This is a genomic window from Streptomyces sp. 4N124 (assembly GCF_052245395.1).
GTDB lineage: Bacteria > Actinomycetota > Actinomycetes > Streptomycetales > Streptomycetaceae > Streptomyces.
Genome location: NZ_JBQQBS010000002.1, coordinates 110,922 through 218,835 on the forward strand (window position 1 = coordinate 110,922; position 107,914 = coordinate 218,835).

Consider the following 107,914-nt stretch of genomic DNA (forward strand, 5'->3'; position numbering starts at 1 on the left):
CGGCATACGCGTCAACGCGGTGGCTCCTGGGAACGTGAACAGCGACAACGTGGTGGACTTCATCGGCGCCGACCAGTTCACGGCGTGGTCCGAGGTCAACCCGCTCAAGCGCAACGCCACGCCCGAGGAACTCGCCGAGGTCATCGCGTTCGTGGCGAGCGAGCGCGCGAGCTTCGTCACCGGCCAGGTGATCGTGGCCGACGGCGGTCGCCTCGCTGTTTGAACGACGCGGCGACCACCGCCACCGCGAAGATCTCCGGCTGCCCGTCCGTGTGCGGCCGGAGACCGAACCGGGGCACGACGCCGACCGCCGGCCGGGACGACCTCTGCCGTCACGCTGAAACCGAGGCCGGCTGTCCGGCCGTTCAATACATCCCCCTGGCCGATGTCGACCAGGCGCTTCTGGAGCGAACGGACTCCCACACCTACTGCCCGTACAAGGGCGAGGCGTCCTAACTACAGCCTCGTCACCCCCGAGAAGATCCCGGACGCGGTGTGGTTCTACGAGGAGCCGTTCGAGGACGTGGGGGCGATCGCACCAACTGACGGCCCACCTGACCCGCACCAGATTGTGCGAGAGGAGGACAGAAATGACCGAACTGACCCTGGAAGAGGCGGAAGCGTATGTGTTCGACGTGTGTTTCAAAACCGGCCCCCCTGAGCGGATCGGTGTGGAGACGGAGTGGCTGGTCCAGGACCGCCGCAACCCTGGGCTGCCGATATCCGCCGACCGGCTGAACGCCGCCCTCGCGCCGATCGAGGTCGCAGGCGCCCTGCCCGGGGGCAGCAGGCTCGCCCGTGAGCCGGGCGGCCAGCTGGAGCTGAGTTCCCCGCCGGCCCTCTCGCTCGGCGCGTGCGTCGAGATGATGGCCGCAGATCTCGCCGTACTGCGCACGGCAGTCGAGCAGGCCGGTCTGGCACTCGTCGGCCGGGGCCTCGACCCCTATCGTGAACCGCCTCGCGTGCTCGACCACCCCCGCTACCGGGCCATGGAGAGCTTCTTCGACCGCGCGGGCCCGTGGGGCCGCGACATGATGCGCCGCACCGCATCCGTACAGATCAACCTGGACTCCGGCGAGGAATCCCGCGGCCTCGGCGGCTACCGCTCCCGCTGGGAACTCGCCCACCGTATCGGTCCCGTGCTCGTCGCCGCCTTCGCCAACTCCCCGATACAGGACGGGTGGCCCACCGGGTGGCTGTCCAGCCGGCAGGACATCTGGTCCCGGATGGATGCCGGTCGTACCCGCCCGCCCCGCTACCACTCCGACCCACGTGTGGCCTGGACCCGCTATGCGCTCGACGCGCAGGTGATGTGCATACCGGGCGACCTCAACGGGGACTGGTCCGCGCCCTCCGGCTTGACCTTCGGCGCCTGGCTGCGGGGCGTACCCGAACTGCGGCCGCCGACCCTGGCCGACCTGGACCACCACCTCAGCACTCTGTTCCCGCCGGTCAGACCGCGCGGCTGGCTGGAGTTGCGGATGACCGACGCGCAGAACGGCGACGACTGGGTCGTGCCGACTGTGCTGGCCGCGACGCTCCTGAACGACACGGTGGCGGCCGATGCCGCCTACGCGGCAACCGAGCCACTCTGCCCGGACTCGCAGCGGCCCGTCCCCTCCCACGACGTCTGGCTGCGGGCGGCCCGCACCGGCCTCGACAACCAGGACCTCGCCAAGGCCGCCCGCGCCTGCTTTGCCGCGGCCGACAGCGCCCTCGCCGTTCCCGGCACCCCGGCGATCCTGCGGCATGTCCTGACGGATTTCGCCGAGCGCTACACAGAGCGCGGCCGTTCCCCCGCCCATGACCATCTGGACGCGCTACGCCGCACCTGACCCCCGCCTGCCGAACTGACACCTCCCGTATGAGTACGGGCCACTGACCTAGGGCCTCCGGAACTGTGCCGGTCAGGCTGCCTGCGCCAGGTAGTACGGGGTGATGTCGCGCCGTGCGGCGGGCTGGGCCCTGCGGCGGGTGAGGCGCCTCGTCATCAACGTATGGCAGCCCACGTGATCAACGACTCGCTCACCTCGGGAAGTCGTTCGTGGTCCCGGCAGTGACGACGGGCCCGCATGATCCACGACCACGACCGCTCAACAACCCACCTGCGAGGCAGGACGACGAAGCCCTTCGCGTCCGGCGGACGCCCGGCGTATGCGGAGTCGGCCCAGACGATGGCGATCTCGGGGTGGATGAGCGCGAGGCGGAACAGCAGTTCCTTGGCCGCGGTCACTCGGCGGCTGTCACCTCCACGGAGAGGTCGTTGTCGACCGTGTAGTAAGGACGCACGGCGACACCGCCGACCGCGGCCGACGGATACACGAAGATCTCCTTGCGGTCCGCCACGTCGTCAAGCAGGCGACCGACACGGATGGGAGGGGATCCCCCGGCAGGTCGAGCCTGAACGCTGATGTCCCAGACACGGGTTCCGATGGCGTCGGCGGCGACCAACTCTTCGTAGTCCACGGTGAAGGAGAAGCGCCGGCCGGCGCTCTCGGCCTGTGGTTCCCGGGTCCGTACAGCGCCCTTGGGACCCCTGGCACGCAGACGTACGACGGCTCCCGCGGAGAGCGTGGCGCCATGCAGCCGCCCCCTGACCGTCATCGACCGGTCCGTCACGTCGATGCCCTCGACCTCGGCATGGGCGGTGCGCAGCCAGGCCCGTACCGCGAGATAGCCATCCTTGGTGGTGTACGGAACCCGCACCGCCACCGGCGACGGCCAGTCACGGGTATGTCCGTCGACGAGGGCTCGCAGGTCCCGCAGACGGGGGCGGAGCCGCTGTCGCGGCGCTCCCGGTTCGGGGAGCAGGTACACGTCCCACCGTCCCTCGGCGAGAGGGGGCTGCGACTCCAGGACGGCGACCCGGCCGCCGTTGTCCACCGCTTCGACATCGAGGACGCGAAGGGTTTCCTCGGGCTGTCCCTTCTTGGGGCGCAGCCGCAGCAGCAACTGGGCCGACTGGGAGTCGGTTTCCTCAAGTAGTGGAAGGTGAAAGGTAATTCGGCCATCCACGTCGGCCGTGCAGTCGGCACGGAGCTGCGCGTCCTGTGTCGTGCCCGGTTCCCTGTTCATCGCCGTCCCCTCCGTACCGTGCGCAGCGCACTGCCGGCCGCGGCATGGGCGGCGTCGCGCGCGGCGAAGCCCCGGCTGATCAGGGCGCGATGTATCCGGCCGGGTTCCGGTGCGACCGGCCGCCCGACCCTTCTCGCCGATATCGCCTCGCCGATCAGGCGCTCGGCCTGCTCCACGACGGGGGCCGGGGCGAAGCGTCGCGCGTTCTCCATGGCCGTACGGCCCATCCGTCGGCGCCGCTCGTCGGCGCCGACGAGTTCCAGCAGAGCGTCGCCCAGCGCGTCGCGGTCCCCGACCGGCACCAGCCGGCCGTCGACCCCGTCCTTGATGATCTCGCCGGGGCCGTGCGGGCAGTCGGTGCTCACCACGGGCAGTCCGCAGCGCATCGCCTCGACGAGGGTCATGCCGAACGGCTCGAAGTTGGACGCGGCCGCGCCGATCGAGCCCTTGACCCACTCCGCCTCCATGGGTGCGGCCGCACCCATCAGAAAGACGTTGTCGCACAAGCCCAGGCTCTGGATGAGCTGCCGCAGCCGGGCCTGCTCCTCCCCCTTGCCGTAAATCCGCAGCTGCCAGTCCGGGTGCTCGGCGGCGACCCGGGCGAACGCCTCGACGAGCAGGTCGTAACGCTTCACCGGAACCAGCCGCCCGGCGGCGACCACCACTTTCGCGGTGCCGTCCGCGGCAGGCAGCACCGGATCGGGAACGCTGTTGGGAAGCACCTCCACTGTGACGCCCGGCAACCGCATCTTGCGCCGGTACGCGGCAGCGTCCGCCTCCGTGACCGTGGTGAGCACATCGAGCCGGCGGTAGGCCCGGCGCAACGTGGTGCGCAGCCACGGTGAGTGGTTGTCGAGCGTGAGGTGCTCCTGCCCGACGCGGACGACATGGCGCGGGGCCTGCAACGCGAGATGTACGTTGAGCCCCGGTCGAGTGCCGATGACCACGTCGGCGTCGGTCGCCGTCAGCCACTCACCGATCCGCTGATCGGTCAACTCGCTGTACTGCCGGTAGCGGTACTCGGCGGCCGGGAACACTCTCGCGGGTCTCAGGTGAAGTGGATGTTCCTTTGCCTCCCGCAAGTCCACCAGCGGCCTTAAGGAAACCCTAGGGTCCAGGGCGAAGTTCGGACGTTCCCTATGCCGCAACACCGAGACGACCTCCACATCGTGCCGCGCGGCCAGCGCCTGGGCCAGGTTGAAGGTCGTGGTGATCGTGCCTCCGATGCCGTAGGCGTTGTGAATCAGGAAAGAGATCTTCATGGCGGACTAGACCTCACCAGCCTCCTTCCAGTTGCCTGCTGTTATCACTTTGTTCCCCTTCAGTACTCCAGCATCGGTTCGGGTCCTGAGCTGCGTTTTCGGTGGTGGCAGTGCCGGGCTGCGGCTTGGTGGCGTCTTCTCCAGGCCGACCACTTCAGCGTGTAAGTGACGGTCTTGCGATGGGCTCGTGGGTGGCATCTTGGACGAGGCGTTCGACAAGGCCGATCCGCTGCACCTGATGCGGCTGTTCGGCATCACCGCCCAGACGGCCATGCGCTACATCAAAGCCGCCCATCCCGAGCGCACAGCCAAGCTGCCGCGGTGACGGTGACCGGACGAGGGCTCCGAGCACTCCTCACTCCGTCCCGTGAACTGGACGCGCTCCGGATGGTCCCGCACCCGGCCGTGACGCTGCTCCTGGAGTTCGGCGCCGGCTCGCCCGTCCTTGACTGTGCCCCCGGGCGGCAGCAGCGGGGAAGCATCGTCGCTGGGCCCGGGCTCGGGTCCGGAGGCGCGGTCCGGGCGCGGGGAGAGAACGTCGAGTGCGTGCAGGTGCGCCTGTCCCCGGTGATCGCACGCGCGATTGTGGGTGTCTCACCCGCCGACCTCGACGGCGCCGTCGTGTCGCTGGGCGACCTGTGGGGCCAGGAGGCGTCCCGGATCCGCGAGCAACTCGGGGATGTCTTGTCCTGGCAGGATCGCTTCGCGTTGGCAGACGCACTGCTCGCCCGCCGGCATGAGGCGGGGCCGCCGGTGGACCCGGAGGTGGCCTGGGCCTGGCACCGGATCGTCGTCAGCCGTGGCCTGACCCGGGTCGACGGACTCGCGGCCGAGGTCGGGTGGAGCCGTAAGCGGCTGTGGTCCCGGTTCCGGTCGCAGCTCGGCCTGCCGCCCAAGCGCGCAGTGAAGCTGGTCCGCTTCGACCATGCCGCCCACCGCCTGGTCGCGGGTGAAGGCGCGGCTAAAGTCGCGGCCGACACTGGCTACGCCGACCAGTCCCACCTGCATCGGGACGTCATGGCGTTCACCGGGGCAACCCCCGCGACCGTGGCCGGCGAGCCGTTTCTCGCCGTTGACGACATCGCATGGCCCGGCCGTGGAACAACCGCATTCTTCACCTCTTCAGGGAGCTCGGGCTCGGTCGCCGGTCCGAGGTGAGACGACTACCGCTTCGAGCGGGGAAGCCGAGGAGAAGCTTGGCTACGGCGCCATCTTCCGGCGCCTCAACTCGGATCTCGACCGCTGTCGACGGTGTACGAAATCCTGCGCAACCCGAAGTACACCGGTTACCAGGTGTTCAATCGGCGCGGTTCGCGCTCCCGGAAAGATGCGTACAACGACCCGCGGCTCTGGGTCTGGTCCCCAGAACCTGTTCACGAGCCTCTGATCCCAAGTGGATGTGCGACGAGATCGCCGCCCAACCTTGACGAAGGCAGTGGACGCAGCTGAAAGGATTAACGCCACCATGCCGTCAATCCGTGAACTCCTCCGCAGCGCGGACGAGTTCACGGATTGAATTGCCGCGATCCCGGCAGGCCGATCTTCAGACCTTCGTCAATTAAGCCCGCGTCAGGCCGTATTGAGCCGACGCCGCCACAGCACAAGATCCCTCGCATACCTCATGTCCCCGTCGGGACACGGGATATCACCGGTGTGGAATAGCGTAGATCGCTACTGCTAGTGTTCGTTCAGTCACAGTAGGCAATCAGCCTCGACGTACATGTAGTGAAAGACCGAGGGTTCCATGCGCAAGCTTCAGCAGGTCATGATCGTCGCGGCGGCAGCCGGCAGCCTGACCGCCGTCGGTGCCGGTGCGGGTGCCACTGCCGCCTACGCCGACGGTGGCGGCCACGGCCACAAGTCCGACCGGCCGCACGTGTCCCACAAGCAGGCCCCCACCCGGGCGCAGGTGTCCGTCACCGACCTCTACCGGCCGTACCAGGAGTGCAGCCCGCAGACGGTGGCCGAGGGCGACCTCCCGATCGGCCTGCTCGGTCTCGCCGAGACCTTCGACACCACCTGCGGCCAGTTCAACAACGCCTTCACTGACTGAGGTCGGCGGCGCAGTCGTGCGCGACGCCCTCACGGGCCCCGAAGCACCAGCGCCTTCAGCAGGCCGGCCCTTCACTTCGTAAGCGAATTGGACCCCAGCGTCCCGGACATCGGCCGGACGCCGGGGTCCGCCTCTCCGACATCCCAGGACCCGGCGCGGCCGGTTCACGGCGCACGACGCCCGGGGCACCCCTCACCAAGGAGACGCAACACATGTTCAACGGAAAGAAGATCGCGGCCGTCTCGGGGCTTCTCGGCGGCCTCGCCATGACCTTCGTCGGCGTCACCCAGGCATACGCGGCAGGAGGCCCGGGCGTCTGCGCACTCGACGCCGAGGGCAACATCGTCTGCACCCAGCGGATCGTGGGCCAGACGCCCGAGGGCGACGGGTTCACCGTCCGCCGGAGCGTGAACTGCCAGCCGACGGAGCCCCTGACCCTGCCCGCTCCCGGCCTGCTGAACAACGGGCAGACACGGATCGGGCCGCACATCACCTGTGCCGGCCCGACGCCCGAGGCGCCGGCCGTCGACACCAGCAGCGACAACCGCACGGCGCTGCAACGCCTGCTGGGCGGCTGACGCCCCGTCAGCTTTCTCAACTCACCAGCGGCGGATGGCCGGACCAGGGCGACCTGGTCCGGCCATCCGCTGTTTCGGCAAACGGGTGACCGCGCCCCACAGCCCGTGACTCCCCCTCGGGGAACCGTCGTTGCCACAACAACACCGGCTCTCTCACCCCTCTCCAAGTCCAGGGCAATAGGCGGACGAAAGGGGCGCCTCGGCATGAGCCGACACGACACACAGAAGGGCAATAGATCCCAAATTGCTACGGTTCGCGTGTATATGCTCACACTAAGTAGTCAAGCCAGGGCTTCACGCCCCGGAAAGAAAGGGTCAATTCAATGCGCAAGTTTCAGCGCGTTGCGGTCGTAGCCGCAGCGGTCGCAGGGCTGTCCGCCTTCGGTGCCGGCGCCGGCACGGCCTCCGCCCACGAGGGCGGCTCGGACGGACCGGACATCACCGCGGTGGCGACCTCGCAGGCCAACGCCGTGGCCACGTGGGGCGCTCCGTACGGAAAGCACTCCGCTCCGCACCGGGCTGCCGCGCCGGAGGCCGCTCCCCAGGCCGCTCCCCAGCCTGCTCCGCAGGCCGCTCCGCAGGCCGCTCCGTACGCTCCCCAGTACGCCGCGCCGGAGGGCTTCGGCGAGTACTCCGCTCCCTACATCGCCAAGTAAAGAAGAGCCGAGGGTTCGATGCGCGAATTTCAGGGCACTGCGATTGTCGTCGTGACAGCGGCGGGACAGATGGCTCCACATTCCGCGCCACATTGAGTCCCCCAGGCCGTTTCGCAGGCATATCGCCTCGGAGCGTCACGGCAGGCGCATCGAATTCCATCGGAACACTTTATGCACATCACACGATGTGAAGGCAGCCCGGACGCGCGGCAGACCCACCAGGGTGCGCGCCCGGGCTGCAGCAATGCCATCGCCGGACGCGGCTGTTATCGCGCCGGGCGATGGCTCTGGCATTTCGGATCCGCAAAGGAACGCAGCACATGATCGGTCGACAGAAGATCGCAACCATCTCGGGGCTCGTCGGAACTCTCGCCGTGATCTACGGCGGCGCCGGGCAGGTGTACGCCGCAGTGCCCTCGAATGATTGCAAGACCTCCGCCCAGGGTGACATCACGTGTGTTCGCAAGAGCGAGACCGTCCACAAGGGCAAGGACGGCAGTGTCGTCCAGCAGAGGCACGACTGCTCGACGGTCGAGCGGCCGCGCCTGGTGTTCCCCCAGCACGGGATCGGGAACACCGGCACCACGAGGGTCGGGCCGGTCGTGGAATGCTCCAACAATGCGGCGCTGCCCAAGGGGTTCAAGCTGCCTAAGTTCGATTTCTGAGGCGCGATCGAAAAATGCCGGACCGGGATTTCTCCCGGTCCGGCATTTTTCAGGGGAAGGGATCAATCCCTACTGCCCTTACTTGCCACCGAAGGTGTTGTTGCAGCCCATGGACGAGCCCAGGCCGGTCTCCTGCGCGCCCGGGTTGCCCTCACCGTTCAGCAGGTTGCCGGCCGCACCGTCGAGGATGCCGACCTGGCCGAGGACGCTGACGTTGGCGTCGTGCGACTTGCAGGTCGTGCTCTGCGCGACGTTGAGGGTCGGGCTGCTCTTGCGGCCTTCGTGGTGGCTGCCGTGGTGGCCCCGATCGCCCGAACTCCAGCCGCCCGGGCCGCCGTCGGCGTGGGCGGTACCGGCACCCAGGAGCCCGACGCTGCCGAGAGCGGCGACCAGGACGGCGGCCTTGCGGAGCTTGTGCATGTTCATCTCCGATGGAGCGAAGTGGTGCGATCTGTAACAGATCGGCTTCGTACGGTTACAGAGGGTAATAGGAAGAATTTCGGAGCACTCTGCGGCACGCCGAATTCAGGGAATTCTCACCGCCTTGGCCGATGCCAGGGAATTCCTTTTACTCAATAATAAATAGCAATATCGGTGTGCATAAAAAGGCCCCGGCACCGAGTCTGAGGCTCGGTGCCGGGGCCTGCTTTCCGGCTGTCGGCCGCCTCTGCGACCGTCGCGCGATTAGAACGCGCTGTTGTTGCAGCCCATGGACGAGCCCAGGTGGGTGTCCTGACCACCGGCGTTGCCCTCGCCGTTGAGCGCGTTGCCCAGCAGGCCGTTGAGCACGCCGACCTGGCCGAGAACGTCCAGGTTCAGGTCGTGCGACTTGCAGTTGGAGCTCTGCAGGACGCTGAACTTGCCCCCGTCCTTGCCGCCGTGACCGTCTTGACCGTTGGCGCTGGCGGTGCCGGCGCCCAGGATCCCGACGCTGCCGAGGGCGACGACCACGACGGCGGCCTTGCGAAGCTTGTGCATGTCATCTCCGGTGGAGTGAGGTGTGGGTGCGATCTGTGAAAGATCGACTTCGTACAGTTACGGGAGATTAATACGAAGTATCCCAAGATGCCCGGCGACGCGCCGGGTTTCGTGATCGCGTGGCGGAAGCACCCTGACGCCGCATCAGATACGAACGGGCCCTTGACGAGGTCGATCCTCGAAGGGCCCGTTGCGGGTCGATCAGCTGACGTTCGGTCTGCTCAGGCGGACGGCCGTCCGTGCCGCCCTAGCGCGTGGTGGTGGCGCGGGCGTGGGCGAGGGAGTTCGCCTGGCTGTTGGTCTGACCGCAGTCGATGCCGCGGTTCTCGGCGGCGGCGAGTACGGCGACCGGGACAGCCGCGTTGAGCAGGGACTGCGGGCTGCACTCCTGGGACGGGCGGAAGAGGTTGGTCTGGCCGACCTCACCCTGCCCCGGGCCCGTGTGCGGGGCGGCCTGCGGGGAGATGTTCGGGCTGAGCTTCGGGTTGAACTGGGGGTTGACCTGCGGGCTGACATCGGCGCCTCGCGTCGGGAGCGCCATCCGCCGCGGGGCCGACGAGCCGGAGTTCTGCGACGTGGCCTGGGCGGAGGTCATCGAGGTGGCCTGGGCGTCCTGCTGCGAAACGGGCGGCGGAGCACCGTTGTACGCCACAGGGGCGGAGTAGCTGGGGCCGGCACCGACGGTGGACAGACCTCCGGCTGCTGCGACGACGAGCGCGACCTGCTGAAGCTTGCGCATGGAACCTCGGCCCTTCATTGACCTGTGCACGGAACGTATTGCATTGCTGATGACCAGTGCGGCTGTTGCTGGAACGAGCCAAGTGCGGCGTCAGTCACGTGAGTCGGGGTGTGGTCACCCATTTGCTGCGACCAAAAAACAGAACCGATAATCCGACCGATGGCAAATGAGTGACGGCGTTTCTCACCCCGTGACCAGGCCGGGGGATATTTCGTTGCCAGCTGAGAGAGGGCAGCGATCATGAATCAGAGAGGGCCATTGGGATCCGCTGTCGGCTCCAGCGTGAAGTCCATATGACAGCCCAGGAGTTACCCCTGTTAGGGCGCAGCACGAACATCAGACTGAGCGCACGCAAGACTGCACTGAATACAACGGATTTTCCCTGTACAGGTAATGAAGGGCCGAGGGGTTCCATGCGCAAGCTTCACAAGGCCGCGCTCGTCGTAGCAACGGCCGGCGGTCTGTCCGCCATCGGCGCCGGCGTCAGCCATGCCGACTCTCCCGGGTACGGCGGTGTCAGCGCGGCGCCTCCTCCCCCGTACTACCCGGCACCTCAGTACTACGCACCAGCGCCCGCGCCCCAATATCAGGCGCCGCCGCCGCAGTACTACGCACCGGCACCCGCCCCCCAGTACCAGGCGCCGCCGCCGCAGTACTACGCGCCGCCCGCCCCGCAGTACCAGGCGCCGCCTCCGCAGGCCACGGCGGTGGCCCGTTCGCAGGGCACGGCGGAGGTCAGCGGTCCGCAGTCCTACGCCCAGCCGGCGCCCCAGTACGCGCCTCCGGCGCCTGCCCCGGCCCCGCAGCACAGCGGTCAGGCCTCCGCCGTTGCCACGTCGACCGGCAACGCGCAGGCCTCCAGCTCGCCGCACGGCTCGCAACACGCCCCCGCCCAGCAGCCGGAGGTCGTGCCGCAGGTCTCCCCGCAGACGGCGCCGCAGGTCACTCCCAAGGTCGCCCCGCAGCTCGACGTACCCCAGGTCTTCGAGCCGGAGCCCGCGCCTCGCGTCGCGCCGCAGGTGAACCCGCAGTTCAACCCTGAGGTGAACCCGCTCATCAACCCGCTGATCGCGCCGACCGGCGGCACACCGCAGGTGCCCGGGCTCGGCCTCGGTCAGGTCGCGGCCCCGCCCGTGGGTCAGTTGGGTCTGCCCCGACTCGGCTGATCGCCTCACCGCAGTTCGTCATTCCGCTCGTTCAGTTCATCCGCTCGTTCAACGGAGAAGAAATGCGCAAGCTTCAGAAGGCCGCTCTCGTGGGCGCCGTCCTCGGCGGTGTCGGCTCCTTCGGCGTCAGCCCCGCCGTCGCACACGGGCCGGGCAACGACTTCGACGTCAACCAGAGCATCGAATGTCGCTCGCACGACATGAACATCGACATCCTCGGCAGCATCGGCGCCATCAACGGCGCGCTGGGCAACGCGCTCAACGGCGAGGGGAACCCGGGTGCGCAGCCCACCGACCTCGGTTCGGACATGGGCTGCAACAGCGAAGCGTTCTGAGCAGACGGTTCGAGGCGATCGGCCTCGCAGTCCAACGCCCGCACCATCACGGTGCGGGCGTTGGACGAGGAAGGGTATGGCGACCTATCGCATGAGACTGTCCTGTGCCGACGAGATGCTGCTGTTCAACGGGTGTCCGGGAGTTGTCGGCCTGGCGGCGGTCTTCGCCGGTGAGCAGCCCGGCCTGGCGCAGGTGCGGGCGCGCGTCACCGAGCGGTGGGCGGGTCTGGAGCGGATGAACTGTGTGCTCGACCGTTCGGAGAGCGGCGGCGGGCGCGCGCGGTGGGTCGTACCGGGGCCGTTCGACCCCGACGTCCATGTCGTCCTGGCCCGGCACAAGTTGGACGACCTGTGGGCGCAGAGCGTGGACCGGCCGCTGGCCGGCGGGGTGCCGCCCTGGCGGCTGTACGTGGTCCCGGACGCGGTGTACGGCGGTTTCGCCCTGGCGCTCGTGGCGCAGCATGTGCTGCTGGACGGGCGCTCGCTGGCCACGTTGATGCGTTCGTTGATGGACAGCCCCGGAGCGGTGAGGGCGTCCGCCCGGCCGGCGCCGCTGTCTCGTGCCGGGCTGCGAGCGGTGGGCCGGGAACTCAGGGTGATGACGGCCGCGGGACAGGCCCTGCCGATGCCGTCGCCAGGGCGGACGTACTCCTCGGTCGCGGTGAGCGCGCTGTCGGCGCACACGATCCGGGCCGCCCGTCGGCAGCCCGCCGACGGGCGGGGCTCGACGCTGAACGAGCTGCTGGTGGGCGCGGTGGCCGGGGCGATGCGGGATCAGTACGGACCGGTACGGCGGTGGCGGCAGCGGGATGAACCCGTGTACACGGCCGTACCGTGTGATCTGCGCAGCCGGGCCGATCCGGGTGAACTGGGCAATGCCCTCACGGTGATTCGGGTGCCGTTGCCCGTCGATGTGGACGGTCCCATGGCGCGGCTGCGGGCGGGGCAGGCCGCGCTGGCCGCGGTTCCCGCGCGGGCCGCCGTGCATGCCTCGGTGCTGTTTCCCGCGGCGGAAGCGGCGCGGCGGACCGGCCCTTGGGTGACCAGACTTCTCACCAACCGTGGTCGCCACTCCTGCTTCGCGGCGACCGCGACCACAGCCGTCAAGTGGCCCGGCGGATCGAGCACGTTCCAGGGCCACGCGCTCGTGCGCACTGTGGGGCTGCCACCCCTGCACCACCCGGGCACCGCCAGCTTCGCCCTGGCCCAGGCAGGGGACGCGGTCACGCTGACCGTGGTGTGCAACCTGCGCCCGAACGACGCGAGACGGCTCGCCGACGCGGTCGTCACGGAGTTTGAGACATGGGCTCGGACTGCGACGCCATCACTGTGAGCACCAGGAAACGGAGTCAGTTGCATGGACGTGGAACACGTGGACGTATGGGAAGCGCTGCGCCCGCTGTGCGCGCGGGTGATGTCGGTGCCGGTGGAGGCGGTCGTGCCGCAGGCCCGGCTGGTGGCCGATCTGGGCGCCGACAGCCTGGACATCACCGAGCTGCAGGCGGCGTCGGAGGACGAGTTCGGGGTGTCCCTGCGGGGCACCGACACCTCCGGGGTGTCCACCGTGGGTGATGTCGCCGACCTCATCGTGAGGCTGCGCACCCACGCCGGCAACGGCCCCCTCGCCGCCCGGTGACGCCCCGCCACGCCGTCGCCGTCACGGGCCTGGGGGTTCGCTGCGCGGCCGGAGCGACTCCGGCAGCGCTGTGGGCGAGTCTGGTGGAGTGCCGTTCGGCGATCTCGCTGCATACCTTCGACGACGAGGGAGCCGTCGTATGTCCGGCGGGTCCGATGAGCGACTTCGACCCGAGCGGACATCTGACGCCCAAGGAGGTGCGGCGGGCGGACCGTTCGGTGCAGTTGGCGGTGTGTGCCGCCGTGGACGCCGTGGAGGATGCCGGAGGGCTGCATGTGCCGGCCGGGCGGCGGGCGGTGGTCACCGGGACCGGCTACGGCGGGGTGATCAGTCAGGAGAACGGCATCGGGCGGCCCGATGTGCTGTACGCGTCGCGGCTGATGCACAACGCGGGGGCGTACTGGGTCAGCGCGAAGCTCGGTATCACCGGCCCCAGTCTGACCGTCTCCACCGCGTGTGCCTCCGGGACGCATGCCGTGGGTGAGGCGCTGCAGATGATCCGGGCGGGGGGCGCGGACGTGGTGGTGGCGGGGGGACACGAAGCTCCGCTGACTCCTACGACCGCGCTGGCCTTCGGCCGGTCCGGCGCGATGGTCACCGAGTGCGAGGATCCCGCGGCCGCGTCACGGCCGTTCGACGAGGGACGGCGAGGCTTCGTCCTCGCCGAAGGGGCGGCGTTCCTGGTGCTGGAACGGCTGGACCTGGCCCGCGCGCGGGGTGCCCGGATCTACGCCACGCTCACCGGGTACGGCCGTACCTCCGACGCCTACCACCTCACGGCACCGCATCCCGACGGCGCCGGTGCCCGGGCGTGCATGGAGCAGGCGCTCGCCGACGCGGGCACGACGGCCGACGCCGTCACCCATGTCAACGCGCACGGCACCGGTACCCAGTTGAACGACCTCGCGGAGGCGCAGGCCATCACCGCCCTGTTCGGTCCCGGTGGGGTGCCCGTGACCGCCCCCAAGGCGGTGACCGGGCATGCGCTGGGGGCGGCGGGAGCGGTGGAGGCCGTGATCGCGGCCTGGTCGGTGCGTGAAGGGCTCGCGCCGCCGACCGCCCATCTCACGCGGCTGGACCCCCGATGCGAACTGGACGTGGTCACGGCCGAGCCACGCAAGATCCCGGACGGCCCGGTGATCAGCAGCAGTTTCGCGTTCGGCGGCCACAACGCCTGTGCCGTGTTCGACTCACCCGACGGTTGATCACCCAAGGCGGGGGCCCGGGCAGCTGCACCACCAAGGAAAGAGGCTGTGGAACATGAGGCTGTCGGCCTTCGACGAGGGGCACCTCCGCAATGGGCTGCCGGGGACGATCGGCATCGCCGCGGTGTTTCCCGGAACGCCGTTCGACCTGGAACAGGTGCGGTCCCGTGTCCGCGAGCGATGGGGCGAACTGGACCGGATGAGCCAGGTGCTGCAGCCTCCCGCCGGGCCGGCGGCGCTGTCGGGCCACCGGTGGTCGGCCGCCCGGCCCTTCGATCCCGCCGCGCACATCACCGCCACGGACCAGGACCTGGACTCCCTGCTGACCTCCGGCGTCGGGCACCCCCTGCCGCCCGAACGGCCCCTGTGGCGGCTGCTGGTGGCCCCACACGCCACCCCGGCGGGCGAGCACGCCATCGTGCTGCTCGCCCATCACGCACTGCTGGACGGCAGATCCCTGGAGACGCTCTTCCGGATGCTGATGGACGACGCCGCACCGCCGTCCGCGCTCGGACCGGCCGCGGCAGCGGGGCGCCCGCGCATCAAAGCGGCCACCGTGTTCCGGGAGTTGCACCGCATCGGGGTCCCCAGCCAGCCCCTTCCGCCGGCGTCCGCCGACGGCATGCGGCCGTCGGTGGCCATGGTCGGCCTCGACCCGCAGACCATGCGCACGGCCCGCCGCCAGCCGGCCGGCGGGCGGGGAGCGACGCTCAACGAGCTGCTCCTGAGCGCCTACGCCGGCGCCCTCCGCGCCTGCTACGGCCCCCTGCGGTCCTGGCCGAAGGGACCGACCCCCCTCTACGCCACGGTTCCGGTCGACCTGCGGACCCGGCACAGCGCAGGGCAACTCGGCAACGGCGTCACCGTGCTGCGCATCCCGCTGCCCGTCGACATCGCATCCCCGGTGGACCGTCTGCAGGCGTGCCAGGACCTGGTCGCCGCGCTGCATCACCGCTGCGACGCCCACCGCGCGATCCTGCCCGCACTGCAGGCCTCCGCGCGGACCGTGCCGTGGCTGGCCGAGGTGATGGCCAAGCGCCTGGCGCGCCCCGAGATCACCACCAGCCTGTGCACCGCGTTCAAATGGCGGGACAGCCCCAGCCAGTTGTACGGCCGTCCCCTGGCGCGCATCGTTCCGCTGCCGCAGCTCTCCCCGCCGGGCACGGCGAACCTCTGCCTCGTCCACACCGCCGACGCCTACACCCTGACCGTCGTCAGCCATCTGCGTGCCGGTGACGCCGAGATGATCGGCGCCGCCGTGGCCCAGGAGCTGCAAGCGGTGGCGGCGTCCGGCGCCCCCGCCGTGCGTCGCACGGAGTCTCGGCTCAGCGCCCCGACTCACGCTCCGCCCGCTGCCACGCCGCCTCCCGCAGCAGCCGCAGACCGTTGAGGCCGACCAGCACGGTCGACCCCTCGTGCCCCAGCACACCGAGCGGCAGCGGCAGGGTCCCCGCCAGGTCCCAGGTCACCAGCGCCGCGATGAACACTCCGGCGACGACCAGGTTCTGCACCACCAGCTGCCGCGCCCGCCGCGAGAGGGCGATCACCGCGGGCACCGTGGTGAGTTCGTCGCGGACGATCACCGCGTCCGCCGTCTCCAGCGCGAGATCCGAGCCCGCGCGCCCCATCGCGACGCCGGAGTGGGCGGCGGCGAGCGCGGGGGCGTCGTTGACGCCGTCGCCCACCACCATCACCTTGCGGCCCGCGGCCTCCAGTTCCCTGACCGCGGCGACCTTGTGCTGAGGGAGCAGCCCGGCGCGTACGTCGTCCATGCCGAGCTCGGCGGCCAGCTGGGCGGCGGCGCGCGGGTTGTCGCCGGTGAGCAGCACGGGCTGGGTTCCGGTGAGGGCCGCGAGGGAGGTGATCGTGGCCGCCGCGTTCGGGCGCAGGCGGTCGGCGATGCCCAGCACGCCCGCCGGGGTGCCGTCGACCGTCACCAGGACCGCCGTACGGCCCTTGTCCTCCAGTCGTGCGACCAGGGCGGCCGTGTCATCGGTGTCGTTCAGCAGGCGCGCGGGGGCGCCCACGGCGACGATGCGGCCGTCGACCGCGGCGGTCACCCCGACGCCCGGGGTGGAGTCGAAGTCCTCGGTCCCCGGCAGCGTAAGACCGCGTTCGCGGGCCGCGGCCACGACGGCACGGGCCAGTGGGTGTTCGCTGGGGTGCTCGGCGGCTGCGGCCAGGGTGAGCAGGGCGGAGTCGTCGAGGCCGGAGCCAGGCAGCGGGGTCACGTCCGTGACGCGCGGCGTGCCCTCCGTCAGGGTGCCCGTCTTGTCGAGGGCGACGGTGTCGACCTGGCCCAGGCGTTCCATCACCACCGCCGACTTGACCAGGACGCCGTGGCGTCCGGCGTTGGCGATCGCGGACAGCAGCGGCGGCATGGTGGCCAGCACCACCGCGCACGGCGAAGCGACGATCATGAAGGTCATCGCCCGCAGCAGTGAGCCCGTGAGCGCGGCGCCAAGGGCGAGCGGGACGAGGAAGACCGCGAGGGTCGCGGCGACCATGCCGACCGAGTAGCGCTGTTCGACCTTCTCGATGAACAGCTGGGTCGGGGCCTTGGTCTCGGAGGCCTCCTCCACCATCCGGACGATCCGGGCGATCACCGAGTCGGAGGCGTCCCGCTCGACGCGGACGCGCAACGCGCCCGTGCCGTTGAGGGTTCCCGCGAAGACCTCGTCGCCGGCCTCCTTGGCGACCGGCAGTGGTTCGCCGGTGATGGTCGCCTGGTCGACCTCGCTGGCTCCGTCGAGCACGCGGCCGTCGGCGCCGACGCGTTCGCCGGGGCGTACGAGGACGATGTCGCCGACCGTCAACTCCTCCACGGCGACGGTCTGTTCGCCGCCGTCGGCGGTGAGGCGGGTCGCCGTGGCGGGGGCCAGGTCGAGCAGGCCGCGGACCGAGTCGGCGGTGCGGGCGGTGGCAAGGGCCTCCAGGGCGCCCGAGGTGGCGAAGATGACGATGAGCAGGGCGCCGTCCATGACCTGGCCGATGGAGGCGGCGCCGAGGGCGGCGACGATCATCAGCAGGTCGACATCGAGGGTCTTGTCCTTGAGGGCCTTGAGGCCTTCCCAGCCGGGCTCCCAGCCGCCGGTGGCGTACGACAGGGCGTAGAGCGGGCCCCAGGTCCAGGCGGGGGCGCCGGCCAGTTGGAGCGGCAGCGCGAACAGGAAGAGGGCGGTGGCCGCGGCGGCCCAGCGGGCCTCGGGGAGGGCGAGGACGCGGGTGCGGCGGCGTATGGCTTCCGGTGGCCGCGTCGGCGTGGTCCGGTCCGCCGTCGGCTGGGTGAGGGTGGAGGGCATGGGTGCGGGTGTCCTTCACGAGGGCATGACGAGTCGGCGGTCGGCCGTGAGTCGGCGCCGCTGCTTTCACCGTACAGGATTAGATGAAGACCCATTCATACGTTCATGGATGCGCGTCCGTAGGATGAGGGCCATGGGCCACGGAACGGACGCCAAGACCTCTGCCACGTCACGGGAACGCCTCGAAGCCGTGGGCGCCGCGGACGTGGCCACCACGCTGCAGGCCCTCGCCACTCCGTCACGCCTGCGGATCCTGGCCCGGCTGCAGGAGGGCCCGTGCGCGGCCACCGAGCTCGCGGACGCCGTGGGCATGGAACAGTCCGCCTGCTCGCACCAACTGCGGCTGCTGCGCAACCTCGGGCTGGTGACGGGTGAGCGGCGCGGCCGGTCCGTGATCTACGCGCTCTACGACAACCACGTCGCCGAATTGCTCGACCAAGCCCTCTATCACGTGGAGCATCTGCGGCTGGGGTTGCGGGACGCTCCGGCGGCGGTCCTCGAAAATTTCGGCGAAGTTCACACCGGTCCAGGTACTGACAGACCAGGTGAACGCCAGGTACCGTCCTGACCCAGTTCACCTATGTGGACTACACCACAACGGAAGCACCCGTAGTGGCACCACCTTCCTACAACGGATCGTCCGGCACGTTCCTGCCGGTAGAAGGGGGCCCATTCACCATGGCCACTGTCTCGTTCGAAAAGGCGACCCGGATCTACCCGGGCACCGAGAAGCCCGCCGTCGATGGTCTGGACATCGAGGTCGGGGACGGCGAGTTCCTCGTCCTCGTCGGTCCCTCCGGCTGCGGCAAGTCCACCTCGCTCCGGATGCTCGCGGGGCTCGAGGACGTCAACTCCGGCGCCATCCGCATCGGCGACCGCGACGTCACCCACCTCCCGCCGAAGGACCGGGACATCGCCATGGTGTTCCAGAACTACGCGCTCTACCCGCACATGACGGTCGCCGACAACATGGGCTTCGCGCTCAAGATCGCGGGCGTCAACAAGGCGGAGATCCGCCAGAAGGTCGAGGACGCGGCGAAGATCCTCGACCTCACCGAGTACCTCGGCCGCAAGCCGAAGGCCCTCTCCGGTGGTCAGCGCCAGCGTGTCGCCATGGGTCGCGCCATCGTGCGTGAGCCCCAGGTGTTCCTCATGGACGAGCCGCTGTCGAACCTCGACGCCAAGCTCCGTGTCTCGACACGTACGCAGATCGCCTCGCTCCAGCGCCGTCTCGGCATCACCACCGTCTACGTCACCCACGACCAGGTCGAGGCCATGACGATGGGCGACCGCGTCGCCGTGCTCAAGGACGGTCTGCTCCAGCAGGTCGACTCGCCGCGCAACATGTACGACCGCCCGGCCAACCTCTTCGTCGCCGGCTTCATCGGCTCCCCCGCCATGAACCTGGTCGAGGTCCCGATCACCGACGGCGGTGTGAAGTTCGGCAACAGCGTGGTGCCCGTCAACCGCGAGGCGCTCAGCGCCGCCGCCGACAAGGGTGACACCACCGTGACCGTCGGTGTCCGCCCCGAGCACTTCGACATCGTCGAGCAGAACGGCGGTGCCGCGGCGTCCCTGACGAAGGACACCGAGGACGCCCCGGCGGGCCTCGCCGTCTCCGTGAACGTCGTCGAGGAGCTGGGCGCCGACGGCTACGTCTACGGCAGCGCCAAGGTCGACGACGTCCTGAAGGACCTGGTCGTCCGCGTCAGCGGGCGTGCGGTGCCGGAGAAGGGCGCCACGCTGCACGTCGTGCCGCGGCCGGGCGAGACCCACGTGTTCTCGACCTCCACGGGCGAGCGTCTCTCCGACTGACGCCTCCTGACGCCTCGCGCCGAGGACAGGAAGTACAACCCCGGGTAATTCACCCAGGTTGACGAAGAGGGCCCCGCAGAGCGCTGCGGGGCCCTTCTCGTTGTCGACAAATACCCCGGCAGACCGGTCATTTCGAGCGCCGTACGTCAACGCGCTACCCGATTCAAGGCACTCCTCTATCCCCCGAACCGGTGACTGAATGTCGCCAAATCATTACCGGACGCTACCCTCACTCGCGTGAAGCACTCCACTACCCAACAGACGCGACGCGGCCGGGGCCCCGCCCGCCGGATCGGCCGCTCCCTCGCCCTCGTCCTGCCCGTCGTCCTGGTTCTCTCCGGGACCCTCGCGGTCACCCGAGTCAACTGGTCGGGGACCTCCTCGAACTCGGTGCTCACCGCGTCCTCCGAGGACCTGGCCGCGCCCGCCAAGAAGCGCGCCCCCCAGGACGTGCTGCGCCAGCAGCTCCTGACCGAACTCCAGAAGAAGGACCCGGGCATCGCGCTCACCCACCTCCAGCAGGCGGTCAACGAGCGCCCGTCGCTGGCCAAGCACTGCGCCTCCCTCGCCCGCGAACTCGGCCGCGCCGCGGTCCGCGTCTACGGCGCGAACCGGGCCCAGTCCTTCTCCCGCCCGGTCTGCGACACCTCGTTCGCCTCGGGGGTCGCGGGCGCGCACAGCTGACAGTCAGTGGTTGCCGCCAGAAGCGGCCGGCGGGACGCGACGTACAGTTCGGTCATGACCGATCCGAACGCCGCGTCCCGCCCCGTTCAGGCCGTCGTCCTGGCCGGGGGCCAGGGCTCCCGGCTGCGCCCCTACACCGACGACCGGCCCAAGCCGATGGTCGAGATCCCCGGCACGGGGACGCCGATCATCGGCCATCAGCTTGTCTGGCTCGCCGAGGAGGGCGTCACGGACGTGGTGGTCAGCTGCGGCCACCTCGCCGACGTCCTGCAGAAGTGGCTGGAGTCGGCGGAGCTTCCCGTGCGGGTCACGACCGTCGTCGAGACCGAGCCGCTCGGGCGCGGCGGGGGCCTGAAGTATGCCGCCGCGCACCTTCCCCACCCGGACCAGCACTGGTACGCCACCAACGGCGACATCTGGACCCGGTTCTCGCTGCGTGACATGGCCGACTTCCACGCCGAGCGGGACGCCATAGCGACGCTCGCGCTGGCCCGGCCGCGGATTCCGTGGGGGGCCGTGCAGACGGACGGGTTCGGTCACATCACGGACTTCATCGAGGCGCCGCCGTCGACGTTCGAGATCAATGCGGGGGTGTATGTGTTCTCTCCCGAGTTCGCCGGGATGCTGCCGGAGCGGGGGGATCATGAGCGGACGACGTTTCCGCGGTTGGCTCGGGAGCGGCGGCTGGCGGGGTTTCCTCTTCCGCAGGGGGCGTATTGGCGGGCCATTGATACGGCGAAGGATTTGACCGAGGCCGCGAAGGAACTGCGTTCGCTGCGGGGTGGGGGCGTGTAGGTCGTTCGTCGGGTGCGGGGTGGTGGGGGCTGGTCGCGCAGTTCCCCGCGCCCCTAAAAGGGGCGCTGCAGTCCCCGTACGACAACAAGGTCCCGCACGGTGTCCGTGCGGGACCTTGTTGTCGCATCGGTCGACGGCTAGCCCAACAAGCCGCCCACCAAGCCCGGTTCTTCGGGGGTGGAGTCCCCGCCGCCTCCGGTGCCGCCCGGGGTGCCCGTGGTGCCGCCTGAGGTGGGGCCGGTGCTGGTGCTGGGGGCCTCGTCGGCCGGGGAGGACTGTTGGGGTGGGGCCTGGCCTGCCGTGCCCTGGGTCTGGCTGGGGGAGCCGGGGACGGTGCCGGTGTCTCGGGTGGCGCCGGGGGTGGTCGCGGCGCCGGAGGGGCTGGCCGTGCCTGAAGTGGCGCCCTGGGTGGGTGGGTTGGAGGCGCTCGGGGTGCGTTCCTGGGCGCTGGTGCCGGGCTTCTGCGGGAGCGGGGAGCCCGGGAGTTCGTTGCGGGGTGCCTCGCCGGGGCCGGGGACGACCACGCGGTCGGCGTCGCGGACGGCGCCGCCGAGCAGGGAGCCGACGAGCAGGGTGAGGCCGACGACGACGGTGGTGACGAGGGCGCCCCGGCGCAGGACGTACTGCCGCAGCTCCCAGATGTCGGCGCGGGGGCCGAGACGGCGCCAGGCGCTGCCGCCGAGACGGCCGTCGATGGAGTAGACGGGGGCGCCGGCGATGATCAGCGGGGACCAGGCGGCGAGGTAGATGATGTCGGGGGCGTCGTAGGCGGGAACGCTCTTCCAGCTGACGGTGACGAGCAGTGCGGCCGACAACAGGGCGCCGACGACCGCGGCGACCCGCTGCCAGCAGCCCAGGACCGTGAGGACGCCCACGATGACCTGGAAGAAGGCGATGACCAGGCCGGAGCCTACGGGGTGTTCGAGGGCGAACTGGCGCAGTGGCTCGGCGACTTCCCACGGGTGCAGGGTGTTGAGCCACTTGGTCATGGAGCCGCGTTTGCCGCCGTCGAAGTAGACGGGGTCGCAGAGCTTGCCCATGCCGGCGTAGATGGAGATGAAGCCGAGGAAGATGCGCAGCGGGAGCAGGACGACGCCGAGGTTCATCCGGCGGCCGGGGTAGTAGGCGTGCCGGGCCGGGTCGTCGCCGTGGCGCTTGTTCGGCGCGTCGGTGTCCGGCTCGTCGTCCTCGTAGCCGTAGTCCTCGTCGAACCGCTCGCGCTCGTAGGCGGGTTCGTCGTAGGCGCTGCCGGCCGAGCGCATCTGGGGCAGGAGCCGGGTCTCGCCGGCGTCGGGGCTGCCGCGCTGGGCGCCGACGATCGGGGTTTCGAGGGTCTGCTCCGTGAGGTCGCCGCCGTAGCCGTGCCGGTAGCCGCCCTCGTCGATGCGCGGGATGACCTGGGTGGCTCCGGCGGCGTCGGAGACGGGCTCCTCGCCGTGCCGGACGCTGCCGCCGCGCACCGCCTGGAGCAGCCGGTGCGCGCCGGTGTCGTCCGGGTCGGACTTCCCGCTCCAGACGACGGGGGCGCGGCGGCGGGTGCCCGGGGCGGAGGCGGCGGGGATGCGGGCGGTGTCCTCGGTGGCGCGCAAGTGCCGTGCGACCCGCGGGGATTGAGTCCGTCGGGTCGAGGCTCCCAACTGCACGCGGAAGCTCACATGATTGACGATGACCTGCGCCGGATCGCTCGGCACCTTCACCATGCTCAGCGCGGGAGCGTCGTCGTATCCCGACGAGCGGTCCCCCGTGGGTGTGCGGGGTGTTCTGGTGTCCACACTCAACTAACCGAGTGACATGGAGTTAGGACACTGCTTTGACTCGCCGGAAGTGTCCGGACCGCGTCAAGGTTGTCCTGGACGCCAGGATTACCCCGCACGGGCGAGCCCGTGGACGGGTGTTCAGACCCGGCGCCGGGCCGCCTCGTACAGCACGATGCCCGCCGCCACACCGGCGTTGAGCGACTCGGCGCCGCCCGGCATCGGGATCCGTACGCGGAAGTCACAGGTTTCGCCGACGAGTCGGGACAGGCCCCTGCCCTCGCTGCCGACCACGATGACGAGCGGGCCGCCGAGGGCGTCCAGCTCGCCGATCTCGGCCTCGCCGTCGGCTGCGAGGCCGACGACGGTGATGCCCGCCTTCTTGTACGACTCCAGGGCGCGGGTGAGGTTCGTGGCGCGGGCGACCGGGGTGCGGGCGGCGGTGCCCGCGGACGTCTTCCAGGCTCCGGCGGTCATGCCGGCCGCGCGGCGCTCCGGTACGACGACGCCGTGACCGCCGAAGGCGGAGACGGAGCGGACGACGGCACCGAGGTTGCGCGGGTCGGTCACACCGTCGAGGGCGACGATGAGCGGATCCTCGCCCGCGTCGGCTGCCTCGGCGGCGAGGTCCTCGGGGTGGGCGTACTCGTACGGCGGGACCTGGAGGACGAGGCCCTGGTGGTTGAGGCCGTTGGTCATGCGGTCCAGCTCGGGGCGCGGCGCCTCCATGAGGTTGATGCCGCCGCGCTCGGCCGCGAGCTGGAGTGCCTCCCGGACGCGCTCGTCGTTGTCGATGAACTGCTGGACGTACAGCGTGGTGGCGGGCACGCCCTCGCGCAGCGCCTCGAAGACGGGGTTACGGCCGACGACCAGCTCGGACGTCGACTTGCCGCCACGGCCGCGGGGCGCGGGACGCCGTACCGACTGCTTCGCCTTGGCGCCCGCGACGCGGTTCTTCTTGTGGCCCTTGCGCATCTCGGCGGGCGGGGTCGGTCCCTTGCCCTCCAGGCCCTTGCGCCGCTGGCCGCCACTGCCGACCTGCGCGCCCTTCTTGCCGGACATGCGGCGGTTGTTGGCTGCCATGACCTACCTGTCTGTTCTCGGAGCACGCCGGAGCATGCGTATGTGCGTATATGCAGTGTGCCGCCCGGACGGCCGGGCGGCACAATCGATCAAGAAAGGCTCAGCGCGAACCGAGCGTCCAGCGCGGTCCCGTCGGGCTGTCCTCGATGACCAGGCCCGACTGGTTGAGCTGGTCACGGATGGCGTCGGCGGTGGCCCAGTCCTTGCGGGAGCGGGCCGCTTCACGCTGGTCGAGGACCAGGCGTACGAGGCTGTCGACGACGCCGTGAAGGTCTTCGCCCCGGTCGCTCTCCCCGGCCCAGTGCGGGTCGAGCGGGTCCAGGCCGAGGACGCCGAGCATGGCACGGACCTCGGCGAGGCGGGCCACGGCGGCTTCCTTGTCGTCGGCCGCGAGCGCGGAGTTGCCCTGCCGGACCGTGGTGTGGATGACGGCGAGCGCCTGCGGGACGCCCAGATCGTCGTCCATCGCCTCGGCGAAGGCGAGCGGGACCTCGGGAGCGGGGTCTACGGCTCCCCCGGCCAGCTCGACGACGCGCTGCACGAAGCCCTCGATCCGTGCGAACGCCGACTCGGCCTCGCGCAGGGACTCCTCGCTGTACTCGATCATCGAGCGGTAGTGCGGGGTGCCGAGGTAGTAGCGCAGGACGATGGGCCGCCACTGCTTGACCATCTCGGAGACCAGCACCGAGTTGCCGAGCGACTTGGACATCTTCTCGCCGCTCATGGTCACCCAGGCGTTGTGCAGCCAGTACCGGGCGAACTCGTCGCCGTAGGCCTTGGCCTGGGCGATCTCGTTCTCGTGGTGCGGGAAGATCAGGTCGAGTCCGCCGCCGTGGATGTCGAAGGCGGAGCCGAGGTACTTGTGGGCCATCGCCGAGCACTCCAGGTGCCAGCCGGGGCGGCCGCGTCCCCACGGCGTCTCCCATTCGGGCTCGCCCGGCTTGGACGCCTTCCACATGGCGAAATCGCGGGGGTCGCGCTTGCCGGTGATGCCCTCCTCGGCGGGCTGACGCAGTTCGTCGATGTCCTGATTGGACAGCGCCAGGTAGCCGGGGAAGGAGCGCACGTCGAAGTAGACGCTGCCGTCCGCCTCGTAGGCGTGACCGCGCTCGATGAGGCCGCGCATCATCTCGATCATCTCGGTGATGTGGCCGGTGGCGCGCGGCTCGTACGTCGGCGGGAGGCAACCGAGGGCACGGTAGCCGTCGTTGAAGGCCCGCTCGTTCTCGTAGCCGATGGACCACCAGGGGCGGCCCTGGTCGGCCGCCTTGGTGATGATCTTGTCGTCGATGTCCGTGACGTTCCTGATGAACGTCACGTCATAGCCGCGGTACTCGAACCACCGGCGCAGGATGTCGAAGTTGAGCCCGGAGCGGATGTGCCCGATGTGCGGTGCCGCCTGCACGGTGGCGCCACAGAGGTAGATCGAGACACAGCCCGGCGTGAGCGGGGTGAAGTCACGGATCTGCCGGGCGCTGGTGTCGTACAGGCGAATAGTCACGTGTCCAAGGGTAGTGGGCGGACGGGACTGCAACGTGCAAAAAACAGCCCCTGGGGATGGGGCGGGTGGGGACGGCGGGGGCGAAATCAGCCCGCCCGCACGACCAACGCCGTGGCCACCGCCATCAGACCCTCGCCCCGCCCCGGAAACCCGAGCCCGTCCGTCGTGGCCCCCGAGACCGACACCGGTGCGCCCGCCGCCTCCGACAGGATCTTCTGGGCCTCTTCCCGGCGCTTGCCGATCTTCGGCCTGGAGCCGACCACCTGGACCGCGATGTTGCCGATCTGGAAGCCGGCGTCGCGGACGATGCGCGCGGCCTCGGTGAGGAGGGTGATTCCGGAGGCGCCCGACCACTCGGGGCGCCCCGTGCCGAAGTGCTGGCCGAGGTCTCCCAAGCCGGCGGCCGAGAACAGGGCGTTGCATGCCGCGTGGGCGACGACGTCCGCGTCGGAGTGTCCGGCCAGGCCCGGGCCCTCGCCCTCCCACTTCAGGCCTGCGCACCACAGGTCGCGGCCGTTCTCGAAGGCGTGGATGTCGGTGCCGATGCCGACCTGGGGAAACGGTGCCTCAGAAGCCATCGTTCAGCCTCCTGCGGGCGAGGACCGCCTCGGCGAGGACGAGATCCAGGGGGCGCGTGACCTTGAACGCCTCCTCGTGGCCGGGCACGACGACGACACGCGACCCCAGTTGTTCGACCATGCTCGCGTCGTCGGTGACGTCGTCGGTCACCGTCTCGTGCGCCCGGACCAGCGTCGCCCGGTCGAAGCCCTGCGGTGTCTGCACGGCGCGGAGCCGGGAGCGGTCCGGCGTGGCGACGACCGGCTCGGGGTCGCCGGGTGTCGGGGCCGGCTCGACCTGCTTGACGGTGTCGGCGAGCGGAAGGGCGGGTACCACGGCAGGCGCGCCTTCGCGGACCGCCTCGATCACGGCGTCCACCGTGTCCACGGGGACGAGCGGCCGGGCAGCGTCATGCACCAGCACGATGTCGTACTCGGGGGGCAGGGCGTCCAGGCCCAGCTTCACCGACTCCTGGCGGGAGTCGCCGCCGGGCACGACGAGGAAGTCCGTCCGCTCCGGCAGCGCATGGGCGTCCAGCATGGACTTGACCTCGCCGGCGCCGTCCGGCGGAGCGACGACGACCACGAGGGAGACGGCGCGGGACGCGGCCATCGCGCGCACCGCGTGGATCAGCATGGGGGTGCCGCCCAGCGCACGGAGTGCCTTGGGGGCGCCCGGACCGAGGCGCACACCCCGTCCAGCGGCGGGAATCACCGCGGCAGTGCGTGCGGACGCGGGCGAAGGGCGCGAATCGTCAGACATCGGTTCCTGTCAGGTTTGTGTGCTCGGCCTACTTGGGTATGGCCACACCGTGCCGGGCGCGACGCCTTGACCGGAACCCTTCCGTGACCCTGGTCGAGCCAGCTGCCCGGGCCCGGCACGCCAAGTACGGGGTCCCCTTCCTCGGCGTACGGAATGCGTACGACATCACCGCGCGGTGTCTGCGGTAGCGCTGGGCGCGAACATGCCGCAGCGCCCGGCGACAGTAAATACGTCATCGGGCACCACGGCATTTCCATGTACTGAGGCAGTGCGGCGTGCGTGTCGCCTGCGTCAGGACGCGAGGACCTCGTCGAGCAGGGCCTCGGCCTTGTCCTCGTTCGTGTTCTCCGCGAGGGCGAGTTCGCTCACCAGGATCTGGCGGGCCTTGGCGAGCATGCGCTTCTCACCGGCGGAGAGTCCACGCTCGCGCTCACGACGCCACAGGTCACGTACGACTTCCGCGACCTTGATGACATCGCCGGAGGCGAGCTTCTCCAGATTTGCCTTGTAACGACGAGACCAGTTCGTGGGCTCCTCGGCGTACGGCGCGCGCAGCACCTCGAAGACCCGGTCCAGCCCGTCCTGACCGACCACATCACGCACGCCGACGAACTCCGCATTGTCCGCTGGCACACGCACCGTCAGGTCACCCTGGGCGACCTTCAGCACCAAGTAGGTCTTGTCCACGCCTTTGATCTGGCGAGTTTCGATGGCCTCGATCAGCGCGGCCCCGTGATGGGGATAGACCACGGTGTCGCCAACCTTGAACGTCATGTGACAGGTACCCCTTCCGTGGCTATCCAGAGTAACACGGAAACGGCGGGTTCTGAATGGCGTTTTCGCAGGTCAGGGCATATCTCGGGGCTTGACAACAGCGACAGGAACGTGCTTCGCGGGCCGATCGGAAGAAGGTATTCGCAGGTCGGAGCGGCTCTCCGGGGGAAGTGAAACGCGTACGTTACACACATCCGGAGCCCCCTCCAAGTGGACGAACGTCCCTATATGTCCGGTTCCAAGTGCTCGACTTCCGCTACTCCGTTCGGTGTGTGGAGCGGGGTACGAGACGAATCCGGAATTGATCACAGGGGGCCGGCTCGGCGGCCGGTGATCAATTATCGGGGCGGCCGTGCATTCCTTCACGGAAAATTTGCGCACCGGTGGTTCGACTATGCCGACGCTATGTCGGCGCGTTGTCGGGGCGTTGTCAGCCGATCGATCTCGGCCACTTATGTGAATGGCCGACGAGCGCCAGTGCAAAGTGACTCGTGAGTCACTTCCGCGGGTACGCCGACTGCCGCCCGGTGAGGGAAGCGGGGCTCTTGGGGAGGGTCGGGTGCGGTCGCGCGGGAACGGGTCGGTAGCCTAAGGCCGCTGACAGACACTTAGGGCGGGTTTACGCGCCCGCCTCGTTCGAGTCAAGGAGTTGCCGCCGCCGTGAGCAGCAGCCTTCGACGCGGCGCCCTCGCCGCCGCCGCCATCGCGTTCTCGATCGCCTCGCTCTCCGCGTGCGCGGCCGGCAACAACGCCCAGACCCTGGAGGTCAAGCCGGACAACGCCGCCACCACGGTCGGCGACATCAAGATCCAGAACGCCGTCGTCATCACCCAGCCCGACGAGGAGTCGACCGGCCCGGCAGCGGTCGCCGCGACCGTGTTCAACAGCGGCAACAAGGCGCAGACGCTCGACTCCATCACCGTGGACGGCGCCGGCACCGCCAAGCTGACCGCGGCCAAGGGCAAGAACTTCTCCATCCCGGCCGGGGGCTCGCTGGTCCTCGGCGGCGAGAACAACGCCTCCGCCGTCCTCACCGGCAGCCGCGAGGCCATGAAGGACGGCGACGCGCAGAAGGTCACCTTCGCCTTCTCCACGACCGGCGACGTGAGCCTGGAGGCCTTCGTCGTCCCGGCCGAGAGCTACTTCTCCAGCTGGGGCCCGACCGAGGTCCCGGCAGCGCCGGGCGGCTCCGCGTCCGCCTCCGAGAAGCCGGGCGAGGGCGCCTCCGGCTCACCCAGCGGGTCGGCATCCCCGAGCGGCAATGGCTCCCAGACCGACGCCGCCTCCGCGAGCGCCACGCCCACCGGATCCGCCTCGAACGAGGCCGCCGGCCACTGAGCAGCCGTACGACAAACGAAGGGCGGGACCTCCAGCGAGGTCCCGCCCTTCACCGTCGTACGAAAGCGGTTTACGGCTCGAACTTGTAGCCCAGACCGCGCACCGTCACCAGGTACCTGGGCGCGCCCGGGTCCGGTTCGATCTTGGCGCGGAGGCGCTTGACGTGGACGTCGAGGGTCTTGGTGTCGCCGACGTAGTCGGCGCCCCAGACCCGGTCGATGAGCTGCATGCGGGTGAGGACGCGGCCGGCGTTGCGCAGGAGCATCTCCAGGAGGTCGAACTCCTTGAGGGGGAGGTCGACCTTGGAGCCGGAGACCGTCACGACGTGGCGGTCCACGTCCATGCGGACCGGGCCCGCCTCCAGGGCGGCCGGGGTCACCTCCTCCGGCTCGCCGCGGCGGCGCAGGACGGCCCGGATACGGGCGACCAGCTCGCGCGACGAGAAGGGCTTGGTGACGTAGTCATCGGCTCCTATTTCCAGGCCGACCACCTTGTCGATCTCGCTGTCCTTGGCGGTGACCATGATCACCGGGACATTGGAACGACCGCGCAGCTGGCGGCAGACCTCGGTGCCCGGCAGGCCGGGCAGCATCAGGTCGAGGAGGACGAGGTCGGCGCCGTTGCGCTCGAACTCGTCGAGTCCGTCGGGCCCGGTGGTCGCGACAGCGACCTCGAAGCCCTCTTTACGGAGCATGTACGACAGGGCGTCGGAGAAGGACTCCTCGTCCTCGACGACGAGCACACGGGTCACGGAAGGACCTCCGGGGCGGGAAGCGGTTCGTACTGGGAAGTATCAGGGGACGGGACGGCGGGTGCGGACTGTCCGGCCTCGTCGTCGAGGGCGGAGTGGTGCGTCGCACGGTCGCGGGCGACACCCGCCTCCGGCAGCCGCAGGGTGAATGTGGAGCCCTGTCCCTCGGAGCTCCACACCGAGACCTCCCCGCCGTGCGAGGCGGCCACGTGTTTGACGATCGCCAGCCCGAGGCCCGTACCGCCTGTGGCACGGGAGCGGGCGGGGTCGACGCGGTAGAAGCGCTCGAAGACGCGCTCCTTGTCCTTCTCCGAGATGCCGATGCCCTGATCGGTCACGGCGATCTCGATATGGGCGCCGCCGGACGCGGTCACCTTGCGGGCGGCTATGCCGACGCGGGTGCGGGCGGGCGAGTAGTTGACGGCGTTCTCGACGAGGTTGCCGAGGGCCGCGGCGAGCTGGCCGCGGTTGCCCCAGAGGTGCAGGTCGGCGGTGCCGCCTGCGGCCATGGTGATCTGCTTGGTGCCGGCCGCGTGCCGGCAGCGGTCGATGGCCTCGGCGACGAGTTCGTCGACGCGGACCGGCTCGGCGTCCTCCAGCGGGTCGTCGTTCTGCACCCGGGAGAGGTCGATGAGTTCCTGGACCAGGTTGGTCAGGCGGGTCGCCTCTATCTGCATACGGCCGGCGAAGCGCTCCACGGCCTCCGGGTCGTCCGAGGCGTCCATGACGGCCTCGGAGAGCAGGGAGAGAGCGCCCACCGGCGTCTTCAGCTCATGGCTGACGTTCGCGACGAAGTCGCGCCGTACCGCCTCGATGCGTCTGGCCTCGGTGAGGTCCTCGACCAGGAGCAGTACGAGGCGGGAGCCGAGGGGCGCGACGCGCGCGGAGACGGCGAGGGCCTCGCCCCGGCCGGTCCCTCTCCTCGGCAGATCCAGCTCCACCTGGCGTATCTCTCCGTCACGCCGGGTGTCGCGGGCCATCTGCAGCATCGGCTCCACGGCGAGCTTGCCGCCGCGGACCAGGCCCAGGGCGTACGCCGCCGAGCTGGCCTTGACCACGGCGTCCCCCTCGTCGAGGACGACGGCCGAGGAGCGCAGCACGGACAGCACCGTGTCGACGCCCGGTGGCAGGACCGGGTCGGTGTGCAGAGAGGTTCTCGTGGGTCGCTTCTGGTCGCGTTCGCTCCAGCGAAACGCCAGCATGGCGATGACACCGGTGAGCACACCGGCGATCGCTGCCGCTGCGGCGACCGCCGCGTTCACGTCCATGCATCCAGGTTAGGCATGGGATAGTCCATGGCCACAGCCATCGGAGTGCGACCTCGAACACTCGTCGCCCAGAGTTCACCTTGGAGCTAGGGTTGGTTCATTTGGGGTGGCGAAAACGGACGCGTACGGGCCGGAACGTGGAAGCGTGGGGTGCGAAGCGCCGGTTTCAGCAGGATCTGATGCACCGGGCCCGGCCCCCGGCTGCCACTGAAACAGACGTACGAGAGGAACCCTGATGCGGGACGCGTACCACGAGGAACTCGACTCGATCGGTGACGGTCTGGTCGAGATGGCCCGGCTGGTCGGATCAGCGATCGGGCGCGCCACGACGGCGATCCTCGACTCCGACCTGAAGCTGGCCGAGAGCGTCATCGAGGGCGACAAGAAGGTCGACGAGCTCCAGCACGACCTCGAGGCCCGCGCCATAGCCCTGCTGGCGCGCCAGCAGCCGGTGGCGACTGACCTGCGCATTGTTGTCACCTCGCTGCGGATGTCGGCCGACCTGGAGCGCTCGGGCGACCTGGCCCAGCATGTGGCCAAGCTGGCCCGGCTGCGCTTCCCGGAGCGCGCGGTCCCCCACGACCTGCACGCCACCATCCTGGAGATGGGCCAGCTCGCCCAGCGCCTGATGGCGAAGGCCGCCGAGGTCATCATCACCAAGGACGTCGACCTGGCGATGCAGCTCGAGCAGGACGACGACGAGATGGACCTGCTGCACCGCACGCTCTTCCAGCACCTCCTGGACGACAAGTGGAAGCACGGCATCGAGACCGCCGTCGACGTCACCCTGCTCGGCCGCTACTACGAGCGGTACGCCGACCACGCCGTGGCCGTCGCCAAGCGCGTCGTGTTCCTGGTCACCGGCGAGCACGCGGACGAGCTCCAGCCCGACATCCAGCCGGACATCCAGCCGGTGACGGGGACCGAGGGCTCCTGAGACTGCGCACGGGAGCCTGAAGACCTTCGCACGGGGGCGTGCGCCAGAGCCTCCGTGCGCCGTTGATGCGACCGGCTGGGCGGGCATGGAATGGGCACAGGCTCCAGCCTTGAGGAGGGACCATGGCCGAATCCCCCAGCATCTCCGGTACGACACCCGACCCCACCCAGGAACGTCCGACCGAGCAGCCCGCCGAGATCAAGAGCCTGACCTTGATCGGCGCGTGCGGCTGTGGCTCGGGCTGCCAGTGCGGATGCCAGTCCGGCAATCCGTGCCAGTGCGGTTGATCGACCCGTTCTTCTCAGGGGCCCCGGCATCGCGCCGGGGCCCCTGCGCTGGTTGGTACGGCCGTACGGGCGCAGCATGGAAGGAGAGCAGGGGGAGCGCACGGGCGAGAAGGAGGTGCGAGGCCATGGCTCAGTTCATGGACGTACACACCGGGATGAAGGGGATTACGGCCGAACAGCTCAGGGAGGCCCACCAGGCGGACCTCGCCATCGAGAAGGAAGAGGGCGTCCACTTCGAGCGGGCCTGGGCGGACCCGGAGTCCGGCATCGTCTACTGCCTCTCCGATGCGCCTTCGGCCGAAGCGGTCCAGCGCATTCACGAGCGGGCGGGGCACAAGGCGGACGAGGTCCACAAGGTTCCGCTGTCGATCTGACCGCGCGGCTGCAGAACCGGTCACAGGTGTCGGACCATCACATCACCGGCGCTCCGACGGCGAGCAGGTTTCCCTCGCTGTCCCGGAACCAGGCACCGCGTTCGCCGCGGGCGCCGGTGCTCGGGTAGTTGCCCTCGACTTCGAGGATCCCGTCCACCGTCCGTCCGCCGCCGTGCAGCGCGGGCATCTCGACGTCCTCGAACTCCACGCCGCGCGCTTTGAGTTCGGCGACGACCGCCTCGATGTCGTCGACCTTCCACGCCATCTGGGTGAAGGTGCCGGGCGAGGATCCCGCCGACTCGAACACGATGAACTCCACGCCACCGGTCCGGTACTTCAGCCCGCCGGGCCGCTCCTCGACGGGCTCAAGACCGAGCCGCTCGGAGTAGAAACGCCGCGCCCGCTCCAGATCCCGCGCGGGCAGCCGGGTCGCCGGGGTCGCACCGGCCAACAGGTTCGTGTGATGCGCGTCCACTGCGTCCATACGTCCACTGTGCCGCGAGCGGGGCGGGAATGCCGTACGAACGGGGTGGGGCTACCTGCACTCGCGACTCGGTAGGGCACTCCATGGTTCGGGCGGGCGGACGGCGACATCGTAGAACCCAGCAGGCCCCGAAGGCCGGCAGTCCTCATCCGGAAGGAACCTCCCATGAACTCGCTGCTCTCCGCACAGACCAGCACGACGATGGCCGACCTTCCCGAGGCCCCCGGCGAGACCGAACTCGCCCTCCTGCTCACCGCCTGGGACCAGGCCCACGCCACCCTCCCGGACCCCGAGTGGCGCCACCTGCTGGACGAGATCGTCCACCCGCGCACGACCGAGGCGTTTCAGCGCCTGGCGGAGGCGGCGGCTTGAGCTTTGTGCGTGAGCGATGAGTTTGGGCGGTGGAGCGGGTCTGCCCTGGTATGACTCGAATCATCGCTGACATCTCGGTGTCCCTCGACGGCTTCGTCACCGGGCCCGATCCCGGCCCGGACAACGGTCTGGGCACCGGCGGCGAGGCCCTGCACACCTGGGCGTTCTCCGACGACCCCGACGACCGCCGGGTCCTGGGCGAGACGACCGCACGCTCGGGCGCCGTCGTCCTGGGCCGCACGCTCTTCGACGTGGTCGACGGGCCGGGCGGCTGGGACGACAAGATCGGCTACGGCGCCGGCGAGGTCGGCAAGCCCGCGTTCGTCGTCGTGACGAGTTCGCCGCCCGAGGCGGTGCGGCTCACCGACCTCGACTGGACGTTCGTCACCACGGGTCTGCCCGACGCCGTCGCCGCCGCGCGCGAGCGGGCCGAGGCGGCGTCGTCGGACAGCGGCAAGGATCTCGACGTGGTCCTCATGGGCGGCGGCGCCACGGTCCGCTCGGCGTTCGACTCCGGGCTGGTCGACGTGCTGACGCTGCACCTCGCACCCGTCGTGCTGGGCGCCGGGACGCCGCTGTTCACCGGCGGACCGCCGCGCACTCTGGTGCAGCGGAGCGTGACCTCGACGTCGACCGCCACGCACCTGACCTACGACGTCCTGCGGTGATCCGATGACCACCGTCAACGTAAACGGGATCGCCTTGGGCATCGAGTCGTTCGGTGCCGACGACGCGCCACTCGTCCTGCTCGCGGGCGGGACGACGATGCTCTCCTGGCCCGACGCGCTGTGCGAACGCCTGGCTGCCGGCGGGCGCCGCGTGGTGCGCTACGACCTGCGCGACAGCGGAGAGTCGACGACGGCGGACCCGGAAGCGCCCGCCTACACGCCGCGCGACCTCGCCGCCGACACGGCGGCCCTTGCCGACGCGCTCGGCGGCGCCCCCGCACACCTCGCGGGGACCGGCGTCGGCGGGATGGTCGCCCAGGTGGCCGCGCTCGACCACCCGGGCGCGTTCTCGGCGCTCACCCTGGCCGGCACCCGCGCGGTCGCGCCCGGCCCGCCCGACGACGACCTCCCCGACCATGACCAGGCGACGATGAGCCGGCTGTTCGCGCATCCGATGCCCGACTGGAGCGACCGCGAGGCGGTGGCCGAGTTCGCCGCCACCGGCGCGGAGATCCTCGGCAACGACCCCGTCGCCGCGCGTGCGACCGCCGCGCGCATCTGGGACCGCACGCCCGGCACCGCACCCCCGGTCCAGATGGCCAACCAACTGGGCATGGTGTTCTCCAGGCTCGACTGCACACCCCGCTGGCGCGAGCGCCTGCCCGAGATCAAGATCCCCACGCTCGTCGTCCACGGCCGCCGCAACCGGTTCTTCCCCGTCGGCAACGGCGAGGCGATCGCCCGCGAGATCCCCGGGGCACGGCTGCTCGTCCTCAAGGAGGCCGCCACCGCGATCCCCGAGGCGGCGGCCGGCGAGGTCGCTGAGGCGATGCTTGCGCTCGGGTAGAGGACGGCCCACGCCACCGAAAAGCCCCCTACCCGCGGACAACCCGCAGGCAGGGGGCTTGATCAGTCAGGGTTACTTCTTCTTCCCTTGGTTCTTGACCGCCTCGATCGCCGCCGCGGCCGCCTCAGGGTCGAGGTAAGTGCCGCCGGGGTTGAGGGGCTTGAAGTCGGAGTCCAGCTCGTAGGAGAGCGGGATGCCCGTCGGGATGTTGAGGCCCGCGATGTCCGCGTCGGAGATGCCGTCGAGGTGCTTGACGAGGGCGCGCAGGGAGTTGCCGTGGGCCGCGACCAGGACCGTGCGGCCGGTGAGGAGGTCCGGGACGATGCCGTCGAACCAGTACGGGAGCATGCGGACGACGACGTCCTTGAGGCACTCCGTCTGCGGGCGCAGCTCCGGCGGGAGCGTGGCGTAGCGCGGGTCGGAGAACTGGGAGTACTCGGCGTCGCGGTCCAGCGGCGGCGGAGGCGTGTCGTACGAGCGGCGCCACAGCATGAACTGCTCCTCGCCGAACTCGGCGAGCGTCTGCGCCTTGTCCTTGCCCTGGAGGGCGCCGTAGTGACGCTCGTTCAGGCGCCAGGAGCGGTGGACCGGGATCCAGAGGCGGTCGGCGGACTCCAGGGCGAGCTGGGCGGTACGGATCGCGCGCTTCTGGAGGGACGTGTGCACGACGTCGGGCAGCAGGCCGGCGTCCTTGAGCAGCTCACCGCCGCGGACTGCCTCCTTCTCGCCCTTCTCGTTGAGGTTGACGTCCACCCAGCCGGTGAACAGGTTCTTCGCGTTCCATTCGCTCTCGCCGTGGCGGAGGAGGATCAGCTTGTACGGTGCGTCGGCCATGCGTCCGAGCGTAATCGAAGGCTTTGATCGCTTGTGCGTCCGCCCGCAGAGCGGACGGTTGACGGGATCTGTTAATTGAGTGGCCCCGCGCGACAGCATCCTCGTAAGTTGTGCTCACCGCCTGAGCCGCTTACAGCCAGCTGACTGCCGTGGGGGACCCGATGTCGCTCGCCTCTCTGAGACGCGCCGCCCGAGAAACCGTTTCCGGACTCCCCCGCGAGTTCTGGTGGCTGTGGACCAGCACCCTCGTCAACCGGCTCGGCGGCTTCGTCGCCACCTTCATGGCGCTGTACCTCACCCTCGACCGCGGCTACTCCGCCACGTACGCCGGCCTGGTCGCCGCACTCCACGGCCTCGGCGGAGTCGTCTCCTCCGTCGGCGCGGGCGTACTGACGGACCGGCTCGGGCGGCGGCCGACGCTGCTCGTGGCGCAGGCGTCCACGGCCGTCTCCGTCGCACTGCTGGGCTTCATGCACCACCCCCTCGCCATCGCCGCCGTCGCCTTCCTGGTCGGCATGGCCAGCAACGCCTCCCGGCCGGCCGTGCAGGCGATGATGGCCGACATCGTCCGCCCCGAGGACAGGGTGCGGGCCTTCTCCCTCAACTACTGGGCCATCAACCTCGGATTCGCCGTCTCCTCCATGGCGGCCGGCTTCATCGCCGAGTTCAGCTACCTCGCCGGGTTCCTCATCGAGGCGGGCATGACCATGATCTGCGCCATCGTGGTCTTCCTGAAGCTGCCCGAGTCCCGCCCCGAACGCACCGCGGCCGAGAAGGCGGCGGACGACACCGGCCTCGGTACGGTCCTGCGCGACGGCCGCTTCATGGGCGTCGTCGGCCTGTCCTTCCTGATCGCCCTGATCTTCCAGCAGGGCATGGTGGGCCTGCCGGTGGCGATGGGCGAGGCCGGCTTCACCCCGGCCGACTACGGCCTGGCCATCGCCGTCAACGGCGTCCTGATCGTCGTCCTCCAGATCCCGGTCACCCGCTACATCGAACACCGGGACCCCGGGCGCCTGCTCGTGATCTCCGCCCTCCTCGCCGGCTACGGCTTCGGCCTCACCGCCTTCGCCGGCTCGGTCGGCGTCTTCGCCCTCACCGTCTGCGTCTGGACCCTCGCCGAGATCGTCAACGCCCCGACCCAGACCAGCCTGGTCGTCCGCCTGTCTCCGGTGCACGGCCGCGGGCGCTACCAGGGCATGTACACCATGTCCTGGGCGGTGGCCTCCCTCGTCGCGCCGCTGATGTCCGGCGTCGTCATCGACCGGTGGGGCGCGGAGTGGCTGTGGGGGCTGTGCGCGGTCGTCGGGACGGTGGCGGGGATCGGGTACGGCGTCCTGATGCGGGGGCTTCCGGCCCAGGACCCGGCGCCGGAGGCGTCCCCCGCGAAAGCAGAGGCCAGCGCGGCCTGACTCACGGATGCATCCGCGCCCCCTTCACCGCCTTGTCCACCGCGTTCCGCGGCCCGTACACCGCCAGCCCCACCAGGTCCAGCTCCCCCGTCGGCACGGCGCGCACCGCCGCCCGGTTGTCGCGGTCGTTGCCGGTGGCGAAAAGGTCGGAGGTGAAGAGCGCACGCGGGAGGGAACGGGACAGTACGCGCGCGTGGGCTGCCGTCAGGGTCTCCTTGGTGGCCTCGAAGACCAGGACGGGCTGACGGAACATCGGCAGGTACAGGACGCTGTCCGCGTCCTCGTAGGGCTCGCCGATCACCTCGGGGACCTGGGTGCCCAGGCCGCTGACCAGGAACGCGGTGACGTTCAGGCGCTGCCAGGGCTCCAGGTCGTCGCGCAGCAGGACGGCGATCTTCGTGTCGAAACGGAGGGGTTGCTCGCTCATGCAGTGAGACTGCCGATCGTCGTACGCCCTCGTCTTGTACGTTCTTTGCATGGCCACTCGGCGTGATGTCTCCGCCTGGCGCCCGCACATCCCGGGCGTCGTCGAGGTCTTCCACGCCCACTTCACCGAGTACGCCTATCCGATGCACGTCCACGAGGCCTGGACGCTGCTCATCGTGGACGACGGCGCCGTACGGTACGACCTCGACCGGCACGAGCACGGCACCCCGCACGACACGGTGTCCCTGCTGCCGCCGCACGTCCCGCACAACGGCTCCCCCGCCACCCCGCACGGCTTCCGCAAGCGCGTCCTCTACCTCGACGCGACCCATCTCACCGACGACCTCATCGGCCCCGCCGTCGACTCGCCCGACCTGCGCGATCCCGTGCTCAGGCAGCGTGTGGGCCAGCTGCACTCCGCGCTCGACCATCCCGGCGACGAGTTGGAGGCCGAGAGCAGGCTGACGCTCGTGGGCGACCGGCTGCGGACCCATCTGCAGGCGCGTTCGGCCGTCGGGGAGCGCCGTGACCCCGCCCTCGCCGGCGACCTGCGCGAACTCCTCGACGCCCGCGTCACCCAGGGCCTCACCCTCGACGAGGCCGCCCGGCTGCTGCACGCCCACCCCGCCCACCTGGTACGGGCGTTCAGCACCGCCTACGGCATCGCCCCGCACCAGTACCTCAACTCCCGCCGTGTCGACCGCGCCCGCGCCCTGCTGCTGCGCGGCGCGAGCCCGGCCGAGACGGCCACCGCGACCGGGTTCTACGACCAGGCCCATCTGACGCGGCACTTCAAGAAGCTGGTCGGCGTGACCCCGGGCCGCTATCGCCTCAGCGCGCGCTGAGCGTCGTACAGATTGCGCGGTCGTACGGCGTCCGTGGTGCCGTACAGCTCCAGCCGGGAGTGCAGGTCGCCGGTGAAGTCGGGGACGTCGATCTGGTCGAACTCGCGCACCTCGTTGATGCCGACCGTGGCGGACCACGGGGCCAGGCCGTCGATCTTCATCAGGCCGGCGCGGCCGTTGGTCACGCGGATGTTCCAGTGGGTGAAGCGGGCGCCGAACAGCGGTCCGGCGGTCGCGTCGCCGCCGTGCCGGCCGGTGTTGTCGACGGTGATGTCGGTGCGGACGTTCGCGAAGGGCAGGCCGCGATGCGAATCGAAGGTGCCCATCCCCATGTCGCCTCGCGACCAGACGTTGTACGACGACAGGCCCTCCACGTTGATGCCGTGCAGCTGCGTGCCCGCCGGGGCGGGGGCGGTGCGCCGGTCGATCGTGAAGTCCTCGACGAGGTTGTCGTGTGAGCCCTCGCGGCAGAAGTACGGGTGATGGGAGCCCCGGCCCGACACGCGCGTGCGGCGGAGCGTGCAGGCGGAGGCCGCCACCAGGCCGAAGCCGTTGTCGACATGACGGACCGTCACATCGTCCACCCAGCAGTCGTAGGCGCATTGGAGTACGACGCCGTTGTGCCCCTTGTCCAGCAGGTGCGGCTGCTGCGGGGTCTGCGCCGCCTCCAGGGTGAGGCCCTCGACGCCCGCGCCGGTCAACTCCTTGACATGCGTGGTCAGTCGGGGGTCCCACTCGGGGCGTACGTCGAGAGGGAGCGGGCGTTCGAGGGTGACCTTGTGGCCGCGGACGTGGGCGATGCGGACGGGCCATTCGTAGGGGACGTACGAGGTCAGCTTCGTCTTGTCGTCCCAGGTGTACGCCTCGGGGCCGGGGCCGCCGCCGCACATGTGCTCCAGGAGCGTGTGGCCGGGGTCGTCGGCGAGGCGGAGGAGGACGAGGGTGCCGGGGCGGAGCTTCGACGGGTCCGCGACGGTGATCGTCCAGGAGCCCTGGCGGGCGGGTTCGACGGTCGTCAGCGTCCGCCACTCGTCCCGCTTGTTGCCGGTCCAGCCTTCGAAGGGCCAGGTCTTGGCACGGATGGCGGCGGTGAGGGACTCCCAACGGGCCGTCGGGGCAAGCCAGATCAGGCCTCCCGCCCATGACCACGACGACTTGTCGCCGCCGTAGCGCGATCCGTACACGCCGATGAGTTCGGTGAGGTTCTTGGTCGCGTACAGCGTCGTACGGCCGCTGCCGGCGCCGCGGAGGACCACGTTCGAGTGGCCGATGCGGATGACGTCGTCGATGCGGAAGGTGCCGGGCGGGATGGACACCGTGCCACCGCCGGCCCTTCCGGCAGCGGCGATGGCACGGTTGATCGCGGGGGCGGAGTCGGTCGTGCCGTCCGCCACGGCGCCGTACTTCCGGATGTCGGCGACGACCGGGCGGCGCGGGAAGCGGGTCGCTCCGCGGTGGCAGCCCGCGCGGCCGATGTACGGGATCTGCGGGTGGGTGAAGGGGGTTCGGGTGAACTCCCGCCAGAGGGTGGGGACTTCGGCGGCTTGTGCCGTGCCGCCGGTGGCGGCGGTGGCTGCCACCGCTGTGGCGGCGGCCAGCAGGGTGCGTCGTGTGACTCCCGTTCCGTGCTGATGGCTCATACCCGATCGTCCTTCCATGCGGCTCTTCATGGATATGAACGACGTTCAGATCTGCGTCGGCGGTGAGCATGACACGAGACCTCTGCCCCGGGAAGAGGTCGTGCAGGGGTTAGTTGGTCCGGACCTTGAAATCAGTCAGTGGGTCGCTCGATCAGATGCATGAACGCATCCAGATTGCGGGTCGACTCGCCGCGCGACACCCGCCACTCGTACTCCTTGCGGATCGCGGACGCGAAACCGAGCTCCAGGAGGGTGTTGAAGGAGCCGTCCGCCGCCTCCAGGACCTGGCCGAGCAGCCGGTCGATCTCGTCCGGGGTGATGGCGGAGAGGGGGAGCTTGGCGGTGACGTAGATGTCGCCGAGCGGGTCGACGGCGTAACTGACGCCGTACAGCTTGAGGTTGCGCTCCAGGAGCCAGCGGTGGACTCCGCCCTCGTTCTCGTCGGGGTGGCGGACGACGAAGGCGTTGAGGGAGAGGGAGTGGCGGCCGACGAGGAGGGAGACGGTCGTGGAGAGCTTGCGGGTGCCGGGGAGCTTCACGACGTAGTTGCCGGGCTCGGGGCTCTCCCACTCGAGTTCGGCGTCCTTCAGGAAACCCTCGATGACCTGCGCTGTCTTCGGTACCTCAGCCATGGTGGGAGCGTACGCGACGGCGGTACGACTGGGTCGCCGCCGTGTAGACGTCCGCCGTGGCGGCGGCCGCGGTGTCCCAGCCGAAGAACTGTGCGTGCCGGGCGGCAGCCGCGCCCATGCGTCCCGACAGCGCGGGGTCGTCGGCGAAATCGCCCAGCACGCGCGCGTAGTCGACGGGGTTGTGTCCCTGGACGAGGAATCCAGTACGTCCGTCCTGCACCGCCACCGGAAGGCCGCCGACCGAGGCCGCGAGCACCGGCGTGCCCGCCGCCTGCGCCTCGATGGCGACCAGTCCGAAGGACTCGCTGTAGGACGGCATGACCAGCACGGAGGCGGCGCGGAACCAGTCCGCGAGCTGGTCCTGGCCGACGGGCGGGCGGAACCGTACGACATCCGCGATCCCGAGCCGGGCGGCCAGCTTCTGCAGGCCCTCCGGCTTGGCGAGCCCGCTGCCGCTGGGGCCGCCGACGACGGGGACGAGGATGCGGGAGCGCAGCTCGGGGCGCTCGTCGAGGAGGACGGCGACCGCGCGCAGCAGCACGTCGGGAGCCTTCAGGGGCTGAATGCGGCCCGCGAAGAGCGGGATCAGGGCATCCTGCGGGAGACCGAGGCGGGCGCGGGCGGCGGCGCGGCCCTCGGCAGGGCTGAAGCGGTCGAGGTTGACGCCCGGGTGGACCACGGCGACCTTGTCGCGCTCGGCGGCGTAGTGCCGTACCAGTTCCTCGGCCTCTTCCGCGGTGTTGGCGATGAGGCGGTCGGCGGCGGCGACGATCTGGGTCTCGCCGATGACGCGGGCGGCGGGCTCGGGGGTGTCGCCGTCGGCCAGGTTGGCGTTCTTGACCTTGGCCATGGTGTGCATGGCGTGCACCAGGGGGACGCCCCAGCGCTGGGCGGCGAGCCAGCCGACGTGGCCGGAGAGCCAGTAGTGCGAGTGCACGAGGTCGTAGTAGCCGGGGCGGTGGCCGGCCCAGGCCTGCATGACGCCGTGGGTGAAGGCGCACAGCTGGGCCGGGAGGTCTTCCTTGGCGAGGCCTTCGTAGGGGCCCGCGTCGACGTGCCGGACGAGGACGCCGGGCGCGAGTTCGACGGTCGGGGGGAGGGCGGCGGTGGTCGCCCGGGTGAAGATCTCCACCTCGATGTTGATGGCGGCGAGGCGCTGCGCCAGCTCCACGATGTAGACGTTCATGCCGCCGGCGTCGCCGGTGCCCGGCTGGTGGAGCGGTGAGGTGTGCACGGAGAGCATCGCGACACGGCGGGGACGGCGGTGCAGCCGCAGCCGCGGGTGCGCGGCCGGGGAGCGCCGTCCGAGCCTGCTGACGTACTGGCTCACGTGGCGTTCCTCCTTGATCCGGGCATGCCTTCGGGAGGACGTGCGGGCCCTCCAGAGGAGGAACACCGGACGATGGCACTCCATTTCCGCTTCGGGGTTCTTTGCCGAATCATTACCGGTGGTCGCTCAACCGTTCGAGGTTGAAGTGCGTTCACCTACCCTCGTAGCCATGACATCCCGCGCGACGGCCCGCCCTGTGGGAACAGTGACGCGCGGGACCACGAACCCGAACCGGCTCCGCCGCATGGACCGCTGGATCGCGGCCACGCACGGCGCCGAACTGCGCCGCAGCCCCGACCCCGTCGCGGTCGACCTCGGCTACGGCGCGGCCCCCTGGACGGCCGTCGAACTGCTCGGCCGCCTCCGTACGGTCGCCCCACGCGCGCGTGTCGTCGGCGTCGAGATCGAACCGGCGCGGGTCGCGGCGGCACGGCCGTACGAGCGCGAGGGGCTGGTGTTCCGGCACGGCGGGTTCGAGATCCCCATCCCCCAGCGGCCGTTGCTCGTCCGCGCCGCCAACGTGCTGCGCCAGTACGACGAGGACGAGGTCGCCGCGGTCTGGGAGCGGCTGTGCGCCCGGCTCGCGCCCCGGGCGGACGGCGCCGGCGGCGGGCTGCTCGTCGAAGGCACCTGCGACGAGATCGGGCGGCGGCATGTGTGGGTGGCGCTCGGTCCGGAGGGGCCGCGCACGGTGACGTTCGCGGCCCGACTCGGCTCCCTGGAGCGGCCGTCGGACCTCGCCGAGCGCCTCCCGAAGGCGCTCATCCACCGCAATGTCCCAGGCGAGCCGGTCCATGCCTTCCTGCGCGACTTCGACCGCGCCTGGGCCGCCGCCGCGCCCTACGCCTCCTACGGCGCCCGCCAGCGCTGGATACGCGCGGTCCGGGATCTGACCGCCGACTGGCCGGTGACGGACGGGCCGGTGCGCTGGCGGCAGGGTGAAGTGACCGTGCGCTGGGCGGCGTTGGCGCCCAGGTTCTGACGGTTCCGGGGCGCGGGACCGGACGGCTTGGGGCACAGGACCGGACAGGTTTCCCTCTCGTTTCCCCGAACGGCCGGGCGACCGGGAACGATCTCTGGGAGTCGTTCGTCACAAAGGCGGGGAGATCGTCGTAGCAGCGGTCGAATAGGGGGAGAGAGTCACTGCCTCTGTAGTTTTGTGCCCTGTCGTGGCACGATCCCCCGGGTGTCCGTAAGTTACTGACGGTAAATCAGTTTGGGGGCAGTGGTATGGGTACGGGCAAGCGGGGCCTGATCTCGGCGGCCGTGACCGTGGTGTGCGCGGCCACTGTGCTGGTGGCAGCACCCGGCATGGCATTCGCCGCACCGACCCCCACGCCGACTCCCTCGGCGTCCGCTTCCTCGACTCCCGTCACGAACGCGGAACTTGAGGTCATCCGCGAGAAGATCGACAGGCTCTACCACGAGGCCGTCGCCGCCACGGACGCGTACAACGCCGCCGAGGAGAAGGCCAAGCAGCAGTCCGCGGAGATCGTCGATCTGGCCAACAAGATCGTCCAGGGGCAGGCGAGGCTGGACGACCTGAAGAAGCGCGCCGGCGCGGCGGCCCGCGCCCAGTACCGCAGCGGCGGGCTGCCGGACGAGGCTCAGTTGATGCTCAGTGACGACCCACAGGAGTTCCTCGACGGTGCGGGCCGCGTACTCCAGGGCGAGCGCGCCACCAAGGCCCTGATACAGGAAATGACCCGCACCCAGCAGGACTTGAAGCAGTACGCCAAGGACGCCTCCGCCCAGTGGAAGAAGCTGGAGGCCAACCGCAAGGCCAAGGCGACCGCCCAGAAGAAGATCAAGAAGCAGATCGCGGCGGCCGAGAAGCTCGAGTCCGAGCTGGAGAAGGACGAGAAGAAGCGCCTCGCCGAGCTGGAGCGCCAGGCCGCGTACGAGGCGCAGACCGCCTGGCTCGACACCGGCATCCTCGACGACGTCCAGGGCAAGGCCACCGCGGCGGGCAAGAAGGCGGTCGCGTACGCGACGGCCCAGATCGGAAAGCCGTACGAGTGGGGCGCCGAAGGCCCGAAGACATACGACTGCTCGGGCCTGACCTCACAGGCCTGGCTGGCGGCGGGCGATGTGATTCCGCGCACCTCGCAGGAGCAGTGGAAGCAGCTGAAGTCGGTCGACGTCAAGGACATGCTCCCCGGCGACCTCATCATCTACTTCGACGACGCCAGCCATGTCGCGATGTACATCGGCGACGGCGCGATCGTCCACGCCCCGCGCCCGGGGCGGACGGTGACGATCGCGGGCGCCGGGTCGATGCCGATACTCGGGGTGGTACGGCCGGGGGCGTGAGGATTCGCTGAGCAAGCACCTCGCCGCCCCGTACGGACGGATGTGTAACGACCCGTCCGTTTCGTGACCCGCGCCACGTGACCTGTCCCACCTGGCACGACCGTTCAAACCTCCGCCGACGTGACCTTCGTCATTCCCGTCTCGTGGTCGCCCTGTCCAACTGCGGTACAGAACGCGGCATATGACAGCGGCCGAGTGCCGAGCGGCGTGCGTCACACCATTCCTTTACGGCGCCGACTACCGCTATGGTCCCGGTCGGTGGGAGGACTTCCTCGTCCCCCGGCCATGCCCTCGGGGGGAGGGAAGGAACCCAACACAATGCCCGTACCCGTACCGCGGCAGAGAGCGATCCCGGCCGTGGAAAGTGGTCAGGCGCCGGCCGCGTCCACAGTGCGCGGCCCCTCCAAGCAAGAGGCCCCGCGCACGGCAGAGCCGGTCGACAACCCGAGCGGCACTGCCGCGAACAACCTGACCCTGCTGGTGATCGAGGACGATCCCGGTGGCTCGCCGATCGTGCCCGAACTGCTCGATTCGTCAGGCAAGCCGATCCGTATCCGCACGGCCCGCAATCTCACCGAGGCCGAGCGGCTGCTGACCGACGACGTCCACTGCATCCTGCTCGACCTCGCGCTGCCCGCGCCCGGGCGGGCCGATGCCGAGGACGAGCTGGCCGTACTCAAGCACGTCCTGGAGCTCGCGCCCCGGCACGCCGTTCTCGCACTGACCGCGTCCGGCGACACCGAGCGCGCCGCCGAGGCGGTACGTGTGGGCGCGCAGGACTACCTCTTCCGGGATGAACTGGACGGCCGGTTGCTGAGCAGGGCGATCCGGTACGCCGTGGAGCGGAAACGTTCCGACACGGCCGAGCGGCGGCTCGCCGAGGGCCGGATGCGGGCGCAGGAGAACCGGCGCCTGGAGCGCGGCCTGCTGCCGACGCCGCTGCTGGAGGGCTCCTCGCTGCGGTTCGCCGCGCGGTACCGCCCGGGGCGCTCGCGTGCGCTGCTCGGCGGTGACTTCTACGACGTCGTCCGCACGCCGGACGGCACGGTGCACGCCATGATCGGCGACGTCTGCGGGCATGGCCCGGATGAGGCGGCGCTCGGCGTGGAGCTGCGTATCGCCTGGCGGGCGCTGACCCTGGCGGGGCTGTGCGGGGATGAGCTGCTCGGCACGTTGCAGCAGGTGCTGGAGCATGAGCGCGCCGACGAGGAGATCTTCGCGACGCTGTGCACGGTGGATATCGCGCCGGACGGGCGGCGGGCGGGGCTGTGCCTTGCGGGGCATCCGGCGCCGCTGGTTGCTCGGCCGGGGCGGCCCGCGCGGTTGCTGCCGTATGACAACAACGGGCCCGCGCTCGGGCTGCTGCCTGGTGCGCGGTGGCCGCGGACGCAGGTGGAGCTGGGGCGGGAGTGGAGCCTGATGCTCTATACCGACGGGCTGATCGAGGGGCGTGTCGGTGAGGGGCGGGAGCGGCTCGGGCAGGACGGGATGGTGGAACTCGTCCGTCGGCAGTTCGGGGAGGGCCTGCGCGGGGAGGCGTTGTTGACGGCCGCGGTGAATGAGGTGCGGCAGCTCAATGGGGGTGAGCTGACGGATGACGTTGCGGTGTTGCTGTTGGATCGGGCGGGCTGAGCGGAAGCTCGCCGTTCAGCTCCGCTTGTACGCCGTCTTTCCGTCCGTTGTGGCTGGTTCGCGCCCACGCGGCGGAGCCGCAAATTGATACAGCCCCGCGCCCCTTTGGGGCGCTTCGCTTACCGTCCGCCGTTGTACGGGCCGTACGGGCCGTCGCTGCTCGAACCCCTCCTCGGGCGGCCGCCGCCAGGGAGGCTGCGGATCGCCGGGCGGACGTCGACCATGTAGACGATCGTGGCGATGAGGCCGATGATCGGCAGGAACGACAGGATGTTGAAGATCAGGTTCACCACGAAGGCGATCCCGAGGATGATCAGCCAGAACGGCTTGGTCTGCTTGTCGGCCGCGCGGTAGGCGTCCTCGCGGCGCGTGACGGCGTCGAAGAGAGCGAAGCCGCTGAAAAGGATCAGGGCGACACTCAGCAGCCACATGAACCCTGCGAACCCCTGCATCAGCACAACGTCCACCACCCGAATCGGTTAGTCCCTACGCGGTCACCGTACCCGTAACGGGAAAGCCGCTACCCGCAGAACGGGCCGAGCACTCAAGGAGTGCCCGACCCGTTATCGCACGGCGGACGGAACGACCCGCCCGTATGCGCCTGCCTTACTTGGCCGGCGGCGTCGTCTTCTTGGCCGTGGTCTTGCGGGCGGCCGGAGCCTTCTTCGCGGCGGTCTTCTTCGCCGGGGCGGGCTCGGCCTTGGCCTCGGCGGGCTTCGCGTCGGCCTTGGCCTGGCCGGCTTCCTTGACCTCGACCGGCTCGGCCTTGGGCTCGACCGCGACCGCGAACTCCTCGATCTCCTCGGCGGCCTCGCCGCGCCAGGTCTTCACGGCCTGCTCGCCGTGCTCGGCGACCTTCTCGTAGGTCTCGCGGGCCTTGACGGCGTACTCGGCGGCGACGCCGACCGAGCGCAGCGCGATGTCCTGGGCGGTCTCGCCGAGCTTCTTCAGGTCGGCGTCGAGGGTGCTGCCGAGCTTCTTGATGTCGGCGTCCAGCGAGCCGATGAACTCGTTGACCTTGGTCTGGACGTTCTCCTGCGTCCCCTTGACCCGGGCGCCGACCTCCTTGGCGCGGGCGGTGGCCTGCTCCTGGACGGACTTCGGGTCGGTGCTGCGTACGGCCTCGATACGGGCCGGCGCCTCGGCGCGCAGCTGCTCCACCAGGGAGGGCACCTTCTTGGCCTGCTGGAGGGCCAGGTCGGCGGTGCCGGCGGCGAAGTAGAGCGGGGTCGGGTCGCTGAGGGTCTTACGGAGGTCGTCGGTGATGGCCATGGTGATGGTCCTCCCGGGTCGCGTGCGCTTGAGGGTTTTGGGTCCCGCGGGTCAGTCGGCGTGGTGCTGGGTCACGTCAGCCCGCCGACTGCTGCGGGGCGGCGTCGCTGCCGCCGGCCTTGCGGGTGCCGCGTACGGCGGTGTCACTGTGTCGGGCGTCGTCATCCTGAGCGTCGTCGTCCGCTATGCCCTGAGGGTCCGCGTCGGCCGCCCCGTCGCGGCCATCCGCCACCGTGGTGCCGGTCTCGAACCCGTTCTCCTTGCGGAAGGACTCGTAGACCTGGAGCAGCACCTGCTTCTGCCGCTCGTTCAGCGTGGGATCGGCGAGGATGACCGCACGGGTCTCCACCTCGTCCCGGTCCCGCTCGGCGTCGAGGATCCCGGCCCGCACGTACAGCGTCTCGGCGGAGATCCGCAGCGCCTTGGCGACCTGCTGCAGCACCTCCGCGCTCGGCTTGCGCAGCCCGCGCTCGATCTGGCTCAGATACGGATTGGACACCCCGGCGGCGTCGGCGAGCTGCCTGAGCGACAGCTGCGCATTGCGCCGCTGCTCGCGCAGGTACTCACCGAGATTGCCGACGTTGAGCGATGCCATGTCCCCACCTTGCACCACCCCCGCTAACTATTGCAAGCACCCGCTTGCAAAAGTGCGCCACACCACGCCCGTTCGGCCCAACCAGGCGGCCTGACGAGCCCGCCCGCGCTTACGGGCCCACTGAATCCGCTCCGTGGCGCACTCGGCTCCCCGGTCGACGCGTCCGGGGTCGATGGGTCGATGGCGTCAGCGGGAAGCCGGAGGGATGTCGGCCCCTGGGGCGGGTTCCTGCGGTAGGCGCAAGGTGAACGTCGCTCCCTTGCCCAGCCCAGGGGATTCCGGGGTGATGTCTCCGCCGTGGGCTCGGGCGATGCCCCGGGCGATGGTCAGGCCGATGCCGCTGCCACCGGCGGCAGCGGGGCGGCCGGGATGCTCAAGGCGTTCGAAGCGGTGGAAGATGCGCTCGACGTCGTGTTCGGCGATGCCGATGCCGTCGTCCATGACGCGCACGATCACGTGGTGCCCGGGAGACGGTTCGGTGTGCACGGACAGCGTCACCTGCCCGTGCCGGTCGCATGCGGCCAGTGCGTTGCCGAGCAGGTTCACCAGGACCTGGGTGATCCGGTCCGGGTCGCAGAAGGCACCGACGAGGGTGCCTGCGTCCACGACGAGGGTCACCAGCTGGTCTTCGTACTGAGGGCGCAGTCGCTCGGCTGTGGCCCGTGCCAGCGCGGCCACGTCGGTGGGCTTGCGGTGGAGATCATTTCCGGATCCCCTCTTCAGTCTGTGTGCGAGTCAGGTCGTATGCGCGTGCGTCACGGCGCCGTCGCCAGGCCGGGCAGGGCCTGCGCAGGACGGCGAGGGTCCCCGCCGTAATGGAGAGTCGGCTACAGAACGGACCCGGACAGTGCGGTGTCGACCGCCGAAGTCAGGTGCCGCACAGCAGGGTGATCAACGCTGTCCACCGGCGGGACGAGGAGTACGTGCATGACCGCCAGGCAACAGCCGCCTCATCAAGCACGTGCCACTGAGCGCATGAAGCTTCCATGAAGCCAATCGCCGTACTGGCTGTTCCGGTTGGCCTCTGTCAAGAGCTCTCGGCGACTGCTACTGGGCGTCCCGCAGTGCGCCGGCACGCTCCAGCATGGTGAGCCACTGGGCCACGACGGCGTCGATGAAGGCGTCGGTGACCTGGCCCCGGTCGAGGAAGAGCCGGGCGAGGACGGGCCCGTAGAGCAGGGTGAACTCGTCGTCGCTGATCTGGACGCCCGAAGGCTCCAGCAGCTTGTTGAAGTCGGTGTGGCGGTCCTCGCCGATGCGGACGAGCGCCTGGGCGCTGTCGGGGTCGTGGTCGGCCTGGGCGGCGACGGCCAGAGCCGCGGTGCGCACGGCCGGCACGCCGACGCCGGCGCGCAGGCTCTTCAGCCAGGCGGTGGCCACGGCGCCCGCATCGCTGCCCGGTTCGGGGTAGGTGCCGAGGTCGGGACCTTCGAGGACGAGGTCGAAGAGCAGTGCGGCTCGGGTGGGCCAGTGCCGGTAGAGGGTCTGGCGGGTGACGTCCGCCCGCTCGGCCAGCAGGGCATAGGTCAGCCCCGCGGCTCCGACCTGAGGCAGCAGTTCTCGCGCGACGGCCAGCACACGGTTGCGGGTGCGCTGCACGCGCGGGTTGCCCGGGGTCGGCCGGCGGCGATGGAGAGGCTGCTGCATACCGCCACCCTACCCGCAAATCATACATCGAGTGTGATTGAGGCCACAATCCGCGCCCAAATCATACGTTGCGTGTGATAGACCTGGAAAGCAATCACACGCACTGGATGATTCTCATGCGTGACGGCGCCCATTCGAAAGGCGGATGACCATGTCACCTCGCAACCTGCCCGAAGCCACCTTCTCCCGCACGCGCCTCGGCTCCGGCCCCGGCCTGCTCCTCGCCCACGGCGCCGGCAGCAGCCTGGCCGGCACCTACGGCCCCGTCCTGGAGGCTCTCGCCGCCCGCCACACCGTCGTCGGCGTCGACTACCCCGGCAGCGGCGACACTCCCCGCTCCAGCACCCCGCTGTCCGTCGACGACCTCGCCGACCAGCTCATCGCCGCCGCCGACGCGGAGGGCCTCGACCGCTTCGCCGTGTCCGGCTACTCCCTCGGCGGTCCGGTCGCCATCCGGGCCGCCGCCCGCCACCCCGAGCGCGTCAGCGCACTCGTCCTGACCGCCGCCTTCCCGCACCGCGACAACCGGCTCGCGCTCGCCTCCTCGGTCTGGAGCAAGATCGCCGCGTCCGGCGACCGCGAGCTGCTCGCCGAATTTCAGCTCCTGATGGCCCTCGGCACCCAGGCACTGGAGTCGATGCCGGCCGAGCAACTGCGGCAGACCCTCGGCTACGTCGCCGCCGGCGCGGCCGACGGCAGCTCCGAGCAGACCGACCTCGTCGGCCAGGTCGACGTCCGGGACGACCTCGCCGGCGTCAAGGTCCCCACCCTGGTCGTCTCGACCACCGACGACCGGCTCATCTCCACCGCCCTGCACCGCCACCTCGCCGAGACCATCCCCGGCGCCCAACTCGTGGAAATCGCCACCGGCCACCTGCCGATGCTGGAGCGGACCGACGAGTGGCTGCAGCTCACCACCGACTTCCTCGGCAAGCACCACGCCTGAAAGCGCACCACGGGCGGGGGCCACGCCCCCTCGAATTCATGGAGGAATCATGCTCAAGTTCGGCAACCTCGACGAGTCCACCGCCTTCCGCGACCAGCAGAAGGAGAAGGCCGGCCCCGTCACCATCATCAACACGTTTGTCGCCCCGGAAGGCAAGGAGGACGAGGTGGTGGCCGCCTGGGCGGACGACGCGGAGTACATGAAGAAGTCGGGGAGCCTTCTTTCGGTGCAGCTGTACCGGGGCATCGGCGGCAGCCGCCTTTTCACCAACGTCGCTGTCTGGAAGTCCACCGAGCACCTCCGTGCGGCACTCGGCACGCCGGAGTTCGCCTCGCACCTGGAGCGCTACCCTGCCGGCACCGTCGCCTATCCGCACCTGTACCAGAAGTTCGCTGTCGAGGGCATCTGCGAAGGGGAATGACGACCCGGCCCGCCTCTGCGGCGGCGAACGTCGTCACACCGCCTCGACGGAGTCCGATGGGACAGGATTCCCGGCGCTCACAGGCCGGCGGACGGCTGCCCGCGCGTTCCGGCCGCGCCGGGTCAGTCCCCAGGGCTTCAGGATCGAGATCACGGTCATGAAGACATAGGCGGACAGGGAGACGATCGGCCCCATCACGATGTCGGTGGTGTCGGGCACGGACCCGGTCTCGGCGACGGCGGTGACCGTGGCGCCCAGGCCGGGGCGCAGGGCGAAGGCGGTGGCGGTGATCGTGGCCAGGGTCAGCCAGAACTTGGTGTAGACCCAGCGGTGCCGTGCGAGCCCCCACTGGGTGCCCAGGGACAGCAGCAGGCCGGTGAGGAGCGTGAGGAACGCGGCAGGTAGCAGCAGCCAGTCGGCGAACAGCTTCATGGCCCGGACGGATGCCTCGGCGGTCACCGCGGACCCGGTGGTGATCGCGGTGACCGCCAGCGCGAGCAGCCCGAGCGTGAGCCCGAGCCAGCTCGCCGAGGCGACGACATGGACGACGACGGAAGCCCGGCGTGCGGGACGGCTCAGTTTCAGGCTCTGATTCATGTGAAACACGGTGCCGGGCGGGGACGGCGAGGTCGTCTGACAGCGGGAGTAACCGCGCGTACTAGCGTCGGCGTACCGGAGAGGTCCCTCCCGCCCCATCCCGGAGTACCCACAAAAAAGTGGGTACTTGGCAGCGCGCGGCGCCCGGGCGAGGCTGAAGTCGCGAGGTCAGGAGGCGCGGAGCCGGTCCAGGCGGCGGTGGCCCCAGTCGGAGAGGGGAGCGAGGAGTTCGGAGAGTTCACGGCCGAAGTCCGTCAGGGAGTAGACCGTCTTGAGCGGTAGTACGTCGTGCACCTCCCGGTGCACGAGACCGTCGGCCTCCATCTCGCGGAGCGCCTGGGTCAGCACCTTCTCGGTGAGGCCCGGCAGCCGACGGCGCAGTTCGCCGGGCCGCTGCGGGCCGGATTCCAGCAGCCACAGCAGGTTCGGCTTCCACTTGCCGTCGATCACCGCGATCGCGGCGGTCACTCCGCACACGTTCGTGTCCTGAGCACGACTGCGCGTCATCCTCGCCCCCTTTGTCATCAATTGCTGCACATTTTACGGGAGTTGAAGCATGTCTACGTACGACGACCAGTCCGCCGTCACCGTCCTCGGCCTGGGTCCGATGGGCCGGGCCCTGGCCGGTGCCTTCGTCGACGCCGGTCTGCGGACCACCGTATGGAATCGCACCCCGGGCAGGGAACGGGAGTTGGTCGAGCGCGGGGCGTCGGTGGCCGGGTCGGCGGCGGAGGCGGTGGCCGCGAGCCCGCTCACCGTGGTCTGCGTGGTGAACTACGACGCCTCCGACGCGATCCTCCGCGAGGACACCGTCACCGCCGCTCTCAAGGGCCGTACGGTCGTCAATCTCAGCGCCGACACCCCGGACCGCGCCCGGGACACGGCCGACTGGGCCGGCGCGCACGGCATCCGCTACCTGGACGGCGCGATCATGACCCCCACGCCGGACATCGGAACACCTGAGGGCGTCTTCATCCTCAGCGGCCCGAAGGAGCTCTACGACCAGCACGAGCCCGCCCTGTCCGCCCTGGGCGGCACCCACACCCACCTCGGCGAGGACATCGGCCGCGCCGCCGCCTACGACATCGCCCTGCTCGACATCTTCTGGACGTCCATGGCGGGCTATGCGCACGCGCTCGCGGTGGCCCGCGCCGAGGGGATCACCGCCCGCGAGCTGGCACCCTTCGCGCAGGGCATCGGCGCGATCCAGGGGCCCCTGTTCACCGAGTTCGCCGCCGACGTCGACAACGGCACCTACTCCGGCGAGATCAACCCCATCACCTCCGCCGCCTCCACCATGGCGCACATCATCCACACCGCCGAGGGGCACGGCATCGACGCGAGCCTGATGCGCGTCACCGAGGGCCTGGCCCGCCGCGTCATCGCCGAGGGCCACGGCACGGACAGCTTCATGCGGGTCACCGAGCTGCTGGGCCGCACCGCCCGCTGATCCACCGCTGAAGTACCCGGAAGTCCGCGTCGGTCAGCCCGTACCGGTGATCCACGCGATGCAGCAGGGCCCGTACGGGGTGATGGGCGGCCACCCACTCCCGGTCCACGTCGGTGATCTCGTCGTCGACCCAGACGAAGGGCCGCCCGTCCGCCCAGTCGACCAGCGGCCGGGTCTTCCAGTGCAGGCCGCGTGGCTTGCCCTCGCCGCCGCCGGGCCAGTCGACCAGCGGCAGCGGGGGCAGGCCGAGCCAGGGCGCCAGGCACTGGTTCGCGTCGTCCATCCAGGTCGTGGCCCACACCAACTCGCAGTCCAGCGCGGTGAGCCGGGCCCCGAGCCCGGGATCGACGCGGGGCAGCAGCGGATGGTCGGCGCCCTCCGGCAGCGCGAACCGTGCCTCGTACTCCGGGTAGGGCCAGGTCGCCCCGAACGGGATCAGCGTCCCGTCCACATCGAGAAAAAGGAGCATCGTCCAACAGGATCGGACAAATGCGCTTGCCGCGCATCCTCTCCCCCGGTTAACGTCCCGTCCATGACTGCCGGGTCGGCCTTGTGCCGTGAGCGAGTTGGGTGCCCGGCCTCTGAGTGAGGCCATCGCGGGCGAGAGGCCCGCCGCTTCTTTCTCTTCGCCGTATCTCCCGCCCATGCGTCCGCATGGGACATCAGCGATCGAGAAAGAAGTGAGAACACAGACGCATGCCCAACGACTTCAACCAACAGATCATCGACGAGTTCCGCGCCAACAACGGCGCGGTCGGCGGCTACTTCGAAGGCGCCCGGCTCCTGCTGCTGACCACCACCGGAGCCCGCACCGGCACCCCGCACACCACGCCCCTCGGCTTCCTCCCCGACGGCGCCGAACGCGTCCTGGTCATCGCCTCGGCCGGCGGCTCCCCCCGGCACCCCGCCTGGTACCACAACCTCCGCGCCAACCCCCAAGTCACCGTCGAGAGCGGTGCGTTCACGTATCCCGCGCGGGCCGTCGTCCTGGAGGGCGAGGAACGGGACCAGGCCTTCGCGCGGGCCGTCGAGGCGGAGCCGGGCTGGGCGGAGTACCAGGAGAAGGCAGGCCGCGTGATACCCGTGGTCGCGCTGTACGAGATCGAGCAGGACGGCCCACCGAACATCAGGGCGGGCTCTCTCGGCGAGGCGATCAAGGTCATCCACGACGGCTTCCGCCGTGAACTCGCCCTGATCCGCAAGGAGATGGCCGACGGCACCGCCCTCGGCGCCCAGCTCCGCGTCAACTGCCTCACCTTCTGCCACGGCCTGCACTACCACCACACCGCCGAGGACATGGGCATGTTCCCGGTCCTCGCCGACCGGCACCCCGAGTCCGCCCCCGTCCTGACCCGGCTCCGCGAGGAGCACGAGCGGATCGCCGAGCTGGTGGAGGAGCTGCGCGCCGCCGTGTCCGCCGAGGGAGACGCAGCGTCCGCCCGCGCCGAGATCGAGCGCCTGGCGACGGAGCTGGAGGAGCATCTGACGTACGAGGAGGAGCAGTTGATCCCGCTGCTGAGCGCTCCGCTGCAAACGCGGTAATGAGCGCGCGGGCCGGTGGGGGCTGGTCGCGCAGTTCCCGCGCCCCTTCGGGGCGCTGCCGAACCGCACGGACTTCACCGGACCCGCTCAGAACGGCAACGGCCGCCCGTGCACCACCTCCAGCCGCGACACCGCCCGCGTCAGGACGACGTACAGCCGGTGCAGCCCCCGCTCCTCCGCCTCCGCGATCGTCGCCGGCTCCACGGCGACGACGTGGTCGTACTCCAGCCCCTTGACGAGGCTCGCGGGCACGACGGACACCCGGGCACCCAGCGCCTCCGGCCCGCCCACCGCGACCCCGGCCGCCCCGAGCGCCGACCGCACCCGCTCGACATCCACATCGGCGGCGACGACTCCGATGGACCCTTCGCGACCGATCGCGGCCCGCACGGCCTCGACGAATGCCCCAGGCAGATCGCCGGACGCCGCCTACAGAAAGGTCAACTCCCCGTCCCCGCGCAGCGACCGGGCGGCCGGCACGTCCACATCCAGCCGCGCCAGCAGCCGGTTCGCCAGGTCTACGACGGCCCGCGGCATCCGGAACCCGGTGGTGAGCGGCACCACGGCAGCGTCCGGTTTCCCGAGGTGGGCGAGGAGCGCGGGCCAGGACCGCGCGGCCCACGGCGTGGTCCCCTGCGCCAGATCCCCGAGCACGGTCAGCGACCCGAAGGACGCCCGGCGGGCGATGGCCCGGCACTCCATCGGGGAGAGGTCCTGCGCCTCGTCGACGACGAGATGGCCGTACCCCTGGGGATGCTCCATGAGCCCGGCGACCTCGTCGAGCAGGACGAGATCGGCGGCCGACCAGCGTGCGCTCTTCCACGAACGCGGCGGTCGGGCCCACAGCAGCGCCTTCTGCTCGTCGGCGTCGAACACCCCGTCGGCGGCCCCGGCCAACACATCGGCGTCGGTGAGGAGTTCGGCGACGACCTCCTCGGGCCGCACCCGCGGCCATACGGCGTCCAGGCGCTCACCGATCGCTCGCGCCCGCTCGATCTTCCGCACCCAGGCACCCGGCACCGCCCCCGCACGCCGCTCCGCCTGCGCCCGAATGCGCTCCACGATCCGCGTCCGCACCCGCTCCCGCCCGATGACGTACGGCGGCTGCTCGGCCCGCACTCCCGCGACGATCCGCTCGAGCTCATCACCGGACACCCGCCACCGGTACGAACCGTCCGGAACGGCAAGGGAGTCGGCGCTCTCGACCGACACGCGCGCGTACAGCGCCCGCCGCAGGACGTCGGCCATCCGGGCGTCGTGCTTGAGGAGGGCGGCGGCTGGGTCGTCCCTGCCGCTCACCGGATGCCGGGCGATCTCCTCGATGAGCGTGGACTGCCGTACGCCGGTCTCGCCGAGGGCCGGCAGCACCTCGGAGATGTAGGAGAGGAAGGTGCGGTTGGGCCCGAGGATGAGCAGTCCACCGCGCCGGATGCGCTGCGGGTGGGTGTAGAGGAGATAGGCGGCGCGATGGAGACCCACAGCGGTCTTGCCGGTGCCGGGAGCGCCCTGCACGCACACCGACCGGGCGAGATCACCTCGTACGAGATCGTCCTGCTCGGGCTGGATGGTCGCCGCGATGTCCCGCATGGGCCCGACGCGGGGGCGCTCCATCTCGCGGGTGACGATGCCGCTGACGCGCTCCTCGCCACGCCCGAGGTGCTCGTCCTCCATCCCGGTCAGGTCGGCGGAGTCACCGCGGCTGCCGGGGGCCCAGCCGAAGCGCCGCCGGACCACCACGTCCTGTGGATCACGGGCACTGGCCTGGTAGAAGGCCCGGGAGACGGGCGCGCGCCAGTCGACGACGAGGGGCGGGACGGCGGGGTGCTCGGTGATCCGCAACCGCCCGATGTGATAGTGCTGCCCGCCGTGCTCACTGTCGGTCCGGAAGTCCAACCGACCGAAGAACAGGGGCCCTTCGGGCAGCTCACGCATCTCCTTGGCCCGGCTGCGCAGCCGGTATCCGAGCACTTCGGCATCGGCACCGGAGGCGGAGACGTCCTCGCCGGTGACGACATGTTCCTGGGCGCCGTCGACCATGGCGGCGAGGGCGGTGCGGCAGCGGTCGTGGTGGGCGCGTTCAAGACGGAGGGAGTCCTGGAGGGCGGGGTCGGGTGACGTCATTCCAGCAAGCGTACCGGAATAACGCAACCGAGTAACATTTCTTACTGGGTATCGAAGACGTCAGGCAAGATACGGAAACGCGCCTTCCAACTGCGCAAACGCCCGCTCGGCCGCCACGATGGCATCCCGCCGCACCTCCTCCACCGGCTCCCCTCCCCTGATCCGCCGCCAGTTCTCCTGCGCGAGGATCCGCCGCACGGCCACGATCTGCCCCGCGGCCAGCCGAGCGTCCAGATCACCGCCGAGCGCCTCGGCCAGCGCGGCCTCCGCCCGCTCCAGGTGGCCGTACATCCCCGCGACCAGGGCCGGCGTCCCGTACAGCAGCGCATGAAACGCCACCACCTGGGGATGGTCATTCATCCCGGTGATGGGATCACCCCGCTCCAGCCCGTCCAGAAAGTGCCGCCGCAACGCGACAAGGGGCGCCCGGTCGCCCTCACCGACAACCCGCGCGGCCTCGTCCTCGTGATCGGCGATCCGGTACAGGACGAGGTCCTCCTTCGCGGGGAAGTACCGGAACAGCGTCGGCTTGGAGATCTCGGCCGCGGCGGCGATCTCCGCCACGGAGACGGCATCGAAGCCCTTCTCCAGGAACAGCCGGATGGCGATGTCCGACACGGACTGATACATCCGCCGCTTCTTGCGCTCACGCAGGCCGATCTCGCTCATGGGGTGAGCCTACGCATCGCAGCGGCGGTGGCCTCAGCTCGCGTAGCCCTGCCTCCAGGCAGGAACCGTGGCGAGGCTCCAGAGGTCGTCGAAGTGCTTGATCCAGGTGGTGACGGCTTCCTCCGCGGCTGCCGTGCCTTGCCGGGACCAGACGTTGAGGTCGGTTCGAAGGCCCTTCGGGTCGAAGTAGTCCTCGCCCCGGTGGTGCAGACGCGCGGACAGGTCGTACAGGCCATGCAGCACCTGCACGCGGTTGAAAATGCAGATCTTGTCGCGCGGGATGCCCGTATAGCAGCGGTACTCGCACTCGACGACCAGCCTGCCGGTGGCGGTGAGCCGCTCAGCGATGTCCGAAAGTACCTCGTCGTACTCCTGGCAACGCCGGGACATGCGTTCACGGAACGTCACGTCGTCGACCGGCCGTCCGTCGCCGCCCACCCTCGAGGGCACGGTCATCGGCTGCCCGAAGTCCGGGACGAGTATCCGCACCGACACCCTCCGGGTGGGCCCGGGGTTGTCGGACAGGTCCTCCAGACGGTGGTACAGCTCGTGGTAGAGGGTCTCGCCGGTATAGCCGAGGAAACTTATCTCCACTTTCCTGGTCTGGAAGGCCTCGCTGACGAAACTGCCGAGCTGACTGGAGTTCACCAGCGGCCGCGTCGGCACCCGCACCGAGGAGGAGAGCTCCTTCACCGCGTCGTACAGCACATAACCGACCAGGCTGAGCAGTGCGCCGCCGAGATACGCCTTGCCCTCCAGGGCGTCGCCGACCGGCTTCACGAACTGGGCGAGCAGCCCGGTGACGAAGACCAGAGCCAGCAGGAGGCGGGTCACGGCGGGTTCATAGCGCTCCTGAACGCGCCTGAGCCGCCTGCCCACACCGTCGTCGGTCGCTCTGCTCCCCCGTTGAAGCATGCCCCCGCCCCTCCGCACGTCGTCCGCAACCGACGCAACGTCATATGCCCGTGGGCAACCCGCCTTTGGGTGAAGTCATGGTCTCCCTAGACCAGAGCACGGGCAAGATAGGGGTTCGCCGTCCCACGGGCCGGCAGGCCCAGCGATCCCTTGGCCGCAGCCAGAGTCATGGCATACGAATCCACGGCACGGCGTACGTTCGGAGCGTCCAGGCTCGCTCCGGTGACCAGCCGGTCAAGGTCGATATAGGCCGACCGCACGATCTCGATCCAGCGGTACACACGCCAGTCCTTGGCCCAATCACGTGTGTACTCGGAGGGCAGCAGGCGCTCCCACAGCCGGAACATCCGGTCGCGGATCTCCGGCCTCGTCGGGGTGAGGTGCATGTGCCGGACGAGGTCGTAGAGCGGATCCCCGACCACCGCCATCTCCCAGTCGATGATGGTCAGCGCCAGGCTGTCGTCACGACGGACCAGGTTCCAGGGGTTGAGGTCGCCGTGCAGCAGTGCCGGTTTCCTGTCGGTCACCTCGTGACGAGACAGGATCTGCCGCAAGCCGTCTGCGTCGGGCAGCCCCAGCTGCCGGGCCAGTTGCTGGGATTCCTTCGGCAACTCCCTGACCAGAACCAGGAGTTGTTCGGTCAGCCAGCGGTGGAACCCACCTTCGCCGGCCGCGGGGTCGACCCGCTTGTAGTCGACCTCCGTCAGCGCGGCGAGCTGGCGGACGAGCCCGTCCGCCTCATGGGGCAACAGACCGTGGACGGGATGGCTGGGGGGCCGCCCGATGTCATGGGGTCCGACGTACGTGTGAATGGTGAAAGGGTCACCGGGATAGCACCGGCCGAGCGCGAGCGCCCTCGGCGCCGCCACCTGCGCGGGCGATTCCTCGATGGCCCGCAGCACCGCGTGCTCGCTGAGAAAGCTGCGTTCCCGGCGGCAGACGCCCAGCAGCCTGCGCCGTACGACGACGGGAAAACCGATGTCCGGCACCCGGACCGCCGTGTTGAGATGCGCGGTGCCCTTGAACACCTGGCCCGCCGGGGCGGCTCCCTCCGCCATCAATGCGTCCGAGACAGCGGAGTCCGGAAATTCGGGGTGCTCGGGGAGGCGTCGGTCCGGCTCCCAGGTGAAGGCCTGAGCGATCAGGTCCCGGCCACCACCGACCCGCTGGTTCCGCGACGCCAGCCACCGGAAGAGAGCCCCTTCGATCTCGCCCTCGCTCGGCACCTTGCCGAGCCGGAGCGGTCCGGCCGCCGCATCGAGGGCCCGATGCACCTCCACCGTCGCCTCGTCCAGGCTGTTCTGGGTGAAGGACTCCTCCAGCGACCGCGCGGCGCGCATCACGTCCGGGTAGACCGACTGGGCCAGCTCGAAGGCGACGTAGTGGCGCAGATCCCGGGCCAGGCCGTTGACGGCGGCCGGGCGGGTCTCCTGCATCGCCTCCGCCCACGCGTCCACCACCTCGCTCCGCTGATGGGACGGGTACCGCATGCGCACAAGATGCGTCGCGAGGTCATGCAGCGGATCGCCGTAGGTCGCCAGCTCCCAGTCGACGCAGATGAGGGGGGGTTTTTCGGCGGCGTACGGCAGGATCAGGTTGTCCCGGTGGAGGTCCGCGTGGAGCAGGCTGTACGGCCGCCGTGCCATCGCGGGGACCCGCTCGGCCAGGCGGACCATGGCGTCCTCCGGGACGCCGAGCGCCGCGAACAACCCGCCGAATGCACCCCAGTTGGGCCGCCTGATCTGCTGGTCGGCGAGGTGCGCCAGGGTCTGCAGAAATCCCTGGCTGTCCAGATGGTTGCTGGGCCAGGCCTTCGGTAGCGGCGGCAGCACCCCGCGCCGCACCTGGGTCATCTGGGCGAGCAGGCCGGCCAGCGCCTTGATGAGCAGCGTGTCGACGGGCTTGCCGTTGTCGCAGACGCTGGAGAGCGGAACGCCTTCCACATAGCTGTGGATAGCGAAGCCGTCCTGGTTGACGAGGCACTCCGGAACGTGCGGCAGGACCCCTTTGATGGCATCGAGGACCGCTGCCTCGTTCTCCCAGGTCCTGATCACCACGGGCAGCGCCTCGGCACGCCGGATCCGCACGGTCACGGACGTACCGGCGTCACGGTGAAGGAGCCGCGCGGTGGTCTCCGGGAGGGGCAGTACGTAGTTCCGGTTGTGGTGCCCGCTGATGGCTTGCCCCGACAGAGCGGCCTGCTCCACGAACACCCGGTACGCGGCGTCAGGCGTGGGACGGGTATAGAGAGGTGCGCCCACGGGCTGCTCCGGGTATGAGACGGACAGTATGGCAAACGGTAAGCACGGTGGTGGCGTCGCGCACGACAGAGTGGCCCCTGTAGGGCCACGGCGGGCGCATTGCCACCCATCTGCATGAGACCAGCGCGAGCCCGTTCGGAGCTGGCTGGTTTAGCCTCTTGATACGAAAGAAGGCGAGCGTTTGCTCAGTCGGTGCGGGCATGGTAACAGCCTTCGACTGGACTCGATCTCGCGCCCCTCTCGAGCGTGCTTCGAGGGCTGACGGTCAGTCGGTCAGCAACGTCCAGACCGACTCGAACCAGGACTCCATGCTTTCCACGAACACGGACCCGGACGAGTTCTGGTCCGTGTCCTTCACGTGGTGGGTCAGCGTGGCTCCGAGGCCCAGAACGTCGAGGGCATCGATTTCTTCCTCGCCGATCACCACCGGACGCCGGGTGATCCCGTAGAGGCCATGCAGCGCCTCTACCCCATTGAGCAGATAAAGCTTGAACGTCGGCGTCAGCGGAGCATGCCGTATCTGCACATCGACGGACGGCACCAACTTTTCGGCGTGCAGTTCCCTCAGGACGTGGCGCAGCGAGTCCGTGTGCCGCTCCGTGATGGCGCGCAGGCGGGCCTGCAGCCGCGGCGTGTCCTCGTCGATGTCCAAGGCCTTCGGATAGGGCAGTTGCAGGGCCGTAGACGGTAGAAGCATGCGCAGGGCGATGTGTTCGGGACGGATGAAACCGCCCCGGATCCGCTCCGCCTGAAGGCGGATGTGCGCGTCCAGGGACTCGGAGGTCAACGTGTAGACGTCCAGGGTGACTTCGGGCCGCTCGAACGCCTCGCTGATGAAGGGGCCCAGTGTCGCGCCGTGCCGCGACCGGGTCGCCTTGGGGTCCGACGACTGGATGCGCTGCGTGTTGACCACGCGGGTGCCGCTGCCCTGTCGCGGGTCGATCCACCGTTCACCCGCGAGTTCGCGCAGCGCCCGCTGCACGGTGTCCCGGGAGACGCCGAATTCCTCGGCGAGATCGCGCTGTGACGGCAGGAAGGACCCAAGGGGGTAGGTCCCGTCGGTTATCCGGCTGCGGAGCTCGTCGGAGACCTTCTGGAACTCCTTGCCCCCACCGTCGCTGGTCTGCTGTGCGTCCACACCTGGACCGTACCGCTCCCGGTCCGCCGACAAACCATGGTCCGGTCAACTTGGCAGTCATATTGGCCCGTTGGTTAAGGGATCAATCGGACCGGGCAGACCACCTTCAACTCAACCAGTCCAATTGGACGGATAGTTGAGGCCATCCTGGAAGTGGAAGGGAGGTGGGGGGCATGCTGTCGCTCCACGTGGTCATGGAGCTCTTCGAGATCTACCTCGTGCAGCGGGCACAGGCGCAGCTCGGCGTCGTCGGCGTGCTGCTCCTGTTCCTGGTCGGCGTGGGGATCCGGGCGCGACGGTCCGGACTGGCCGTCGGGGCCGCGGTCGTGTTCGTGGTGCTGATGACTCAGGCCTGATCCCGCACCGCGTGCAGTACCGGAAACAGCGACTGCACGATCGACGTGGCTCCGGCCTCCCGAAGCAGCTTCGCCTTGCGGTTGTTACGCGCGTAGCCGAGGAACGGAACCCCGGCGCTGCGGGCGGCGAGGTAGTCCGAGGGGGTGTCGCCGATCATCAGGGCGGCGGACGGGGCCGCGCCCATCACCGTGAGGGCGCGGTTGAGGCAGTCCGGGTCCGGCTTGAGGCGGTGGAGGTCCTGGGTGCGGCCGTAGATGTGGGGGGCGAAGCAGGAAGCCAGGTCACGCCCTTGGAGGTACGCGCTGACCACACGCGGGGAGTTGTTCGTGGCGATGGCCAGGCGGGCGCCCATCGCCTTCCAGGTGCGGATCAGCGGGTCGGCGTACATGGTCGGCATCGCCGAGGAAACGGCCCGCAGTTCCTCCAAGGTGAGACGTTCCTCCAGCTCGGCGACCAGGTCGCTGCCGGGGTGGCGGCGGTCCACGGCGCGCAGGACGACATGCGGGTCCAGCGACTCGCGCTCGGCCTCCGTGACCAGGCCGTGCAGTCCACGGCCCTCCAGCCAGTCCACCAGTTCCACCGCCACGCGTTCCGCCGAGTGCCCGGCGAACAGGCGGCAGACGGGGCCGTCGAAGTCCCAGAGCACGACCCGGGCAGGTTTGATCAGCTCACGGAGCTTCTCCAGCTGCTCCGTGTCGTTCTCGTTCTCTGCTGCCACCGGATCAGTCTGCGTCGTATCAGAAGTCACTAGGGAAGTGTCAGGTCCGTGGTGATGGTTTCCCAGAGGGCGTCGAACCACTTCTGGGATTCCTCCACGAATGCGGCGTCACGCTGGCCGGCCCGCTGGACGAAGGAGAAGAGGAGGGATTCGGTGCCCAAGGTGTCGTACATGTCGAGGGTGCCGGAGTCCGTGGGCTCCTCGCGGCGCGTGATCATGTAGTACGCGATCAGCGCCTCGGCCCCGTTGAGCAGGTACAGCTTCACCGGCGGGGTGAAGGGCAGGGCGCGGAAGGTGACGTGCACGTCGATGCCGTGCGAGGAGCGCAGGGCCAGCAGGTTGTGCCTCAGGACGTGGCCCTGAGCGTTGCGCATGGACAGCCAGCGGTCGTGCACCGACTCGTCGTCGCCGTCGACCGGCGCCGGGAACGCGAGCGTGATGTCCCTGGAGGGCAGCAGGATGCGCACGTCGATCGACTCGGGGCGCACCTTCCCCTCATGGATCCGACGCAGCGGCGAGCTCAGGGCCAGCATCAAGGTCTCGGCGGTCAGACAGGCCGCGTCGATGCGCACGTGCGGCTGCGAGAACGCGTCCGCCAAGCGCGGGGCCAGCCCGACCATCGTCGGCTGGGGCTCGCCCAGCACCGGTGCCGGCTCGGCGACACGGGGCGGGCTGCCCTTGCTGACGTTGCTCAGGAGACCGTCGTCCTGGAGCGCCCGGAGGGCCTGGCGCACGGTGCCGCGCTCCACGCCGAACTCCTCGGCGAGGTCGGCCTGGGTGGGCAGGCGGTCCCCCGCCTTGAGTTCTCCGCCGCGGATCCGCTCCCGCAGGGCGTCGGCGATCTCCTGGGGCGACATTCTGTTGCCGTTCACTGCCACGTTCTCCTGAGTCACGACCAAACGCTACAACTGCGATCCATCTATGGGGAGTTGTCTGCTACTTGTTTATGAGTAGGTACCAACTGGGGACAACCTAGTCAGAGATGGTTACCAACTTGGCCAAGTTGGCGGAAGTTTTGCCTCCTCATCCGGAGACGTCACACACGCACCCCCCACTGCTCGTCCCGCCGCCCAGGAAGCCCGAAGGGGGAAACACCGTGCCTGCCCTCGCCCTCATCTCCGCAGTGTTCGTCGTCGGCTTCGAACAGATGGTCCAGTGGAAGTACGGCGCCACCGGCATCCTCGGACTGCTGCTGCTCACCATCGGTATCAAGGCCAAGAGCCCGGCGCTCAGCTCCATCGGCGCCGTCATGCTCGCCGTGCTGGTCGCGGGGCCCGCTCTATGAGGTCGGATCACACCGCGAACCACCCCGTGGGAGACGTCAGCTCGTGAGCACCAGCTCCGAACTGATCGTCTCCCACAGTGCGTTGAACCACAGCTGCGACTGCTCCACGAACGTGGTGTCACGTAAGCCGCCGCCCTGCTCGAAGGCGAACAGCATGGACTGGGAGCCCTCGGCGTCGTACATCTCCAGGTGCTCGTGCTCGATCTCCTGCTCGCGTCGCGTGAGCGTGTAGTACGCGAAGAGCGCCTCCGTGCTGTTGAGCAGGTACAGCTTCACGGGCGGGGTGAAGGGCAGGGCGCGGAACGAGACGTCGACGTCGATGCCGTGCGAGGAGCGCAGGGCCAGCAGGTTGTGCTGGAGGACCTGGCCCTGGGCGTTGCGCTGGGAGAGCCAGCGGCGGTGCACGGAGTCGTCGTCGGTGGGGTCCACGGGCGTCGGGAAGGCGAGCTCGATGTCGCGGCTGGGCAGCAGGACACGGACGTCGACCTTGGCCGGATTCAGCTGCCCCGCGTGGATCTGGCGCAGTGGCTCGCCGATGGCGAGGGTGAGGTTGATCGAGGTGAGGCACAGGGCGTCGATCTCGACGTGCGTGCCGGCGAACGCGGCCGCGACGCGGGGGGCCAGCGCCACCATCGTGGGCTGGGGCGGGGCTCCGGGGCCGATCAGCGCCCTGCTCAGGTCGGGTGCGACGGTCGCCGGGCTGCCCTTGGAGACGTTGGTGAGCAGGTGCTCCGACTGCAGGATGCGCAGCGCCTGGCGTACGGCCCCCCGCTCGACGCCGAACTCGTCTGCCAACTTGGCCTGGGTCGGCATGCGTTGGCCGGGCCGCAGCTCACCCGACCTGATGCGGGCGCGCAGCTCGTCGGCCACCTCTTGATGTGACTTGGGTGGCGCCTGTGACCTCGCCCGTCCATTGACGGCGGCGTGTTTCGGTTCCACGACCAAACAGTACAACTTCTCGCCATCTTGCGTCAGTTCAAAGAAAGGTGGTTATGAGACGCTTCCAAGCGGAGATAAGTACAGTGGAGTTGGTTACCAACTTGAGCAACATGGTCAAAGCTTCAAGGGGTTGGCCACCAGGGTCGGATCCATCGACCAGGTGGACGGTCCTCAGCAGGGTTCCGCCTCACCGTCCCAGGGCGACCCGTCCCGAAGGAGGGACCGACATGCCGCTCGCCGCCATCGTCCTCGCCGCTCTCGCCGTCGCATTCGAGCAGCTCATCGAGTGGAAGTACGGCCCGATGGGAATCATCGGCTTCATCGCACTGGCCGTCGGAATCAAGGCCAGGAACACCGTCTTCGGCGGTATCGGCGCGGTCATCCTCGTGATGCTGCTCGCCCAGTCCGGCTGAGCACCACACCGGCCGCCCCGCCCAGGATCGGCTGGCCGGGCTCCCTTCCGGAGGGGAGCCGGGAGCCCGGTCAGTCTGCACCAAACGCACAGCCACAACTGAACACCGACAACTGAACAGCAGCGACAGCTGCACACAGGCACAGCCACAACTGAAGAGCACCCACAACTGAAGAGCACAGCTACGGATGAATGGTCCGTCGTCGTCGGCAGGAAGGAGACCTCAGAACATGTCCGGGCACCAAGGCCGCCTGGACGTACGCAGCAGGGCGTCGGCCATCTTGGCGGCGCCCGCTCGTTCTTCCTGGACCCGCCCGAGCGCGGCAAGCCGTACGGCGGACTCGTCGCCCAGCCACAGGGCCGCCAACTCGCCGACGTCAAGCGTGAGTTCGGCGGAGGCGGTGGTGGGCGCACAGCCGGCCCCCTCCGGCGAGGCATCGAGCCGGTACCGCCCGCCGCAGAACCCGCCCGCATCCCGTACGTCGACGACGAGCGACCCCTCCCCGTCGTACGTCCGCGCCTCCAGGGCCCGTACGACATCGAGGATCCGCACCCACAGCCAGTCCGACAGCCCGGCGATCCGGGCGGCACGCGGATCGGGAAGCAGGAACGGCAGCAGATCGTCCGGCGCCCGCCACCCGCTCTTCACCGTCGTGATCCAGTCGATGGAGCAGAGGTAGCGCCACAGGGCCCGTTCGGCCCCCGGGGTGGTGGTGATCAGCCAGTCCACCTGGGCGGTGTTGTGCGGCTGCTTGTCGTGCCAGTTGTCGTCCGACCGGTACGACACAAGCCCCTCGACCTCGCCGGCCGCCGACCGGTACACGGCGAAGTGGGGCTCGGTCCACGACTCGTCGAAGCGTACGGCGCCGGTGTTGAGTTGCCACCACAGGTCTTCGCGGCTGACGGCGCCGGGCCGGCTCCGCCGCAGCCGCTCATGCAGCTCGGGGCCCAGCTTGCGCACGTCTTCGCCGTCGACGAGGTCGATACGTCCGCCGTCCTCCGGCCCCGCCCACCGCGGGTCCAGGCCGGCCCGCGGTACGTCGACGGTCCACTCACTCATCCAGGTGGCGGGCCCGAAGCCGTACCGTCCGTAGATCGGGTACTCGGCGGCGATCAAGGTCGCCACCACATCGCCCCGCTCCTTCGCCGCGGCGAGATCCCGGTCCATCATCCGGGTCAGCAGACCCCGGCGCCGGTGAGTGGCGGTGACGGTGACGGCCGAGATGGCGTCGGCCGGGACCGGCGTACCACCGACCGCCGTCAGCTCCTGCGCGAACGACCGGAACGTGGCGACACACCGACCCCCGTCGAAGCCCCCGAGAAAACGCCCGGCTTCGAACCGGCGGCGACGGACCTCGACCTCCTCCTCCGGCGGCGTCGGCCGCCGCAGGAACCCGGTGTTCACCGCCCGCAGCCAGTCCGGGAACTCGGCTTCGGTGATCGGACGGACGTCGATGTCGGCGCGGCGGGTCATGGGATCACGGTAGGCATACGACGGTGAGGGTGTCGCGGGGTTTTGCCCGCACCTCCCGCACCCCCCGCGCCCCCCGCGTCACGTCAGCAGATCGTCCACCTGTGCCTCGCCCTCCCGGTACCGGCGGGCGATCTCGCCGCTGCAGTCGTCGGCGGTGCGCTGGAGGCGCTGGCGGCGGTGGGAGACCTGCTGCTCGTAGCGGACGAGGCGGCCCATGGCGGTGTTGAGTTCGAGGTCGGTGCGGGCGCCGAGGTCGGAGAGTTCGACCTCGGCGAGCATGTCGGCGGCCAGCTGCCGGTACTCCTCGCTGTGCGGCGTCCCCAGCGTCACATGGCGGGCGGAGGAGCGGTGGCGGGCCGGGGCGTCGGTGAGGATCTCCGGCAGGCGGTCGACGACGGACGCCTGCCCGGCGGGGCCGCGTCGCGCCAGTTCCGCCCGCAGGATGTCGATGCGGCCCTGCAGCAGCCGCCGTACATAGCTCAGGTCCGCCTCGTCCCGCTGTGCGTCCCGGCGCAGTGTGCGCAGCTCCGGCAGGCTCAGCGCGGCCAGGTCGGGCTCGGCCGGCTCGGCGGCCAGCTGCGGCCACAGGCTTGGGCTCGGACTGTCGGTGCGCTGCGTGGGCGGCCGCAGACGCGCGACGTCCGCCGCGCTGACCGTCGGCGGCTGCCCCGTACTCGGTGTGCTCATCTGCCTCAACCGTCCCCTCGACCGGCGTGTGGAAGCATCGTGCCACCCCAAGTGGCCAGTATGTGAATGAGTGCCCCCGATCGGCCCCAGATGGGGGGTTAAGGAGCGATACGCAGTAGCATGCAGCCGCCCGCGGGCCACTCGTGACCGCAAGGCATCATGGGTGCATGCGTGCAGTGGTGCAGAGGGTGGACGGCGCGAGCGTCGTGGTCGACGGTGAGACGGTCGGGGAGATCATCGGCGAAGGGCTGTGCGTCCTGGTCGGCGTCACCCACGAGGACACCAAGGAGAAGGCCGCCCAACTCGCCCGCAAGCTCTGGTCGATCCGCATGCTGCAGGACGAGAAGTCGTGCAGCGACATCGACGCCCCGCTCCTCGTCATCAGCCAGTTCACGCTGTACGGCGACGCCCGCAAGGGCCGTCGGCCCACCTGGAACGCCGCCGCCCCCGGCGACATCGCCGAGCCCCTCGTCGACGAGGTCGTCGCCCAGCTGCGCGCCCTGGGGGCGACGGTGCAGACGGGCCGCTTCGGTGCGCGGATGCGGGTGAATCTGACGAACGACGGCCCGTTCACCGTGCTCCTGGAGATCTAGGACCTCAGGGCGCTACGACCGCTTCCTGCGCCGCGGCCGTCGCATCCGCCACCAGCCGCGCGTCCACCGGCACGTTCCGCTTCACCAGCGCCAGCGCGACCGGCCCCAGCTCGTGATGGCGTACGGACGTCGTCACGAAACCGATCTTGCGCCCGTCGGGCCCGTCGTCCGCGAGCCGGAGCTCCGTGCCGTGCGGCGGCAGGTGCACCTCACTGCCGTCCAGGTGGAGGAAGACCAGGCGGCGCGGGGGCTTGCCCAGGTTCTGCACGCGGGCGACCGTCTCCTGGCCGCGGTAGCAGCCCTTCTGCAGATGCACGGCCGTACCGATCCAGCCCAGCTCGTGCGGGATGGTGCGGTGGTCGGTCTCGAAGCCGAGGCGGGGGCGGTGGTGCTCGACGCGGAGGGCCTCGTACGCCAGGATCCCGGCCGCCGGGCCGGCCTTCTCGGCGTACGACTCCAGGTCCGCGCGCGGCAGGAAGAGATCACGGCCGTACGCCGTCTCGCGTACGACGACGCCCTCCGGCACCTCCGCGATCGAACCGGCGGGCAGGTGGACGACCGCGAACTCGCCCGTCCGGTCGGCGACTTCGACCCGGTAGAAGAACTTCATCGACTCCAGGTACGCGAGCAGCGCGTCCTGGGTGTCGGGCTCGATGTGGGCCCAGGTCGTCGATCCGTCGTCGACCAGGTACAGCGCGTGCTCGATGTGGCCGTGCGCCGACAGGATCAGCGCTTCGGTGGCCTCGCCCGCGGGCAGGTCGGTGATGTGCTGGGTGAGCAGCAGGTGCAGCCAGCTCAGCCGGTCCTCGCCGGTGACGGTGACGACACCGCGGTGCGAGAGGTCGACGAAGCCGGTGCCGTCGGCGAGGGCGCGCTGCTCGCGGAACAGATCGCCGTAGTGGGCGGCGACGCCTTCGTCCACGCCCTCGGCGGGGACGGCGCCGGGCAGAGTCAGCAGAGGGCTCTTCATGGGACCAAGCCTACGACCCTACGAATTGGTAGTTGAATTCTTGAGGGTGCAGTCGCGACACCGGCCGAAGATCGCGAAGTGCTTCATGTCCGTGTCGAAGCCGAACGTCTCGCGCAGCTTGGCGGTGAACTCGGCGGCCACGGAGACATCGGCCTCGATGACGTTCGTGCAGTCACGGCAGACGAGGTGGATGTGATGGTGCCGGTCGGCGAGGTGGTACGTGGGCGCCCCGTGCCCCAGGTGGGCGTGGCTGACCAGCCCGAGCTCCTCGAGCAGCTCCAGGGTCCGGTACACCGTCGAGATATTGACCCCCGACGCCGTCTTCCGCACTTCCACGAGGATGTCGTCGGGGGTCGCGTGCTCAAGGGTGTCCACGGCTTCGAGCACGAGTTGCCGCTGCGGGGTCAGCCGGTAGCCGCGCTGCCGCAGATCGCTCTTCCAGTCGGTGCTCACCACACCGACGAGTCTAGAGCCACTTCGGAAGAGGCCTACTTGAAGAAGGCGATCCCGTCGTCAGGCATGTCGTCCGGGAGGGCCTTGGCCCAGCGCTCGACGTCCTCCGGGGTGACGACCTTCTTCAGATGCGCCGACATGTACGGTCGCAGCTCGACCTCGGGGGTCTGCTTCTCGCCGACCCACATGAGGTCGCTCTTCACATAGCCGTAGAGGCGCTTGCCACCGGTGTACGGGCGGGAGGCGCCGGTCCGTGCCACCGCGTCCGTCACGAGGTCGATCTGGGGCTTCTTGGCGGCCAGGTCGCCGTACCAGATCTCGACGACGCCGTCGTCGCGGACCATCGTGACCTCGACCTTGCGGTCGGCGTCGATACGCCAGTAGCCGCTCTCGGACTCCAGCGGACGGACCTTGTTCCCGTCGTTGTCCAGCACCCAGGTGTGGGACCGGTACTCCAGGAAGTCCCGGCCGTCATGGCTGAAGGAGACCTCCTGGCCGAAGTTGCACTTCTCGGCGCCGGGGAAGTCGTGCACGCCTGCGCCGGCCCAGTCGCCGAGCAGGAAGGCAAGGGGGACCAGGTCCTTGTGGAGGTCGGACGGGATCTCGATCATGAGCGGGGCAATTCCTCGGTGGGGGTCAGCGCTGGCCCTGGTACAGCTTCTTCACGGTCAGCCCGGCGAAGGCGAGAACGCCGACGCAGACAAGGGCCAGCAGGACTTCGAAGAAGATCTCCACGGAATGCTCCTCGGTGAGCGAGAGTACGCGTTGCACAAGACCGGGCCCCAGCTTACGCGGCCGGGGCCCGGCGCTCTCCGCGAGGTACGCCCCTCGCGGGGGTCACCCGAGCAGCTGGCTCTGCAGGATCACCGTCTGCTGGAACGGAACCGCCTCGGCCGCGCCCTTCCGGGACTGGACGATCACGGCGAGGACGTCACCCGCGGCCAGGTACGCGTGCCGGACGTGCTCGGCGCCGTACGGCTTCGTCTCCACGTACACCGAGCGCTGGATCTGGTCGACCGGGGCCGCCTGCGGGAAGTCCTCGTCGAAGATCGACGCCCCGACGCCGCGCAACAGACGGTTGGGGCCGCTGGACGGGGCGGTGGTCGTGAACAGCTCGTCCACCACGGCCGCGGTGTCGAACTGGAGAAGGTGGATCCGCGTGTGCGTGCCGTCGCCGGTGGTCCAGCCGCGGGCCGCGATGTGCCTGAGGCCGTTGTCGGTCAGCTCCTGCGCGAACTCCTCGCGCTCCACCTTCTCGTACGCCGCCAGGAAGTCCTTCGTCGCCAGCCAGCCGTCCTCGCCGCGCAGCGCCTTGTCCTCCGTGGCGCCCGTGGGCGCGGGCAGCACGAGGGCCCGCAGATCGGCGTGGTGCGCGCCGGCCTTGTTGGCCTCGGCGAAGGGCCCGGGGCTGCCGGAGGGCAGCGGCGGTTTCGCCAGCTGCGGGTAGTCCCACCGGCCGTCCGACTCCGTCGCCAGTCCCGGTACGTCCGTCCGCTCCATCCGCGTGATCCCGTACGCCGCCGACGCCCCGACCGCCGCGAAGACCGCCACGGCGGCGGTCCAGCGCAGTACGGCACGCAGGATCCGGCGGTCCTTGGGCGCGGGGGGTACCGGGGGCGGGCCGTAGGGCTGGAGCGGGGTGAGGGGCGGGGCCGCGGGGGGCGGCGGGGGCAGGAGGGGCTGCGGCCGCTCCTGGGACTGAGTCGGTTCCGTGGTCCGGGGCTGCTCGGTCATACCGCCTCCCCCGGTTCGGCGATGCGGTCGAGCTGCTCGGCGAGGAGCATCGCGACTCCCTTGGTGTCGAGTGGCTTGACGCCGTCGGCGGTGGCGGTGACCAGGACGTCGCCCTGGTAGGCGGAGCAGTACATGGTGTCGAGGTCCGTGTCGTCGTCCTCGGGCGGCAGGAAGCACTGGGCGTTCTTGTGGCCCTTGACCTCGGGGCCCTTGCGGAAGATGTCCAGGGCGTCGAGGAACTCGTTCTGGTACGTGGCCAGGTCCCGCACGGCCGCCCGGCTCTCCATCTGCGCCAGCACGATGCTCACCGCGTAGATGTGGTCGTTCTCGCTGAGGACGTAGGGCTCCTGGTTGAGGTAGCTGCGCATCGCCATGCCCTTGACGCGCTGCCGGTCGATCTCCTTCTCCAGCTGCCTGCGCTGGGTGCGGGGCAGGTCGGCGAGCGACTCCTTGCGCAGGGCGGTCGCCTGGGCGCCGCTGAGCTCGGCGTCGGAGCCGAACTCGCCGAGGTCGGGGCCGCGGGTCCAGCCGTCGGTGCCGTACGGCACGAGCAGACCGGCGAGCCCCTTGGCGGTGGCCGCCTTCGCGTCCTCGGCCGTGGTCTTCGGGAACGTCCAGACGGGGGCGCCGGCGGCACGGTCGGCGTCGTTCACGGTCACCGCGGTGTAGCCGACGCCGGTGACGAGGGCACCGGCCACGACGAGGGAGCCGGTCACTGCGGCGATACGGCGCCGGAGGACGGGCTTCCTGGCGGGCGGCGGTACGAAGACGGGTGCCGGCACGGAGACCTCGCCGGGCGGGCCGGACTGGCCGGTCGGCGCGCTCGGCACCGGCTCGTTCTGGTTCTCGGTCACAGCCGCTCCATCTGCCGCTTTGCGAGGTCCATGATCTTCTTCTTGCTGATCGGCTCGGCGCCGTAGACCCAGATCTCCATGGCGATGTCGCCGCGCCAGGCGTGGGCCTCCGCGCTGTACACCGGCAGGTAACCGGCCTCGCGCTCGGGCTCGGTGTGGACGTACGCCATGCCGTTCCCGGTGCCGGGGAGGGTCCAGCTCTCGGTGGCGCCCTCGGCGTCCGCCCAGTGCCGGCTGTTGTCCACCGAGCCGGCGGCCGCGAGGGCCTCCTCCTGGCGGAACTGGACCAGCCGGATCTCCAGCGTGGTCGTACCGGACTCCCAGCCGGTGACGGCCGCCCGGCGGAACTCGTCGCCGATGAGGTCGCCGAACATCCGGTCCGGCTTCTCGTAGGTGTCGGCGTAGGCGGCCAGGTCCATCCAGCCGTCGTCGGGCAGCCAGTCGGCGTCCTGCGCGCCGGCCGGCTTCTTCAGCAGCAGCTTGCGCAGGTCGCCGTCGGTCTTCGCCCGGCGGTCCTGGGCGGCGGACAGCGGCTCGGGTGCCTCGCCCTTCGCCTGCGGCAGCGTCGGCTGGGAGAGCGAGGGCAGCTTCGTCGGCTCGCGGTAGGCCTGTACGAGGTAGCCGGCGCAGGTACCGGCGACCAGGCCGAGGGCGGCGGCGCCGGCGATCAGCAGGGCCGTACGGCCGCGGCGGCGGGGCCGGGGTCCGATCCGGGTGTCGGCCACTTCTTCAGGTACTTCCAAGACGTCCCCCCACAGAACGTAAGTGCGCATTCCGTATGCGCGCTCACAGGGACTCTTGGTCAGCGGACGGAGTTGTAAGGGAGTTGATTACGATTCGGGCATGGCGAAGAAGCTCGTGATCAAGGTGACGGCGGGGGCCGATGCTCCCGAGCGGTGCTCGCAGGCGTTCACGGTGGCGGCGGTGGCCGTCGCCAGCGGTGTCGAGGTCTCCCTCTGGCTGACCGGGGAATCCGCGTGGTTCGCCCTTCCCGGCCGCGCCGCCGAGTTCGAACTCCCCCATGCCGCCCCGCTCCCCGACCTCCTCGACTCCCTCCTCGCGGGCGGCCGCGTCACCCTGTGCACACAGTGCGCCGCCCGCCGGGACATCACGGAGAAGGACGTCATCGAGGGCGTGCGGATCGCGGGGGCGCAGGTGTTCGTACAGGAGGCGTTGGGGGACGAGACACAGGCGCTGGTGTACTGACCCGCATTGTTCTCGCCCCCGCCGCCCCTACCCGTCCCATCCTGAAGGGGCTCCGCCCCTTCGACCCCGCCAGGGGGCTCCGCCCCCTGGACCCCCGCTCCTCAAACGCCGGAGGGGCTGACTTACCCAGCCCGTCCGGCGTTTGAGGACGAGGCCGTTCAGGCCGAAGCGGGGGTCTGGGGGCGCAGCCCCCAGGGATGGGACGGGTAGGGGCGGCGGGGGCGAAAACCGCCTTACAGCCGGCCCAGCACCTGTGCCAGCAGCGACCCCATCTGTGTCGCGCTGTCCCTTCCCGCCTGCAGAACCTCCTCGTGGTTCAGCGGCTCCCCCGTCATACCCGCCGCGAGGTTCGTCACGAGCGAGATGCCCAGCACCTCGGCACCGGCCTCACGCGCCGCGATGGCCTCCAGCACCGTCGACATGCCCACCAGGTCCGCGCCGATGACCCGGGCCATACGGATCTCCGCCGGAGTCTCGTAGTGCGGTCCGGGGAACTGGGCGTAGACGCCCTCTTCCAGCGTGGGGTCGATCTCCTTGCACAGGGCGCGCAGGCGCGGCGAGTACAGATCGGTGAGGTCGACGAAGTTCGCGCCGACGATCGGGGAGGTCGCGGTGAGGTTGATGTGGTCGCTGATGAGGACCGGCTGCCCGGGCCGCATGCCCTCGCGCAGACCGCCGCAGCCGTTGGTGAGGACGACCGTCTTGCTGCCGGCCGCCACCGCCGTACGGACGCCGTGCGCGACGGCGGCCACGCCCCGGCCCTCGTAGTAGTGCGTACGCCCAAGGAAGACCAGCGTCCGCTTGTGCCCGATCTTGTACGAGCGGACCTTGCCGCCGTGGCCCTCCACCGCCGGCGGCGGGAAGCCGGGCAGCTCGGTGACCTGGAACTCGGCGTCGGGTACGCCGAGGGCGTCCACGGCCGGTGCCCAGCCGGAGCCCATCACCAGGGCGACGTCGTGGGTCTCGGCGCCGGTGAGCTCGCGCAGCCGCGCGGCGGCGGCGTCAGCGGCGGCGTAGGGGTCGTCCTGGATGTCGTCCGGAAGAAGAGATGCGTTCACGCGCATGAGGGTAGCCGGTCCGGGCCTACGCGCGTAGATGACAGAGCTCACGGGATGGCGATCGTTGTCTTGTTGTTTCCGACGAAGTCGGCCGCGGCGAGGCGGTCGGTGAGGTGCTCGGCCAGGCGCTCAGCAGGGCCGCTTGCGCAGCTCCATCACATAGTCGTGCGGCGCCCCGGCCGACTCGGCGGCGTCGGCGATCTCGCCCAGATAGCGGGCCGACGGCAGGCCGCCCTCGTAGCCGTTCAGGACGTACACCCAGGCCGGCTCCTCGCCGTCCAGCGTGACCACGCGCACGCGGGCCCGGCGGTAGACGCCGAGGCCGACGCCCACCCAGCGGTCCAGGGACTCCTCGTCCATCGGCGCGATCTCGTACAGCGCCACGAAGACCTGCTCCATGGGGTCCTCGACGATGGTCGCGAGCGCGCCTTCCCAGCCCATCTGCTCGCCGCCGAAGGTCAGCCGCCACCCGTTCAGCCAGCCGGTGGCGCGCATCGGCGAGTACGGTGCGCGGCGGGTCATCAACCGCGCGTCGAGATTGCCGGCGTAGGCGGCGTAGAGCGACATGGGTCGAGCGTACGGCAGCCGCATCGGCCGCCCCTCCCGTAACAGTGGTATCTCGGGCGGCCCCCCAGGGCAGGACCACCCTCAAGCGTGCGGGACAATGGAGTACGTGACTCGGATCGTGATCATCGGTGGCGGACCCGGCGGATATGAAGCGGCGCTGGTGGCCGCGCAGCTCGGCGCGGAGGTGACCGTCGTCGACTGCGACGGTCTGGGCGGCGCGTCGGTGCTCACCGACTGCGTGCCGTCGAAGACCCTGATCGCCACGGCCGAGGTGATGACCACCTTCGACTCCTCGTACGAAGAACTGGGCATCATCGTCGCCGACGACACCCCGCACATCGACACGCCCGCCCAGGTCGTCGGCGTCGACCTCGGCAAGGTCAACCGGCGTGTCAAGCGCCTCGCGCTCGCCCAGTCGCACGACATCACCGCCTCCGTGACCCGGGCCGGCGCACGCGTCCTGCGCGGGCGCGGACGGCTGGAGGGCATGCAGGCCCTCGACGGTTCGCGGAAGGTCGTCGTACGGGCCGCCGACGGGACCGAGGAGACGCTCACCGCAGACGCCGTCCTGATCGCCACCGGCGGTCACCCGCGCGAGCTGCCCGACGCGCAGCCCGACGGCGAGCGCATCCTCAACTGGACCCAGGTCTACGACCTCGACGAGCTGCCCGAGGAGCTCATCGTGGTCGGTTCCGGTGTCACCGGCGCCGAGTTCGCCGGCGCCTACCAGGCCCTCGGCTCCAAGGTCACCCTCGTCTCCTCCCGCGACCGCGTGCTGCCGGGTGAGGACTCGGACGCCGCCGTCGTCCTCGAGGACGTCTTCCGCCGCCGCGGCATGAACGTCATGGCCCGCTCCCGCGCCGCCTCCGCCAAGCGCGTCGGGGACCGGGTGGAGGTGACGCTCTCCGACGGCCGGGTGATCACCGGATCGCACTGTCTGATGGCCGTCGGTGCCATTCCGAACTCCGCGGGCATGGGCCTGGAGGAGGCGGGCGTGAAGGTCAAGGAGTCCGGTCACATCTGGACCGACAGGGTCTCCCGTACGACCGCCCCGGGCGTGTACGCCGCCGGTGACGTGACCGGCGTCTTCGCCCTCGCCTCCGTCGCCGCCATGCAGGGCCGCATCGCCATGTACCACTTCCTCGGCGACGCGGTGGCCCCGCTGAATCTGAAGACGGTCTCGTCCAACGTCTTCACCGACCCCGAGATCGCCACCGTCGGCTACTCCCAGGCCGACGTCGACGGCGGCAAGATCGACGCCGTCGCCGTCAAGCTGCCGCTGCTGCGCAACCCGCGCGCCAAGATGCAGGGCATCCGCGACGGCTTCGTCAAGCTCTTCTGCCGCCCGGGCACCGGCATCGTGGTGGGCGGTGTGGTCGTCGCGCCGCGCGCCTCGGAACTGATCCATCCCATCTCGATCGCCGTCGACAACAATCTGACGGTCGAACAGATCGCGAACGCGTTCACCGTGTACCCCTCCCTTTCGGGGTCGATCGCCGAGGTGGCCCGCCAGCTCCACACCCGCAAGACGAACGGCGACGCCTGACGGCTTGAACCGACTCCCCGCTGGTCACGGGGAGTTGTCGAGCATTCGTACGGCATAGTCGGCGGGACTAGGCCCTATACCACTTCCCGCCTTCCTGTGCGAACAACTTCTGTTATTCGGCGCAAACTGCTGAAAGCAGACGGTCGTTGGGGTTACTGTCAGTTTCGTGTTCGCTGCAGAACGTCGCCAATTGATCCTCGAAATGGTGCGAGCGAACGGGGCCGTGTCGCTCCGTGAGCTCGCCCGCGTCGTCCAGACCTCCGAAGTGACCGTACGGCGGGACGTGCGCGCACTGGAGGCAGAAGGACTCCTCGACCGCCGGCATGGCGGTGCGGTATTGCCGGGCGGGTTCACGCGAGAGTCCGGCTTTCCGCAGAAATCACATCTCGCGACCGCCGAGAAGACGGCCATCGCCGATCTCGCCGCGAACCTCGTCGAAGAGGGCGAGGCCATCGTGGTCGGGGCGGGTACCACCACACAGGAGCTGGCCCGCCGGCTCGCCCGGGTCCCCGGACTCACCGTCGTCACCAACTCCCTCCTGGTGGCCCAGGCGTTGGCCCATGCCAACCGGGTGGAGGTCGTGATGACCGGCGGAACCCTGCGTGGCTCCAACTACGCGTTGGTGGGCAGCGGCGCCGAGCAGTCCTTGCAGGGGCTGCGGGTGTCGCGGGCGTTCCTCTCCGGGAGCGGGCTCACCGCGGAGCGCGGGCTGTCCACGTCCAACATGCTGTCGGCGTCCGTGGACCGGGCGCTGGTGCAGGCGGCGGCGGAGGTCGTCGTCCTCGCCGATCACACGAAGCTCGGTACGGACACGATGTTCCAGACCGTGCCCACGGATGTGATCACCCGGCTGGTGACGGATGAGCCGCCCGCGCATGACGACCGTGCGGCCACGGAGTTGCAGGCGCTTGCCGACCAGGGCGTGCAGATCGCTGTCGCGGGGGCGTCGGGAAACGCGGGGGGCGGTGAGCCGGCGTCGGCGCCAGCGCGTCAGCAGCGTCGGGATGTGCCGCTCCCTGGGCCGCGCCGGGGTGTTCCCAACGGGGGGCAGGGTCTGCGTACGGCCACGGTGTTGGGTGAAGCGGGGGCCGAGCAGCGGGCGCGGGTTGCGGATATGCGGCGGCGTTAGGGGCGCCTGATCGCCGTAGGGCTTGCGGTTGTTTCGCGGCTGCGGGTGTGTGGGGGTTGTTCGCGCAGTTCCCCGCGCCCCTGGGTGGGTTTCAGTCCCCTCAGTGTCAAGTGCAGCAATCGGTCGGCCAAGTTCGGGTCTGTCGGGGTCTCTTCCGCTGCCAGTGCGATCGCGTGAGTCAGTTGGAGGAGGTCGTCGATCGCCACGTCGTCGCGTACCGCGCCTGCCTCCTGGGCCCGGGTCAGCAAGGCCTGTCCTGCCTTTCGCATCGGGTCGCTGCACCGGGCCAGGGCCGAGGTGTGGTCGTGGGAGACGGACATCAACGCCTTTGCCAGGCCTCGGTACTCGCCGGCGTGGGTGACGATCTCGCGTAGCCAGGTGACCAGAGCCGTACAGGGATCCGGGGCGCCCAGCAACTCGCGGGCCCGCGCCAGCAGGTCGCTCACGCCGTCCTCGAAGACCGCGCTCAGCAGGGCGTGGCGGTTGGGGAAGTGGCGGTAGAGGGTGCCGATGCCGACGCCGGCCCGGCGGGCGACGTCTTCCAGGGAGGCGTCGGTGCCGTGGGCGGCGAAGGCGGAGCGGGCCTCGGTGAGCAGGCGGTCGTAGTTGCGGCGGGCGTCGGCGCGCATGGGGCGCTGCGGGGTCGTCTCCTGTGAGGTCGCGGCCGCCATGGCTTCCACCTGTCCTCTCGTCCGCCCGCCCGGGCGTCTCTCCAGAATGCCATCGGGACATGAGTGCGCCCGGCGGGGCGACCGCTGTGGTCTCCGCCGGGCGCTTCAGGATGTCGTACGACTCAGTCCTTGATCTCGCAGATCACGGCGCCGGAGGTGATGGACGCGCCGACCTCGGCGGACAGGCCCTTGATGGTGCCGGTCTTGTGGGCGTTGAGGGGCTGTTCCATCTTCATGGCCTCCAGGACGACGACCAGGTCGCCCTCCTTGACCTCCTGGCCCTCCTCGACGGCGATCTTGACGATGGTGCCCTGCATCGGGGAGGCAAGGGTGTCGCCGGAGGCCACGGGGCCGGACTTCTTGGCCGCGCGGCGCTTGGGCTTGGCGCCCGCCGCGAGGCCGGTGCGGGCCAGGGACATGCCCAGGGAGGAGGGGAGAGAGACCTCCAGGCGCTTGCCGCCGACCTCGACGACCACCGTCTCGCGGCCCGGCTCCTCGTCCGTGTCCACGTCGGCGGGGGCGGCGAAGGGCTTGATCTCGTTGACGAACTCGGTCTCGATCCAGCGGGTGTGGACCGTGAACGGTTCCTGGCTGCCGGTGAGTTCGGGCGCGAACGCCGGGTCCTTCACCACCGCGCGGTGGAACGGGATGGCGGTCGCCATGCCCTCGACCTGGAACTCCTCCAGCGCACGGGAGGCCCGCTGGAGGGCCTGCTCGCGGGTGGCGCCGGTGACGATCAGCTTGGCGAGCAGCGAGTCCCAGGCCGGGCCGATGACCGAACCGGACTCGACGCCCGCGTCCAGGCGGACGCCCGGACCGGCCGGCGGGTCGAACCTGGTGACCGTGCCCGGCGCCGGGAGGAAGTTGCGGCCCGGGTCCTCGCCGTTGATGCGGAACTCGAAGGAATGGCCGCGCAGCTGCGGGTCACCGTAGCCGAGGGCCTCGCCATCGGCGATGCGGAACATCTCGCGCACCAGGTCGATGCCGGTGACCTCCTCGGTGACCGGGTGCTCGACCTGGAGCCGGGTGTTGACCTCCAGGAAGGAGATCGTGCCGTCCACGCCGACGAGGAACTCCACGGTGCCCGCGCCGACGTACCCGGCCTCCTTCAGGATGGCCTTGGAGGCGCGGTACAGCTCGGCGTTCTGCGCCTCGGAGAGGAACGGCGCCGGGGCCTCCTCCACGAGCTTCTGGTGCCGGCGCTGCAGCGAGCAGTCACGGGTCGATACGACGACCACGTTGCCGTGGGTGTCGGCCAGGCACTGCGTCTCCACGTGCCGCGGCTTGTCCAGGTACCGCTCGACGAAGCACTCGCCGCGCCCGAACGCGGCGACGGCCTCGCGGACCGCCGACTCGTACAGCTCGGGCACCTCTTCGAGCGTCCGCGCGACCTTCAGACCGCGACCGCCGCCACCGAAGGCGGCCTTGATCGCGATCGGCAGGCCGTGTTCCTGGGCGAAGGCGACGACCTCGTCGGCGCCCGAGACCGGGTCGGGCGTACCGGCGACCAGCGGGGCGCCGGCGCGCTGGGCGATGTGCCGGGCGGCGACCTTGTCGCCGAGGTCCCGGATGGCCTGCGGCGGCGGGCCGATCCAGATCAGGTCCGCGTCCAGGACCGCCTGCGCGAACTCGGCGTTCTCGGAAAGGAAGCCGTATCCGGGGTGGATCGCGTCCGCGCCGGACTCCCGGGCGGCGTTCAGGACCTTCTCGATGTCCAGGTAACTGGTCGCCGGGGTGTCACCGCCCAGGGCGAACGCCTCATCCGCGGCGCGGACATGCAGAGCGTCCCGGTCCGGGTCGGCGTATACGGCCACGCTCGCGATACCGGCATCCCGGCAGGCCCGGGCCACGCGGACAGCGATTTCGCCACGGTTGGCGATGAGCACCTTGCGCACGATTGAGGCTCCCTCCTTGAAACAAGCCGAGTTTAGGGACTGCCGACACGGCACTTCGACCCGTCCCCAATGGTGAGCTTGCCCACACGGAGCGTGAATCGAGGCTCGCTCGACCTGTGAAATCCCTTGTCGCACCTCGGTACGCAGGACTCCTCCGGGAAACCCTAGCCCCCCGATGTGGCCAAGGTCTCTGTGAGAGCGTGCTGCGCCCCACTCTGTTTCTTTGTGGAGTCCCTACGAATGGCCCAATGATTCTTTGCCCTCCGCCGAACCCTTGTCCCGGGGTTTACCCGTTAGTAGCGTTCACGGTGTATCGAACGTACTTGGGGTAACCAGGGCTCGGCTTGAGAGTGGGTGGGGACCGGTGGTGCGCAGACCGGTGGCATGGGTCGTGGCGGTCGTGCTCTTCGTGGAGGCGCTCTTCATCGCCGGGCTGAACTGGTTCCTGGGGGTCGTCGTCGACCGCCAGGACATGTCGCTGGCGGGCCTCGACCCGGACATGATGTCGGTGTCCTCGAAGGTCGGCGGCGTGGTCTTCGGCCTCTACTTCGCCTTCTGCGGACTGGTCGCCCTGCTCGTGGCCCTGCGCGACCGCCGCCCCGCCGGCTTCGGCCGCGTCCTGCTGATCAGCGGCGCCGTGGTGCACGGCCTGCTGGGCGCCTTCGCCTGGGGCCTGGTGGGCTGGCCGGCGTTCCTGTTCATGGTCCTGGTGCTCGGACTCATCGTGCTGCTGCTGATGACGTACGACGCGGAGGAGCGGCCCGCCGCCCAGGAGCCCGAGGACAGCAGGCCCGGCGACGGCGGCTCCCCGGTCAGTCCTCCGCCGGCGCCCACAACTCCGTGATCCGCACGCCGAGTTCGGCGAGCAGGCGGCGTACGAGGGGCAGGCTGATGCCGATCACATTGCCGTGGTCGCCGTCGATGCCGTCGATGAACGGCGCCGAACGGCCGTCGAGCGTGAACGCCCCGGCGACATAGAGGGGTTCGCCCGAGGCGACGTACGCGGCGATCTCCTCGTCGGTCGGCTCGCCGAAGCGGACGACGGTGGAGGCGACGCCGGAGACGTACCGGCCGGTGGCCGTGTCGTAGATGCAGTGCCCGGTCTGCAGCGTGCCCGCACGGCCGCGCATCGACTTCCAGCGGGCGGTGGCCTCCTCGGCGTCGGCGGGCTTGCCGAGCGCCTGCCCGTCCAGCTCGAGGATCGAGTCGCAGCCGATCACCAGCGCGCCTTTGACCTCCGGTTTCGCGGCGACGACGGAGGCCTTGGCCTCGGCGAGGGCGAGGGCCAGCTCGGCGGGGGTGGGGGCGGTGACGGCGTCCTCGTCCACGCCGCTCACGATCACTTCGGGGTCCAGGCCTGCCTGCCGGAGGAGGTTCAGGCGGGCGGGGGACTGGGAGGCGAGGACGAGGGTGCGGCGCGGCTGAACGGTCATGCGGTCAGGGTATCGATGGTGCCCGTGGGGCTCACCCCAGGCCGATCACGAACATCGCCAGGATCATGGCCAGGGCCATGAGAACGCCGAGCCGCCGCAACATGGTCTGCATTTCACGCAGTTCTTCCGGCGGCTCGTTCTCAGGGTCGGACCACAGCATGGCACTAGCGTGCGGCTGGGCGGTGGAGGGGCGCCTGAGTATGCGTACTCAAGTTGGTGCCCCGGTTCCGGTACTGTGCGCCCACGCGGCGGAGCCGCAAATTGATACAGCCCCGCGCCCCTGAAGACCTTCAGCTGGGCCAGTACGTACGTGCCCAAGTTGTCGGGCCGGGCTGCGGCACGCGGCGGGCCGCGAGCCTTGCCGGGTCCGACCAGGAGTCCCTTGGGCCCGTTGCTGCGCCGGGCGGCTCTGTTGCTGCCGCCGCGGCGTGGGCTCGGACTACCGCCAGGGCGGCGGCGAGTTCCTCCGGGGTGGGGTTGCCCCGTACGACCTTGATCGTCATGGCGGCTCCTAGAGGGGGATGTTGCCGTGCTTCTTCGGGGGCAGGGATTCCCGCTTGGTGCGCAGCTGACGCAGGCCGCGTACGACGTGGCGGCGGGTCTCGGACGGCATGATCACGGCGTCGACGTAGCCGCGTTCGGCCGCGATGTAGGGGTTGAGGAGGGCGTCCTCGTACTCCTGGATGACGCGGGCCCGGGTCGCCTCCGCGTCTCCGGCGGCCTCCGCCTCGGCGATCGTGCGGCGGTGCAGGATGTTGACGGCGCCCTGGGCGCCCATGACGGCGATCTGGGCGGTCGGCCAGGCGAGGTTGAGGTCGGCGCCCAGGTGCTTGGAGCCCATGACGTCGTAGGCGCCGCCGAAGGCCTTGCGGGTGATGACCGTGATCAGGGGGACGGTGGCCTCGGCGTAGGCGTAGATCAGCTTGGCGCCGCGGCGGATGATGCCGTCGTGCTCCTGGTCGACGCCCGGGAGGAAGCCGGGGACGTCGACGAAGGTGATGACCGGGACGTTGAAGGCGTCGCAGGTGCGGACGAAGCGGGCGGCCTTTTCGGAGGCCTTGATGTCCAGGCAACCCGCGAACTGCATCGGCTGGTTGGCCACGATGCCGACGGGGCGGCCCTCGACGCGGCCGTATCCGGTGAGGATGTTGGGGGCGTAGAGGGGCTGCGTCTCGAAGAACTCGGCGTCGTCCAGGATGTGCTCGATCACCGTGTGCATGTCGTACGGCTGGTTCGCGCTGTCGGGGACGAGCGTGTCCAGCTCGCGGTCCTCGTCGGTGAGGACGAGGTCCGCCTCCTCCGGGAAGGCCGGGGGTTCGCTGAGGTTGTTGGACGGCAGGTACGACAGCAGCTGCTTGATGTACTCGATCGCGTCCTTCTCGTCCCCGGCCATGTGGTGGGCCACGCCCGAGGTCGAGTTGTGGGTGCGGGCGCCGCCCAGCTCCTCGAAGCCGACGTCCTCGCCGGTGACCGTCTTGATGACGTCCGGGCCGGTGATGAACATGTGCGAGGTCTGGTCGACCATGATCGTGAAGTCGGTGATCGCGGGGGAGTAGACCGCGCCGCCCGCGCAGGGGCCCACGACCAGGCTGATCTGCGGGATCACGCCGGAGGCGTGCGTGTTCCGGCGGAAGATCTCGCCGTACGCCCCGAGGGAGGCCACGCCCTCCTGGATGCGGGCGCCGCCGGAGTCGTTGATGCCGATGACCGGGCAGCCGGTCTTCAGCGCGAAGTCCATGACCTTGACGATCTTCTGGCCGTAGACCTCGCCGAGGGCGCCGCCGAAGACGGTGAAGTCCTGCGAGAAGACGGCGACCGGGCGGCCGTCGACGGTGCCGTATCCGGTGACGACGCCGTCGCCGTACGGCCGGTTCTTGTCGAGGCCGAAGTTGGTGGAGCGGTGCCGGGCGAACTCGTCGAGTTCGACGAAGGACCCCTCGTCGAGCAGCAGCTCGATCCGCTCACGGGCCGTCAACTTGCCCTTGGCGTGCTGCTTTTCGACGGCGCGTGCGGAGCCGGCGTGCGTCGCTTCCTCGATGCGGCGCTGGAGATCCGCGAGCTTGCCCGCGGTGGTGTGGATGTCGATCCCTGAGGACTCTTGGATCTCGTGACGCTCTTCCGGCTCGGACATCGGGATGTGGCTCCCTGCCTGCTCAAAAGGGGGGACGGTTACTCATCCGTAGAGTAGTGGGGTGCCTACCAATCGGCAGTGCGGCGTTTACCACACCTAGGGTGGCTTGCATGACGCCGCGAGATGCAGCAGAGCCGAACGACAGCAGCAGGTGGTCCGACCTGGACCGGCCACCCCTCAACGCCACTGCCCTGCGCAAGGGTCTCGTGCGGGAGGGCGGGCTGTGGTCGGAAGTGACGGTCGTGCCGAGCACCGGCTCCACCAACTCCGACCTCGTGGCCCTGGCGAACGCGGGCAAGGCGGCCGAGGGGGCGGTCCTCGTCGCCGAGGAGCAGACGTCCGGGCGCGGGCGCCTCGACCGGCAGTGGACGGCACCGGCCCGCTCCGGCCTCTTCTTCTCCGTGCTGCTCACACCCACGGAGGTGCCCGTGGAGCGGTGGGGGTGGGTGCCGCTGCTCACCGGCGTCGCGGTGGCGTCCGGGCTGTCGCGGGCCGCAGGTGTCGATACGGCACTCAAATGGCCCAATGACCTGCTGCTGACTGTCGGTGGCGAGGAACGCAAGGCCGGCGGAATCCTGGCGGAGCGGGCGGGCGGTGACGGCGTGGTGGTCGGCGTCGGCATCAATGTCACCCTGCGCGAGGACGAGCTGCCCGTGCCGGGCGCGGGGTCGCTGGCGCTGGCGGGGGCCGTGACGACGGACCGGGACCCCTTGCTGCGGGCCGTGCTGCGGTCGCTGGAGGAGTGGTACGGGCGGTGGCGCTCGGCCGGGGGCGATCCGGGCGCGAGTGGGCTGCAGGAGACGTATGCGGCGGGCTGCGCGACATTGGGGAGGAGAGTGCGGGCCGAGCTGCCGGGCGATCGGTCGATCATCGGAGAGGCGGTGGCGATCGACGGGGACGGGCGGTTGGTGCTGGCGACGGGGGAGGGTGTGCAGGAGCCGGTGGGGGCGGGGGACATCGTTCACTTGCGAACGGCGTGAACGGTTCGGTGTGTGCGGTGCGTGTTGGTATGCGGTTGGTGTGCGGTGCTTCTCGGTGCCGGTCTGGGGGCGGCAGCCCCCAGCAGGAGCGGCACCAACGCCGGTGCCATCCCAGCCGCCGGTCACCAAAGCATCCGGCGCCACGGAGTGAGCTGGCGCACATCTGCCGTAAAGTTGACCGCGGTCGATACCTGACCGCGGCAGATCGGAAGGGCAGCAGGCGTGACCGTCGACGACACGGGCTCCGGCAGGGACCCGGACGGCCGGGTGGATGCTCTCTCGGCTTCGATCGAGCGGGGCGACCCACACGACCGGCGGGACCCCGACGCCGCCGACCCCGGGGAGGACCCCCTCGCCCTCCGCCTCGAACAGCTCATCCTCGGCGCGGAACGGCGTTACACCCCCTTCCAGGCGGCCCGTAGCGCGGGCGTCTCGATGGAGCTGGCCTCCCGTTTCTGGCGGGCGATGGGCTTCGCCGACATCGGCCAGGCCAAGGCGCTCACGGAGGCCGACGTACTGGCGCTGCGGCGGCTCGCCGGTCTCGTGGAGGCGGGGCTGCTGAGCGAGGCGATGGCCGTGCAGGTGGCGCGCTCCACCGGGCAGACCACAGCGCGGCTGGCCGAGTGGCAGATCGACTCCTTCCTGGAGGGCCTGACCGAGCCGCCCGAGCCCGGCATGACGCGCACCGAGGTGACGTACCCGATCATCGAGCTGCTCCTGCCGGAGCTGGAGGAGTTCCTCGTCTACGTCTGGCGGCGCCAGCTCGCCGCCTCGGCCGGCCGGGTCATCCAGGCCGCCGACGACGAGGAGATGGTCGACCGGCGCCTTGCCGTGGGCTTCGCGGACCTCGTCGGGTTCACGCGGCTGACCCGCCGTATGGAGGAAGAGGAACTCGGCGAGCTGGTCGAGGCCTTCGAGACCACCGCCGCCGATCTCGTGGCCGCGCACGGGGGACGGCTCGTCAAGACGCTCGGGGACGAGGTGCTGTACAGCGCCGACGATGCGGGGGTCGCCGCGGAGATCGCGCTGCGTCTGATCGAGACGATGGCGAACGACGAGACGATGCCGGAGCTCCGGGTGGGCATCGCGTTCGGCACGGTGACCACTCGTATGGGCGATGTCTTCGGTACGACCGTGAATCTGGCGTCCCGGCTTACGTCGATAGCTCCCCGTGATGCCGTGCTCGTCGACAGCGCCTTCGCGGAGGATCTGATCCGGACCGGGGACGCGCCTGCCTCCGAGGCGGAGGCCGCGGAGGCGGCGGCCGCTGCGGAGAAGGAGGGGGAGGAGCCGCCGACGTATCGGTTCGCGCTTCAGCCGATGTGGCAGCGGCCGGTGCGGGGGCTTGGTGTGGTGGAGCCGTGGTTGCTTACGCGGCGGGCGCCGTCGGGGTGACGGTTGTGTGTCGGCTGCGGGTGCGTTGTGGCTGGTCGCGCAGTTCCCCGCGCCCCTTCGGGGCGCTGCAGTTCCGTTAGTCGTTGGTGGTGAGTGCGTCTACGCACAGGCCGATGACCGGGACGCAGATGTTCGGCTGATCCGGTGTGGGGGCCGGGGAGTTGGTGGGCTGCGTGGGCGTCGACTGCGGGGCTGGGCTTTTCGTCGGCGTGTGGTCGGGCGTCTCGGCGATGGTGGTGGGCGCTTCCGTCGGCGTCGGGGTTGTCCTCGTGGGCGGTGCGAGGTGTGGCTTCGTGGGGGCGGGTGGCGTGGTGGGGGCGCGCATCGCTGAAGCCGGTGTCGGGATCGCGGTGGGGGTGGCCGCCGTGGTTGCCGCTGTGTTCGTCTTGCGGCCGGTGCCCGGATCCGGGCGAGGCTCGGCCTCCGCGGTTTCGAGATGGCTGACGTCGGAGTCGGGGGTCAGGCGTACGAGGCTCAGTACGCCGGCGGCCACGGCGAGGCCTCCGGCGGCGAGCAGCAGCTTGCGGGGGCGGGGTTTGCGGTGGCGGCCCCGCTGACGTGCTGGTGCGTTCTGGTCCGTCACCGCGATCCCTCCCCGTTGCGCGTGGCGCAGCGCACGTTATGCGCTGGTGTGGGCGGTCGGGTGGGAGTCGGGCGGGATGTCACTCGAAGGGGGAGTTCGGGGGCGGGCCGGGAACCGGCGTCGGCCTTTTCCCTGCCCGGGATGGCTGCGATGATCGGGGCGCATGCTGTTGTTAACCCGCGTTAACCGGAGGGTGTCATGAGCGAGGAACGGTTCGGGGAGTTCGTGCTGGTGCGGCGACACGGCGACGGGGGCGTGGGGTATGTCGCCGAGCTGGCCCTCGACCGGCCCAAGGCCATGAACGCCGTGTCGACGGAGATGGCACGCTCCATCGCGGCGGCGTGTACGGCGCTGGGGGGCGACAAGGGCGTACGGGTGGTCGTGCTGACGTCGACCCATGAGCGGGCGTTCTGTGTCGGGGCGGATCTGAAGGAGCGGAACTCCTTCACCGATGCCGAGCTGGTGCGGCAGCGGCCGGTGGCGCGGGGGGCGTACACCGGGGTGCTGGAGCTGCCGGTGCCGGTGATTGCGGCGGTGCACGGGTTTGCGCTGGGGGGTGGGTTCGAGCTGGCGCTGTCGTGCGACGTGATCGTGGCCGATCGGACGGCGGTGGTGGGGTTGCCCGAGGTTTCGGTGGGGGTGATTCCGGGGGGCGGGGGAACGCAGTTGCTGCCGCGGCGGGTGGGGGCGGCACGGGCGGCCGAGCTGATCTTCTCTGCGCGGCGGGTCGAGGCGGTTGAGGCACGGGAGTTGGGGCTCGTGGATCAGCTGGTGGAGGCGGGGCAGGATCGTGAGGAGGCGCTGGCATTGGCGTCCCGGATCGCGGCGAACTCTCCCGTCGGGCTCCGGGCGGCCAAGCGGGCGTTGAGGGTGGGGTTCGGGCTGGATCTGCGAGCCGGGCTGGAGGTCGAGGACTCGGCGTGGCGGGCGGTGGCCTTCTCGGGGGACCGGGCGGAGGGGGTGGCGGCGTTCAACGAGAAGCGTCCCCCTGAGTGGCCGGGAGAGTAACTCGCCCCCGCCGCCCCTACCCATCCCATCCTGAAGGGGCTCCGCCCCTGCACCCCGGCGGGGCTTCGCCCCTGCACCCCGGCGGGGCTTCGCCCCTGCACCCCGGCGGGGCTGCGCCCCTGCACCCCGGCGGGGCTGCGCCCCTGCACCCCGGCGGGGCTTCGCCCCTGCACCCCGGCGGGGCTTCGCCCCTGCACCCCGGCGGGGCTTCGCCCCTGCACCCCGGCGGGGCTTCGCCCCTGAACCCCGGCGGGGCTTCGCCCTACAGGGCTGCACGCTGGACCGTCGCGCCCACCTGTTCGCCGCATCAATGTCCCGGTTCGCCCATTTCCTCCCTAGCCTGGAGTGATGGGTGAGGACATCCGGCTCGCGGCGGTCGTGGCGTTGGCGCAGGGTATGGCGGCTGCGCATGGGTCGCGGGATGCGTGGCGGGCGGCGGCCGGTGGGGCTTGTCGGGCCTTGGGGGGGAGTTTTGCGGCGCTGTCGGTGTGGGAGCGGGATCTGGGGCGGCTGCGGGTGCTGGTGAATGTGGGGGAGCGGGCGGCCGGGGAGGTGGAGTTCCCGGAAGATGAGGCTTACCCGGTGCATCAGTTTCCTGAGATCACCGAGTTTCTGCACGAGCGGTGGGCCGGGGGTGGCGAGCCCGACGCCTGGGTCGAGACCGCTGATGGGCCTACGACAGGGCGGCCCGGTTATGTCCATCAGCGCGTTGCCGCCCTGCGCCGCCGTGGCCGCGGCTGCTGTGTCGTCGCCCCGATCGTGCTGCACGGGCGGGCCTGGGGCGAGCTGTATGTCGCCCGGGCTGTCGGAGAGCCCGTCTTCGACCGGGCCGACGCCGACTTCGCCACCGTCCTCGCCGCCGTCGTCGCCGCCGGGATCGCCCAGGCCGAGCGGCTGGAGGAGGCGAGGAGGCTGGCGTACACCGACGCGCTCACCGGACTCGCCAACCGCCGCGCCGTCGACGTACGTCTGGAGGAGGCCGTCGAGCGGCATCGCAACCAGGGGGTCGTCGTGAGTTTGGTCGTCTGTGATCTCAATGGGCTCAAGCGGGTCAACGACACGCGCGGGCATGCCGTCGGGGATCGGCTGCTGGAGCGGTTCGGGTCGGTGTTGTCGTTGTGCGGGGCCATGCTGCCCGGCGCGCTTGCCGCCCGCCTCGGTGGTGACGAGTTCTGTCTGCTCGCGGTCGGGCCGCCCGCGGACGAGGTCGTCAAGGCCGCCGATGAACTCTGCCGCCGGGCCGCCGAGTTGGAGCTGGGGGAGGGTGTCGCCTGCGGGGTCGCGTCGACGGGAGATCCGATCGGGCCCGTCCGCTCTGCCCGGCGGTTGTTCCGGCTCGCGGACGCCGCCCAGTACCGCGCCAAGGCCGTACGGGCCACCAAACCCGTCGTCGCCGGTCGTGAAGGGCCGGACGATCCCGTCGTGCGGCTGGCTGATGAACCCTCGCGCGACACCGGGGCCGAGCGGCGCCGGTTCCGGGGGCGGCGCTGACCCCGGCGTGACCGTGTGACCAAATCGGTAAGGGGTGAAACCTGCACCCACTCGTGACATCTTCGAATTCACTCACTACTCTCCTGAATATGGATATGCACACTGTGGTGGTGGGGACGTCCGGGGTGACCGCGTCCGACGTTCTCGCCGTGGCGCGCGCCGGCGCCCGGGTCGAGCTCTCCCCGGAGGCCGTGGCAGCGCTTGCCGCCGCCCGCGAGATCGTGGAGGCGCTGGCCGCCAAGCCCGACCCCGTCTACGGCGTGAGCACCGGCTTCGGCGCCCTGGCGACCCGGCACATCAGCCAGGAGATGCGGGCCCAGCTGCAGCGCAACATCGTCCGCTCGCACGCCGCCGGCATGGGGGCGAGGGTGGAGCGGGAGGTCGTACGAGGCCTGATGTTCCTGCGGCTGAAGACCCTGTGCTCGGGGCACACCGGCGTCCGGCCCGAGGTCGCGCAGACCATGGCCGACCTGCTCAACGCCGGAATCACCCCCGTCGTGCACGAGTACGGCTCCCTCGGCTGCTCCGGCGACCTGGCCCCCCTGTCCCACTGCGCCCTCACGCTGATGGGCGAGGGCGAGGCGGAAGGCCCGGACGGGACCCTGAGGCCCGCCGGCGAGCTTCTCGCCGAGCACGGGATCCGGCCCGTCGAGCTCCGTGAGAAGGAAGGCCTCGCCCTCCTCAACGGCACCGACGGCATGCTCGGCATGCTGGTGATGGCCCTCGCCGACCTCGACACCCTCTACAAATCCGCCGACGTCACCGCCGCCCTCAGCCTCGAAGCCCTCCTCGGGACGGACAAGGTCCTCGCGCCCGAGCTGCACGCCATCCGCCCGCACCCGGGCCAGGGCGCCTCCGCCGCCAACATGCTGGCCGTGCTGAAGGGTTCGGGCCTGACCGGGCATCACCAGGACGACGCACCCCGCGTCCAGGACGCGTACTCCGTGCGGTGCGCTCCGCAGGTCGCCGGCGCCGGACGCGACACCATGGCCCACGCCCGGCTGGTCGCCGAGCGCGAACTCGCCTCCGCCGTCGACAATCCCGTCGTACTGCCCGACGGACGTGTCGAGTCCAACGGCAACTTCCATGGCGCGCCCGTGGGTTATGTCCTCGACTTCCTCGCCATCGCCGCCGCCGACCTCGCGTCGATCGCCGAGCGCCGTACCGACCGGCTGCTCGACAAGAACCGCAGCCACGGGCTGCCGCCGTTCCTCGCGGACGACCCGGGGGTGGACAGCGGGCTGATGATCGCTCAGTACACGCAGGCCGCGCTGGTGAGCGAGATGAAGCGGCTGGCCGTACCGGCGTCGGCCGACTCGATTCCGTCCTCCGCGATGCAGGAGGACCACGTCTCCATGGGCTGGTCGGCGGCGCGCAAGCTGCGTACGGCCGTCGACAACCTCACCCGGGTCGTCGCCATCGAGTTGTACGCCGCCACGCGCGCCGTCGAGTTGCGCGAGGGGCTGACCCCGGCGCCCGCGTCGCGGGCCGTCATCGAGGCCGCACGGGCGGCGGGTGTGGCGGGTCCAGGTCCGGACCGGTTCCTGGCGCCCGACCTCGCGGCGGCGGACGCGTTCGTGCGGGACGGGCGGCTGCTGGCGGCGGTGGAAGCCGTCACCGGGCCCCTGCAGTAAGGCAGTGAGGGCCCTGCCGTACGACGACGGCAGGGCCCCGCGGGATCACCTCGACCGGGCGGTCACTTGAGTTTGGCTGCCTGCGCGTCGACCACGGCCGACGGGACCTCGGCCGCCTTGCCGGTGCCCATCTGCGCGAAGTCCACCGTGTAGTACGTCGCGACGGTGGAGCCCTGGCGTACCACCTGGGTGTTGAAGGTGGCCGTGCCCTCGCCGTCCATGTCGGAGTCCACGGAGAACGCGACGGACTCGTCGCCGCCCGTGGGGGCCTGCTGGGAAGAGACCTTGGTGATCTTCTGGGTCTCGCCCTGGGCGGTGATGGCGAACCCGCCGGAGCAGGCCGCGATGCCGTCGGAGACGGCCTTGACCGCCTGCGCGGCGCCGTCGCCCTCGTACGAGGAGAGGCCCACGAAGGTCATGTTGACCGAGAAGGCGTTCTCGATGTCGGCCTCGGTGAGGTCCTCGGCGGGCTTGGAGGCGGCGTCCGACGACGGGTCGGCGGTGACCGTGTTGCTGACGCTCGCGTCCGTGTCGCCCGGCGCGAGACCGGCCATGGCCCAGGCGAGCGGCGCGCAAGCGGCCTTGTCGGTCTTCACGACGCTCTTGGACTTCGGCAGGGTGTCGTCGCCGGTGGCGACCTTGTAGCCCTTGACCTCGCCCGCGGCGAGCAGCAGCTTCTCCAACTCGCCCGCGCTGCGCGCCTTGGCGGCCTGGGTCGGCGTGGCGGACTCGGAGCCGAGTGCCTTGGAGCCGCCCGACTCCTCGGTGGAACAACCGGTGACAAGGGCGAGCGACAGCGTGCTCACGGCGACCGTGGCGGCTATGCGCGCGCCCGATGATCTCTTCATGGCGGGACTATGCGGCCCAAGTCAAAGACACGTCAAGTGGGTTAAAAACCCAGTCGCTCACGCCGTACCGAATACACCACGAACCCGGCACCGAGGGCGAGGAAGAACGTCCCGCCGACGATGTACGGGGTGGTGTCGAAGCTTCCGGTGTCGGCGAGTCGGGTGCCGTCGGCGGAAGCCTCCGTGGTGACCCGGGCCTGCGTGGTGACCTGCGACGTCGGGGTCGCCGAGGGCTCCGTTCTGGCCGGGCCTTCCATCGTCGCGTTGGCGGACGGGACGAACCACAGGGCGCCCAGCAGGGTGCCCGCGGCGGCGGCGGTCAGCAACGGACGGCGAGCGGATGACACGGAATATCGATCCCCTTGTGGCGCTGGCGAATTGGCCGTGTGAGGCGATGTTAGTGAAAGGTGCGGGTCACGGGAAAGTCACGGGAGCTGTGGGTCGTACGCTCCGGGCATGAGCACTGCAGAGACATCACGTTTTGTACGGCTTCGCGTGGAGCTGGTGATCGAGGTCGACGATGCCGACGACCTCACGAAAGCGGCACTTCAGCGCATCGCGGATGACGCTGATATGCCGCAGGACGAACGGGTACACGCACAGAGCGCTGTGACGGAAGACACGGCGGAGGCTCTCGCCTATCTCGTGGACCCGTTCGACCTGGTCAGCGAGGTGCCGGGAATCGAGCTCCAGCAGGCCTCCTGGAGCAGTGAGCAGATCGAATACGACCCGGAGTCGCCCGAGTGGGACCTCGACGAGGATGATGGCGACGACGGTGACGGCGACGAGGAAGACGCCGAGAAGGCGGTCGGCTGACGCTGCTTGGGAAAATCGTGACCCTGGGCGGCAACCGCCGCCCGGGGTTTCGTCGTCTCAGGGGGCGCACTGACCGACATCCGCACCACCCGCCCCGCGAACGTGGTGTGCCCCACACATCCGACAGATGTGGAACGGGACGAACCGGTCTTGGCGTTGAAGCTTTTTACGGATGTTTGTTAACGGGGACACTCGGGGTTTGGGGATTCGGCAGCGATGGAGAAGCGTGTGATGACGGACAGTAAGCGGCGCAGGGGTCTGATGGCCGCGTCCGCACTGCTCGGCGGTGTCCTGGTGCTCTCGGCCTGTTCCGGCGGCGGTGACGACGCCTCCGGCGGGAGCAACGACACCTCGCAGGCGAAGGTCGACGAGGCGGCGGCCAAGAAGACCTCCGAAGCGCAGATCAAGATCACGCCGAAGGACGGCTCGGACAACGCCTCCATCAACAAGGGCACCGCCGTCACCGTGAGCAAGGGCACGCTCACCGAAGTGAAGATGACCACGGACGACGGCACCGCCGTCGAGGGCGAGATATCCGCCGACAAGACCAGCTGGAAGCCCAGCGTCCAGCTGGAGCGGTCCACCACCTACAAGGTGACGGCGGAGGCCAAGGACTCCGAAGGCCGCGTCGCCCACGAGAACGCCTCGTTCTCCACGGTCTCCCCGGACAACAGCTTCCTCGGCTACTTCACGCCGGAGGACGGCTCCACGGTCGGTGTGGGCATGCCGGTGTCGATCAACTTCGACAAGGCGATCACCAACAAGGCGGACGTCCAGAAGGGCGTCACCGTCACCTCCAGCAGCGGCCAGGAAGTCGTCTGCCACTGGTTCAACGAGACCCGCATGGACTGCCGGCCGGACGAGTACTGGAAGGGCGGCTCCACCGTCACGCTGAAGCTCGCGCTCGACGGTGTCGAGGGCTCCGAGGGTGTCTACGGCGTCCAGCAGAAGACGGTCACCTTCAAGATCGGCCGCAACCAGGTCTCCTACGTCGACGCCAACACCAAGCAGATGAAGGTCACGCAGGACGGCAAGACGATCAAGACCATCCCGATCTCCGCCGGTTCGCCCGAGAACAAGACGTACGAGGGCCAGATGGTGATCTCCGAGAAGTTCAAGGAGACCCGGATGAACGGCGCGACGGTCGGCTTCACCGACGACGACGGCAAGGGCGAGTACGACATCAAGGACGTCCCCCACGCCATGCGCCTGTCCAGCTCCGGCACCTTCATCCACGGCAACTACTGGGGCGCGGACTCGGTCTTCGGCAGCACCAACACCAGCCACGGCTGCGTCGGCCTGAACGACACCAAGGGCGCCAACGACAAGGGCACGGCGGGCTACTGGTTCTACAACAACTCGATCGTCGGTGACGTCGTGGTCGTCCAGAACACCGGCGACAAGACCATCGCCCCGGACAACGGCCTGAACGGCTGGAACATGGACTGGGCGCAGTGGAAGGCGGGTTCGGCGGTCTGACGCCGGTCTGCGCGCTGACGTCAGTCGACTGAGGGCGGCCACCCGATCGGGTGGCCGCCCTCAAGTTTCGCTTCGCGTAAGGGAGTTGCCGGTAATATCCGGCATGTGACGCTCCTTCTGGTCCGTTCCTAGACCGTCACGACGATCTTCTTCCCGGCGTGGAGCCCCTTCTCAAGGTGGCGGTGTGCCTCGACGACGTCGTTGAGGGCGAACACCCTGTCGATGGCGGGCCGCAGTGCACCGAGGCGTACACCCGCGTTCAGGAAGGCCGCCATGCGTTTCACCACGACGCCGTCGAGGGTGTGCTCGAAGCTTCGGTAGCTGAAGATCGTGAGCGGCGTGCTTCTCGGGAAGGGTGTGGGCCGAGGGTCCAGGAAGCCCGCGGCGACCAGTGTTCCGCCGGGCCGAGCCGCCTTCAGGAGATCCTGCTGGCCGGGGCCCATGACAACGTCGAGGACGATGTCGGCGCCGGTCCCGCCGGTGTGGTGGCGGACGGCTTTGACGACGTCCATGTGGTCGGTGGCGATGACCGCGGCGGCGCCGGCGGCGAGCAGGTCGTCCTTCCTCGCAGTGTGCCGAGTGATGGCGATGGGCACGGCGCCGATCTGATGGGCGATCTGCATTGCCGCCCGGCCGACGCCGCCGGACGCGGCAGTGATGAGGACGTGGTCGCCGGGCCGTATCCTCGCCTTCTCGACGAGCGCGCCGTAGGCGGTGGAGTACGCGACCCAGATCGCCGCCGCCTCCGTGATTCCGAGCCCGGCCGGCCGGGCGACGACCTGGCTCGCGGGGACCGTGGTGTATTCGGCGTAGCTGCCCCTGGCGCTCGCGTCCGGAATGGCCGTGAGAATGACCGGATCGCCGATCTTCAGCCCGGTGATCTCGGGACCCAGCGCGTCGACGACGCCGGTTCCTTCGACGCCGAGGCGAGCGTGTGGCAGGGGGACGGTTGCGGGCGAGGTACCGGAACGCATCATCTGGTCGAGCGGGTTGACGGCGAACGCTTCGATCCTGACCCGTACCTCGCCGGCGAGGGGCTCGACGACCGCCTCCTCGACGACGTGCATGACATCCGGCCCGCCGAACTCGTCGAACACGACAACTCGTGGCATGGTGACTCCTCCGCATCTGGTGCTGTTTCGTTGCTCGCGGAAGACGTTACGGAGCCGCGGGTTACCTCCTGGTACCTTCGATTGTCATGCAGAACGTGGCTGGACCAGCCTTCCTCGCTGACTGTCCCACGCGCCTGGCGGTCGAGATCATCGCCGACAAATGGGCCGTGCTCGTGCTCTTCGGGCTCAGCCATCAGCCTCGCAGGCACGGTGAACTCATCGACCTCATCGGCGGCATCTCGCGTAAGGTCCTCACCCACACGCTGCGCCGGCTCCAGCAGTACGGTCTGGTCGAACGCCATGCCGAAGCGCCACGGCGGGTCGAGTACAGCCTCACCGACCTCGGCCGGACCCTCGTCGAGCCCATCGAGGTCCTGACGAACTGGGCGAGGGACTACGGCGGGGCCATCATCGACTTCCAGGAGGCGGCGGAAGCCGCCTCTACTGCTCGGGCTCGCACCGCGGGTGGTGGCGCGTTGAGCTGATCATGCGCCAGGCCGTTCCCTTCCCCTGCTTGGGCAACCCAAGGGAGCACGGATCCAAAGAGATTCGGGCCCTTCGAGATTGACTCTCGAAGGGCCCGATCCTGTGGTCGACCTCAGCTGATCACTTGGCGTAGTACGCGTTGTAGATCGAGATCGTCGACTTGTTGTTCTTCTTGTCGGTGATCTTGGCGTGGAAGGAGATCGCCTTCCCCTTCGCCGGGTTCTTCACGGTGATCTTGCCGCCCGAGACGGTGACCTTCTTCCAGGTCTGGCCGTAGTCGTACGACACGTACACCGTCAGGGACTTGAGGTTGCTGCCCTTGGCCGCGCCCTGGACGGTGACCGGGATCTTGACCGTCTTGTCGGCCTCGACGCGGCTGTCCGGGCCCGTGGCCGCGCTGAAGCGGACCGTGGACGCCGGGAGCTTGGCGAGGTCGCCGGACGGCTTCTTGGAGCGGAAGGTCCAGCTCGCGTCGATCCGCGTGGACGCGGCGGCGACCTTGACGGTCCGCTTGACCGACGTCGTCAGCTTGTACTCGGCGTCGCCGGACGGGACCTTGAACGCCTTGTTGCCGAACAGCGGGTCGTCGTTGCTGCCGACCTTGGTGCCGTTGCGGTAGAGCGAGGTGTTCACCGAGGTGAACAGCGACGAGCCCGCGTGTCCCACGCTGTCCGCGAACAGCGGCAGGTACCCGTAGATCTGGTTGCCCTCGCGGAACAGCCCGAACTGGGAGTTCAGATGCGGGCCGAAGACCGCCCGGTTGAAGGTCTTCTTGTAGGTCTTGCCACCCTCGAACTTGAGGAAGTTGCCGAGCGTGTAGGACGCCTCCAGGATCGGGAAGCCGTCCGCGTCCGTGCCGCCGTACTGCTCGACGTCGTACGTCCACTCGATCTTGTCGGACGTCGACAGGTACAGCGTCCGCGTGCCGGGCAGCTTCTGCTCGATCGGGCTGCCGATGACGACGTCCTCGGGGAAGGCGCCGATCGTGAGGATGCCGCCGGTCTTTCCGGCGGTGGCGGCGCCGATGTCGTTCTTCACCTTGGCGAGTTCGCCCGCCTTGAAGTGGCGGACCTTGTCGCCCTGGATCTTCTTGACCTTGGCGGTGGTGGCGACGTCGTACTCGGTGTCGGCGCCCTTGGTCCACTGGCCGTTCCAGGTCTGCGTGAGACCGTTGACCTCCCCGCCGAGGGGCGCCATGCGCACATTGGCGAAGGTGTCGAGGCCGACGCCGACGCCGACACCCGCCGCGTCGTAGAGGTAACCGATCATGCCGAAGGTCTGCTTCGCGGCAGCGTCCGGCACCGTGATGTCGGCCGCCTTGGTCTTACGGGCGTCGATCGTCACCGAGGTGTCCTTGGTGACGGTCAGCCTCGGCTGGACCAGCCAGTCGAGGCCGCCCTCGAAGGTCGCGAAGTCCTCGGCGATCCAGGCGTCCAGCAGGTAAGTGCCCTTGGCCACGCGCATCGTGGTCGTGCCGGACTCGGCGGCCGGGACCGAGTAGACGCGGTTCGCGCCCAGGCCCGAGTAGCCGAACAGCACGGTGTTGTACTCGGACGGCTGCCCGTCCTTGCCGATGTGCTTGACCTTGAGGTCGTACGACTCGACCTCACGCTGCACCGCGGCCGCCGTACGGACGCTCTGGCCGCCGCCCGTCGCCGTCACGTACGCCGAGTACGCACCGTCGACGGTGCCGCCCAGCTTGGTGTTGACGGTCATGTCGACGCTGGCCTTGCCGCCCGCAGGGACGGTCACCGTGGTGGCGCCCAGCTTGAAGAAGCCGGCCGGGGCGGCCTGCCCCTTCGGGTTGGTCGCCGTGGAGGTCAGCTTGAGCGTGACGTCCGCCGTACCGAGGTTGCGGTACGTCAGCTTCTTGGTGACCGGCGTGTCGTCGGTGTGCGGCCACTGCTGCGTGCCGAAGCTCACCGACACCGGGTCGGCGATCACGGTCTGCTTGATGGCCTTGTCGACCTGGATGCGGCCCGAACCCTGCTGGAACGGCGTGTACTTGCCGCCCTTGGTGGAACCGGTCAGCGCGCCCTTGATCTCGGCGTAGGTCCACTCCGGGTGCTGCTGCTTCAGGATCGCCGCCGCGCCCGCGACATGCGGGGTCGCCATCGACGTACCGGAGATGGTCACGTAGCCGGCCGGGTTCTCGCCGACTTCCTGCTCGATGACGCTGCCCTTGGCGGACGCGGCCGTGGTGTCCACACCCGGCGCGGTGACGTCCGGCTTGATGGCGCCGTCACCGGTGCGCGGGCCGGTGCTGGAGAACGGGGCGAGGACGTCCTTGTCGTCGACGGCGCCGACGGTGAGCGCGGCGTCCGCGGAGCCCGGCGAACCGACCGACTCCGGACCGGAGTTGCCCGCGGCGATGGCGAAGAGCGTGCCCGTCTCCGCGGAGATCTTGTTGACCGCCGCCTCCAGCGGGTCGATCTCCGGGGTGTCGCCGCCGCCCAGGCTCATGTTGATGACGTCGGCGCCCTGCGCGGCCGCCCACTCCATGCCGGCGAGGATGCCGGAGTCGTCACCGAAGCCGTTGTCGTCGAGGACCTTGCCGTTGAGGATCTTGGCGCCCGGAGCGACGCCCTTGTACTTGCCGCCCGACTTGGCGCCGGTGCCCGCCGCGATGGACGCGACGTGCGTGCCGTGGCCGTAGCGGTCGTGGGCGTCGGCGGCCGTGGTGAAGTTCTTGGACTCCACGACCTGGTTCTTCAGATCGACGTGGGTGGCGTCCACGCCGGTGTCCAGGACGGCGATCTTGACGCCCTTGCCGTCGTAGCCGGCCGCCCATGCCTTGGGGGCGCCGATCTGCGGCACGGACTTGTCGAGGCTGGCCTTGCGGACCCCGTCGAGCCAGATGTGCGCGATGCCGGAGGCTGTCTTGTCGCCGTTGGTGACGGCGTCCCACAGCTCGGGCATGTCCTTCTGCGGCGTCTGCACGGCGTCCGCGTTCAGGGAGGTGAGGGTCCTGCGGAGCGTGCCCGCGTCCCGGACGTCGGACTTGGCGGCGGTGGCGGCGCCCTTGTAGCCGACGATGACCTTCAGGCCGTTCTTCTGGGACGAACGGGTCGCGGTCTTGTTCAGCTCGGTGATGTCGAACAGCCGCTGGTCGAGCTTGCCGGCGGCGACCAGACGGGCCGCGTCGGCGGGTATGACGAGCGTGTGCCCGTCGGCTTCACGGACCTGCACGGGTATGTGCTTCCGCCCCTCCGCCCGCTCCAGGCCGACCACTTGGCCCTTGGCGTCCACGGCGATCCGGTCACCCGTGATGAGGGTGATGCGGTGGGGCGCGGCGAGCTTCGCGGCGCCGGTGGCCCCGCTCTGCTCGGGTTCCGCCGACGCCGGGCTGGTCATGCCCGCGGCGAGGGCGACGGCGGCCGCTGTGGCGACGGTGGCCGCGCCTGCTCTTTTCACTTGTCTGCGCAAATTTCCCCCTGCCTGAGGTACCGGGTGAATTCCCCTTCACCCGGCGGGGGGTCATCTCGTACGCATGTGCGCGCTCCCCCCGGATGACGCAGTATGCCGGGGAGTGATCAGGCCCTCAATAGAGATCTCAAGAGTCCCAATGGTTGTGTCGAATTCCGGCCGCGTGTCTCGACGTACCCGAGGAAGACGTACCCGGGAAAGGGGAGCGGGACATGCTGCTGGAGAACAAGGTGGCCGTGCTGTACGGCGCCGGTGGGCCGATCGGAGGCGCGGTGGCGCGCGCCTTCGGCCGCGAGGGCGCGCGGGTCCATCTCGCCGGACGCACCGCGAAGAAGCTCGACGAACTCGCCGACGAGATCCGTGCGGAGAACGGTGTGGCGGAGCCGGCCGTCGTCGACGCGCTCGACGAGCGGGCGGTGGACACGTACGTCGACGGCGTCGCCGCGCGCGAGGGGCGGATCGACATCTCGTTCAACGCCATCGGCTACGGCGACGTACAGCAGCCGCTGACCGAGATCACCGTCAGCGACTTCCTCCAGCCGATCACCAACGCGATGCGCAGCCAGTTCCTCACCACCAGGGCCGCGGCACGCCATATGTCCCGGCGCGGGTCGGGCGTGATCCTCGCCTTCGGCGGCAGCGGTCCGCAGACCCTGCCCGGGCTGGGCGGCTTCAAGATCGCCCTCGATGCGCTCGAAGGACTGCGGAGGCAGTGGGCCGTCGAACTCGGTCCGCGCGGCATTCGCGTCGTCACCCTCAAGACGGGCGGCGTGCCGGAAACGCTGCCCGCGGGGTTCGACGGCGCCCAGGAGATCATCGCCTCCATCGAGCGGGAGACGCTGCTGGGGCGTGCGGCGACGCTGAGCGACGTCGGGGACGTGGCGGCGTTCGTGGCGTCGGACAAGGCACGGACGCTGACGTCGACGGACGTGAACATCTCGTGCGGGGCGATGGTGGATTGAGGGCGGTGACGCCGTGAGTGGACCGCCGGGTCCCGCTTTTCCGGGAGCGGCGGTCACACCCAGTCGTTGGTGCCCTAGACCGCGTTCTCCTTGACCGTGATGCGGCCCTTCTTGATCGTGGCCAGGCGGGGGGCCTTCTTCGCGATCGCCGAGTCGTGGGTGACCATGATGAAGGTGAGTCCGAACTCCTTCCACATGGATTCGAGTACGTCCATGATCTCGTCGCGCATCGACTCGTCGAGGTTGCCGGTGGGTTCGTCGGCGAGCAGTACCTTCGGTTGCTTCACCAGTGCCCTTGCGATCGCCACGCGTTGCTGCTGGCCGCCGGACATCTCGCCGGGCAGATGCGTGAGGCGTTCGCCGAGGCCGACGGACTTCAGCGCGTCCGCCGCGCGGTCGCGCCGCTCGGTCGTCTTCACGCCGAGGGGGACGAGGGCGGTTTCGACGTTCTCCTGTGCGGTGAGGGTGGGGATCAGGTTGAACGCCTGGAAGACGAAGCCGATGTTCTCGCTGCGGACCTTTGTGAGGCGGGTTTCGGGGAGCTTGGCCAAGTCGGTGCCGTCCAGGACGACTTCACCTGCGGTGGGCCGGTCGAGGGCGCCGAGCATCTGGAGGAGGGTGGACTTGCCGCCGCCGGTGGGGCCCTGGATGACGAGGCGGTCGCCGTCGGGGATGGTGAGGTTGACGCTGTCGAGGGCGTTGATGGATTCCTTGCCGCGGGTGTAGCGCTTGGTGACGCTTCTGAGTTCGTACATGTGGGTTGCTCCTGAGTGGGGTTCGGGGGTGGTTCGCGTTGTGTTCGGCTGCGGGTGGGTGGGGGCTGGTCGCGCAGTTCCCCGTGCCCCTTGGGGGGTTGCAGTCCCGTCGGCCGCCAGCCCGCGTAGCTGCGGGCGCTCTCCCGCCAAGCTGCGGGTGGGTGGGGGCTGGTCGCGCAGTTCCCCGCGCCCCTTGGGGGGTTGCAGTCCCGTCGGCCGCCACAGCCCGCCCAGCTGCGGGCCACACGTGCCGCAAAGCTGCGAGCATGCATGCCGCCTCGCGCGGCGCCCACCCAGCAAGCGGCGGCACCTCCCGCCAAGCTGCGGGCAGTCGTGCCGCCTGGGGCGGCACGGGTGGGCGCAGGCGGTGCCCCGGCAGCGCCGGGCTGCGCGGCCCGCCCCGCCTCAGCCACCGCGCCGGGCTGCGCGAACGCCCCGGCCGGCCGCAGCCGACGTCGGCTACTCGACGCGGCGCAGTGCGTCCGCCGGGCGGAGCCGTGATGCTCGCCAGCCGCCGAACGCTCCCGCGATCAGGCCGCCCGTGACCGCGAGGGCAACCGCGAGGGCAACCGTCGTAAGGCTGACGGGTGCGGTCAGTGCGACGTCGAGTGTCGTGGACGATGCCTGCCGCGCCGGGCCGCCGCCCAGTCCACCGCCGCCGGTGCGACCGCCACCGCCACCGCCGCCCAACTGTGCCTGCAACGTGGGGCTGATGGCCGTCACCACATACGCTCCCGCCAAGCCCAACGCGATCCCCAGCGCACCGCCCAGCAGCCCGTTGACCATCGCCTCGCCGACGACCTGCCGGGTCACCCGCCCCGACTTCCACCCCAGCGCCTTGAGCGTGCCGAACTCCCGCACGCGCCGGGACACGGCCGACGACGTGAGCAGCCCGGCGACCAGGAACGCCGCCACCAGCACCGCGATGGACAGCCACTTGCCGACGCTCGTCGCGAGGTCGGACGCGGTGGAGAGGGAACCGGAGACGGTGTCCGCGAGATCGGCGGAGGTCGTCACCGTCGTACCGGAAATGTTCTTCTGGATCTCGGACTTGACGGAGTCGATCTGCTGGGAGTCGGTGGCCTGGACATAGATCGTGGTGACCTTGTCCTTGGAGTCGCTGAGGGTCTGCGCCTGCTTCAGCGGGATGTAGAGGTTCGCCGCCGAGTCACCGCTGTCGGCCGTGGCGATGCCGATGACCTCGAACTTGGTGCCCTTGATGGTGACCGTGGAGCCGACCTTCAGCGACTTCTCCTTGGCGTAGGCGGAGTCGGCGATGACGACCTTGGCGTTGGTCTCCGACGACGTGAACGTACGACCGCTGGTGATCTTCGAGGAGGTCAGCGGACCGAGCGCCGGCTCGGTGACGTCCGTGCCGTAGACCGAGTAGCTGTCGACGTCGAAGTCGGCGCCGCCGCCCCGCACTTCGCCGCCCTGCGGCGGGCCGTCACCGTCACCGCCGCCACCGCCGCCGCCCTGCTGGAACTGGCCGGGGGTGAAGTTGCCGTTCACCTTGAGGACCTGGAGGCTGAGGCCGCCGACCGCGTCGGAGACGCCGTCCTGGTCGCCGACCTTGGCGATGGTGGAGTCGGCCAGAGTCTCGAAGCCCTGCACCACGACGCGGTCGCTGCTCTGCTCCTCCTCGCCGTTCTGCGCGTCGAACCGGAAGCGAGGCGCCTGTTGTGAACCATCCGATGCCGGGGCCGCCTTGGTGACGGTCATGTCCGTACCGAGCCCGTACAGCGACTCGAGGACCTTGTCCTGCGCCTTCCCCATGCCGGACGACACGGAGTTGACCACGATGACCAGCGCGATACCCAGCGCAAGGCCGGAGGCGACGACGAGGGCCGCCTTTCTGCGGCGGCGCAGCTCGCGCCTCAGGTAGGTGAAGAACATGTGCCGCAAGCTAGGTACGCACCGTGATGAAGGGATAAGCCCGGGATAAGAGATGCATGAGAAGGCTGTACGTGACCCAGGAACCAACTTTCGCTGAGCGCTGAGCCGACGCCCCGCCGGAGGAGCAGCTTCCGCCGTACCGCCGTGCTTGTGTGGGTTCCATGAGCGCACACAGCGTCGAATACATCCGGTACCGCATCCCCGAACAGCAGTCGGCGGAGTTCCTCGCCGCCTACACCCGAGCCGCGGCCCAGCTGGCGGCGGCCCCGCAGTGCGTCGGCTACGAACTGGCGCGCTGCGAGGAGGATTTCGAGCACTTCGTCCTGCGCATCACCTGGACCTCGACCGAGGACCATCTGGAAGGCTTCCGGAAGTCGGAGCTGTTCGCCGACTTCCTCGCCGAGATCCGCCCGTACATCGGCAGCATCGAGGAGATGCGCCACTACAAGCCGACGACGGTACGTGGCACGGGCGCGTCCGTCCCCACGCTGTACGCCTGGGCCGGCGGCACGGAGGCCTTCGCCCGGCTGACCGAGGTCTTCTACGACAAGGTCCTCAAGGACGACCTCCTCGCCCCGGTCTTCGCCGGTCTCGCGCCCGAGCACGCCGAGCACGTCGCCCTCTGGCTCGGTGAGGTCTTCGGCGGCCCGCCCGCCTACTCCGAGACCCAGGGCGGCCACGGCCACATGGTCGCCAAGCACTTCGGCCGGAACATCACCGAGCCGCAGCGCCGCCGCTGGGTGAACCTCATCCAGGACGCGGCGGACGAGGCGGGCCTGCCGACGGATGCCGAGTTCCGCTCGGCGTTCCTGGCGTATGTGGAGTGGGGGACGCGGCTGGCCGTGTACTTCTCCGGCCCGGACGCGAAGCCGCCCGCCGAGCAGCCGGTGCCGAGGTGGACCTGGGGAGCGGCGCCGCCGTATCAGGGGTGAGCGGTCAGCCGGTCGCCGGCCTGCCCGTACCGGCCTTCGTCGCGTCGGCTCCCCAGCTGGCCAGCAGCCGCAGCGCCTCCGCCGACGGTGACCCCGGCTCCGCGTGGTACGTGATCAGGGTCTGTTCCGTGCCGTCGATGAGGCGGAACGACTCGAAGTTCAAGGTCAGCTCGCCGACCAGGGGATGCCGTAGGCGCTTGACGCCGTAGCTCTTCTCCTTGACGTCATGGGTGGCCCACAGCCGCCGGAACTCCTCGCTCTTGACGGAGAGTTCGCCGACCAGCGCGGACAGACGCGGGTCGTCCGGGTGGCAGCCCGCGTCCATGCGCAGATAGGCGACGATGTCGAACGCCTTCTGGTCCCATTCCATGAACAGATCGCGGTACTCCGGCCGCAGGAACACCAGCCGCGCCCAGTTCCGCTCCTGCACCGGCAGCTCCGCCCAGTCGCCGAAGACCGCCGCCGCCATCCGGTTCCAGGCGAGGATGTCCGAACGCCGGCCCGTGATGTACGCGGGCACCCCGTCGATCGAGTCCAGCAGCTGCGCCAGCGCGGGCCGCACCTGCTCCGTCCGCGCGGCCTGCTTCTTCTTGTTCTGCTTGGGCTTCGCCAGGTGCGTCAGATGCGCATGCTCGGCGTCGCTCAGCCGCAGCGCCCGCGCGATCGCGTCCAGCACCTCCGCCGAGACGTTCCGCCCGTTGCCCTGCTCCAGGCGCGTGTAGTACGCCACGGACACCCCGGCCAGCTGCGCCAGCTCCTCGCGGCGCAGCCCCGGCACCCGGCGGTGCCGCCCGAAGTCCGGCAGCCCGACGTCCTCCGGCTTCAGCCGGGCACGCCGGGTGCGCAGGAACTCACTGAGCTCGGCGCGCCGGTCCAGGTTCCCGCCGGTCTCGTGCACCGGTTCGAGCTGTTCGTCCATGCCTCAAGTATTCACGGTCGTACGCACCGGAGCCTGACCCCAGCGGTAGTAGGACCAGTGAACGTACACAGAACGGTGGCCTGGGTGAATGTCGCGGCCTTCGGCACGCTGGACGTCGTGCCCGGTCAGAAGGCGGCCGGGCGCACGTATCCCCCTAGGAGAACCCCGGCATGACCACTGTTGCTGCATACGCCGCACCCGGCGCCAAGGCTCCGCTCGAGCGCACGACGATCGAGCGGCGCGCGGTCCGCGAATTCGATGTGCTGATCGACATCAAGTTCGCCGGAATCTGCCACTCGGACATCCACCAGGCCCGCGAGGGCTGGGGCGAGGCCATCTTCCCGATGGTGCCCGGCCACGAGATCGCCGGCGTGGTCTCCGAGGTCGGCCCCGGTGTCACCAAGTTCGCCGTCGGGGACCGCGTCGGCGTCGGCTGCATGGTCGACTCCTGCCGCGAGTGCGAGAACTGCAAGGCCGGCCTGGAGCAGTACTGCACCGGTGGCGGCATGATCGGCACGTACAACGCCGTCGACAAGGACGGCGAGCCCACCTACGGCGGCTACTCCCGGCAGATCGTCGTGGACGAGAACTACGTCGTCCGCATCCCCGAGGGCCTGTCCCTCGACGAGGCCGCGCCCCTCCTCTGCGCCGGCATCACCACGTACTCCCCGCTCAAGCACTGGAACGCCGGCCCCGGCAAGAAGGTCGCGATCCTCGGCATGGGCGGCCTCGGCCACATGGCCGTCAAGATCGCGCACGCACTCGGCGCCGAGGTGACGGTGCTGTCGCAGTCCCTGCGCAAGAAGGACGACGGCCTCAAGCTGGGCGCCGAGCACTACTACGCCACCAGCGACCCGAAGACCTTCGAGGACCTCCAGGGCACCTTCGACCTGATCCTCTCCACGGTCTCGGCGCCGCTGAACCTGGACCAGTTCCTGTCCCTCCTCAAGACGGACGGCGCCTTCGTGAACGTCGGCGCTCCCGAGGAGCCCGTCGCGCTCAACCTGTTCTCGGTGATCATGGGCCGCAAGACCCTCGCCGGCTCCGGCATCGGCGGCATCCAGGAGACCCAGGAAATGCTGGACTTCTGCGCCGAGCACGGCTTCGGCGCCGAGATCGAGCTGATCGACGCGGACCAGATCAACGACGCGTACGAGCGGGTGCTGGCGAGTGACGTCCGGTACCGGTTCGTGATCGACACGGCGACGATCTGACGTCCACCTGACGGCCGAGGGCCCCGGAGCCGCACGGCTCCGGGGCCCTCGACGCGCCAAGCCTTACCGCAAGTGACCTCGGAGTATGTTGATGGGTGAGGTTGCGTGAGGTTGCGTGAGGAGGCCCACACGATGACGGTCGAGCTGAACCACACCATCGTCGCCGCACACGACAAGAAGGCATCGGCCCGGTTCCTCGCAGACATCCTGGGACTGGAAGTCGGCCCGCCGTACGGCCCGTTCATCCCCGTCGAGATCCCCAACGGCGTGACCCTCGACTACATCGGCACATCCGGCGAGATCACCCCGCAGCACTACGCGTTCCTGGTCTCCGAGGACGACTTCGACACGATCTTCGCCCGCATCCAGGACGCCGGCCTGACCCACTGGGCGGACCCGCACCACACCAGCCCCGGCGAGATCAACCACAACGACGGCGGCCGCGGCACCTACTTCGACGACCCGAACGGCCACAACCTGGAGATCATCACGCGGCCGTACGGGAGCGGGGGCTGAGGCGTTCGGCAGTGCCGGCGCCGCTATGCGGCGTCGCCGAAGGTCCACACGGCGCGAGCGCCCGGGCCGACGACGAGCGTCGACCGCCCGATGCGTTCTTCGTGCCGGTGTCCCAGGGGCCGGTTGAGCGACATCTCGACCTGCCGCAGTCCCACGTGCTCGCGCGGGGCGGCGTCGAACCGGATCGTGGTCCCGCCGCTCTTCGCCAGGACACCGCCGCCCGCCACCGGCCTGACCACGAACCCGCCGGCCCGCAGCAGCGGCACCGTGGCGGCGAGATCGCGTGCGGTGACCGCGAGCCGGACCGAGGTCACATCACGCAACAGACGGTCGCGGTAGCCGTCGGACAGGTAGCGCTCGCGGCCGACGTCACCGGGGTGCCCGGCCGGCTCGGTGTTGCTGCGCGGGTCGGCGAAGTACTCCGGCAGGTACTCCATCCCCCAGGCGCCGAAGGCGTCGTACTCGGTCGTCGTGAAGACGGCGTCGAACCACGGCACCGGTACGCCGTCCCCGAAGTCACGCGTCTGCCGGAACTCGACCGGCTCGGCGACGCCCTGCTCCCGCAGCCGCTCGGTCACTGTCGCCAGATCCCCGGCCCGCTCGGTCGAGACACCCATCCCGGCGGAGCCGAAGCTGCCGTCCTGGCCGGGCAGATCGCCCACCCCGAACAGTTCGAGATAGGTCTCGCGCCCCATCAGATAGCGACCGGTCCACGTCACCCCGCCGGCACCGGTCGTCGTACGGACCTGGAAGTTGGCGAAGTCCCGCAGATAGGCCGAGTGCTCGATGGCGTCCGCGGTCTCCCGGTCGAGCACACCGTAGGCGTGGTTGTAGAACAGCAACTGCCGCTCGGGCACCGGCCGGTCGGCTTCGGCCTGCGCCATCCCCGAACTCCCCTGGAGCGCCGTCACAAGCGCCACGGCAAGCACCATCACCATCCGCACCATCCGGCGAAGCAGCATGCGAGCGATCGTAGGCCGGAGCCTCGGCGTCCGCTGCGGCGCGGAGGAAATCGCCGGGGGACGGGGCTTTGAGCGTGGGATTGTCCGGCTGCCGCAGGGCGGGTTGGACGGGTACGGAATCGCCGGGAACTCTCGCGCGTTGAGGCGGGTGGGTAGGGGATGCCGGTGGTGTGCGAGCCGAGCAGCCCGAGTGACCGAGCTGACAGAAATTGGAGGGTCGCAATGGCTTCGCAGACGCAGAGGGCCGTGCTGGCGGGCGGATGCTTCTGGGGGATGCAGGACCTGATCCGCCGGCTCCCGGGCGTGACGGCGACCCGGGTCGGATACACCGGGGGTGATGTGCCGAACGCGACGTACCGCAACCATGGCACGCACGCGGAGGCCATCGAGATCCTCTTCGACCCCGAGAAGACCGACTTCCGCGCGATCCTGGAGTTGTTCTTCCAGATCCACGACCCGAGCACCAAGAACCGCCAGGGCAACGACATCGGCCTCAGCTACCGCTCGGCGATCTACTACGTGGACGACGAGCAGAAGCGGATCGCCGAGGACACCATCGCGGACGTGGACGCCTCCGGACTGTGGCCGGGCAAGGTCGTCACCGAGGTGGAGCCGGTCGGCCCCTTCTGGGAGGCCGAGCCCGAGCACCAGGACTACCTGGAGCGCTACCCCGACGGCTACACCTGCCACTTCCCGCGCCCGGGATGGCGGCTGCCCGCCCGCGCGGAGGGCTGACCGCGCGGAGGCGCGCGAGGCGGAATTCCGTCAGTGCGGCAGCGTCGCCGGGCTGCCGCCGTTCGCCTCGTAGCCCGCCACCGCCAGTGCGCGGTACACCGCGAACTCGGCCGCCGGGTCGGTGGACATGGTCCAGGGCAGGGCGCCCACGTGGCCGTCGACGTGTATCAGCTGGTTCATGGCCTCGGCCCAGCGCTCGGAGCGGACCAGGAAGAAGACCAGAAGGTGGCGGACGTGCGCCAGCATCGGGTCGTCGGAGCGGGCCGCGTGGACGGCGAAGAGCGCGCCGTGGACCGCCTTCGTCACGACCTCG

The 107,914-nt window shown here is 69.9% G+C and carries 118 protein-coding genes and 2 pseudogenes (2 of these 120 only partly in view); 57 read left to right on the forward strand and 63 right to left on the reverse strand.

All coding sequences use genetic code 11. The annotated features are described in order from the left end of the window. From ACTWQO_RS02475 to egtA, 3 genes are all read left to right on the forward strand, one after another. Positions 1–223, forward strand: the 3' portion of a protein-coding gene (locus ACTWQO_RS02475) for an SDR family NAD(P)-dependent oxidoreductase (RefSeq protein ID WP_443235517.1). It extends 524 nt beyond the left edge of the window; 223 of the gene's 747 nt are visible here — the last part of the coding sequence; its start codon lies beyond the left edge, outside the window; it ends in the stop codon at positions 221–223. Positions 224–270: 47 nt separating this feature from the next. After that, positions 271–456, forward strand: coding sequence for a DUF427 domain-containing protein (locus ACTWQO_RS02480; RefSeq protein WP_443235746.1), 186 nt, complete (start codon positions 271–273; stop codon positions 454–456). A gap of 134 nt (positions 457–590) precedes the next feature. Next, positions 591–1,835: an ergothioneine biosynthesis glutamate--cysteine ligase EgtA gene (gene egtA / locus ACTWQO_RS02485; protein WP_443235518.1), complete on the forward strand. Its 1,245-nt coding sequence runs from the start codon at positions 591–593 to the stop codon at positions 1,833–1,835. A gap of 96 nt (positions 1,836–1,931) precedes the next feature. Here egtA and ACTWQO_RS02490 read toward each other — a convergent pair. From ACTWQO_RS02490 to ACTWQO_RS02500, 3 genes and pseudogenes are all read right to left on the reverse strand, one after another. After that, positions 1,932–2,224 (reverse strand): annotated as a pseudogene (locus tag ACTWQO_RS02490) (IS5-like element IS4811 family transposase); the annotation flags it as partial. Positions 2,225–2,229: 5 nt separating this feature from the next. Next, positions 2,230–3,075, reverse strand: coding sequence for a transferase (locus ACTWQO_RS02495; protein ID WP_443235519.1), 846 nt, complete (start codon positions 3,073–3,075; stop codon positions 2,230–2,232). Then, positions 3,072–4,337, reverse strand: coding sequence for a glycosyltransferase family 4 protein (locus tag ACTWQO_RS02500; protein WP_443235520.1), 1,266 nt, complete (start codon positions 4,335–4,337; stop codon positions 3,072–3,074). The genes ACTWQO_RS02495 and ACTWQO_RS02500 overlap by 4 nt, the downstream gene beginning before the upstream one ends. A 187-nt stretch (positions 4,338–4,524) precedes the next feature. Here ACTWQO_RS02500 and ACTWQO_RS02505 point away from each other — a divergent pair, with 187 nt between their 5' ends. The 7 genes from ACTWQO_RS02505 to ACTWQO_RS02535 all read left to right on the forward strand — a co-directional run bounded on the left by ACTWQO_RS02505 (position 4,525) and on the right by ACTWQO_RS02535 (position 8,289). Further along, positions 4,525–4,662, forward strand: coding sequence for a hypothetical protein (locus ACTWQO_RS02505; protein ID WP_443235521.1), 138 nt, complete (start codon positions 4,525–4,527; stop codon positions 4,660–4,662). Positions 4,663–4,724: 62 nt separating this feature from the next. Further along, complete coding sequence (locus ACTWQO_RS02510; protein WP_443235747.1) at positions 4,725–5,495, forward strand: helix-turn-helix domain-containing protein; 771 nt, start codon at positions 4,725–4,727, stop codon at positions 5,493–5,495. Positions 5,496–5,588: 93 nt separating this feature from the next. Continuing rightward, complete coding sequence (locus ACTWQO_RS02515; protein ID WP_443235522.1) at positions 5,589–5,786, forward strand: recombinase family protein; 198 nt, start codon at positions 5,589–5,591, stop codon at positions 5,784–5,786. A gap of 295 nt (positions 5,787–6,081) precedes the next feature. Continuing rightward, positions 6,082–6,390, forward strand: a complete 309-nt coding sequence (locus ACTWQO_RS02520; RefSeq protein WP_155058054.1) for a hypothetical protein — start codon at positions 6,082–6,084, stop codon at positions 6,388–6,390. Between the two features lie 212 nt (positions 6,391–6,602). Beyond that, the gene (locus tag ACTWQO_RS02525; RefSeq protein ID WP_443235523.1) at positions 6,603–6,968 is read left to right on the forward strand and encodes a hypothetical protein; all 366 of its coding nucleotides are present in this window, start codon (positions 6,603–6,605) and stop codon (positions 6,966–6,968) included. A gap of 323 nt (positions 6,969–7,291) precedes the next feature. Further along, the gene (locus tag ACTWQO_RS02530; protein WP_443235524.1) at positions 7,292–7,624 is read left to right on the forward strand and encodes a hypothetical protein; all 333 of its coding nucleotides are present in this window, start codon (positions 7,292–7,294) and stop codon (positions 7,622–7,624) included. Between the two features lie 281 nt (positions 7,625–7,905). After that, positions 7,906–8,289 (forward strand): hypothetical protein, encoded by a 384-nt coding sequence (locus tag ACTWQO_RS02535; RefSeq protein ID WP_443235525.1) that lies wholly within the window; start codon positions 7,906–7,908, stop codon positions 8,287–8,289. 78 nt (positions 8,290–8,367) lie between these two features. Here ACTWQO_RS02535 and ACTWQO_RS02540 read toward each other — a convergent pair whose 3' ends face one another. The 3 genes from ACTWQO_RS02540 to ACTWQO_RS02550 all read right to left on the reverse strand — a co-directional run bounded on the left by ACTWQO_RS02540 (position 8,368) and on the right by ACTWQO_RS02550 (position 10,006). Next, positions 8,368–8,709: a hypothetical protein gene (locus ACTWQO_RS02540; RefSeq protein ID WP_443235526.1), complete on the reverse strand. Its 342-nt coding sequence runs from the start codon at positions 8,707–8,709 to the stop codon at positions 8,368–8,370. A gap of 264 nt (positions 8,710–8,973) precedes the next feature. Continuing rightward, positions 8,974–9,267, reverse strand: a complete 294-nt coding sequence (locus tag ACTWQO_RS02545) for a hypothetical protein (RefSeq protein WP_443235527.1) — start codon at positions 9,265–9,267, stop codon at positions 8,974–8,976. Positions 9,268–9,514: 247 nt separating this feature from the next. Further along, complete coding sequence (locus ACTWQO_RS02550) at positions 9,515–10,006, reverse strand: hypothetical protein (protein WP_362940602.1); 492 nt, start codon at positions 10,004–10,006, stop codon at positions 9,515–9,517. A gap of 413 nt (positions 10,007–10,419) precedes the next feature. On the opposite strand from ACTWQO_RS02550, the gene ACTWQO_RS02555 reads away from it, so the two are divergent. The 6 genes from ACTWQO_RS02555 to ACTWQO_RS02580 all read left to right on the forward strand — a co-directional run bounded on the left by ACTWQO_RS02555 (position 10,420) and on the right by ACTWQO_RS02580 (position 15,738). Then, the gene (locus ACTWQO_RS02555) at positions 10,420–11,172 is read left to right on the forward strand and encodes a hypothetical protein (protein ID WP_443235528.1); all 753 of its coding nucleotides are present in this window, start codon (positions 10,420–10,422) and stop codon (positions 11,170–11,172) included. A gap of 62 nt (positions 11,173–11,234) precedes the next feature. Continuing rightward, a complete protein-coding gene (locus tag ACTWQO_RS02560) occupies positions 11,235–11,507 on the forward strand; it encodes a hypothetical protein (protein ID WP_443235529.1) in 273 nt (90 codons plus the stop codon). 76 nt (positions 11,508–11,583) lie between these two features. Continuing rightward, a complete protein-coding gene (locus tag ACTWQO_RS02565) occupies positions 11,584–12,840 on the forward strand; it encodes a wax ester/triacylglycerol synthase domain-containing protein (RefSeq protein ID WP_443235530.1) in 1,257 nt (418 codons plus the stop codon). 24 nt (positions 12,841–12,864) lie between these two features. After that, the gene (locus ACTWQO_RS02570) at positions 12,865–13,143 is read left to right on the forward strand and encodes an acyl carrier protein (protein ID WP_301981999.1); all 279 of its coding nucleotides are present in this window, start codon (positions 12,865–12,867) and stop codon (positions 13,141–13,143) included. Next, positions 13,140–14,348, forward strand: coding sequence for a beta-ketoacyl-[acyl-carrier-protein] synthase family protein (locus tag ACTWQO_RS02575; protein ID WP_443235531.1), 1,209 nt, complete (start codon positions 13,140–13,142; stop codon positions 14,346–14,348). Before ACTWQO_RS02570 ends, ACTWQO_RS02575 begins: the two co-directional genes overlap by 4 nt. Before the next feature lie 55 nt (positions 14,349–14,403). Next, positions 14,404–15,738 (forward strand): wax ester/triacylglycerol synthase domain-containing protein, encoded by a 1,335-nt coding sequence (locus ACTWQO_RS02580; RefSeq protein ID WP_443235532.1) that lies wholly within the window; start codon positions 14,404–14,406, stop codon positions 15,736–15,738. Here the strand turns inward: ACTWQO_RS02580 and ACTWQO_RS02585 are convergent. Continuing rightward, on the reverse strand, positions 15,674–17,650 hold the full coding sequence (locus tag ACTWQO_RS02585) for a heavy metal translocating P-type ATPase (RefSeq protein ID WP_443235533.1): 1,977 nt from the start codon (positions 17,648–17,650) through the stop codon (positions 15,674–15,676). The genes ACTWQO_RS02580 and ACTWQO_RS02585 overlap by 65 nt on opposite strands. Before the next feature lie 133 nt (positions 17,651–17,783). Here ACTWQO_RS02585 and ACTWQO_RS02590 point away from each other — a divergent pair, with 133 nt between their 5' ends. From ACTWQO_RS02590 to ACTWQO_RS02605, 4 genes are all read left to right on the forward strand, one after another. Next, complete coding sequence (locus ACTWQO_RS02590) at positions 17,784–18,218, forward strand: ArsR/SmtB family transcription factor (protein ID WP_443235534.1); 435 nt, start codon at positions 17,784–17,786, stop codon at positions 18,216–18,218. Positions 18,219–18,328: 110 nt separating this feature from the next. After that, complete coding sequence (locus ACTWQO_RS02595) at positions 18,329–19,465, forward strand: ABC transporter ATP-binding protein (RefSeq protein WP_443235535.1); 1,137 nt, start codon at positions 18,329–18,331, stop codon at positions 19,463–19,465. Positions 19,466–19,702: 237 nt separating this feature from the next. After that, positions 19,703–20,149 carry a hypothetical protein gene (locus ACTWQO_RS02600; protein ID WP_443235536.1) on the forward strand — a complete coding sequence of 149 codons (447 nt, stop codon included), beginning with the start codon at positions 19,703–19,705 and terminating at the stop codon, positions 20,147–20,149. Positions 20,150–20,203: 54 nt separating this feature from the next. After that, on the forward strand, positions 20,204–20,944 hold the full coding sequence (locus tag ACTWQO_RS02605; RefSeq protein WP_443235537.1) for a nucleotidyltransferase family protein: 741 nt from the start codon (positions 20,204–20,206) through the stop codon (positions 20,942–20,944). Positions 20,945–21,081: 137 nt separating this feature from the next. Here the strand turns inward: ACTWQO_RS02605 and ACTWQO_RS02610 are convergent, their stop codons facing one another. The 6 genes from ACTWQO_RS02610 to ACTWQO_RS02635 all read right to left on the reverse strand — a co-directional run bounded on the left by ACTWQO_RS02610 (position 21,082) and on the right by ACTWQO_RS02635 (position 27,376). Beyond that, positions 21,082–22,716: a DoxX family membrane protein gene (locus tag ACTWQO_RS02610; protein WP_443235748.1), complete on the reverse strand. Its 1,635-nt coding sequence runs from the start codon at positions 22,714–22,716 to the stop codon at positions 21,082–21,084. Positions 22,717–22,839: 123 nt separating this feature from the next. Beyond that, positions 22,840–23,781, reverse strand: coding sequence for a 23S rRNA (guanosine(2251)-2'-O)-methyltransferase RlmB (gene rlmB, locus ACTWQO_RS02615; RefSeq protein ID WP_443235538.1), 942 nt, complete (start codon positions 23,779–23,781; stop codon positions 22,840–22,842). Between the two features lie 100 nt (positions 23,782–23,881). Next, complete coding sequence (gene cysS, locus ACTWQO_RS02620) at positions 23,882–25,282, reverse strand: cysteine--tRNA ligase (protein WP_443235539.1); 1,401 nt, start codon at positions 25,280–25,282, stop codon at positions 23,882–23,884. 86 nt (positions 25,283–25,368) lie between these two features. Next, a complete protein-coding gene (ispF, locus tag ACTWQO_RS02625) occupies positions 25,369–25,860 on the reverse strand; it encodes a 2-C-methyl-D-erythritol 2,4-cyclodiphosphate synthase (protein WP_443235540.1) in 492 nt (163 codons plus the stop codon). Further along, positions 25,850–26,602, reverse strand: a complete 753-nt coding sequence (gene ispD, locus ACTWQO_RS02630; protein WP_443235541.1) for a 2-C-methyl-D-erythritol 4-phosphate cytidylyltransferase — start codon at positions 26,600–26,602, stop codon at positions 25,850–25,852. Before ispD ends, ispF begins: the two co-directional genes overlap by 11 nt. A gap of 291 nt (positions 26,603–26,893) precedes the next feature. After that, positions 26,894–27,376 carry a CarD family transcriptional regulator gene (locus ACTWQO_RS02635; RefSeq protein WP_003953493.1) on the reverse strand — a complete coding sequence of 161 codons (483 nt, stop codon included), beginning with the start codon at positions 27,374–27,376 and terminating at the stop codon, positions 26,894–26,896. Between the two features lie 660 nt (positions 27,377–28,036). Here ACTWQO_RS02635 and ACTWQO_RS02640 point away from each other — a divergent pair. Beyond that, complete coding sequence (locus ACTWQO_RS02640) at positions 28,037–28,714, forward strand: copper chaperone PCu(A)C (protein ID WP_443235542.1); 678 nt, start codon at positions 28,037–28,039, stop codon at positions 28,712–28,714. Between the two features lie 70 nt (positions 28,715–28,784). Here ACTWQO_RS02640 and ACTWQO_RS02645 read toward each other — a convergent pair whose 3' ends face one another. Both ACTWQO_RS02645 and ACTWQO_RS02650 read right to left on the reverse strand, forming a co-directional pair. Next, positions 28,785–29,465: a response regulator transcription factor gene (locus ACTWQO_RS02645; protein ID WP_015659563.1), complete on the reverse strand. Its 681-nt coding sequence runs from the start codon at positions 29,463–29,465 to the stop codon at positions 28,785–28,787. Then, the gene (locus tag ACTWQO_RS02650) at positions 29,462–30,733 is read right to left on the reverse strand and encodes a sensor histidine kinase (RefSeq protein ID WP_443235543.1); all 1,272 of its coding nucleotides are present in this window, start codon (positions 30,731–30,733) and stop codon (positions 29,462–29,464) included. The genes ACTWQO_RS02645 and ACTWQO_RS02650 overlap by 4 nt, the downstream gene beginning before the upstream one ends. A 235-nt stretch (positions 30,734–30,968) precedes the next feature. On the opposite strand from ACTWQO_RS02650, the gene phoU reads away from it, so the two are divergent. From phoU to ACTWQO_RS02665, 3 genes are all read left to right on the forward strand, one after another. Then, on the forward strand, positions 30,969–31,670 hold the full coding sequence (phoU, locus tag ACTWQO_RS02655; RefSeq protein ID WP_443235544.1) for a phosphate signaling complex protein PhoU: 702 nt from the start codon (positions 30,969–30,971) through the stop codon (positions 31,668–31,670). 122 nt (positions 31,671–31,792) lie between these two features. Beyond that, on the forward strand, positions 31,793–31,957 hold the full coding sequence (locus ACTWQO_RS02660; protein ID WP_301982014.1) for a hypothetical protein: 165 nt from the start codon (positions 31,793–31,795) through the stop codon (positions 31,955–31,957). 125 nt (positions 31,958–32,082) lie between these two features. Next, entirely contained in the window at positions 32,083–32,331 is a 249-nt protein-coding gene (locus tag ACTWQO_RS02665; protein WP_443235545.1) for an SCO4226 family nickel-binding protein, read from the forward strand. A 37-nt stretch (positions 32,332–32,368) separates the two neighbouring features. On the opposite strand, the gene ACTWQO_RS02670 is transcribed toward ACTWQO_RS02665, so the two are convergent. Continuing rightward, positions 32,369–32,815, reverse strand: coding sequence for a VOC family protein (locus tag ACTWQO_RS02670; RefSeq protein ID WP_443235546.1), 447 nt, complete (start codon positions 32,813–32,815; stop codon positions 32,369–32,371). 165 nt (positions 32,816–32,980) lie between these two features. Between ACTWQO_RS02670 and ACTWQO_RS02675 the strand changes: the two genes are divergently transcribed. From ACTWQO_RS02675 to ACTWQO_RS02685, 3 genes are read left to right on the forward strand one after another with little or no spacing between them, the layout of a single operon-like run. Beyond that, positions 32,981–33,187, forward strand: a complete 207-nt coding sequence (locus tag ACTWQO_RS02675) for a hypothetical protein (RefSeq protein WP_443235547.1) — start codon at positions 32,981–32,983, stop codon at positions 33,185–33,187. A 50-nt stretch (positions 33,188–33,237) separates the two neighbouring features. After that, on the forward strand, positions 33,238–33,855 hold the full coding sequence (locus ACTWQO_RS02680; protein WP_443235548.1) for a dihydrofolate reductase family protein: 618 nt from the start codon (positions 33,238–33,240) through the stop codon (positions 33,853–33,855). Between the two features lie 4 nt (positions 33,856–33,859). Continuing rightward, positions 33,860–34,702 carry an alpha/beta fold hydrolase gene (locus ACTWQO_RS02685; RefSeq protein ID WP_443235549.1) on the forward strand — a complete coding sequence of 281 codons (843 nt, stop codon included), beginning with the start codon at positions 33,860–33,862 and terminating at the stop codon, positions 34,700–34,702. A gap of 72 nt (positions 34,703–34,774) precedes the next feature. On the opposite strand, the gene ACTWQO_RS02690 is transcribed toward ACTWQO_RS02685, so the two are convergent. Next, positions 34,775–35,536 (reverse strand): phosphoglyceromutase, encoded by a 762-nt coding sequence (locus ACTWQO_RS02690; protein WP_443235550.1) that lies wholly within the window; start codon positions 35,534–35,536, stop codon positions 34,775–34,777. A 161-nt stretch (positions 35,537–35,697) separates the two neighbouring features. Between ACTWQO_RS02690 and ACTWQO_RS02695 the strand changes: the two genes are divergently transcribed. Beyond that, positions 35,698–36,948: an MDR family MFS transporter gene (locus tag ACTWQO_RS02695; protein WP_443235551.1), complete on the forward strand. Its 1,251-nt coding sequence runs from the start codon at positions 35,698–35,700 to the stop codon at positions 36,946–36,948. Between the two features lies 1 nt (position 36,949). Here the strand turns inward: ACTWQO_RS02695 and ACTWQO_RS02700 are convergent, their stop codons facing one another. Then, on the reverse strand, positions 36,950–37,375 hold the full coding sequence (locus ACTWQO_RS02700) for a DUF2000 family protein (protein WP_443235552.1): 426 nt from the start codon (positions 37,373–37,375) through the stop codon (positions 36,950–36,952). Positions 37,376–37,424: 49 nt separating this feature from the next. On the opposite strand from ACTWQO_RS02700, the gene ACTWQO_RS02705 reads away from it, so the two are divergent. Next, on the forward strand, positions 37,425–38,219 hold the full coding sequence (locus ACTWQO_RS02705) for an AraC family transcriptional regulator (protein ID WP_443235553.1): 795 nt from the start codon (positions 37,425–37,427) through the stop codon (positions 38,217–38,219). Here ACTWQO_RS02705 and ACTWQO_RS02710 read toward each other — a convergent pair. From ACTWQO_RS02710 to mshA, 3 genes are all read right to left on the reverse strand, one after another. Next, positions 38,198–39,859: a glycosyl hydrolase family 28-related protein gene (locus ACTWQO_RS02710; protein WP_443235554.1), complete on the reverse strand. Its 1,662-nt coding sequence runs from the start codon at positions 39,857–39,859 to the stop codon at positions 38,198–38,200. The two genes, ACTWQO_RS02705 and ACTWQO_RS02710, sit on opposite strands and share 22 nt — an antisense overlap. A 131-nt stretch (positions 39,860–39,990) precedes the next feature. Then, positions 39,991–40,491, reverse strand: a complete 501-nt coding sequence (locus ACTWQO_RS02715; RefSeq protein ID WP_443235555.1) for a YbjN domain-containing protein — start codon at positions 40,489–40,491, stop codon at positions 39,991–39,993. Continuing rightward, a complete protein-coding gene (mshA, locus tag ACTWQO_RS02720) occupies positions 40,484–41,821 on the reverse strand; it encodes a D-inositol-3-phosphate glycosyltransferase (RefSeq protein ID WP_443235556.1) in 1,338 nt (445 codons plus the stop codon). The genes ACTWQO_RS02715 and mshA overlap by 8 nt, the downstream gene beginning before the upstream one ends. A 169-nt stretch (positions 41,822–41,990) precedes the next feature. Here mshA and ACTWQO_RS02725 point away from each other — a divergent pair, with 169 nt between their 5' ends. From ACTWQO_RS02725 to ACTWQO_RS02735, 3 genes are all read left to right on the forward strand, one after another. Next, the gene (locus tag ACTWQO_RS02725) at positions 41,991–42,803 is read left to right on the forward strand and encodes a class I SAM-dependent methyltransferase (RefSeq protein WP_443235557.1); all 813 of its coding nucleotides are present in this window, start codon (positions 41,991–41,993) and stop codon (positions 42,801–42,803) included. Between the two features lie 248 nt (positions 42,804–43,051). Continuing rightward, entirely contained in the window at positions 43,052–44,134 is a 1,083-nt protein-coding gene (locus ACTWQO_RS02730; protein WP_443235558.1) for an NlpC/P60 family protein, read from the forward strand. Positions 44,135–44,452: 318 nt separating this feature from the next. Continuing rightward, a complete protein-coding gene (locus ACTWQO_RS02735; protein WP_443235559.1) occupies positions 44,453–45,766 on the forward strand; it encodes a PP2C family protein-serine/threonine phosphatase in 1,314 nt (437 codons plus the stop codon). 119 nt (positions 45,767–45,885) lie between these two features. On the opposite strand, the gene ACTWQO_RS02740 is transcribed toward ACTWQO_RS02735, so the two are convergent. From ACTWQO_RS02740 to ACTWQO_RS02760, 5 genes are all read right to left on the reverse strand, one after another. Continuing rightward, entirely contained in the window at positions 45,886–46,218 is a 333-nt protein-coding gene (locus ACTWQO_RS02740; RefSeq protein ID WP_210577780.1) for a DUF2516 family protein, read from the reverse strand. A gap of 154 nt (positions 46,219–46,372) precedes the next feature. Next, a complete protein-coding gene (locus tag ACTWQO_RS02745) occupies positions 46,373–47,038 on the reverse strand; it encodes a hypothetical protein (protein ID WP_443235560.1) in 666 nt (221 codons plus the stop codon). Positions 47,039–47,114: 76 nt separating this feature from the next. After that, entirely contained in the window at positions 47,115–47,633 is a 519-nt protein-coding gene (locus tag ACTWQO_RS02750) for a helix-turn-helix domain-containing protein (protein ID WP_443235561.1), read from the reverse strand. 186 nt (positions 47,634–47,819) lie between these two features. Then, positions 47,820–48,311 (reverse strand): sensor histidine kinase, encoded by a 492-nt coding sequence (locus ACTWQO_RS02755; RefSeq protein WP_443235562.1) that lies wholly within the window; start codon positions 48,309–48,311, stop codon positions 47,820–47,822. A gap of 369 nt (positions 48,312–48,680) precedes the next feature. Continuing rightward, positions 48,681–49,280, reverse strand: coding sequence for a TetR/AcrR family transcriptional regulator (locus ACTWQO_RS02760; RefSeq protein WP_443235563.1), 600 nt, complete (start codon positions 49,278–49,280; stop codon positions 48,681–48,683). Positions 49,281–49,431: 151 nt separating this feature from the next. On the opposite strand from ACTWQO_RS02760, the gene ACTWQO_RS02765 reads away from it, so the two are divergent. Both ACTWQO_RS02765 and ACTWQO_RS02770 read left to right on the forward strand, forming a co-directional pair. Further along, positions 49,432–50,226: an alpha/beta fold hydrolase gene (locus ACTWQO_RS02765; protein WP_443235564.1), complete on the forward strand. Its 795-nt coding sequence runs from the start codon at positions 49,432–49,434 to the stop codon at positions 50,224–50,226. A gap of 49 nt (positions 50,227–50,275) precedes the next feature. Further along, positions 50,276–50,647, forward strand: coding sequence for an antibiotic biosynthesis monooxygenase family protein (locus ACTWQO_RS02770; RefSeq protein ID WP_443235565.1), 372 nt, complete (start codon positions 50,276–50,278; stop codon positions 50,645–50,647). A 33-nt stretch (positions 50,648–50,680) separates the two neighbouring features. Here ACTWQO_RS02770 and ACTWQO_RS02775 read toward each other — a convergent pair whose 3' ends face one another. Together ACTWQO_RS02775 and ACTWQO_RS02780 are read right to left on the reverse strand one after the other, a co-directional pair. Then, positions 50,681–51,244 carry a DUF2269 domain-containing protein gene (locus ACTWQO_RS02775; RefSeq protein ID WP_443235566.1) on the reverse strand — a complete coding sequence of 188 codons (564 nt, stop codon included), beginning with the start codon at positions 51,242–51,244 and terminating at the stop codon, positions 50,681–50,683. 168 nt (positions 51,245–51,412) lie between these two features. Further along, positions 51,413–51,751, reverse strand: coding sequence for a winged helix-turn-helix transcriptional regulator (locus ACTWQO_RS02780; protein ID WP_443235567.1), 339 nt, complete (start codon positions 51,749–51,751; stop codon positions 51,413–51,415). Between the two features lie 49 nt (positions 51,752–51,800). Here ACTWQO_RS02780 and ACTWQO_RS02785 point away from each other — a divergent pair, with 49 nt between their 5' ends. Further along, positions 51,801–52,694: an NAD(P)-dependent oxidoreductase gene (locus ACTWQO_RS02785; RefSeq protein WP_443235568.1), complete on the forward strand. Its 894-nt coding sequence runs from the start codon at positions 51,801–51,803 to the stop codon at positions 52,692–52,694. On the opposite strand, the gene ACTWQO_RS02790 is transcribed toward ACTWQO_RS02785, so the two are convergent. Further along, positions 52,663–53,163 carry an HAD domain-containing protein gene (locus ACTWQO_RS02790; RefSeq protein WP_443235569.1) on the reverse strand — a complete coding sequence of 167 codons (501 nt, stop codon included), beginning with the start codon at positions 53,161–53,163 and terminating at the stop codon, positions 52,663–52,665. The two genes, ACTWQO_RS02785 and ACTWQO_RS02790, sit on opposite strands and share 32 nt — an antisense overlap. A gap of 227 nt (positions 53,164–53,390) precedes the next feature. Here ACTWQO_RS02790 and ACTWQO_RS02795 point away from each other — a divergent pair, with 227 nt between their 5' ends. Then, positions 53,391–54,236: a nitroreductase/quinone reductase family protein gene (locus ACTWQO_RS02795; protein ID WP_443235570.1), complete on the forward strand. Its 846-nt coding sequence runs from the start codon at positions 53,391–53,393 to the stop codon at positions 54,234–54,236. Positions 54,237–54,323: 87 nt separating this feature from the next. Here the strand turns inward: ACTWQO_RS02795 and ACTWQO_RS02800 are convergent. From ACTWQO_RS02800 to ACTWQO_RS02820, 5 genes and pseudogenes are all read right to left on the reverse strand, one after another. After that, positions 54,324–56,357, reverse strand: a pseudogene (locus ACTWQO_RS02800) (HelD family protein). 60 nt (positions 56,358–56,417) lie between these two features. Further along, positions 56,418–57,026: a TetR family transcriptional regulator gene (locus ACTWQO_RS02805; RefSeq protein ID WP_443235571.1), complete on the reverse strand. Its 609-nt coding sequence runs from the start codon at positions 57,024–57,026 to the stop codon at positions 56,418–56,420. Positions 57,027–57,059: 33 nt separating this feature from the next. Beyond that, a complete protein-coding gene (locus ACTWQO_RS02810) occupies positions 57,060–57,860 on the reverse strand; it encodes a hypothetical protein (RefSeq protein WP_443235572.1) in 801 nt (266 codons plus the stop codon). A 167-nt stretch (positions 57,861–58,027) separates the two neighbouring features. Beyond that, positions 58,028–60,202 carry a phosphotransferase family protein gene (locus ACTWQO_RS02815; protein WP_443235573.1) on the reverse strand — a complete coding sequence of 725 codons (2,175 nt, stop codon included), beginning with the start codon at positions 60,200–60,202 and terminating at the stop codon, positions 58,028–58,030. A 265-nt stretch (positions 60,203–60,467) separates the two neighbouring features. Continuing rightward, a complete protein-coding gene (locus ACTWQO_RS02820; protein ID WP_443235574.1) occupies positions 60,468–61,340 on the reverse strand; it encodes a winged helix-turn-helix domain-containing protein in 873 nt (290 codons plus the stop codon). 173 nt (positions 61,341–61,513) lie between these two features. Here ACTWQO_RS02820 and ACTWQO_RS02825 point away from each other — a divergent pair, with 173 nt between their 5' ends. Then, positions 61,514–61,696, forward strand: a complete 183-nt coding sequence (locus tag ACTWQO_RS02825; RefSeq protein ID WP_443235575.1) for a hypothetical protein — start codon at positions 61,514–61,516, stop codon at positions 61,694–61,696. Here ACTWQO_RS02825 and ACTWQO_RS02830 read toward each other — a convergent pair. Further along, entirely contained in the window at positions 61,687–62,496 is an 810-nt protein-coding gene (locus ACTWQO_RS02830) for an HAD family hydrolase (RefSeq protein ID WP_443235576.1), read from the reverse strand. The genes ACTWQO_RS02825 and ACTWQO_RS02830 overlap by 10 nt on opposite strands. Next, entirely contained in the window at positions 62,445–63,314 is an 870-nt protein-coding gene (locus ACTWQO_RS02835) for a GntR family transcriptional regulator (protein WP_443235577.1), read from the reverse strand. Before ACTWQO_RS02835 ends, ACTWQO_RS02830 begins: the two co-directional genes overlap by 52 nt. A 197-nt stretch (positions 63,315–63,511) precedes the next feature. Between ACTWQO_RS02835 and ACTWQO_RS02840 the strand changes: the two genes are divergently transcribed. Continuing rightward, positions 63,512–63,700 (forward strand): hypothetical protein, encoded by a 189-nt coding sequence (locus ACTWQO_RS02840; RefSeq protein ID WP_301982077.1) that lies wholly within the window; start codon positions 63,512–63,514, stop codon positions 63,698–63,700. A 36-nt stretch (positions 63,701–63,736) separates the two neighbouring features. Here ACTWQO_RS02840 and ACTWQO_RS02845 read toward each other — a convergent pair whose 3' ends face one another. Continuing rightward, positions 63,737–64,645 (reverse strand): winged helix-turn-helix domain-containing protein, encoded by a 909-nt coding sequence (locus ACTWQO_RS02845; RefSeq protein ID WP_443235578.1) that lies wholly within the window; start codon positions 64,643–64,645, stop codon positions 63,737–63,739. 221 nt (positions 64,646–64,866) lie between these two features. Between ACTWQO_RS02845 and ACTWQO_RS02850 the strand changes: the two genes are divergently transcribed. Continuing rightward, positions 64,867–65,052: a hypothetical protein gene (locus ACTWQO_RS02850; protein ID WP_362952133.1), complete on the forward strand. Its 186-nt coding sequence runs from the start codon at positions 64,867–64,869 to the stop codon at positions 65,050–65,052. Between the two features lie 222 nt (positions 65,053–65,274). Here ACTWQO_RS02850 and ACTWQO_RS02855 read toward each other — a convergent pair whose 3' ends face one another. Continuing rightward, positions 65,275–66,525, reverse strand: coding sequence for a GNAT family N-acetyltransferase (locus ACTWQO_RS02855; RefSeq protein ID WP_443235579.1), 1,251 nt, complete (start codon positions 66,523–66,525; stop codon positions 65,275–65,277). Positions 66,526–66,603: 78 nt separating this feature from the next. Continuing rightward, positions 66,604–67,212, reverse strand: coding sequence for an RsiG family protein (locus ACTWQO_RS02860; RefSeq protein WP_301982081.1), 609 nt, complete (start codon positions 67,210–67,212; stop codon positions 66,604–66,606). A gap of 167 nt (positions 67,213–67,379) precedes the next feature. Here ACTWQO_RS02860 and dtd point away from each other — a divergent pair, with 167 nt between their 5' ends. After that, positions 67,380–67,805 carry a D-aminoacyl-tRNA deacylase gene (dtd, locus tag ACTWQO_RS02865; protein WP_328362084.1) on the forward strand — a complete coding sequence of 142 codons (426 nt, stop codon included), beginning with the start codon at positions 67,380–67,382 and terminating at the stop codon, positions 67,803–67,805. A gap of 4 nt (positions 67,806–67,809) precedes the next feature. Here the strand turns inward: dtd and ygfZ are convergent, their stop codons facing one another. The 6 genes from ygfZ to ACTWQO_RS02895 all read right to left on the reverse strand — a co-directional run bounded on the left by ygfZ (position 67,810) and on the right by ACTWQO_RS02895 (position 72,559). Further along, positions 67,810–68,775 carry a CAF17-like 4Fe-4S cluster assembly/insertion protein YgfZ gene (gene ygfZ / locus ACTWQO_RS02870; RefSeq protein WP_443235580.1) on the reverse strand — a complete coding sequence of 322 codons (966 nt, stop codon included), beginning with the start codon at positions 68,773–68,775 and terminating at the stop codon, positions 67,810–67,812. 18 nt (positions 68,776–68,793) lie between these two features. Then, positions 68,794–69,231, reverse strand: coding sequence for a Fur family transcriptional regulator (locus tag ACTWQO_RS02875; RefSeq protein WP_210577745.1), 438 nt, complete (start codon positions 69,229–69,231; stop codon positions 68,794–68,796). A 32-nt stretch (positions 69,232–69,263) separates the two neighbouring features. Then, on the reverse strand, positions 69,264–69,839 hold the full coding sequence (locus ACTWQO_RS02880; RefSeq protein WP_443235581.1) for an FABP family protein: 576 nt from the start codon (positions 69,837–69,839) through the stop codon (positions 69,264–69,266). A gap of 226 nt (positions 69,840–70,065) precedes the next feature. Further along, positions 70,066–70,962 (reverse strand): hypothetical protein, encoded by an 897-nt coding sequence (locus tag ACTWQO_RS02885; RefSeq protein ID WP_443235582.1) that lies wholly within the window; start codon positions 70,960–70,962, stop codon positions 70,066–70,068. Beyond that, positions 70,959–71,816: a hypothetical protein gene (locus ACTWQO_RS02890; RefSeq protein WP_443235583.1), complete on the reverse strand. Its 858-nt coding sequence runs from the start codon at positions 71,814–71,816 to the stop codon at positions 70,959–70,961. Before ACTWQO_RS02890 ends, ACTWQO_RS02885 begins: the two co-directional genes overlap by 4 nt. After that, a complete protein-coding gene (locus ACTWQO_RS02895) occupies positions 71,813–72,559 on the reverse strand; it encodes a hypothetical protein (RefSeq protein WP_443235584.1) in 747 nt (248 codons plus the stop codon). The genes ACTWQO_RS02890 and ACTWQO_RS02895 overlap by 4 nt, the downstream gene beginning before the upstream one ends. A 100-nt stretch (positions 72,560–72,659) precedes the next feature. Here ACTWQO_RS02895 and ACTWQO_RS02900 point away from each other — a divergent pair, with 100 nt between their 5' ends. Then, a complete protein-coding gene (locus ACTWQO_RS02900) occupies positions 72,660–73,022 on the forward strand; it encodes a DsrE family protein (protein ID WP_004000117.1) in 363 nt (120 codons plus the stop codon). Positions 73,023–73,255: 233 nt separating this feature from the next. On the opposite strand, the gene ACTWQO_RS02905 is transcribed toward ACTWQO_RS02900, so the two are convergent. Both ACTWQO_RS02905 and ACTWQO_RS02910 read right to left on the reverse strand, forming a co-directional pair. After that, on the reverse strand, positions 73,256–74,080 hold the full coding sequence (locus ACTWQO_RS02905) for a purine-nucleoside phosphorylase (protein ID WP_443235585.1): 825 nt from the start codon (positions 74,078–74,080) through the stop codon (positions 73,256–73,258). A gap of 129 nt (positions 74,081–74,209) precedes the next feature. Continuing rightward, the gene (locus ACTWQO_RS02910) at positions 74,210–74,647 is read right to left on the reverse strand and encodes a gamma-glutamylcyclotransferase (RefSeq protein ID WP_443235586.1); all 438 of its coding nucleotides are present in this window, start codon (positions 74,645–74,647) and stop codon (positions 74,210–74,212) included. Positions 74,648–74,744: 97 nt separating this feature from the next. Between ACTWQO_RS02910 and ACTWQO_RS02915 the strand changes: the two genes are divergently transcribed. Continuing rightward, positions 74,745–76,193, forward strand: a complete 1,449-nt coding sequence (locus ACTWQO_RS02915) for an NAD(P)H-quinone dehydrogenase (protein WP_443235587.1) — start codon at positions 74,745–74,747, stop codon at positions 76,191–76,193. A gap of 166 nt (positions 76,194–76,359) precedes the next feature. Next, complete coding sequence (locus ACTWQO_RS02920) at positions 76,360–77,322, forward strand: DeoR/GlpR family DNA-binding transcription regulator (RefSeq protein ID WP_443235588.1); 963 nt, start codon at positions 76,360–76,362, stop codon at positions 77,320–77,322. Here ACTWQO_RS02920 and ACTWQO_RS02925 read toward each other — a convergent pair. Next, the gene (locus ACTWQO_RS02925; RefSeq protein ID WP_443235749.1) at positions 77,319–77,951 is read right to left on the reverse strand and encodes a TetR/AcrR family transcriptional regulator; all 633 of its coding nucleotides are present in this window, start codon (positions 77,949–77,951) and stop codon (positions 77,319–77,321) included. The genes ACTWQO_RS02920 and ACTWQO_RS02925 overlap by 4 nt on opposite strands. A 164-nt stretch (positions 77,952–78,115) precedes the next feature. Next, on the reverse strand, positions 78,116–79,888 hold the full coding sequence (locus tag ACTWQO_RS02930; RefSeq protein ID WP_443235589.1) for an acetyl/propionyl/methylcrotonyl-CoA carboxylase subunit alpha: 1,773 nt from the start codon (positions 79,886–79,888) through the stop codon (positions 78,116–78,118). 364 nt (positions 79,889–80,252) lie between these two features. On the opposite strand from ACTWQO_RS02930, the gene ACTWQO_RS02935 reads away from it, so the two are divergent. Further along, positions 80,253–80,732, forward strand: coding sequence for a hypothetical protein (locus tag ACTWQO_RS02935; protein ID WP_443235590.1), 480 nt, complete (start codon positions 80,253–80,255; stop codon positions 80,730–80,732). Here ACTWQO_RS02935 and ACTWQO_RS02940 read toward each other — a convergent pair. From ACTWQO_RS02940 to ACTWQO_RS02955, 4 genes are all read right to left on the reverse strand, one after another. Then, the gene (locus ACTWQO_RS02940) at positions 80,701–81,321 is read right to left on the reverse strand and encodes a Maf family protein (protein ID WP_443235591.1); all 621 of its coding nucleotides are present in this window, start codon (positions 81,319–81,321) and stop codon (positions 80,701–80,703) included. The two genes, ACTWQO_RS02935 and ACTWQO_RS02940, sit on opposite strands and share 32 nt — an antisense overlap. Positions 81,322–81,352: 31 nt before the next feature. Continuing rightward, entirely contained in the window at positions 81,353–81,481 is a 129-nt protein-coding gene (gene mmpB / locus ACTWQO_RS02945; protein ID WP_443235592.1) for a morphogenic membrane protein MmpB, read from the reverse strand. A gap of 130 nt (positions 81,482–81,611) precedes the next feature. Then, positions 81,612–81,824: an acyl-CoA carboxylase epsilon subunit gene (locus tag ACTWQO_RS02950; RefSeq protein ID WP_443235593.1), complete on the reverse strand. Its 213-nt coding sequence runs from the start codon at positions 81,822–81,824 to the stop codon at positions 81,612–81,614. An 8-nt stretch (positions 81,825–81,832) separates the two neighbouring features. Continuing rightward, positions 81,833–83,452, reverse strand: a complete 1,620-nt coding sequence (locus tag ACTWQO_RS02955) for an acyl-CoA carboxylase subunit beta (protein WP_328358059.1) — start codon at positions 83,450–83,452, stop codon at positions 81,833–81,835. A gap of 110 nt (positions 83,453–83,562) precedes the next feature. Here ACTWQO_RS02955 and ACTWQO_RS02960 point away from each other — a divergent pair, with 110 nt between their 5' ends. Next, positions 83,563–84,432, forward strand: a complete 870-nt coding sequence (locus ACTWQO_RS02960; RefSeq protein WP_443235594.1) for a biotin--[acetyl-CoA-carboxylase] ligase — start codon at positions 83,563–83,565, stop codon at positions 84,430–84,432. Between the two features lie 222 nt (positions 84,433–84,654). Beyond that, on the forward strand, positions 84,655–85,827 hold the full coding sequence (locus tag ACTWQO_RS02965) for an adenylate/guanylate cyclase domain-containing protein (protein ID WP_443235595.1): 1,173 nt from the start codon (positions 84,655–84,657) through the stop codon (positions 85,825–85,827). A 76-nt stretch (positions 85,828–85,903) separates the two neighbouring features. On the opposite strand, the gene ACTWQO_RS02970 is transcribed toward ACTWQO_RS02965, so the two are convergent. Next, positions 85,904–86,410: a hypothetical protein gene (locus ACTWQO_RS02970; protein ID WP_443235596.1), complete on the reverse strand. Its 507-nt coding sequence runs from the start codon at positions 86,408–86,410 to the stop codon at positions 85,904–85,906. A gap of 198 nt (positions 86,411–86,608) precedes the next feature. Between ACTWQO_RS02970 and ACTWQO_RS02975 the strand changes: the two genes are divergently transcribed. From ACTWQO_RS02975 to hutH, 3 genes are all read left to right on the forward strand, one after another. Then, the gene (locus tag ACTWQO_RS02975) at positions 86,609–87,418 is read left to right on the forward strand and encodes an enoyl-CoA hydratase/isomerase family protein (RefSeq protein ID WP_443235597.1); all 810 of its coding nucleotides are present in this window, start codon (positions 86,609–86,611) and stop codon (positions 87,416–87,418) included. A 348-nt stretch (positions 87,419–87,766) separates the two neighbouring features. After that, a complete protein-coding gene (locus tag ACTWQO_RS02980) occupies positions 87,767–88,909 on the forward strand; it encodes a diguanylate cyclase domain-containing protein (RefSeq protein WP_443235598.1) in 1,143 nt (380 codons plus the stop codon). Between the two features lie 95 nt (positions 88,910–89,004). After that, entirely contained in the window at positions 89,005–90,543 is a 1,539-nt protein-coding gene (gene hutH, locus ACTWQO_RS02985; protein ID WP_443235750.1) for a histidine ammonia-lyase, read from the forward strand. A 62-nt stretch (positions 90,544–90,605) separates the two neighbouring features. On the opposite strand, the gene ACTWQO_RS02990 is transcribed toward hutH, so the two are convergent. Both ACTWQO_RS02990 and ACTWQO_RS02995 read right to left on the reverse strand, forming a co-directional pair. Further along, entirely contained in the window at positions 90,606–91,391 is a 786-nt protein-coding gene (locus ACTWQO_RS02990; protein WP_443235599.1) for a hypothetical protein, read from the reverse strand. 41 nt (positions 91,392–91,432) lie between these two features. Continuing rightward, on the reverse strand, positions 91,433–91,738 hold the full coding sequence (locus ACTWQO_RS02995; protein ID WP_443235600.1) for a hypothetical protein: 306 nt from the start codon (positions 91,736–91,738) through the stop codon (positions 91,433–91,435). Positions 91,739–91,847: 109 nt separating this feature from the next. Here ACTWQO_RS02995 and ACTWQO_RS03000 point away from each other — a divergent pair, with 109 nt between their 5' ends. Both ACTWQO_RS03000 and ACTWQO_RS03005 read left to right on the forward strand, forming a co-directional pair. After that, positions 91,848–92,207: a hypothetical protein gene (locus ACTWQO_RS03000; protein WP_443235601.1), complete on the forward strand. Its 360-nt coding sequence runs from the start codon at positions 91,848–91,850 to the stop codon at positions 92,205–92,207. 216 nt (positions 92,208–92,423) lie between these two features. Continuing rightward, on the forward strand, positions 92,424–93,686 hold the full coding sequence (locus ACTWQO_RS03005) for a L,D-transpeptidase (protein WP_443235602.1): 1,263 nt from the start codon (positions 92,424–92,426) through the stop codon (positions 93,684–93,686). Between the two features lie 128 nt (positions 93,687–93,814). Here ACTWQO_RS03005 and ACTWQO_RS03010 read toward each other — a convergent pair whose 3' ends face one another. Beyond that, on the reverse strand, positions 93,815–94,798 hold the full coding sequence (locus tag ACTWQO_RS03010) for a zinc-dependent alcohol dehydrogenase family protein (RefSeq protein WP_443235603.1): 984 nt from the start codon (positions 94,796–94,798) through the stop codon (positions 93,815–93,817). Positions 94,799–94,884: 86 nt separating this feature from the next. Between ACTWQO_RS03010 and ACTWQO_RS03015 the strand changes: the two genes are divergently transcribed. After that, positions 94,885–95,283 carry a winged helix-turn-helix transcriptional regulator gene (locus tag ACTWQO_RS03015; RefSeq protein WP_443235604.1) on the forward strand — a complete coding sequence of 133 codons (399 nt, stop codon included), beginning with the start codon at positions 94,885–94,887 and terminating at the stop codon, positions 95,281–95,283. Between the two features lie 121 nt (positions 95,284–95,404). Here the strand turns inward: ACTWQO_RS03015 and ACTWQO_RS03020 are convergent, their stop codons facing one another. Continuing rightward, entirely contained in the window at positions 95,405–98,698 is a 3,294-nt protein-coding gene (locus ACTWQO_RS03020; RefSeq protein ID WP_443235605.1) for a S8 family peptidase, read from the reverse strand. A gap of 224 nt (positions 98,699–98,922) precedes the next feature. On the opposite strand from ACTWQO_RS03020, the gene ACTWQO_RS03025 reads away from it, so the two are divergent. Then, complete coding sequence (locus ACTWQO_RS03025; protein WP_443235606.1) at positions 98,923–99,672, forward strand: SDR family NAD(P)-dependent oxidoreductase; 750 nt, start codon at positions 98,923–98,925, stop codon at positions 99,670–99,672. A gap of 74 nt (positions 99,673–99,746) precedes the next feature. Here ACTWQO_RS03025 and ACTWQO_RS03030 read toward each other — a convergent pair whose 3' ends face one another. Both ACTWQO_RS03030 and ACTWQO_RS03035 read right to left on the reverse strand, forming a co-directional pair. Beyond that, on the reverse strand, positions 99,747–100,427 hold the full coding sequence (locus ACTWQO_RS03030; protein ID WP_443235607.1) for an ABC transporter ATP-binding protein: 681 nt from the start codon (positions 100,425–100,427) through the stop codon (positions 99,747–99,749). A gap of 459 nt (positions 100,428–100,886) precedes the next feature. Further along, positions 100,887–102,323: an ABC transporter permease gene (locus ACTWQO_RS03035; protein ID WP_443235608.1), complete on the reverse strand. Its 1,437-nt coding sequence runs from the start codon at positions 102,321–102,323 to the stop codon at positions 100,887–100,889. 161 nt (positions 102,324–102,484) lie between these two features. Between ACTWQO_RS03035 and ACTWQO_RS03040 the strand changes: the two genes are divergently transcribed. Then, complete coding sequence (locus ACTWQO_RS03040; protein WP_443235609.1) at positions 102,485–103,255, forward strand: group II truncated hemoglobin; 771 nt, start codon at positions 102,485–102,487, stop codon at positions 103,253–103,255. Positions 103,256–103,259: 4 nt separating this feature from the next. Here the strand turns inward: ACTWQO_RS03040 and ACTWQO_RS03045 are convergent, their stop codons facing one another. Further along, positions 103,260–104,174, reverse strand: coding sequence for a helix-turn-helix domain-containing protein (locus tag ACTWQO_RS03045; RefSeq protein WP_443235610.1), 915 nt, complete (start codon positions 104,172–104,174; stop codon positions 103,260–103,262). 170 nt (positions 104,175–104,344) lie between these two features. On the opposite strand from ACTWQO_RS03045, the gene ACTWQO_RS03050 reads away from it, so the two are divergent. Next, complete coding sequence (locus ACTWQO_RS03050) at positions 104,345–105,388, forward strand: NAD(P)-dependent alcohol dehydrogenase (RefSeq protein WP_443235611.1); 1,044 nt, start codon at positions 104,345–104,347, stop codon at positions 105,386–105,388. Positions 105,389–105,520: 132 nt separating this feature from the next. Continuing rightward, positions 105,521–105,904 carry a VOC family protein gene (locus ACTWQO_RS03055; protein ID WP_443235612.1) on the forward strand — a complete coding sequence of 128 codons (384 nt, stop codon included), beginning with the start codon at positions 105,521–105,523 and terminating at the stop codon, positions 105,902–105,904. Between the two features lie 23 nt (positions 105,905–105,927). Here ACTWQO_RS03055 and ACTWQO_RS03060 read toward each other — a convergent pair whose 3' ends face one another. Next, positions 105,928–106,842 carry a DUF5829 family protein gene (locus ACTWQO_RS03060; RefSeq protein ID WP_443235751.1) on the reverse strand — a complete coding sequence of 305 codons (915 nt, stop codon included), beginning with the start codon at positions 106,840–106,842 and terminating at the stop codon, positions 105,928–105,930. A 246-nt stretch (positions 106,843–107,088) separates the two neighbouring features. Between ACTWQO_RS03060 and msrA the strand changes: the two genes are divergently transcribed. Further along, positions 107,089–107,601, forward strand: coding sequence for a peptide-methionine (S)-S-oxide reductase MsrA (gene msrA / locus ACTWQO_RS03065; protein ID WP_443235613.1), 513 nt, complete (start codon positions 107,089–107,091; stop codon positions 107,599–107,601). A gap of 30 nt (positions 107,602–107,631) precedes the next feature. Here the strand turns inward: msrA and ACTWQO_RS03070 are convergent, their stop codons facing one another. Continuing rightward, positions 107,632–107,914 carry the final stretch of a hypothetical protein gene (locus ACTWQO_RS03070; protein ID WP_443235614.1) on the reverse strand. 836 nt of this gene lie beyond the right edge of the window, so only the last 283 of its 1,119 coding nucleotides appear in the window; its start codon lies beyond the right edge, outside the window; its stop codon occupies positions 107,632–107,634.

Coding starts and splice junctions, on each gene's coding strand:
- egtA (WP_443235518.1), top strand. CDS start 591: ATGACCGAACTGACCCTGGAAGAGGCGGAAGCGTATGTGTTCGACGTG.
- ACTWQO_RS02495 (WP_443235519.1), bottom strand. CDS start 3,075: ATGAACAGGGAACCGGGCACGACACAGGACGCGCAGCTCCGTGCCGAC.
- ACTWQO_RS02500 (WP_443235520.1), bottom strand. CDS start 4,337: ATGAAGATCTCTTTCCTGATTCACAACGCCTACGGCATCGGAGGCACG.
- ACTWQO_RS02510 (WP_443235747.1), top strand. CDS start 4,725: ATGGTCCCGCACCCGGCCGTGACGCTGCTCCTGGAGTTCGGCGCCGGC.
- ACTWQO_RS02520 (WP_155058054.1), top strand. CDS start 6,082: ATGCGCAAGCTTCAGCAGGTCATGATCGTCGCGGCGGCAGCCGGCAGC.
- ACTWQO_RS02525 (WP_443235523.1), top strand. CDS start 6,603: ATGTTCAACGGAAAGAAGATCGCGGCCGTCTCGGGGCTTCTCGGCGGC.
- ACTWQO_RS02530 (WP_443235524.1), top strand. CDS start 7,292: ATGCGCAAGTTTCAGCGCGTTGCGGTCGTAGCCGCAGCGGTCGCAGGG.
- ACTWQO_RS02535 (WP_443235525.1), top strand. CDS start 7,906: ATGGCTCTGGCATTTCGGATCCGCAAAGGAACGCAGCACATGATCGGT.
- ACTWQO_RS02540 (WP_443235526.1), bottom strand. CDS start 8,709: ATGCACAAGCTCCGCAAGGCCGCCGTCCTGGTCGCCGCTCTCGGCAGC.
- ACTWQO_RS02545 (WP_443235527.1), bottom strand. CDS start 9,267: ATGCACAAGCTTCGCAAGGCCGCCGTCGTGGTCGTCGCCCTCGGCAGC.
- ACTWQO_RS02550 (WP_362940602.1), bottom strand. CDS start 10,006: ATGCGCAAGCTTCAGCAGGTCGCGCTCGTCGTCGCAGCAGCCGGAGGT.
- ACTWQO_RS02555 (WP_443235528.1), top strand. CDS start 10,420: ATGCGCAAGCTTCACAAGGCCGCGCTCGTCGTAGCAACGGCCGGCGGT.
- ACTWQO_RS02560 (WP_443235529.1), top strand. CDS start 11,235: ATGCGCAAGCTTCAGAAGGCCGCTCTCGTGGGCGCCGTCCTCGGCGGT.
- ACTWQO_RS02565 (WP_443235530.1), top strand. CDS start 11,584: ATGGCGACCTATCGCATGAGACTGTCCTGTGCCGACGAGATGCTGCTG.
- ACTWQO_RS02570 (WP_301981999.1), top strand. CDS start 12,865: ATGGACGTGGAACACGTGGACGTATGGGAAGCGCTGCGCCCGCTGTGC.
- ACTWQO_RS02580 (WP_443235532.1), top strand. CDS start 14,404: ATGAGGCTGTCGGCCTTCGACGAGGGGCACCTCCGCAATGGGCTGCCG.
- ACTWQO_RS02585 (WP_443235533.1), bottom strand. CDS start 17,650: ATGCCCTCCACCCTCACCCAGCCGACGGCGGACCGGACCACGCCGACG.
- ACTWQO_RS02590 (WP_443235534.1), top strand. CDS start 17,784: ATGGGCCACGGAACGGACGCCAAGACCTCTGCCACGTCACGGGAACGC.
- ACTWQO_RS02595 (WP_443235535.1), top strand. CDS start 18,329: ATGGCCACTGTCTCGTTCGAAAAGGCGACCCGGATCTACCCGGGCACC.
- ACTWQO_RS02605 (WP_443235537.1), top strand. CDS start 20,204: ATGACCGATCCGAACGCCGCGTCCCGCCCCGTTCAGGCCGTCGTCCTG.
- rlmB (WP_443235538.1), bottom strand. CDS start 23,781: ATGGCAGCCAACAACCGCCGCATGTCCGGCAAGAAGGGCGCGCAGGTC.
- ispF (WP_443235540.1), bottom strand. CDS start 25,860: ATGGCTTCTGAGGCACCGTTTCCCCAGGTCGGCATCGGCACCGACATC.
- ispD (WP_443235541.1), bottom strand. CDS start 26,602: ATGTCTGACGATTCGCGCCCTTCGCCCGCGTCCGCACGCACTGCCGCG.
- ACTWQO_RS02635 (WP_003953493.1), bottom strand. CDS start 27,376: ATGACGTTCAAGGTTGGCGACACCGTGGTCTATCCCCATCACGGGGCC.
- ACTWQO_RS02650 (WP_443235543.1), bottom strand. CDS start 30,733: ATGGACGTGAACGCGGCGGTCGCCGCAGCGGCAGCGATCGCCGGTGTG.
- phoU (WP_443235544.1), top strand. CDS start 30,969: ATGCGGGACGCGTACCACGAGGAACTCGACTCGATCGGTGACGGTCTG.
- ACTWQO_RS02660 (WP_301982014.1), top strand. CDS start 31,793: ATGGCCGAATCCCCCAGCATCTCCGGTACGACACCCGACCCCACCCAG.
- ACTWQO_RS02665 (WP_443235545.1), top strand. CDS start 32,083: ATGGCTCAGTTCATGGACGTACACACCGGGATGAAGGGGATTACGGCC.
- ACTWQO_RS02670 (WP_443235546.1), bottom strand. CDS start 32,815: ATGGACGCAGTGGACGCGCATCACACGAACCTGTTGGCCGGTGCGACC.
- ACTWQO_RS02675 (WP_443235547.1), top strand. CDS start 32,981: ATGAACTCGCTGCTCTCCGCACAGACCAGCACGACGATGGCCGACCTT.
- ACTWQO_RS02680 (WP_443235548.1), top strand. CDS start 33,238: ATGACTCGAATCATCGCTGACATCTCGGTGTCCCTCGACGGCTTCGTC.
- ACTWQO_RS02685 (WP_443235549.1), top strand. CDS start 33,860: ATGACCACCGTCAACGTAAACGGGATCGCCTTGGGCATCGAGTCGTTC.
- ACTWQO_RS02690 (WP_443235550.1), bottom strand. CDS start 35,536: ATGGCCGACGCACCGTACAAGCTGATCCTCCTCCGCCACGGCGAGAGC.
- ACTWQO_RS02695 (WP_443235551.1), top strand. CDS start 35,698: ATGTCGCTCGCCTCTCTGAGACGCGCCGCCCGAGAAACCGTTTCCGGA.
- ACTWQO_RS02700 (WP_443235552.1), bottom strand. CDS start 37,375: ATGAGCGAGCAACCCCTCCGTTTCGACACGAAGATCGCCGTCCTGCTG.
- ACTWQO_RS02705 (WP_443235553.1), top strand. CDS start 37,425: ATGGCCACTCGGCGTGATGTCTCCGCCTGGCGCCCGCACATCCCGGGC.
- ACTWQO_RS02710 (WP_443235554.1), bottom strand. CDS start 39,859: ATGAGCCATCAGCACGGAACGGGAGTCACACGACGCACCCTGCTGGCC.
- ACTWQO_RS02715 (WP_443235555.1), bottom strand. CDS start 40,491: ATGGCTGAGGTACCGAAGACAGCGCAGGTCATCGAGGGTTTCCTGAAG.
- ACTWQO_RS02725 (WP_443235557.1), top strand. CDS start 41,991: ATGACATCCCGCGCGACGGCCCGCCCTGTGGGAACAGTGACGCGCGGG.
- ACTWQO_RS02730 (WP_443235558.1), top strand. CDS start 43,052: ATGGGTACGGGCAAGCGGGGCCTGATCTCGGCGGCCGTGACCGTGGTG.
- ACTWQO_RS02735 (WP_443235559.1), top strand. CDS start 44,453: ATGCCCGTACCCGTACCGCGGCAGAGAGCGATCCCGGCCGTGGAAAGT.
- ACTWQO_RS02740 (WP_210577780.1), bottom strand. CDS start 46,218: ATGCAGGGGTTCGCAGGGTTCATGTGGCTGCTGAGTGTCGCCCTGATC.
- ACTWQO_RS02745 (WP_443235560.1), bottom strand. CDS start 47,038: ATGGCCATCACCGACGACCTCCGTAAGACCCTCAGCGACCCGACCCCG.
- ACTWQO_RS02750 (WP_443235561.1), bottom strand. CDS start 47,633: ATGGCATCGCTCAACGTCGGCAATCTCGGTGAGTACCTGCGCGAGCAG.
- ACTWQO_RS02760 (WP_443235563.1), bottom strand. CDS start 49,280: ATGCAGCAGCCTCTCCATCGCCGCCGGCCGACCCCGGGCAACCCGCGC.
- ACTWQO_RS02765 (WP_443235564.1), top strand. CDS start 49,432: ATGTCACCTCGCAACCTGCCCGAAGCCACCTTCTCCCGCACGCGCCTC.
- ACTWQO_RS02770 (WP_443235565.1), top strand. CDS start 50,276: ATGCTCAAGTTCGGCAACCTCGACGAGTCCACCGCCTTCCGCGACCAG.
- ACTWQO_RS02775 (WP_443235566.1), bottom strand. CDS start 51,244: ATGAATCAGAGCCTGAAACTGAGCCGTCCCGCACGCCGGGCTTCCGTC.
- ACTWQO_RS02780 (WP_443235567.1), bottom strand. CDS start 51,751: ATGACGCGCAGTCGTGCTCAGGACACGAACGTGTGCGGAGTGACCGCC.
- ACTWQO_RS02785 (WP_443235568.1), top strand. CDS start 51,801: ATGTCTACGTACGACGACCAGTCCGCCGTCACCGTCCTCGGCCTGGGT.
- ACTWQO_RS02790 (WP_443235569.1), bottom strand. CDS start 53,163: ATGCTCCTTTTTCTCGATGTGGACGGGACGCTGATCCCGTTCGGGGCG.
- ACTWQO_RS02795 (WP_443235570.1), top strand. CDS start 53,391: ATGCCCAACGACTTCAACCAACAGATCATCGACGAGTTCCGCGCCAAC.
- ACTWQO_RS02805 (WP_443235571.1), bottom strand. CDS start 57,026: ATGAGCGAGATCGGCCTGCGTGAGCGCAAGAAGCGGCGGATGTATCAG.
- ACTWQO_RS02825 (WP_443235575.1), top strand. CDS start 61,514: ATGCTGTCGCTCCACGTGGTCATGGAGCTCTTCGAGATCTACCTCGTG.
- ACTWQO_RS02850 (WP_362952133.1), top strand. CDS start 64,867: ATGCCGCTCGCCGCCATCGTCCTCGCCGCTCTCGCCGTCGCATTCGAG.
- ACTWQO_RS02855 (WP_443235579.1), bottom strand. CDS start 66,525: ATGACCCGCCGCGCCGACATCGACGTCCGTCCGATCACCGAAGCCGAG.
- ACTWQO_RS02860 (WP_301982081.1), bottom strand. CDS start 67,212: ATGAGCACACCGAGTACGGGGCAGCCGCCGACGGTCAGCGCGGCGGAC.
- dtd (WP_328362084.1), top strand. CDS start 67,380: ATGCGTGCAGTGGTGCAGAGGGTGGACGGCGCGAGCGTCGTGGTCGAC.
- ygfZ (WP_443235580.1), bottom strand. CDS start 68,775: ATGAAGAGCCCTCTGCTGACTCTGCCCGGCGCCGTCCCCGCCGAGGGC.
- ACTWQO_RS02880 (WP_443235581.1), bottom strand. CDS start 69,839: ATGATCGAGATCCCGTCCGACCTCCACAAGGACCTGGTCCCCCTTGCC.
- ACTWQO_RS02885 (WP_443235582.1), bottom strand. CDS start 70,962: ATGACCGAGCAGCCCCGGACCACGGAACCGACTCAGTCCCAGGAGCGG.
- ACTWQO_RS02900 (WP_004000117.1), top strand. CDS start 72,660: ATGGCGAAGAAGCTCGTGATCAAGGTGACGGCGGGGGCCGATGCTCCC.
- ACTWQO_RS02910 (WP_443235586.1), bottom strand. CDS start 74,647: ATGTCGCTCTACGCCGCCTACGCCGGCAATCTCGACGCGCGGTTGATG.
- ACTWQO_RS02915 (WP_443235587.1), top strand. CDS start 74,745: ATGGAGTACGTGACTCGGATCGTGATCATCGGTGGCGGACCCGGCGGA.
- ACTWQO_RS02925 (WP_443235749.1), bottom strand. CDS start 77,951: ATGCGCGCCGACGCCCGCCGCAACTACGACCGCCTGCTCACCGAGGCC.
- ACTWQO_RS02940 (WP_443235591.1), bottom strand. CDS start 81,321: ATGACCGTTCAGCCGCGCCGCACCCTCGTCCTCGCCTCCCAGTCCCCC.
- mmpB (WP_443235592.1), bottom strand. CDS start 81,481: ATGCTGTGGTCCGACCCTGAGAACGAGCCGCCGGAAGAACTGCGTGAA.
- ACTWQO_RS02950 (WP_443235593.1), bottom strand. CDS start 81,824: ATGACGATCAAGGTCGTACGGGGCAACCCCACCCCGGAGGAACTCGCC.
- ACTWQO_RS02955 (WP_328358059.1), bottom strand. CDS start 83,452: ATGTCCGAGCCGGAAGAGCGTCACGAGATCCAAGAGTCCTCAGGGATC.
- ACTWQO_RS02960 (WP_443235594.1), top strand. CDS start 83,563: ATGACGCCGCGAGATGCAGCAGAGCCGAACGACAGCAGCAGGTGGTCC.
- ACTWQO_RS02975 (WP_443235597.1), top strand. CDS start 86,609: ATGAGCGAGGAACGGTTCGGGGAGTTCGTGCTGGTGCGGCGACACGGC.
- ACTWQO_RS02980 (WP_443235598.1), top strand. CDS start 87,767: ATGGGTGAGGACATCCGGCTCGCGGCGGTCGTGGCGTTGGCGCAGGGT.
- hutH (WP_443235750.1), top strand. CDS start 89,005: ATGCACACTGTGGTGGTGGGGACGTCCGGGGTGACCGCGTCCGACGTT.
- ACTWQO_RS02990 (WP_443235599.1), bottom strand. CDS start 91,391: ATGAAGAGATCATCGGGCGCGCGCATAGCCGCCACGGTCGCCGTGAGC.
- ACTWQO_RS03000 (WP_443235601.1), top strand. CDS start 91,848: ATGAGCACTGCAGAGACATCACGTTTTGTACGGCTTCGCGTGGAGCTG.
- ACTWQO_RS03005 (WP_443235602.1), top strand. CDS start 92,424: ATGGAGAAGCGTGTGATGACGGACAGTAAGCGGCGCAGGGGTCTGATG.
- ACTWQO_RS03010 (WP_443235603.1), bottom strand. CDS start 94,798: ATGCCACGAGTTGTCGTGTTCGACGAGTTCGGCGGGCCGGATGTCATG.
- ACTWQO_RS03015 (WP_443235604.1), top strand. CDS start 94,885: ATGCAGAACGTGGCTGGACCAGCCTTCCTCGCTGACTGTCCCACGCGC.
- ACTWQO_RS03025 (WP_443235606.1), top strand. CDS start 98,923: ATGCTGCTGGAGAACAAGGTGGCCGTGCTGTACGGCGCCGGTGGGCCG.
- ACTWQO_RS03030 (WP_443235607.1), bottom strand. CDS start 100,427: ATGTACGAACTCAGAAGCGTCACCAAGCGCTACACCCGCGGCAAGGAA.
- ACTWQO_RS03035 (WP_443235608.1), bottom strand. CDS start 102,323: ATGTTCTTCACCTACCTGAGGCGCGAGCTGCGCCGCCGCAGAAAGGCG.
- ACTWQO_RS03040 (WP_443235609.1), top strand. CDS start 102,485: ATGAGCGCACACAGCGTCGAATACATCCGGTACCGCATCCCCGAACAG.
- ACTWQO_RS03045 (WP_443235610.1), bottom strand. CDS start 104,174: ATGGACGAACAGCTCGAACCGGTGCACGAGACCGGCGGGAACCTGGAC.
- ACTWQO_RS03050 (WP_443235611.1), top strand. CDS start 104,345: ATGACCACTGTTGCTGCATACGCCGCACCCGGCGCCAAGGCTCCGCTC.
- ACTWQO_RS03055 (WP_443235612.1), top strand. CDS start 105,521: ATGACGGTCGAGCTGAACCACACCATCGTCGCCGCACACGACAAGAAG.
- ACTWQO_RS03060 (WP_443235751.1), bottom strand. CDS start 106,842: ATGGTGATGGTGCTTGCCGTGGCGCTTGTGACGGCGCTCCAGGGGAGT.
- msrA (WP_443235613.1), top strand. CDS start 107,089: ATGGCTTCGCAGACGCAGAGGGCCGTGCTGGCGGGCGGATGCTTCTGG.